The organism is Nocardioides immobilis, assembly GCF_003515065.1.
GTDB classification, from domain to species: Bacteria; Actinomycetota; Actinomycetes; order Propionibacteriales; family Nocardioidaceae; genus Nocardioides; species Nocardioides immobilis.
Window position 1 is genome coordinate 1 of sequence record NZ_QXGH01000018.1, and the last position, 113362, is coordinate 113362.

Consider the following 113362-nt stretch of genomic DNA (forward strand, 5'->3'; position numbering starts at 1 on the left):
TTCACCCCGTCCGAGGACGGCATCAGCGGCGAGATCCGCTCCCATTGATCGTCAGAAAGCACCCGTTCGCGAGACATGACCGCATCAAAACAGCCCCACGCTCCGGAACATAGGAGACACGCCCTAGGTCCCCCTCGTCGGCTCCAGCGGCGAGTGGACCATGCCGAATGGATCGGATGCGTAGCCGCTACCCCCGCGGAACGTCCCCCAGACCTCGCCCTCAGTGGCGCTGGCGTCGAAAGCGTCGAACATCGCAGGGATGATGTTGCGGTCGCCCTGAGCCGTTTCATGCAGCACCGTGAGCGCGCTGCGCAGCTTGTCCATGTCGCCACTAGTCTTGAAGGTGGCGAAGTCCGCCAGGTGCTGAGTCATCAGCATGGTGTCGAACTCGAAGGGCCAGGAACCTCTTCCTCCTCGCGCTGGTGAGCGTTGACTCCCACCATGATGAAGCCTCCCGACGCCATCTCGTCATCGATTCGATCGTCGATCTCGTGGCACATCTCTTCGAGCCATCCTGACTTGATCGACTCGATGATTCCCCAGTTCCACGTGGCTGACCCGCTCGGCGGCAGCTACTACTTCGGGGCGCTGACGGATCGTTGCATGGGGCCTCGCCAGCAGTCGTGAGTGAGGACGGTGTCCTCAGCTTCGAACAACTCGCGCGTGGCTCCGCGACCAGCTGGCTGCATCGCTGATCGGACGCGGGATCAACGACGGCACTCATGTTCCGATCTTCATGCGCAAGTCTTGGGAGTACGTCGTGCTCCTTCACGGACTGTGGTCGACGATAGGTGCAGTCGTTGTGCCCCTGAACACGACGTGGAAGCACATCAGGTCACGCTCCACACTGAAACCCACGCGTCCCCTCCAGCTCTTCCCTAGCTCGCATCACAGGTCCACGGCGATGTACTGCGTCTCCAAGTACTCGTGGATCCCGGCGAATCCGCCCTCGCGGCCCAAGCCGGACTCCTTCATGCCACCGAACGGAGCCGCCGGATCCGAGGCCGTGCCGCGGTTGACGGCAACCATCCCGGACTCCATCCGCTGGGCGACGCGCATCCCCGTGCCTGAGTCCGGGGCGAACACGTAGGAGATGAGGCCGTACTGGCTGTCGTCGGCCATCGCGACCGCTTGGTCAGTGGTCTCGAAGGTCACGATCGGCGCGACCGGACCGAAGATCTCCTGGCGCGTAAGAGTTTGTCCGTGCTCGACGCCGCGGACCAGGCACGGCGCCATGAAGGCGCCTTCTTCGGGCACTCTCGAGGTCGTCGCGACGCGGCCACCCTCGTCCTCGGCGGCACTCAGGAGATCCAGGATCTTGTCGCGCTCGGCAGTACTGACCAGAGCGCCGAGGTCGTTGGTGGGGTCGATGCCGGGACCGACCCGCAGTCCAGCCAAAGCCCGTTCGAACTCAGTCGCGAACGGCTCTGCGAGCGACTCGTGGATGTAGAACCGGTTGGCCGCAGTGCACGCGGATCCGCCGTTGCGCATCTTGGCCACCATCGCACCCTCGACAGCGGTGTCGAGGTCCGCTCCCTCCAACACCAGCAGCGGGGCGTTGCCTCCCAGCTCCATGGAGGCCGGCAGCGCCCGCTGGCCGGTCTTCTCGAGAAGCAGCTTGCCTACGTACGTCGAACCGGTGAAGGAGAGCGTGGACACCCGCTCGTCCGCCAGGACGGCTGCTGACTGCCCTCCGGGGTCGGACGTGGTCACCACGTTGACCACCCCCCGCGGAACGCCGGCTCGTTGCAGCACCTCGGCCACCCAGAGCGCGGTCAGCGGGGTCTCCTTGGCCGGCTTGAGCACTGCCGTGCAGCCGGCGGCCAACGCGGGAGCAAGCTTTCGGGTCGCCATCGCCGCCGGGAAGTTCCACGGCGTGGTCATGTACGCCACGCCCATCGGGCGGTGGTCGACGATGATCGTCTTGTCGGCGTTGGGAGCCAGCCGGAAGTCGCCAACGATGCGGGACGCTTCTTCGCTGAACCAGCGGAAGAACTCGGCGGCGTACGCCGCTTCGGCCATCGCGTCGGCCCAGGCCTTGCCGTTCTCGAGGGCGATCAGCCGAGCGCACTGCTGCTGTTCTGCGGCCATGATCTCGTAGGCGCAGCGCAGGATCTCGGCACGTAGTCTCGGCGCCGTACCAGCCCAGCCGGGGAAGGCCGTGTGCGCGGCGGCCACGGCGTCGATGGCCTCGCCGACAGTGGCGTCGGCGACTGAGGCAAGAACACCGCCGGTGGCCGGGTCGCGCACGTCCAGGGTGCGACCAGTGGTCACCCACTCACCGGCGACCAGGAGGCCGGTTGGTACGCCGTCCAAGACCGGGTGAGCAAACTGGGTCATGAGACCGGCGCCCGGCAGGGGGAGGTGGTCATTGTAGGAAGTTCCTTCGATGTGAGTTGTTCGTCTGGCTGGGAGGGCCGGCCAGGACTAGGTGTCGGTCCGCCGACCACCAGATCGGTGCTGGGGCACATCCGGGACCAAGGAGGTCCTCACATCGGCTCACCCCTTCACGTCGGCTGCTTCGGACCGCTTGTGGCCGGCAACGGTTTGAACGGCGCGCAGCACGTCGCTGACCATGGTGTCGAGCGCAGCTTTACCTTCGTTCGCGCTCGCTCCTGTCGGATCACCCAGCACACCGTTCACCGAGACGGCTCTGACGCCACGAGCCTTGATCTCGGCCAGGAGGTTGGGCGATGCGTGGGTGTTGCCGGCCTCCGCGCGCTTCAGGCGCACATTCCACGGGGCGAGGTACAGCATGAGCGATGTCTCGACACGGCCGGCGTGAAGACCGGGCTCCTCGAGGGAGCACGCCACCCAACCGACGTCATGGCCTTCATCGAGAAGCTGGCGAACTGCGGATCTCAAGGACTCCAGGTTTCCGACGTGAGCATTCACGAAGACCACCTCAGCAGCCCAAGTTCGCATCGACCGGGCTAGTTCCACCATCGTCTGTTGGAGGACCGCTTGGCCGATCGAGCTGGTTCCGGCGAAGTCTTGGTGCTCGCCGCTGGACCCATAGCTGATGGCGGGCGCGACCAGGATCGAACGGCCGTCAGCGTGGAGCACCTCCGCGGCACGAGTTGCAACTGCGGTCGCGATCACGGTGTTTGTGTCGAGCGGCAGGTGTGGGCCGTGCTGCTCCACAGACCCGACGGGTACCAGCACCGTTGGGAGCGGCGGCACGCTCGGCGACGTCGTGGAGGCGAGGTCGAGGCCGAGCGCGATCGGGTCGCTCACGTCGTCGTCCAGAAGCGTCGTTGACTCATCATCGCTCCCCATCAACGTGCGCGCTGTCGATGGTGTGGACCAGCTCCGGAAGGCGGTCGATCGTTCTTTCCGCGTCGCGAATGATGCTGCGGACCCTCACCGAGTCCACCTCGTGGATCAGACCCTGGGTCTGGCCGGCCCACCACATGCCGCCCTCGACGTCCCCCTCGACCAGAACCTTTGCCCGGCCGCGCACACCCGATGCGAGCTCGGCCACGTCGGCGAAAGCCACACCGGGACGGGACCCGATCTCGGCCACCTGCTCGGAGATCTCGTTCCTCGCCACCCGCGCGCTGTTCTTGAACTCTCGGAAGACCATCACAGTGTCCCGTTCCGAGTTCGCCACGATCTGGGCCTTGACGTTCTCGTGGATCGGAGCCTCGTCCGTCGCCATGAACCGCGTCCCATGTTCACCGCGTCGGCGCGCCGACGACCCTCGCCGACGGGACCAAGCGCTGGGCCTCCTGCGCCGCGGACTCCTCCAGCACCAGGCCGAACGGCCCGGCCCGGTCAAAGCCCAACGGGTTCACCCAGCTAATGACGATCTTCCCGGCTAGCTGGTCGGCCTTCTCGCTCGCGCGGCCTGCATCACGGGAGCCGAGCGCCACATCGTGCTGGGCGAGGGCGAACCGGTAGGCCAGACCGCGGCCCTGGGGTCCGGTGCCGCCGATGACGGCGATCGTGAGGCGTTCGCCCATCACTGGTCTCCTTCAGCTCTCGAACTGTCAGGGCCCGTCGAGAACCCGCACGTGATCCGTCCGCGGATGGCGGTCATCGCGCCGTCCAACCGCCGTCGACGGTCAACACCTGGCCGGTGACGAACGAGCTGCTGTCGCTGGCCAGGTAGACGACCATGCCGTCGAAGTCCTCCGGCGTTCCGATGCGGGGCAGCATCGTGTTGGCCTCGACCCAGTCGCGGATCTTGTCGACCTCGAGGGTCGCGTCGGTCATCTCGGTGCGGATGAAGCCGGGAGCGAGCGCGTTGATCCGGATGCCGTAGCGGCTCCACTGCGCCGCCCACTCCCTCGTGATTGCCGTGAGCCCGCCCTTGCTCGCGCTGTAGACCGCCTGCGGCAGACGTCCGATACCTACCGAGGCGACCACCGAGGTGACGTTGATGATCGACCCTGCTCCTGCCGCCTTCATGAAGGGGAACACGGTCTGGGCAGCGACGATCGGCGCGACGAGGTTGACGTTCAACGTCTGCGTGATGTCCTCGAGCGTCTCGTCCTCGGCCCGCCGCCCGCCGGCGATGTAGGCGGCGTTGTTGACGAGCACCTCGACCCCGCCCATGGTGTCGATCGCCTCGGAGATGGCGGATCGGGTATCCCCGGCATCGGAGAGGTCGACCGCGATCGCGCTGGCGTTGTCACCGAGCTCGGCGACAACGGTGTCGAGCAGCTCCTTGCGCCGCGCCAGCAGGACGACTTGCGCGCCCTGCCGGACGAGCGCCCCCGCCAGGCTGCGGCCGATGCCGGCGGTCGCCCCGGTCACGATGATCCTCTTGCCGTCGAGGGAGAACATCGAGTCGCGCGCGCTCATGAGTCGTCCCGCACGGCCTCGAACCCGAACCGCCCTAGCCCGAACGCCCGGATCGCGTTGCCGGCCAGGAACTTGGTGCGCACCGTGGGCTCCAGCTCCAGCGTGTCGACCTGCGCGAGGGTCGAGTCGAAGTCGAGCAGGGGCCAGTCGGTGCCGAAGATGCACTTGTCCTGCCCGTAGGACCGGAGGAACTTGCTGAAGCCGGGCTCGAAGTGTCGCGGAAGCCGTGCCGAGGTGTCGATGTAGACGTTCTCGTGCTTCCACGCCACGTGAATCATCTCCTCGGCCCACGGCGAGCCCACGTGCCCGCAGACGATCGACAGGTCCGGGAAGTCCAAAGCGACGTCGTCGATGTGCAGCGGTCGTCCCGTGGATGACGGGAAGAGGGGACCCGTCCCTCCGACCTGCGTCTGGAGCGTCAAGCCCAGCTCCTCGCACTTGGCGTAGAGCGGGTAGAAGACTCGATCCGTGGGATCACGGCGGAGATAGAACGGCTCCAGCTTCACTCCGCAGACCCGGTGCTCGGCGACGATCCGCTCAAGCTCGCGCAACGAGGCGGTGATCCCCTGCGTCGGGTCGACCCAGACGACTCCCACCGTGTCGTCGGGCCGCGCATCGAGGGTCTTGAAGACCTCGGACGCCGGCGTCGCCGGCCCCCCGGAGACGAGGAACACGTCGACGGACGACCGGTCGAGCTCGTCGTACATCTCCTCGAGGCTGACGCCTTCCATCAGCCTGGTCTGGCCGTAGCGGCGCAGGACGTTGAGCGTCTGCCACGGAAGGGCATCGACCACGACGTCGTTCCACGGCTGGATCCAGGCGTCGACGACCCTGACCAACTTGGGAGTCGCGTCGCTCATGCTTGTCCTTCGGTAGGTCGATCGATCTCGCCGATCCTGACAACTCCGGACTCGACCAAGCGCCGTCCGATCGCGGTCTCCGCGTCGCGTGTCGAGGGGCCCGATCCTTCCAGCACGACAGCGCGCCGCATCAGCCTGGCGAGAGGGAATTCGTCGGTGAAGCCCATCCCCCCACACACCTGCAGGCAGTCGCGCACCGCCTCCGACAACGCCCTCGCCGACGCTGCGACGGCGACCAGCGTCGCGACCTCGTCGTCCGTGTCCCACGCCGCGTCCAATGACGACAGCGCCGCCTCCACGGCAACCTCGACGCCGGCCAGACGGTGCTGGACGGCCTGCAGACTTCCTATCGGAACGCCGAACTGGTGTCGCTCCCGGACGTGGCCGACCGCGACGTCGAGGAGTCCCCGCGCTGCTCCGCACCGCTCGTGACTCAGGGCGAGCAGGACCATCCGGTCCATCGCCTCCGTCTCCGGGGCGGACAGTCGGCGTCGAATCCGCCCGCGGCCCGAGAGCAGGCGCAGCCTGGAGTCGGTATCTGCGCCGGCGACCTGCTCGACAGTCCAGCCGGTGCCGGGCTCGACCTCGGCGGCGCCGACGACGTCAGCACCGCGACGATCCACGATCACCACGACGTCCGGGTCAGTAGTCACCACGGCTCGCTCGACCATGACGACCCCGTCCTCGTCGACGCCCTCGAGCGAGCGGCTCTGCACGGCGAGAACACGGAGCACTTCGCGCTCTGGCGCGAGGGCCAGAGAGATCAGCACGTCGAGACCGGCCGTCGCCACGGCGCCGCGACCCGCCTCCTCGAACAACGTCCGGACGGCCAGCCGCGGGCTCTCCTCTAAGACCTCGTCCCACCCCGAGTCGAACAACGTCTCAGCGTCCAAGAAGGACCGGGAGCCCATCAGCGCTCGCAGCGAGTCGCGCAGGTCCTGCTCCATGTCCTCCATCACCGCGTGCCTCGCGGCAGCCCGATGACACGCTGAGCCACCAGGTCGAGCTGCACCTCGACGGCTCCCCCGTAGATGGACGCGGCCCGGCTGTAGAACCACGCACCGCGGGCACGCTCGGCGGCCGCGGCGTCCGACGTCGCGAAGTCACGACCGAGCGCCAGCCGGACGACGTCGTTGACCGCCTGCTCCGCCCGGCCCAGGAGGATCTTGTCGATGCTGACCTCGGGTCCCACGATCTCACCGCGACTCAGCCGCTCGATGGTTCGCGCACTGCGAGCCCGTACCGATGACAATACGCAGAAGGCGTGCCCTATGGCATCGACGGGGACCTCATCCATCTCGTCGTGCGCCATCGCGATCTCGAGAGCCTGGTGGAGCATGGCTTGACGCTGCCAGGCCCACATGCCGCGTTCGTACTGCAACAGGTGCATCGCCACGGCCCACCCCTGGCCGACCTCGCCGATGACGCAGCTGTCGTCGACGACCACCTCGTCCAGGAACACCTCCGCGAACTCGTCCTCGCCAGTCAGGGTCTGGAGCGGCCGCGCGCCCACTCCGTCCGCCCGCATGTCGACCCAGAACAGAGTCAGACCGCGGTGACGCTCGTCCGTGGTGCCGGTGCGAGCCAGCACCCCGCAGTAGTCGGCGAGGTGGCCGAGCGAGGTCCACACCTTCTGGCCCGTGAGCACCCAGCCCTCCGCCGACCGGTGTGCCCGGGTCCTCAGGCTCGCGAGATCACTGCCGGCATCTGGCTCGGAAAATCCCTGGCACCACAGTTCCTGCCCCCGAAGCACCCGCGGCACGTGGGTGGCCGCGAGCTCCGGGGCATAAGCGGAGAGCGCGGAGCCGAGGACCTCGAGGGGCGCGAGCGACTCCGGAAGGTCGAGGCCGCTGCGCACAAGCAGGTCGTAGACCAGCGCGCGATCGATGGCCGTGCCACCCGCGCCGCCCCAGGCCTCCGGCCACCCCCGGCCCATCACGCCGGCGCCGTGGAGGAAACCGAGCATCGCCGCGCCTCGCGCGACCCGGTCGTCGAGCGACTCGCCGTCAACCGGGACGAACGCACGCAGCTCTTCGACATGATCGCCGAACCACCCGCGCAGGTCGGCCGGACGTTCGACAGCGCGCACCGTCACGCCCTGGCCTCGATCGGCCCGCCGAGGGTGGCAAAGGGTCCACGGAACCCGCGATCGAGGATCATCGTTCCGAGCAGCGTCGCGAGATCCTCTTCGCCTACCGGCAGTCGCCGCACGGAGTGGCTCAACCTCGACAAGATGGACACATCGGTCTCATCACAGAAGCCCATCGCGCCATAGAGCTGGTGACTTCCCCGCAACACCGTCTCGCATGCTTGGATCAGCCCCTGCCGTAACGCGATCGCATCGACAACCTGCTCGGAGGGATCGTGGTGGGCCAGTGACCACGCGGTGTACTTCGCCAGCTCCTCGGAGCGTTGGACGGCCACTGACATGTCGGCCAGCTGGAAGCGCAGTGCCTGGAACTGGGCCAGCTGTCGACCGAACTGCTCGCGCTCCGTCAGGTAGACACGCGTGTCGTCGACCGCGCGCTGCAGGACCCCGAGCAACCACCACGACTGCAACGTCCCCACCCGGGCGGCGAGAGCGGGATCATCGACGCTGTCACTGGTGCTCACCTCGACAGCGCCGAGGAACGGCGCGAGCCTGCCCCCCACCACTCCACCGCCGGCACCGGTCACGGTGAAGGTCCGTCCGGCCAGGTCGAGCGCCTGCCAGGGACCCTCGAGGTCGCCGTGTGCGATCAGCGCCGGTCCCGGACCGTCCACCAGAGTCGCCCAGGAGCCGGCCGAACCGCTGGCGAGACGTTCGGCGATCGGATAGGGCAACGCCGTCGTGCCCCCCACCCGACAGGCCTCGGCGGCCGCCTCGAGCTCGATCTGCGAGTCGGTCACGTCGAGGTCCCACAGCCCCAGGGGCTGCAGCAATGACTCGATCTCCTGCTCACGTGACGCGGGGTCGACGAGGTATCGACGCACGAGCTCGACTCCGCCTGCCCCCGCCAGGACCGAGCGCACACCTGCGCCGAGGTCGATGGCCTCTGCTGACAACCGGCTGATCACAGCGACACCAGTTTCTTGCCCAGGAGCTGCTTCTGCATCTCGATCGTGCCGGAGGCCACCGTGGAGGCCTGGGCATAACGCCAGTGATCCTCCACGGCTCGCTGGAACTCGGGCTGGTCCGATCGGGCGTCCAGGGCTTTCGGTCCCACCAGGTCCATGAGGACCTCCGCGACCTCCTGGTCGAGCGTGGTCACCGCCATGCGGTAAGCCGCGGCGTCGGCGGGATTCAGCCCACCCTGGTTCTGGTGGTCGACGACCTTGTAGGCCAGCAGGCGAGCCTCTCGCGTGCGTACCAGTGCGCGGGCCCACCGGGCGACCAGGCCAGCGGGCATCGTCTGCCACCGGTCGGCCAGTGCCGTGGGGGCCTCGGAGAGTAGCCGCTCACATCGGGCGTACCGCGCGATTCCGACGCGCTCGAAGGCCAGGACGTCGGTGATGATCGACCAGCCGTCGCCGACCGTTCCGAGCACCTGCGCATCCGGCACGAATGCGTCGGTGAAGTAGATCTCGTTCAAGTGATGGTTTCCGAGCATGCTGTGCACGGGCCGCGCCTCGACGCCGGGCTGCTGCATGTCGAGCAGGAAGACGGTGATGCCGTCCTTGCGGCCGCCCGGAGCCCCGGTCCTGGCCAGGAGGAAGCACCACTGCGCCATGCGCGCGTACGACGTCCAAATCTTCTGGCCGTTGATGTGCCACCCCCCTTCGGTGCGGCGGGCGGACGTCCGGAGGGCGGGGAGGTCGGAACCAGCGCCCGGCTCGGAAAACCCCTGGCACCAGATGACCTCGCCGGCGGCGATCGGTGGCAGGAACGCCTCCTGCTGTTCCTTCGTGCCGTGCCGCATGATGACCGGGCCCACCCAGTTGATCCCCATGTACTGGGCACCGCGAGGCTCATGAGCAGCCCACATCTCCTCACGGAGCGCGGTCTGCTCCCAGGAGGAGGCGCCGCCTCCGCCGAAGTCCACGGGCCACGCCAACGCGAGGAGACGGTGACGACCGAGCGCCTGACAGAACTCCTCGGCGATCTTCAGGTCGTTCGGGTCGTCGGTGAACGCGCCGAGATAACCGTCCGGGATCATCTCGTCGATCAGGTGACGAATCCTCGACCGCAGATCAAGGACCTCCGGGGACTCGGTGTAGTCGAGCATTCTGTCTCCGCTCTCTCGACGGTTCTTCATGTTAATCTTTAAAAAGTTTAGGTGTCAAGGTCCCGAGCCCAGAGGCCCGACGCATCTGGGATCGCTGCGCGCGGGCTCGGTCAGGCGCTGCTCGCGGGCCGTGCGGCGCCGATCACCGGCCAAGGCGCCTCGAGGAGAGTGCCTGAGGCCGAGAGGGTGACGAACACCGTGCTCTTGTCCTGCCCGCCGAAGCACAGGTTCGTGGGGAGGGGCTCCCACACCTCCTCAGGCAGACCAACCAGGCTCGCGGCCGATCCGTCGTGTGCCACGACGGTGATGCAGCCGCTCCGCAGGGTTGCTACGCACACGTTCCCCGCTGCATCGACGTCGAGGCCGTCAAACCATTCGACCCCGTTGGCGCCGAAGAGGAAGCTGTCGTCCACCGACTGCTCCGCGTCGAGGACGCCAGGCGCCACGATCCGGCTCGAGAAGAGCCGCGCGGTGAAGGTTTCCACGTACAGCAGGTTCTGCCCGTCGGGCGTGATGCCGATCCCGTTGGGGAAGCCAATCCCGACCGGGCCGAAGTGCGCGTCCCTGAGCTTCACCATGCTCGACCCGTCGATCGAGGCGTAGTAGAGGGCGCCCCGCTCGTGATTGGTCGGAGTGACAGCTCCGTAGTCGGTGAAGTAGAACCCGCCGTGCTGGTCGAAGACGATGTCGTTCGGGGCTGACAGACGCCTGCCTTCGAACCCGTCGTAGAGGACGTCGACCGTCCCCGTCTTCAGGTCGAGACGGTCGATCCGCCCGCCGATGTTTCCATCAGGGGACCAGCCACTGGCGCAGACGTACATTGCGCCGTCGGGCCCCAGGGCGAGCCCGCTCGGCCCCCCGATGCAGCTTGCAATCCGCTCGACCGTCCCGTCCGGATCGATCCGGGTGATCGCGCCACCCTTGATCTCCCCGAGGATCACGCTGCCGTCGGACATGGCGACCGGCCCCTCGGGAAACTCAAGGCCGCGGGCGATGATCCTCGCGTCCTTCAGCTCACCCGCGACAGCCGGTGTTGCTGCTCGCCTGAACGGCTTCATGTGCTGCATCTCCTTGGTGGTGGGCGTCCCGGACGGCAGGTCTGGTCTCGGCGTGCCGGCCACGGGCGGGCACCGTCAGCTCTGGACCGCCACTCGACGGCTGATGTTGTCGGCCACGGTGCGGACGTCGGCGATGAGGTCGGACAACGATGCGGCGTCGAGCGGGGTGAAACCTCCGACGTTCAGCACGACCCCCACCCGGCCGTCCGGACCCAGGACCGGGACGTGGACGTTGCGGACACGGTCGGCGTCGGCCGCTTCGAACTGGGCCCCGAACGACTGGGTCAGGTTCTCCGGCAGGTGCCGGTGAGCAGGGTCGCCGGCCGTCGCGCCGGCCATCACCTGCTGCCAGTCGCGGACCGCGCCACCCTCGAGCGACACTGCATAACCGCGGTTCTTCATCGCCTTGAGGCGCGCGAGCAAGGACTCACCGTCCTGATCGGGCGGGGCCGACCGCAACCAGGCGGCCACCCTCTCGTCGGGCTGCCACGCCATGAACGACGCGCCGATCGGCGGCACCGCCCGGTTGCGCCCCCCGATGAATGCGTTCGATGCGGCACCCTCCGCCGCTCCGGCGACCGCAAGGACCACGACCTCGTCGCCGACCATCGCGGTCACGGCGCACTGGGTGCTCCACCGCTCGGACAGTGCGTCGATGTCCTGCCGGGCCAGATCGACGATGCGCAAGGGCATCACCAGGTCACCCTGGGGATCACCCGCGACGAGGGCACCGGGCCGGAAGCCGCCGTAGCCTCCCCGGAAGAACACCAGCGGCGAAGACTGCGACTGCGCCTGCATGCCGGTGACGGCGCCGAGGACGATCACATGGTCTCCAGCCGGGTCGACCCGGTCGATCTCGCAGTCGATCCACGCAAGGGAGTCGGTGAGCACCGGCGCGCCCCCCGGCGAGGGGAACCACGACACACCGGCGAACTTGTCCGACCCCGACCGGCTGAAGTCCCGGCACAAGCGCTCCTGCTCGGCACCGAGGATGTTGACGCAGAACCTGCCGGCTGCCTCGATCTTCGGCCAGGTCGTCGATGTCACCGCGGGGAGGAAGCCGACCAATGGCGGGTCCAACGACACTGACGTGAACGAACCCACGACCATACCGACGGGTTTCCCGTCGCGGCCGACGCTCGTCACGACCGCCACCCCGGTGGGGAACTGCCCGAGGACCCGTCGGAAGGCCTCTGGTGTGATCGTCCCGCCCTTGGGCGTCACGAGTGACCGATCTCTGCTGCAATGCGGCGGTAGCTCGCTGCCGGATGCCGTTCGTTGACCCGGGGCGATCCGGACCACTTCTCTCGCAACGTACCCGGCAGGTACTCGGTCTGCATCAGGCCACGACGCTGCAGTTCGGGTACGGCGTACCGCGTGAAGTCCTCGAGCTCACCCAGACCGTTGAGGAACGCGACGTTCATCCCGGTCACGCCCACTGCGGCGTACGCCTCGACGTAGTCGGCGATCTGCTCGCCGGTCCCCACCACCTGGGGCGCCGTCAGAGTGGAGACGACCTCGCGGAAGGTCCAGGCCTTGTCCGGCGCAGCCTCTGCCAGCGCGCGCAGCTTGCCCTGCATCGCGTCGGTGTCGAGCTGTCCGATCGGGGTGTCCAGGTCCACCGCACTCAGGTCCAGACCCATCGTCGCACTGGTGTACGCCAAGTTCGCCTCGTCGTTGATGGACGCCCGCAGCTCCTCGGCCTTGGCCTTGGCCTCTTCCTCGGTGCGACCCACGATGCACGACAGTTGCTGGAACACGAGCAGGTCGTCGGAGTGCCGGCCCTCGTCACGGACGCGAGCGCGCATGTCGTCGATGACCGAGGCTGCCCCACGGGGGTTCTTCGCACCGATGAAGATCGCCTCCGCGTTGCGTGCCGCGAAGGCTCGCCCATCGCTTGAGCTACCCGCCTGGAAGAGCACTGGCAGGCGCTGCGGAGATGGCTCCGTGACGGCTGGTCCCGCTGAGCTGTAGAACTCCCCCACGTGATCGATGCTGTGGATAGCGGACGGATCTGCGTAGATCCCGGTGGTCAGGTCGCGGACGACGGCCCTGTCCTCCCAGCTGCCCTCGAGCAGCTTGTAGACAACGTCGACGTAGTCCGCCGCGCGCGCGTAACGCTCGGCGTGACCCGCCACCGTCTCGTGCCCGACGTTGCGCCAAGCCGACATCTGGAACGACGTGACGATGTTCCAGGCCACACGCCCCTTCGTCAGGTGGTCGAGTGTGGCGACGCGGCGGGCGAAGCTGAAGGGAGGCTCCTGGATCACGTTCGCGCTGAAGGCGAAGCCGAGGTGCTCGGTGACCGTGGCGAGTGCCGAGACGAGTGCCGAGGGGTCGTTGATCGGGAACTGGACCGCTTGGCGCACCGTTGCGTCACGTGATCCCTCATAGGTGTCGTACACGCCGGAGTGATCGGCCCAGAAGATCGTGTCGAACCGGGCCGCTTCGAGCTTGCGCGCCAGATCCATCCAGGAGTCCAGCGAGCGATAGTCGTGGTCGCGTGCCAGAGGCTGGCTCCAGGGCGAGCCCGGGAAGCCGGACGGGGAGTTCGTGGTGAACAGGGCGAAACGCAGCGGCCGTCGGCCCTGAGCCGTGTCGTGATCGTCGTTCTGCACCTGGAGCTCCTCGTGTTGACCGTGTCTTCCGAGCGTAGAGGCGCCGCGACCCCTCTTCGCCCGTCGATTCCGCTAGTCCTCGCGGCGGACGACCTCCGATCCGTTGACGCCCCGCACGACCGGGTGGACCATCACAGAGGCCCCGGCGGCGCTCGCCGCCGGCTGACGCCGAAACCCGAGGAGCCCCCCGGATGTACTCAGTGATCGGACTCCTGAGCCGGCCCGAAGAACTCTCGGTCACCGAGTGGAGGGCGTGGTGGACCGAGCTTCACGTCCCCAAGGTCCTGGCACTGCCCGGGTTGATCGACTACGTCATCTGGCCTATCGACGAGGAGCTGGACCAGTTCGAGCAGACGTTCAGTGAACCGTCGTACGCCGGTGTCGCCATCATCACCTTCGAGTCGAAGAAGGAATTCCTGGAGGCCATCGAGAGCCGAGATGGGCACGCCGACCTCGACAGCTTCAACTCCAGCGCACCTCGCAGCCTCGTGCTGTGCGGACAGCCGTTCGTCTAGAGAAGCGGACTCCGGTAGGTTGCCATCGCTTTCGCTCACGCCGGTGCTCTGCGAGACTCCTTCTATGCCGGATGATTCGGTCGGTGCCGTCCGGATCTTGATCGTGGACGACCACGAGGTCGTGCGCGAGGGTCTGTCCTCCGTCCTGGCGAGCGATCCCCGCTACGAAGTGGTCGGCACCGCCGAGAACGGTCGTTCCGCGCTCGAGATCGCGGCCCGCACCCGTCCGCAGGTAGCGATCGTCGACTTCCGGTTGCCCGACATGTCCGGCGACGAGGTTTGTCGTCAGCTCCTGCGCGCCCGGCCCGACCTCCGGGTGATCATGCTCAGCTCCTACCTGAACGAGAGGCTCGTGCGCCAGGCACTCACGGCCGGAGCGGCCGGCTACCTGACGAAGGGGTCGGGACTCGCCGCCCTCCGCAAGACCCTCGACGAGGTGATCATCGAGCACCGGAGCGCTGCGCCCCACGACGCCCCGCAGATCGTCCAACAGCTTCACGACCTGCTGTCCAAACAGGTCGCCACGGCCCCTCCGACACCCCAGCAGCAGGCGGTGCTCGACCTCGCGGCCGACGGACTTACCTATCACGAGATCGGCGCTCGGCTGTTCATCAGCGAGTCCACCGTCAGGTTCCACATCCAGAACCTCAAGAACCGCTTCGGGGCTCGTTCCAAGACCGACCTGATCGCCAAGGCCATTCAGGCGGGGTACGTCCAACCGCCCGACGAACGCTTCCTCGGCTCGGTCGCGCCTCCGACAACGTGAGTGGCGGTCGACGGTGAGCGTGTCCCATCCGGATGGTTGGTCACCCAGCATCGTGGACCTGGCGCGGACCGCGGTTCGCGCGCTCTCCTCCAACGTCCTGTCCCTCACCCGCACCGGTACGGGCGGCACGAGCGTCCTGGTGGCCGACGGGTTCGAACCCATCGACACCGAGGCCCTGGCGCGCTTGGGGGCGCAGTGGTGCGCCGCCTTCGACCGGTCAGCCACCACGACGGCACGTCAGGTCGTTCCCGGTGATGGTCTCCCTGACGAGGGTCTCGAGGGCACAGCCCTTCGCGTCGGGCTAATCGCCCCCGTGCACCAGGACGGACTGCTCGTGGGCGTTGTCGCGGCTCTGCGTGACCGTGGCGACTTCTCGGCGGACGAGCGCTCCCTGGCGGACGCGTTCGCGCGGCATTTCGCGGTCGCGCTCGCCCCGCGGGCACCCGCGGCCTCTCGCTACCTCGACGGTCTGCTCGAAGCGCTCGACGAGGTCAATCGTCGCGCCGCCTCAGTGACGAGGATCGACGAGCTGAGCGCGATGCTCGATCCGGTGCTCGCCTCGGTCTTCGGGAACGTGCGATCGGGACTTGCCCTTTGGGACGAGCGCCAGGACGTCCTCAGGATGGTTTCCAGCACCTTTCCCGTCGACATGTGGCAGACGAGCCTCACGGATCTGCGCAGCAGCACGGTCCGGGTCTTTCTCACCGGGACGTCGTGGGTGACTGATCGCGCGTTGACCGATCCGGGTGTCCTGAAGGATCAGCCGGTCCGGTTCGAGATCGAGCGGCTGGTCCAGATCCAGCTGAATGCGGCCGGACGCCGGATCGGCGTCCTGTCGATCGCCATGGAAGACCATCCGTCCCCAGAGCTCCTCGAGATGATCGAGCGGTTGGCCCCACACCTGGCCACCGTCGTCGAGTTCGCACGCACAGCGGCTCGTCTGCGGCAACGCGGCGACCTGACCGCTTCGGTGTCCGCGATCGCGGTCGCCGTCGCGAACACGAGCAAGGAGTCCGGTCTGCGCGACCTCGTGAGCGGCGTCGAGGATCTCAAGCGCACCGTGGGGGCGAGCGCCCTGGTCATCGAGCGCGACGGCACGCACGACATTGTCGCCGCCGATCCGGACGTGGCCGACTACGTGGCCCGAGTGCTCGCGGATCTCGGCGAGCCGCTGTCGGATTCCTTCGAGCACTCCGTCGACATCAGCGACACCTCCGACGGATGCCTGTTCGTCGTGCCCATCCGGCTCAGTGGCGAGCACATCGGAACGTTGCTGGCGCTGCGCCGGTCGAACCGCTTCGATGCGGAGGAACGCGCCGCCCTGGAGCGCGTCGCGAGCCTGTTCGCCCTGCAGGCGTCGAGCGAACGCCATTGGCACCAACGGATCCAGCTGGCCAAAGTCGACGAACGGGAACGCCTCGCCGACGACCTGCACGACGACGTGGTGCAACTGCTCTACGGCATCCAGTTGAACCTGGATCTCGCAGTGGAGAGCACCGGTGAGGCCGAGACGCACGATCGCCTCCTGCGGTCGCGCGAGCTGGCGGCGTCGGCCGACAAGATCCTGCGACAGATGATCGTTGATCGCTCCGACCCGGTCACGCCTGAGTTGCGTGCAGGAGTGGGGGAGATCGTCGAGCGGATGCGTCGCGACCACGGGCTGGAGATCGACGACACCTTTGCCGGTGAGCCGCGCGACGTCCCGGACGAGGTGTCGCATCTGATGCTTCGCGTCCTTCGCGAGTGTCTGACGAACGTCGCCAAGCACGCGAGTTCCCGCCACGTGCTGCTCAGCGTCGCGGTCAGACCCGAGAAGATCGAGCTCGTGATCTCCGACGACGGCGCCGGGGTTGGCGACCAACGAGGAGTCGAGGGCTACGGATTGGCCTCGATGCGGCGCTCCCTCGCGCGCCACGGCGGGCAGCTGACCGTCGCGTCGACGGGCCGCGGCACCACCGTGACCGCCACGGTCGCGCTCAGGTGACGTCACGCAACAACCCGTCAGGAACGGCCTCAAAGATGCAAAACTTGCAAGTCTTTCCGTTACGCTGCCGGATACTGGAAGGCTGACGGGATAACGGAGACGCTGTGCAAGAAACCAAGGGGCCCTCCCGGTTGCAGGAGCGGATCGGGGAGACGATCGCCGCCGACATCCGCCGGCGAGTGCTGCGGGGGACCTACCCCGCGGGGCCCTTGCCCAAGCAGAACGAACTGGCCGAGGAGTACGGCGTCAGCGGTCCGTCGTTACGGGAGGCACTGCGGATCCTGGAGGCCGAGGGCCTCATCACGGTGCGACGCGGCAAGATCGGTGGGGCGTTCATCCATCCGCCGAACTGGTCCTCCGCCGCCTACGCCCTGGGCCTGTCACTCCAGGGACAAGGGATCAAGCTCGCCGACCTGGCTGAGACCATCCGCGATCTGGAGCCGCGGTGCGCGGCGGCCTGCGCAAGCCGCGAGGACCGGATGTCCACCGTCGTCCCAGCGCTCGAGGCGAGCATCGCCGAGAGCGAGGCCGTCGTGGGGGACGGCACGAAGTTCACCACGGCGGCACGATCCTTCCACCACATCATGGTCGATTGGTCGCCGAACCAGACGAGCCGGCTCGTCGTGCGCAGCCTGGTCGCCGTCTGGTCCATCCAGGAGAAGGCCTGGGCCGACATCGCCGCGGCGGAGGGGCGTTACCCCCTTCCCCAGCAGCAGCACCAGGCCCTGGACTCTCACCGCCACATCGTCACCGCATTGATCGCCGGCGACGCCGAGAAGGTGGCCAGCATCGCGGCCGACCACCTCGCCGCGACCCAGTCGCGAGTCCTGGAGCCCTACGGCGACCGCGTCGTGGACGCCTCGTCGGACACGGCTATGCGGGCTTTCCGCAGCCTGTAGGGCGCCCGCTGCCCACGGGCGCGGAGGACCTCGGGGGCCGGGATCAGCAGTGCGAACCCGACGGCCGCCAGCGCGCCGACCGCCAGCGCGAGGAATCCGTTGCGGTAGCCTGCCTCCAGCGCGTACCCGTGCCCGTCAGAGCGCGCGGTGACGATACCGGCCATGACCGCCGAGCCGATCGAACCTCCGACTAGGCGGATGTTGGAGTTCATCCCGCTGGCCACCCCGCTTTGGTGGGGAGGCACCGCGCCCAGCACGACGCCGGCGAGGCTGGACACCACGCAGCCGTTGCCGATGCCCTGCACCACCATCCACAGTCCGACCTGCCACAGCTCCCCGTGGAACAGCCCGACCGCTGCGTAGGCGAAGGCGTTGGAGGCCGCGCCGACGCAGATGACCGACCTGGCCGAGAACCGGCGGACGAGACGAGGCGCGATCCATCCCATCACGAACCCGAGAGCTGAGGCCGGCAGCAGGACGAGACCCGAGGCCGTGATCGTGGCGGCGAAGCCGTAGCCGGTCTGGGTGGGCGCCTGCAGCATCTGCGGCAAGAACGCCAAGGAGGCGAAGGTGCCGAAGCCCACGGCGAAGGCCACGGCGTTGGCGGTCCAGACCCCGCGCGACCTCATGAGTCGAATGTCGATGAGCGGGAGCTTGATGCGCTGCTCGACCCACACCCATCCCCCGAACAGCACGACGGCTGAGCCGAGCATCGCGAGGATCCGCAGGGAGCCCCACCCCCAGTCGTTCCCCTCGCTCACGGCGAGCAGCAGGAGCACCAGCCACCCGGAGAGCAGCAACGCGGGTATCGGGTTGATGCGGCCGACCAGTCTCACCGGCGACTCCGGGACGAACACGAACGCGCCAATCGCGGCCAGCGCCGTGACGATCGACGGCACCCAGAACAGCCACGTGTAGCCGAGCCCCTCGACGATCGGACCCGCGAGGACGATGCCGATGCCGAAGGCGGCCGACACCAGGGAGGCAACGATCCCGATCGCCACGGGCGCCCGTGCCGCCGCCACCTCGTCGCGGATGATGCCGAAGGACAGCGGCATGACCCCGCCGCCCAGGCCCTGCACGACCCGCGCCACCAGCATCCACTCGATCGTGGGGGCGAGCGCTGCCATGGCGGATCCGACGGCGAGCAGCCCGAGCGTCACGATCAACATCCGCTGCTTGCCGACGGCGTCCCCGATGCGACCGATCAGCGGGGCCGCCACCGCCGCGGACAGCAGGTACGACGTCAGGACCCAGGCGGTCGTCGACTGATCCGTCTCGAACCTCTGCTGCACCTGCGGCAGCACCGGGAGGATGAGGGACTGCAACAAGCCGAAGGCACCGACTCCCATCGCCAGCACGAAGACCGTCGTCCGCGTGCTGGACGGCCTCCGGGCCATCACAGCCTCACTCGGTCATCCCGGCCTTGGCCATACGGGAACCCGCGTGGGGGGTCGCTCCGCCGTCGAGTCGGATGTCGCCACTCGTCATGAACTGGCTGTCGTCGGAGAGCAGGAACGCGGTGAACGACGCGACGTCGCGGTGCTCCGCCAGCCGGCCGCGCGTCGTCGACCTGATCGCGATGGCCTCGAAGTCCGACGGGGCCTCCGACAGGTCCTCGGCGAAGAAGCCGCAGTGCAGCGCGTTGATCCGGATCCCGAGGTCGGCCAGCTCCAGGTCCGCTGCGTGCGTCAACCCGCGTAGGGCCCACGCCGTTGCCGTGTCGCTGACGGAGGGGAATGCCGTGAACGCCGTCGCGGAGCCGATGTTGACGATGCTGGAACCCGGGGGCATCAGCGGGACCAGGGTCTGCAGTCCCAGGACGACGGCCGTGAGGTTGACTGCGATGACGTTGTTCCAGTCGTCCAGCTGCACGTCGTCGATCCCCACATGGTGGTCGAACCTGCCGCAGTGCACGTAGCCGTCGACCCGGCGACCCTCGAGCGTGCGGCCGAGACGCGTCCAGCTCGCGGGCTCGGCGCCGTCGAGCACCTCGAAGCCGATCTCCTCGGGCAGCTCCGCCGCTGGCGTCGCCCGGTCGGCCAGGATCACCTGCGCTCCTGCGGCGGCCAGCCCTCCGGCGATGCCGACCCCCACCTGCGTGCCCATCGAGCTCACCACCACGAGCTTTCCGGTCAGGTCCGCGCTCATCGGCCCTCCTTGATGGCATCGGCGAAGGGCTTGGCGCCGGACTGGCCGAACCGGCCGCCGTCGACGGTGATCTCCGCGCCGCTGATGTATGAGGCCTGGTCCGACAGCAGGAAGACCACGATCGACGCCACGTCGCGCGGCTGCCCGATCCGCCCCAGCGTCGTCAGTGCGATCGCGGCCGCACGCTTGGTCTCGTTCATGCCCGCCACGATCTTGGTGTCGATCAGTCCCGGATTGACCAGGTTCACCCGGATACCGCGGGTGCCGTAGGTGAGCCCGGCGACTCTCGTCAGGCCGCGGATGCCCCACTTGCTCACGGTGTAAGGACCCGGATTGGCTCCCATGCTCGCCACCGACCCGATGTTGACGATCGACGACCCTGCCCCCATCAGCGGGGTCAGCGCGCGCATCGACATCAGGGGCGCCGTCATGTTGATGGCCATGACGCGGTGGTAGTCGTTCATCGGCGTCGTCAACAGCGGCCTGGGAGTTGAGATGGCCGCGTTGTTGACCAGTCCGTCCACCCGGCCGTACTGCTGCTCCAGCGACTTCGCCAGCGCCTGCCACTGATCGAGGTCCGACACGTCACCGCGGACGAACTGCACGCCGTCGGGAACCGTGCCGGGCTCCGGCTCGGCGATGTCCAGTGCGACGACGTGCGCACCACTGCGCGCCAGGAGGTCGACCTCGGCCGCGCCCTGGCCGTTGGCCGCGCCGGTGACCACGACGACCTTGCCGCTCAGCCCCGGCTGGGGACAGGAAGCGTCCATCATCGGCTCCTTTCCTCGTGCGTCGTCCAGTCTCACCGTGATCCGGCGCGGACGGCACTGGCGCTACAGCCAGTCGCCACCGACGGCGACGACTGATAGAAAATCTGAATGGACATCACCGCACGCGGCACGATCGACCGGCCCATCGACGAGGTCTGGGCCATCCTCTCCGACTTCGCCGGCCTCCAGGAGTGGCACCCCGGGCTGTCGACGTGCGAGACGGAGGGCTCCGGGGTGGGGTCGCTGCGGAGGGTCACGCTCAAGGACGGGAGAGGAGCGACGGAGCGGCTCGACGAGCTCGACGAGAGCACCCACACCCTCGTCTACAGCGTCACCGAGAGCGTCCGGCCAGCGACCATCGGCCTCTCGGCCCGGATCACCCTGTCGCAGGCGTCCGAGACCGCTACCGAAGTGGAGTGGGTCGTCTCTCCTCCCGAGTCGGACGGCTTGACCGACGAGATCATCGACGGCATGCGCGCCTACTACCCGTCGCGCATCCAGAACCTGGCCGACGCAGCGCACCGCCGGGCCGACGCCGGCTGACCGACGCTCGCACGCCCCTCCGAGCGGGGCGTGCCAGGCGCGAAGCCAGGTCAGCGCGGTTGCGGGTTGTCGATCTGCCACTGGAGCGCGCCGATGCGCTCAGCAGCAACGGGAGGAATGCCGGGAGCGCCGGCGAGGGTGCCCCCGTCGATCGGCAGGACGACACCGGTCACGCGCCGCGCCTCGTCCGATGCGAGGAACAGCACCCCGTGGGAGATGTCTTCGGGATCCAGCCAGTCGACGGGCAGCAGGAACGTGGCGCGTGCAGGGAACCGCACGTCCTCGATCGTCCCACCCGGCCCGCCGCGGAACCCATCCAGGACGTGCTGGTCGAGGAGCATCGACGTGCCAGTGGCGCCCGGGAGCACGGCGTTGACCCGGATGGAGTGCGGGCCCAGCTCGTTGGCCAACGACTTCATCAGCCCGATCAGGCCGGCCTTGGCGGCGCTGTACGCCGTCAGCGTCGGGAACGGCTGGACGCCGGAGACGGAGGACGTGAAGATGATCGAGCCGGACCCCTGCTCGACCATGTGCGGCAGCACAGCCTTGGTGACCCGCCAGGCCGCGGACAGATCGGTCTCGATCGTGGCGTCGAAGAACTCGTCGGTCTGGTCCTGCCAGTTCCGCGCGGCGGCCACACCGTGGTTGACGGCCAGCACGTCGATGCGACCGAACTGCTCGATCGTGCGCTGGACCGCTGCTGCCATCTCCTCGGACCGGCGGGCGTCCGCCTTGATGGCCAGACAAGGGACGCCGATCTCCTTGACGAGGCGCTCGGTCTCGTCGAGGTCGGCCTGCGTCGCCGTGGTGTTGGGCGCCATCTCAGGGATGTCTTCGCAGATGTCGGTGACGACGACGCCGGCGGCGCCCTCCCTCGCCAGGACCAGCGCGTGCGAGCGCCCCTGGCCGCGTCCGGCTCCGGTGATGAAGACGACCTTGCCGTCCATGCGTCCCATGCTGAATTCCTATCCCGTTGAGGTTTACGATCCCGAGCGGTGTGACCGGTCCACGGCGGCACCCAGCCACACGGCGCTTCTCACCTGGCGGGAGGCTCCCTACGCGAAGGAGGCCGGCCGCCAGGAGGTTCACGCGTTGGCGGTCTCTGTCGGCGTGAAGTTCTGGATAACCACGGTCTCCTGCGTGCCCCAGGGAGTGAGGCGCTCGCCCGACGTCGGGTCGCTCTGGAAGTACTCGGGAAGCTCGTCGACACCGTAGGAGAGCGCGGACAGTCGGCCCCCGGCGACGAAGCAGGCGCAGCTGTAGGCGATCTCGTGGATGTCGCGCTCGGAGAAGTGGCGGCGCAGCTCTGCCACGAGTGCCTCGTCGATGGCGAGGTGGTTCGTGGCGAACAGGTCCGCGAAGCGCAGCGCCGCACGCTCTGCGTCGGTGAGGTCGGGGGCCTCGTGCGGCTTCTCGAGTGAGCACACCAGGTCCTCGGTCACCCCGTCCTCGATCGCGTCCTCGTAGCGGACCGCCATGCAGGTCCGGCACTGGTTGTGGAAGGCGATGCGCAGCCGGATGATCTCCATCAACCGCCGCGGCAGGTTCCCATCGTTCATGACGCTGACCAGGAACCCCTCCTGGGCAGCCAGGATCTTGGTGTTCGGGTCCTTGAACTCGAGTACGGGCATGGTGCTTCCTCCGGGTGGTAGTTGTGCAGAATATATGTAAACTTTTATATGAACAGAACTCTAGTGTTCCTTATTCCTCGCGACGGGTCACCACCGAGGAGCGGCGTACTGGCCGTCTCCGAGCAACATGGCGGCGAACTCCTCGTGGGCCACCGGGCGGAACACCCGCTCGCGGATCCGCCACACCCCGTCGACCTTCCTGAACCGCCAGCGGTTCGCCGATGCGCCGATCAGCTGGACCTTTGCCTCACGGAAGACGACGCTCAAGGCATAGCTGCGGGCGGTGGCGTCCTCGCCCTCGACCGTGATGTCGACATTGTTGCCCTGAACGTGCATGACGTTGCCGTACCAGGACCTGTCCCACAGCCCCTCGGGATCGGCGAGGAACTGGTGCAGCTGCTCGCTTCCCTCCCACCGCCGCGTCACGGCGAACTCGCCGTAGGAGGAACCCATGGCCAGGTCGACGGCGCCGTCCGGAGTGAACAGATCCACGAAGTCATCGACGCTGCCGACGTCCATCACGTAGCCGAAGCGCGTCAGCAGCTCGCGGATGGCCCGCTCGTCCTCGAGGTCGGCGAGGCGACGCTCGAGCTCGTCGAGGCGGGCGGCCAACGCCGGGGCGGGCTGCCGGTCTGACATGAGTCGGCCTTTCGTGCGGTCGTCGCGGCGTCGCCGCGGCTAGCGGGTGACGGACGCTGGGCGGCGAAGGAGCTTCAGGAGAAGGGAGTAGACGACGAGCCCATCCCGCCACTGGGTCACGATCTGTCCCTTGGGGCCCTTGAAGTAGTTGTTGCCGTGGACCCACGCGGTCTTGGCGAGTCGGCGCTGCAGCCACTTGTTGTAGACAGTCGTCCACGACTGCTTGACGTCGATCGCAGTGACGCCGCCGTTCTTCATGCGCCTGAGGTTCGCCACCACGTAGCCCGCCTGCTGCATCTGCAACCAGGTGATCGGCGCCGCGCCGTTGCTGTTCGGTCCGTAGAGCATGTAGAAGTTCGGGAAGTTCGGGACGGCTGTCCCGAGGAACGCGTAAGCCCCCTCGCGCCACTGCTCGTGCAGGTCGCATCCGTCACGTCCGTACACCTGCAGCGTTGACAGGTACGAGCTCGCCTTGAAGCCGATCGCTGCCACTACGATGTCGACCTCGCGCTCGACACCTTCGCTGTCGACGATCCCTGTCTCGGTCAGCTCCGACACGCTGTGCGGCACCAGCTCGACGTTCTCGCGCTTCAGTGCCGGGAAGTAGGCGTCGGTCAGGATGCGCCGCTTGCCCGAGAACGCGTACTTCGGCGTCAGCGCCTCCTTGAGGTCCGGCCGGTCCGCGAAGGTCGTCTCCAGGTACTGCAGCGCGAGGGCCTTGGCCTTCTCGTTGCGCTCGCTGCCGAGGATGTAGACAGGACGGTAGAGGTAGGCGATCTCGTTCTTCGCCATCATCTTCAGACGGCGCCACTTGCGCCTCCAGGGGTTGTTCAGCTCCTTGAGGTCCTCCTCGGTGTAGTCACGGTCACCCTTGGGGAGCACCCACCCCGGCTCGCGCTGGAAGACGTACAGCTGCTTCACGTCCGGCGCGATCGTCGGAATGATCTGCACCGCCGAAGCGCCGGTGCCGACCACGGCGACCCGTTTGCCCGTCACGTCAAGGTCGTCGGGCCACTGCTGGGTGTGGAAGACCCGGCCTCGGAACTTCTCGAGACCGGGCCACGAGGGGTCCTTCGGATCACTGAACAGACCGACGGCGGAGACGACGACATCGCACTCGATCTGCTCCCCTGCGGCTGTCGTCACGGTGTGGGTGTGCGTGGCGTCGTCCCATCGCACCTCTCGCACCTTGACACCGAACCGGAAGTGATCGCGCACGTCGAACATGTCGAGCGTCTCGTCGATGTAGCGCATGAGCTCAGGTTGCCGAGCGTGCGTGCGCGTCCACACGTGGTCGCGGTACGGCAGCGAATACACCGTCGAGTTCACGTCGACCTCGGCCCCCGGATAGTGGTTCAGCCACCATGTCCCACCCGGGCCATCGGCCGCTTCCAACACCGTGAAGTCGTCGAACCCTGCCTTCTTGAGCTTGACCGCCATCGTCACCCCGGCAAAACCCGCTCCGATGACGATCACCCGCGGCGACGACGTCCTACCGACCATGCGTACCCACTCCAGACTCTGTAGAACGACCGCCGGCTTCGCGGCGGCCCTTGTCACACTTAAAGGTGTGCACGATTGAATACAATGATCGCACACTCGCCGACCTGAGGCAACGGTCCAGGCTCCCGTCGGACGTCATCGAGACAACAGCGCGACCAGCGGCGTCAGGCTCTCGGTCTTCTCGATGCTCAGCACGTGCTCGACGAGCTGCTCGGCACGGCCCGCAGGCAGAAAGGGATCGAGGTAGTTCCGCGCCTTCTCGGTGTGGAACTCGTCGGTCGCCCTGGTCTCCTCCGACCACGGGTCGCCGTAGACGTGGCCGCACGTCTCCTCGAACCGAGCGCCACGCGCCTCGACGACCAGCCCGGTGGCACCGCTCTCCGCGACGCGGAGGTGCTCCGAGGCGGTGGCCTTCTCGCGCAGCGCCTCCCCGGCCGGCTCGTCGATCTCGAGCCGGACGCGCTGCATGAAGTCACGCACCGACGGATCGGCGATCTTCTGCGGGTCGTACCACTCCGGCCCGGGCGGGTAGCCGTAGGCCAGCATCGCGATGAGGTAAGGGGTGTTGAACGGCAGGTCCAGCAGCGTGTCCGGGTCGTCCGCGTCCGGCTCGTAGCTCGCATCGGCGATCGGACCGAAGTTGCCGACCAGCGGTGTCACCCTGACCCCGACGTACGTGATCTCGTCGGCCGTCAGCTGCTCGCGGTCGCGGATCTTCTCGAAGAGCTCCAGGGGGCCGCCGACGTAGCGGCAGGACGGGTAGCGCTTGATCGAGTCCTCGAGGATCCACCACCTGCTGCCGATCCGGCCCGCGACCCGCTGCTGGTCGACCTGCCGCACGTTGTCGGACAGCGGGGTGTCCAAGAGCTGCTCGAGCACGTCGAGGTGGCCGGTGAAGCCGTGCTTCGCCACCTGCGCGGCGGCCATCGAGGTCTGCGTCTGGGGGTAGTAGGACATGTAGTTGACGCTGCGCTGGCGCGTCGTGGGCGGCGCCGCGCGGGGCGGCGCCGTGACGGCGGCGATGCTCAGTGCGTGCGCGGTCTGGACGGCGTCAAGGCCGATGGCGCGAGCAGCCGCGGCGGCTGCTCCGATCGCGACGTAGTTGAGCCTGCTGGCCGAGCTCCGCTGGGCGTCGGTCACCCTCTTCTCCGCTGCGCCGACGCTCGTGGGAGGCAGGTTCGACGGCGCCATGATGTTGAGCACACATGCCGTCTCGAGGCCCATCAGGTAGGCCATCAACAGCTCTTTACCGTTGCCATCCTTCGCCTCGGTCAGCGCGAGCGCGTTGGCGAGGATCATCGTGGAGGCGTGGCTGAAGAAGAAGCTGTCGCTGGCTGCGAGCACACTGCCCGCCTCCGAGTTCACCATGGCGGCACCCATGGGCGAGAGCTGCTCCCCGGAGACCAGCGCGGTCGAGGTCCCGGCTCCACCGCACGCCGTGGCCGCGTTCACCATCGCCTGCTGCCGGGCCGTGAAGGCCTGCCCGCCGACCATGCAGGTCAAGGTGTCGAGCAACAGTCGCTTGCCGTACTCGACCACGTCGGACGGCAAGCCATCCAGCTGCGTCTCGGCCACCATGACACCCAGCCGCTCGGACAACAGCGGTCCATTGCTCTGGCTCATGTCGTGACCACTCCTGACTCGTGCCGGCCTACTCGCCGAGCATGTCCCATGGACGCGGCGGACGGCACTGACGAAACTGACAGGACCCCGGCATCGCTGTGACTCAGCCGGCCCTCATCCGCTTGCGAACCGCCGGCGCCGTCGAGTCCAACAGCTGTCGAAGGCTGGCGGTCAGTACGCCGAGGTCCATCCCCAGCACGAACGCACCCGCCTCGCTCTGGTCCACGTCGGGAAGCAGAGGACCCATGGCGCGCTTGCCGTGCCGCTCGGCCGCCGCGGCGACGCTGCGCCAAGCGTCGGCGATCTCGGGCGAGGCGACCGGCACACCCATCTCAGCCGCCAGGTCGACCGCGCCCAGGTACACCAGGTCCACACCTTCGACAGCAGCGATCGCGTCGACGTTCTCGAGGCCGGCCGCCGACTCGATGATCGGGCTGATGAAGATGTCCTCCTCGGACGAGGCGACGTATTCGTCCCAGCCCTCCCTGGAGTAGCCGGCACCTCTGACGATCGGGCAGGTGCCCCGTACTCCGCGCGGTGGCCGGCGGGTAGCCGCCACCACGGCTTCGACGCTCTCGGCACTGTCGGCGTGCGGGATGATCAGTCCTTGGACGTCGATGTCCAGGAACCGCTGCACGGCGGCAGGCGAGAGGTCCCACAGCCGGGCGAAGACCCGGATGCCGGCGGCCTCCGCGGCACGCACGTGCGGCAGCGTCGTGAGCGGATCCATAGGTGTGTGCTCGCAGTCGATGACCACGAAGTCGTAACCCGCAGCGGCGACCGACTCCGTGATCGACGGGTCGGTGCTGCCGACGAAGATGCCGAGCGCAGCCTCGCCACGGGCGTTCATCTCGGCGATCGTCTCGAGTCGTCGCACTGGTCGGACCGTCCTTCCCCTCGGTGTCATTCGGCGTCTTGACGCATCAGGGACTCGCGGAGCGCGAACTTCTGGATCTTGCCACTCAGCGTCACCGGGAAGGCGTCGAGGAAGAACCACTGTCGCGGCACCTTGTGAGCGGAGATCCGGTCGACGAGGAAAGCCCTGAGCTGCGCCTGGTCGACCACCCGACCTTCGTGCAGACGGACCACAGCCGCGACCTCCTCGCCCCACTCGGGATCCGGGAGGCCGATGACCGCGACCTCCGCGACGTCGGGGTGCTCGATCAGCTGGTCCTCGATCTCGCGCGGGTAGATGTTCTCTCCACCACGGATCAGCATGTCCTTCAGGCGCCCGTTGATCGTCAGGTACCCGTCCTCCCGGATGGTGCCGAGGTCACCGGTCCGGAACCAGCCGTCGGCGGAGAGGACCTCCTCGGTCGCCGTCGGGTTGTTCCAGTAGCCAGCGAAGACACTGAACCCCTTGTAGCAGATCTCACCGACCTCATCGATCGCCAGAGGCTCGGGAGCCTCCGGCGCGCAGATCCGGACGTTGATCGGACCCAACGGGTATCCCACTGACTGGGTGAGGTGCTCCAGGGTGTCATCGCGGAACGTCTGGCAGATCATGCCGCTCATCTCAGTCTGCCCGTAGATCATGACGAAGTCGCAGCCCATCTCCCGCTCGACCCGGTCGACCAGCTCCGGCGCGACGGGCGCACCACCGCAGGCGTGCAGCCGCAGAGACTCCATGGACCGACTCGGGAAGCTGGGGTGGTCCAGCAGCCGCAGCGCCATCGTCGGCACCGTGGTGATCCAGTTCGCCCGCTCCGTCTCGATCAGCTCGAGCGCGAACCCGGCGTCGAACTGCGGGACCATCAGCATCGTCCCGAGGTTCCACAGTGTGCCGAGGGTCGAGTGGACCGAGCCTCCCGTGTGGCACATCGGCATGCAGTTGAGCCAGACAGAGCCCTCGTCGAGCGCGAAGCGCTCGGTCGCGAACTTCGAGGTGTTGACCACGCCCCGGTGGCGCATCATGGCGCCCTTGGGCGGGCCCGTCGTCCCGGAGGTGTACTGGATCATGAACAGGTCGTCCGCGTCGACCGACGGCAGCGCCGGGTCATCCCCACGGTGCGCGGCCACCAGTCCGGGCAGGTCGTTGAGGAAGACCGTTTCGCGCACGAACGGCAGCTCTGATACGACCTTCGCAACCATGCTTCTCGTGTCTGCACCGCGGTACTCCGACATCGAGACGATGCCGGAGGAATCGGAGTCGGCGAGGACGTGTCGCAGCTCGGGCAGCTTGCTGGCAGGGTTGGCGGCGACGACGACCACTCCGGCCATGGCCGCGCCGAACTCGAGCAGCCACCACTCGGGGACGTTGGGGGCGAGCACCGTGACCCGCTCACCGGGCTGGAACCGTCGCAGGAGGAAGCGGGCGATCGCCTCCGACTGGTCCAAGACCTCTTGGTAGGTCCATTCGCGCTGATCCGACCGATCGGGCGTCCGGGCCTTGAGGGCGACCCGGTCTGGGGCGCGGTCCGCACCCCGCCGGAGCAGATCACCGACCGTAAGGTCGCTGACGGTGCCCTGTGACGGATCGGCCACGTGCTCCGCGATCTCGAACTTGACGCTCATCCCTGCACCCTCCGGTCCGGCTCCGATCCGCTCTCTGCTGATCCCCGGCACAGCTCATGGAGGCTGTCCGCGATCTGCCGGGTGGCCGAGCCGGGGCCGAAGATCGCCGCGATGCCCATCTCCTGCAGCACCTTGTGGTCGTCGGCGTGGATCAGGCCCCCCACAACGACCGGGACGTCCGACGCTCCCTGGCGCTCCATCTCCTGGAGCAGCGTGCGACACTGCTTGACATAGGAGGCCGAGGAGAAGCTGACCCCCACACAGTCGACGTCCTCGGCGATGACGGCCTGCACCAGCTGGGTCGTCGTCAGGTGCTCGCCGAGGTAGACGACCTCGAAGCCCTCGTCGCGCAGCCGGAGGCTGAGCGTGCGGATGCCCTTCGTGTGGACGTCCAGCCCGAGCATGCCCAGCGCGATCCGCACAGGTCGCGCGCTCATGCCGGCGAGAGGTCGAAGGGCGAATCGACGATCCCGAACGCGTCGTACGCGTGCCCGAACGCCTGACGCAGCGTGCCCCAGACCTCGGAGACCGTCGCGTCGGCGATCAGTGCCTCGATCATCGGCGGATAGGGGTTGCCACCCTGTCGGGTGACGTCGTAGAGAGTCGAGATCGCCGAGCCGACGCGACGCATGTCGCGGCTGTCGCGGAACTCCACGAACCGACGCACGTGGGCCTCGATCGATGCCGTCCGCTCCTCGAAGCGGCTCGGCGTCTCCTCGTCCTCGGCGGTGAAGGCGTTCTTGCCGACGACGAGCCGGTCCCCCGACTGCAGCTCCTCGTCGAACTCCACGTTGAACGCGTCCATCTCGGCCTCGAGCCAGCCGGAGTCGATCGCGGCCACCAGACCCTTCTCCTCGATGCGCTCCAGGAACGCCAGAGCGTCCCGCTCGACGGCGTCGGTGAGGGCCTCGACGTAGTAGCTGCCGGCCAGGGGGTCGGCAACGCGCGCAGCTCCGACCTCGTGCGCCAGGATCTGCTGGGTGCGCAGCGCCAGCTGCTTCGCCTCGTCGGACGGTATCGAGATCGGCTCGTCGTAGGTGCAGGTCTCGACCGACTGCACCCCACCGCAAATCGCGGCGAACGACTGGATGGCCGTGCGGGACAGGTTGTTCAACGGCTGCTGGTAGACCAGCGACTTGCCCGACGTGTGGACCGCTATCCGCAGCCTCATGGCACGCTCGGAGGTGGCGCCGTAGCGCTCCTTCATCGTGCGCGCCCACACCCGGCGCAGTGCCCGGAACTTGGCGACCTCCTCGAAGAAGTCCACGTCCGAGGTGGACACCCACGCCATCTTCGAGGCCACATCGTCGACCGAGCGGCCCCGCCCCACGACCTCGTCCAGGCAGGCCTGCACGATCGCCATGCCCAGCGCGATCTCCTGCGAGGGGTTCACCCCCCGCTCACGCAAGTCGTAGGCCTGCGGCACGCCGAGGCTCCACTTGGGCGTGAACTCGGTCGCGTAGTCGATGCAGTCCGCCGACATTCGTAGCGCCATGTTGGGTGGGACCAGCTTCGCGCCCCACCCGGACAGGACCTGGTGCAGGTAGTCCGGCATGTGCGACCCGAGAAGACCGTCCAGGCTCTGCCCCCGCTTCTTGTGGACGGCCACCGTCAGCGGGTAGACCAGGGCGATCGAGTGCCACGCCAGGTCGACCTTGGCCAGGTCGACGCCCTCCAGCAGGCGTTCGCAGTCGCGGAGCGTCGGCACGGACACTCCCTCGACGCCGACGTCGTCGCGGAAGAGGGGATGGTCAGGATCCACGGCCCACTTCGTGGGCAGGTCGTCGACGACGTTCATCCCGCTCGCGCCGTTGGCGATCGCCCGTTGCAGCCCCTCCCGCGTGTCCTCGGGCGCGGCGTACCCGACGATCTCCCGCATGCTCCACATCCGAGAGCGATACATCTCGGGGAACGCTCCGCGGGTGAAAGGGTACTCACCCGGCTTCTCGTCGGGGTTGTGGCCGGCGGGCAGGTCGGCCGCCGTGTAGTGCGACTTGGTCGGGATGCCGCCCCACGTCTTGGTCCGGGAGAGCTGGACGGTCGTCAGGGCCTGCTCATCCGCATGGGACGCGCCGTCGGAGTGTCGCGATTCGGACACGAGGAGCCCTCCTTGTGAGTGATCGTGCGGGGCCAGCTGCCCCGGGTCACCGATCGTGGTCGGATGGAAAGTCGGGCAGGACGTCGCGGGCGACGTTGCGCAGGGTCTGGGCGACGGCGTCAGTGTCGTCGGACGCGGGCGCAAGGATGCAATAGGTCGCACCCGCGGCGCGGTAGGCGTCGAGCTCGCGTCCGAGAGCTTGGGAGTCGTTCCCGTCGACGAACGCCTTCCGCTCCCCCTCGGTGGTGACGGCTTCGCCCACGCCGAGGTTGAGCCGGACCCCGAAGTCGAAGGTGGAGACATCGCGGCCGTGCTCCTCCAGGATGTCGACCGCCCCCTTGCGGGACTCTCCGAAGTCCTTCGGGCCGATGGCTGACGGGTGCCAGCCTGTGCCGAGACGAGCGGCACGCCGGATGGCCGCGTCGCTGTTGCCGCCGACCCAGATCGGGATGGACGGCTGCTGCACGGGTTTGGGCGAGGTCCGCACACCCGAGAAGCTCCAGTGCTTGCCCTCGAAGCTTGCGACCTCCTCGGTCCACAGGGCCTGCATCACCTGGATCGACTCGGTCGTGATGGCTCCCCGGCGGTTCCAGGGGATGTTCATCGCCTCGAACTCCTCCGGCACGTTGCCGACGCCGACGCCAAGGGTGACTCGCCCGCCGCTGAACTGGTCGAGGGTGGCGACGTACTTCGCGATCTCGAACGGTTGGTGGAAGGGCAGGATCAGCACCGACGTACCCAGCCGGATGCGCGACGTCTTCGCCGCGATGTGCGACAGGGTGGCCAACGGGTGGAAGTACGGACGGTCCCCCAGGCGCGCATGGACGTAGCTGACGTGGGTGAGGTGCTCCGAGGTCCACACCGAGTCGAACCCGAGTTCCTCGGCCAGGACGGCGAGATCCGCCAGAGCCAACGGGTCGCGCACCCCGTTGTTCGAGGGGATCGAGAGAGCAATGCGCATCGGTTACCTTCCGTCGATGGCGGGCAGGTGGCACCCCGCGCCACCGCCCACGGTCGCACCGCCCACCGGCGGGGACAACTGGTCGATTCGACAGTCCGCCACGCGTCAGCCCTCGATGCCCTGCAGCGTGCGGTTCAGCGCGAGCAGGTCGTCGTGCGTCAGATCTCGGTCGAGCTGGGCCATCAATGCCTGTGCGTGCGCGATCTTGGGCCGCGCCTCGCCCTTGACCGCCTCGGCCAGCTTGACGCGGGTGGTCGCGGCGTCGAGGTCGAGGCAGTAGACAGGCGTGTAGGGCTGCTGCCGCCAGGACTCCTCCAGCGAGCCGGCATCCACGGGATCGAATCCCGCGACGTTCACGAGACCCATCGCGACCCTCTTGGCCTCGGCGTCATCACCGGCCACCGCGATGGCCAGTCGGCCGGGTGCGCCCTCAGGTGCACCGAGGTCAGCGAGCGTCTCGGCGAGCACGTTGTTGAAGGCCTTGATCACAGGCCGGCCGATCTGCTGTGCGACCCACACGCTCTCGGTCATCCCGGCGTCGATCTCCGGGATGTTCGGGTCACGGAGGCCCGGATAGTAGTTGCCGGTGTCGATGACGGGGACCCTCTCGGGGACACCGTCGAAGAGGTCGGGCGGCAGCTTCGAGATCGCGGGGAACGGGATCGACAAGATGATCACGTCGGCGACTTCGACCGCGCCGCGGGCATCGGCGGCGATCGCGCCCACCTCGTCCGCGAACGCGCGCACGCCGTCGGCACCCTTCGAGTTGGCGACCCGGACCTCGTGACCGGCTGCGGCGTACTTGCGGGCGAGCGAGCTGCCGATGTGCCCGACGCCCACGATCCCGATCCTCAGAGGACCCGGCGGCGACGCGATCACGAGGAGAACCGCGACGAGATCGGCCGGGAGCGGGAGAGGTGATGGCTGCAGCTGTAGCTCAGCTTGTCGCGCCAGGACACAGCCGCGTCGACCCAACCCTGCCCCGGTCCGACGTAACTACCGTGGTCGTCCCAGGAGTCTTCCCAGTAGGTCGTCCTCATCAGCTCGCGGTCGTGCCGGTCTGCTGCCCGCACGTACAACATGATGTTGTCGTGCAGGGCCTGCTTGTCCCACAGCTCCATCAGCTGCGCATCCGTCAACCGCACGGTCCACTCCCTTGGTCGCTAGCTCGAACCCTCGGAGGTTATCATTATAAACTTTTTGATGTAAGGTTCGTTCACGCCAACGGCGACAAGAAATCTGAGCAACGCCAGCGTTGCAACGGAGTTTGCATGCGAGATAGTGTGCAATCTGCCCCGTGCGTTGATGCGCCCTACTGGAGGACGGCCCGTGACAGCAGTACTGAGCATCTCCCACGTCGGTCTGCTCACCCCGGATATCGAGGGCTGCGTCCAACGCTGGGAACTGCTCTTCAACGCCGGCCGCACCGAGCTCCGCCCCACGTGGTATGCCTCCGACGAGGAGGTCCTGGCGACCTTCCTGCCGTTCGGCTCCTGCTCGATCGAGCCGATCCAGCCGATGCGGCCGGACACGATCCAAGGCGCTGCGCTCGCTGCCGGCCGGCCGGCGTTCCACCTGTCCGTCAAGGTCGCGGACATCCACGAGACAGTGCGCAACCTGCGCAGCCGCGGAGTGTGGGTCCAGCTCCGCCCACCCGGCCGGACGGTGACGCTGCACCGCGGCTGGCTCGACGAGTCGTCGACGCACGGTGTCACTCTCGAGCTGATCGATGCCGGCGAGGTGGCGTCCTTCCGCCCGCCCCCGGCTGCGGGTTCGGCACCCCCGCCCGAGCCGACGACGCCCAGCGACCGACCCACGCTCCGTTCGGTGGCACTGCGGGTCGATGACCTCGACGCGGCCCGCGACTTCTACGCCGGCGACCTCGGCCTCGCCGAGCAGCGTCCGGTCCAGGACGCCGAGGTGCTCGGGGTGCCCGTCCGCCACGCGGCTGTCCGCGCCCCGGAGGGCCTGACCGTCGAGCTCTTCGAGTACGCGAGCGAGAGGTCGGTGCCGGCGCTTCCCGCTCAGCAGGGAATCAGCCACGTGACCCTCACGACGGCCGACCTCGAGCTCCTCCGCGCTCGGCTGCACGCGGCGGAGGCGCTCATGACCGACGACAGCGCAAACGCCACCGGAGACGCCGCCGGGCTGTGGGTCCACTCGCGCACCACCGGCGGTCTCGTGGTCCACGTCCTCGCCGAGACCGACACCGCATCGTGAAGAAGGAGACCCCCATGAGCACCCCCACCGGCCTCGACCTCGTCCTGTCCAAGGAAGCGATCCGCGACGTGATCTACCAGTGGTCGCGCGGGGTCTCCCGCAAGGACTGGGACCTGGTCCGCGCCTGCTACACCGAGGACGGCGTCGACCTGCACGGGTCGGTCAACGGCGACGTGAGCGACTTCATCGCGTGGATGAAGGAGTACCACGCCCCGATCGAGCAGGTCATCTTCTTCTCGACGAACATCCTCATCGAGTTCGTGGACCACGACACCGCCTTCGTGGAGACCTACGGAACCAGCATCCAAAGGCACGACGCGACCGCCAGGGCGGCTCGGGAACAGTTCCTGGGCGCGGAGTGGGCCGACAAGGACGTCCCGATCGTGATCGACTTCGCGGGACGCAAGCTCGACACCTTCGTGCGGCGCGACGGCGTGTGGCGGATCGCGGTCCGCAAGCAGGTCTACGAAGCCGTGCACGCACGCGCCGCCGAGCCCGCTATGCAGGACTCGCCGGACTTCCGCGTCTCCCGCCGCGATGCCGACGATGCCCTGTTCGACGCGCGCGTCGCAGCCGGGCTCGACCGCCGCCTCTCCCTCTGATCGCCCACCAGCAGAGAGCTCTCACGTGACCGTCCGCATCCCCACCCTGACCGGCGACATCGACCCCTCAGAGCTGGGGCGCACTCTCATGCACGAGCACGTGATCATGCTGGGCTCCGGCGGCGTGATCCGCGAGTGGCCCGCGCTCTTCGACCGGGACGCCGCGATCGCGACCTCCATCGAGCGGATGGCACAGCTGGCGGCCTCGGGCGTCGACAGCCTGGTAGAGATGACGACCTTCGACCTGGGACGCGACATCGAGGCCACGGCCGAGGTGGCCCGGGCGTCGTCGGTCAACATCATCGCGTGCACCGGGGTGTGGCTGGCCGCCCCGCCGATGATGAAGAGGTACTCGGCGTCCCAGATCGCCGACGCGTTCGTGGGCGACATCGTGGACGGGATCAGCGGGACCGACCTGCGCGCCGGCATCATCAAGGTCGCGACCGACGAGACCGTCGACGACCTGAACCGGCTGTTGCTGTCGGCAGCGGCCGAAGCCCACCGCAGGACCGGCACGCCGATCGGCACCCACAGCAACGCGCCGGCCGGGAGCGGGGCCCGACAGCAGGACGTGCTGGAGGAGTTCGGCGTCGACCTGTCGCGGGTCCTCATCGGTCACTGCAGCGACACCTCTGACCTCGACTACCTCCGCGGTCTCATGCAGCGGGGCAGCTACATCGGCATCGACCGGTTCGGTCTGGACCGGATCCCGTCCACGGGCGAGGACCTCCTCTCGACGGCGGAGCGGGTGGCTGTCATCGCCGACCTCTGCCGGGACGGGTTCGCGAACCGGATCGTGCTGAGCCACGACGCCAACTGTGTGCACATGGGCATCGTGCACCGCGACGCCGTGGACGAGGCGCTGCCCAACTGGCACCACCTGCACATCCAGGAGGAGGTCCTCCCGGCCCTGCTGGACGCCGGCGTGACTCAGGCCGACATCGACACGATGCTCGTCGACAACCCTCGGACCTTCTTCGCCCAGGCCACACCGTACTGACCCGGCCGGCGACCTCTATCGCACGAAGAACACGGAGACACAGATGGGCGCACGGATGGACGCGCGCGACGAGCTCGACATCAGGAACCTCATCGCCCGAGTGGCCTGGATGACGGACAACTGGACGTCGATCGAGGAGTACCTGCTCAACTACCGCGAGGACGCCACGTGGGAGATCGAGGGACACGGCCAGTACCAGGGCCACGAGGGCATCGGCCGTCGGGTGCAGGAGATGCTCGACCAGGGCGTCTGCGGGCCCGGTCTTCCAGCACGCCACTCGGTCACCTCCCTCGAGGTCATCCCCGACGACGTCGACCCGTCCTCAGCAGTCGCCCGGTCCTTCGGAGTCATGATCTCGACGCTCGACGGCGAGCCGGTCGTCGTGAGCTACGGGCAGAAGCACGACTACGTGCGCAAGGGCGCGGACGGGGTGTGGCGGGTCAGCCGGCGCGTGATCGGCGTCCAGGCCTGGGAGGAGAAGACGCAGGCGGCCGCACACGCCCAGGGCTACTGAGGTGCCGGCGACCTACGAGCTCCCGCAGGAGATCCGGGAGGCCGCGCGACACGTCTCCAACTGGGGTCGCTGGGGCGGGCGGGACCAGCTCGGCACGCTCAACCACATCACCCCTGCCGCGCTGATAGCCGCCGCGGGCCTCGTGCGGGTCGGGAAGTCCATCTCGCTCAGCATCCCCCTGGACTCCTACGGTCCGCAGGGGGCGAGCGGCTACCGGCGCAACCCGGTCCACCTCATGTCGCTCGACGGCGGCGACGAGGACCTCGGCCCCCGCCTCGGGAATCCGGCAGGGAGTACCGAGCAGCACCTCGTCGAGGTGCTGAGAGGTCCCCTGCGGTTCAACGACGACTTCATCATGATGCCGCTGCAGGCAGCCACGCAGTGGGATGCACTCGCGCACGTGTACTACGAGGGCCGGCTCTACAACGGCTACCCCGCGGACTCGGTGACCAGCTTCGGTGCCACCGAGGCGGGCATCGACGCCGTGGCGGCACGGGGGCAGGTGGTCGGCCGTGGCGTGCTGCTGGACATCGCTCGTCACCGCGGCGTCGACCAGCTCGAGCCGCTCGCCCTCGTCGAGCCGGACGAGCTCGAGGCAGTCGCCGCGGCTCAGGGCGTGAGCGTCGGCACGGGCGACATCCTCGTCGTGCGCACCGGCTGGTGGCAGAACTTCCTGGACACCAGGGACCCGCAGTGGGGCGCCAAGTCACCCGGCGTGAGCTGGCGCTGCGCGGCGTGGCTGCACGAGCGAGGGGTCGCGGCCATCGCCTCCGACAACCTCGCCGTGGAGAGCAACTTCAAGGAGTTCCCGGGGATCCACCTGCCCTTTCACCTGCTCGCCATCCGCGACATGGGGATGATGCTCGGCGAGATCTGGGACCTCGAGGAGCTCGGCCGCGACTGCCATGCTGACGGCGTGTACGAGTTCATGCTGACCGCGCAGCCGCTCCTCATCACCGGCGCCGTGGGCTCTCCGGTGAACCCGGTCGCCCTCAAGTAGCCGCCGCCTCCTCGGGGAGGCGAGCGCGCGCGAGCAGGCTCAGCTGAGCAGGACGCCGCCGTCGACGGCGATGTGCGCGCCGGTCATGTAGCTCGACAGGTCGCTGGCGAGGAACAGCGCGACCCGCCCGACCTCGTCCGGCTCCCCGAACCGCCCCATCGGCACTCGCGCGGCCATCCCCTTGGCGTTCTCGCGCATCTCGTCCGAGACCTCCACCTCGCCGTAGCCCGAGGCATCGGTCTTGATGGGTCCGGGAGCGATCGCGTTCACGCGGATGTGGTGGGGAGCCAGCTCCCAGGCCGCGGTGCGGGTGAAGCCCCAGGCGCCGTGCTTGGATGCGTCGTAGTGGGCCAGTCCGAGCTGCGCCCGATGCATCCCCGCGATCGACGTCACGTTGATGATCGAGCCCCCTCGCTCCTGCTCGATCATGACGCGCGCGGCTGCCCGGGTGCACAGGAAGGTGCCGATCAGGTTCACGTCGATCGACGTACGGAACGTGGGGAGGTCGATGTCGACGATGCGACCTATGGGGAAGGCGCCGGCGTTGTTGACCATCACGTCCACGCCACCGAAGCGCTCGACCGCGGCGGAGACCATCGCGGCGACCAGTCCCTCGTCGGTCACGTCGACCTGTGCCGCGAGAGCGCTGTCGGTGCGCCGGTCGTCCAGCATGTCGACTAGCCGCTGGGCCGAGGCGAGGTCGCGCCCGGCCACCACGATGCTCGCGCCTGCCTCGTGCAACCGCTCGGCGATGCCCCGTCCGATGCCGCGCGACCCTCCGGTGACGATCGCCGTCCTCGATCGCAGGTCGGTGAGCTCGGGCAACGTCCGCGAGGTCGCGAAGTGCTCGATCTGCATCGCCTCCGCAGACTCGACGGTGGGTCCGGCTTCCGGCACGTCGACCACACTCCTCCTGTACAGCGTCTTCAGCGGAACATGCGGAAGAAGGTGCGGACCTCGTCGGTGAATTGGGCGGGCTGCTCGAAGGCGCCCTGGTGGCCGCCCTTGGGGACCTCGGTCCAGTAGCGGATGTCGGTGAACTCCTTTTCCACCCAGCGACGGGAGAGCCGGGTGATGTCGGCAGGATGCACCGACATCCCCATCGGCACGGTGACCGGCGAGTCGGCGTACTTCAGGGAGCTGGCATAGCTCTCCCAGTAGGCGCGCGCCGACGAGGCACCCGAGTTGGTCACCCAGTACATCATCACGTTGTCGAGCAGCTGATCCAGCGTGAACACCTCGCTGATGTGCTCCTCGAAGTCCGTCCACTGCCAGAAGCCCTGCAGCAGCCAGCCAGCCTGGCCGACCGGGGAGTCAGCCAACCCATAGCCGATCGTCTGCGGCCGCGTCATCTGGACCTTGGCATACCCCACCTCCTCGTCCAGGTACTTCTGGACCCGCGCCAAGGCTGCCCGCTCGGCGTCGTTCTCCGCCGTCTCCTCCGGCCGAGGGAACCGGGTCGGGGAGCTCAGGTGGAGCGCGATCACTTGCTCCGGCTGGGCCTGGGCGATGTTCTGTGAGATGAGCGCACCGTAGTCCCCGCCCTGCACGGCGAAGCGGTCGTAGCCCAGCCGAGCCATGATCTCGATCCAGGCATCGGCGATCTTCTCGGTGGTCCAACCCGAAGCCGTCGGCTTGTCGCTGAACCCGAACCCCGGCATCGAGGGGACCACCACGTGGAAGGCGTCCTTGGGATCGCCGCCGTGGCTGGCGGGGTCGGTGAGCGGACCGATGACATCGAGGAACTCGACGATGCTGCCCGGCCATCCGTGCGTCATGACGAGCGGCATCGCGTCGGGCTCCGGTGACCGAACGTGCAGCGCGTGGATTCCGATCCCGTCGACGACCGTGCGGAAAGAACCGAAGGAGTTCAGCCGCGACTCCACCCGGCGCCAGTCGTACTCGTTCGCCCAGTACTCGCACACCTCACGCAGGTACGACAACGGAACACCCTGGGACCAGTCGTCCACGGTCTCCTTCTCCGGCCACCGGGCATCGCGCAACCGCCGGCGCAGGTCCTCGAGCTCCTCGTCGGGCACCCTGATCTCGTACGCCTCTACAGCTGTCATGCGGCACTCCTCCTGATGTGGTGGTTCGGTCTCACAGCGACTCTGCGGCAGGCCACCGGCGAGTCGGCGGGCCCCTTCACGACGAGGCACCGGGCTCTGCATCTGCCTGGAGCACCGGGACGACCTCGGCCGCGAGGAGCTCGAGGCTCTCCCACGACAGGTCCGGATCCAGCCCGCCCGTCAGCATCGCGAACACCATGTGGTGCTTGTCGCGATGAGGTCTCAGGTAGTCGATGCACTCCTCCGGAGTGAGCACTAGGTAAGTCCCCAGCTTGCGCAGGTCATCGACCGTTTCGACCTCCGCGTAGGGCGTCTGCTGCCCCAGCTCCTTCGCCAGTTGGGCGTAGGAGTTCGACTCGTGCATCACATAGGGCGCGATCCGCTCCCAGTCCCGCTCCGGGTCGCGGCTCACGTGGATGTAGTTGGGAGGCGGGGCCGTGATGATCGGACCGACCGGCCGGCCGTGGTCGGCGCATGCCCGCTCATACTCGCCGATCATCCCTTCGGACCCCGTCATCGGGTAGAAGCCGTCTCCGTACTTCCCCGCCCGGCGCGCGGCAGCCGGCACGCTGCCGCCGACGAACAGGGGCGGCCCCGCCTCTGAGTGGGCGCGGGGCGAGATCGTGCCCTGCCGGCCGTCGAAGTCGAAGGGACGCCCGTCGAACGCTGCGCGCAGCACCTGCAGCGCTCGGTCGGTCCGCGCGCCGCGGTCCTTCATCGAGACGCCGAACATCTCGAACTCCGACGGCACGTAGCCCAGTGCAGCGGTCAGCTCGACCCGTCCCATGCTGAGCTGGTCGAGCACGCACACGTCCTCGGCGAGCCGCACAGGGTCCTGCAGAGGGACGATCACGACCGGGGCGAGCCGCATGTTCTTCGTGCGTGCTGCGATCGCGGCCCCGAGCAGAAGCGGGGAGGGGTTGTAGTTGTCGGCAGACCCGTGGTGCTCGGACAGCTGGACTGCGGCGAACCCCCTCGTGTCGGCCCACTCCGCCTGCTCGATCGCAGTCTGCGCCAGAGCCGACACCGGGGCCGCGAACTCCGGGCTCCGGAGGTCATATCGAAGCCAGAACTCCATGGTGGAACGACCTCCCTAGGGGCGGTGACCCGCGAACGTCAGTCACCGTGATGATGGTTGTGCACACACTATGGGATGCGCGATGTTGTTACAATCGTCACGCAAGGGTTGTTGGCGCGACAAATGTAGATGATCATTAAAAAGATAACAGGGCCGGGCGCGCAGGTCAGAGTTGACCAGACCCAGACGACCCTCCCCGAAGACCGCCGACAGCCGACCGACAGCCGGACCCAAGGAGATACCCGTGAAGACTGCCATCGAGGTGCACGACGAGCTGCAGAAGACGTTCGCGAGCGGAGACGTCGACGCGATGCTGCAGCTCTTCGACGAGAACTGCGTCATCCGCGAGGCGCCTGACCTCCCCTTCGGCGGCGACTGGAAGGGCCGCGAGGGGGTCGTCGCGCTCACCACCCGCATGTCCGAGCTCTTCGACATGGTGCCGACCCCCATCGGCACCTACGAGGTCGACGAGTCGAGGTTCATCGCCCACGTCTCCATGGAGATGACCTCGAAGGCCACCGGGGAGAAGCACACGATCCCGATCCTCGAGATGTACACCGTCAAGAACGGCCGCATCGTCGAAGCCTTCCCCCACTACTGGAATGCAGGTGCACTGACCACGCCGGTGTCCGCGGACGACATGGGTCTCGCCGCCGAGGAGAGCTGAAGCAGCGGCCTCCCTCGTCTGCGGATCAGGAGCCTGAGCGCGCGGCCGCGACGAGCTCGTCCACCCGGACGAGCTTCTTGCGCGGCCGCCCCAGCGCCTTGCCTGCGCCCAGCTCTCGGCGGTCGATCTGCTTCCAGCCGCCCTGGTCGACGAGATCGGGCTGCCGGCTGGACACGAGCTCCTCGAGATGGTCGACCCCGAACGGGGGCTCATGCAGTCGTCCGGCGGCCAGGTCGTGCAGGACGGAGTCGACGGTCTCTGCAGCGTCCGACTTGTTGGTGCCGATCACTCCGTTGGCACCCCGCTTGATCCAGCCGGCGCAGTAGACGCCCTCCACCGCCTCGCCCGACTCCGGCTCCCAGACGCTGCCGGCGGTGTGCGGAAGGGTGCTGGTCGTGTCGTCGAACGGCAGCCCTTCGACGCGGTTGCCTCGGAAGCCGACGGCGCGCACGACGAGAGACGTCTCGATGGTCTCCAGTGTCCCATCGGCCCTGCGGAAGGTGACCGACTCGACCGCGTCCGTGCCGTTGATGGACTCCGGCATCAGGCCGAAGCGCAATGTGATCGTCCGCTCGCCGGCCCCGGGCCGTCGGTCGGCCGCAGCGGTGACCACCGCGCTCCGGTGGCCCGGCACCTCGGCCACGTGGGCGATCTCGTCGGACTTGGCAAGGAGCGCTACGCCGTCGAGCTGCGCCAGTGCCGACACCTCGCTGGTGGTGTACGCCGCGTGCTCCGGCCCTCGACGACCAGTGACGACGATCTCGGTGACTCCGCTCCCGGCGAGCGCCTCGATCGCGTGGTCCGCCATGTCGGACGTCGCCAACGTGGTGTCTGACCGTGCGAGGATCCGGGCGACGTCGAGCGCGACATTGCCATTGCCGATGATGACCGCGGTCTTCCCGCTGAGGTCGAACTCGCGATCGGCGAAGTCGGGATGGCCGTTGTACCAGAACACGAACTCGCGGGCCGAGACCGATCCTGCAAGATTCTCACCGGTCACCCCCAGCCGGCGGTCGTCGCTCGCGCCACCCGCCCAGATCACCGCGTGGTGATGTTCGAGAAGCTCGGCCACGGACACGTCCCTCCCGACCTCCACGTTGAAGAAGCAGTGCACGTTCGGTCGAGCCAGGGCTGGCGTGAAGCGCTTGGCGATCAGCTTCGTATTGGGGTGGTCCGGCGCGACCCCCGCCCGCACGAGACCGAACGGGGTGGGAAGGCGGTCGAAGAGCGACACTGTCACGCCCTTGATCGCGCTGAGCTCCGACGCCGCGTAGCAGCCCGCAGGTCCCGACCCCACGATCGCCACGGACAGCTGCGGTCGCTCCTCCGGAAGCCGTCGCCGCACCGGATCCGGCGGCTCGGACTCCTCGATCGGGCTGTTGACGAAGTATGCGGCGTTGATGTCCAGGTACGCGTCCAGATGTTCGGGAAGCTCCCAGTCCGCTGTGATAGCGCTGACCGGGCAGGTCTGCACGCACGCCCCGCAGTCGATGCAGGTCGCCGGATCGATGTACAACTGCTCCGCGGTGGTGAAGTCGGGATCACCCGGCCGTGGCCGGATGCACTGCACCGGACACACGGACACGCACGAGGCGTCGTTGCAACATCCGCCGGTGATGACGAAGGTCATGCGTGCCGCTACTCGCTGATGAGGATCGCGGCCTCGGGACAGTTGATGGCTCCCAGCCGCGCCTCGTCGGCTCGGTCCGCCCCCACCTCGAAGGTCTGTCCGATGGCGGCGTTGTAGCCGATCTCGTCGTCCTGGTAGACGCCCTTGGCGAGGGTGTAGCAGCGACCGTGGCCGCTGCACTTGTCCGTGACGCTCACCTGCATGTCTGGATCTCCTTCAGGTCTCGTGTTGCTCGCGGCCGCCCGGTGCGGCCGCACATGTCAGCGACGGCTTCTCAGCCGAGTTCGTCCCCGATGAGCAGGCGCACCCCGTGCACCTCTCTGCCGATGCCCGTCGTGATGCGGGGCTGGGACTCGGGGTCGAGGGTGAAGTGGGGGATCGCGGCGAGGAACTCCTCGAGAGCGACCCTGACCTCCAACCGGGCGAAGTGCGAGCCCAGACACCGGTGGATCCCGGAGCCGAAGGCCAGGTGACCCTGGGCCTGGCGGTGGACGTCGATCTCCAGCGGGTCGTCGAACATGCGCGGGTCGCGTGCCGCCGTCCCGAAGCCGACCATCACCCGGTCACCCTGCTTGATCTTCTGGCCATGGAGCTCCAAGTCGCGGGTTGCCGAGCGCCCGAGGCCAACGACCCCCGGATAACGCCGGATGAACTCCTCCACAGCAGCCGGGATGAGGCTCGGGTCGTCGACCAGCTCCGCCCGGAGGTCCGGATGCGTGGCGAGGTGGAGCAAGCTCTGGTTGATCGCGTTGATCGTCGTGTCCAGCCCGCCCACGATCAGCAGCGACAGCGTGTTGCACTTGTCCTCCCAGGCCACAGGCTCACCGTCGACCTCGAGGTTCAAGAGCGCCTCGATCATGGGCGACCGCTCCGGCACCTCGAGCTGTGACCTGAGAATCTCGTCGACGTACCTCCCGTATTCGGCCAGTGCCTCCTGGTCGAACGGCGGCAGGTTCCACCGGTTGATGAGCTCCAGCATCTTCGGGGCGACCTCTCGCGGCAGTCCGAGGACGCCCGAGAAGAAGACGTTGCTGATGTACGTGGCGGAGAGGTCCGCGTCGAGGTCGCACTCTCTCTTCTCCTTGATGGCGGCGACGAGAGCCCGTGCCTCCTGCCGCATGAAGGGCTCCAACGGCCCGATGGCCCTCGGAGCGAACAGCTTCGCGAAGGGGTCCCGGAAGTGTGGGTGCAGCGGGGGATCCACGGCTGTGGGCCGGAAGTGCGCCCCGCTCTCGTTCCAGGGAATGGTGCCGCGGGAGCTCGTGAACGTCTCCCAGTCGTTGGCGACAGCACGGACATCCTCGTGGCGGGTCACGATCCACATCCCGCTCGCCCTCACGATCGGGCGCTCCTCGAGGATCTCCGCGATGATCTCGTCGAAGTTGTCGTTGAACTCCGGGCTGAAGTAGTCCAGCTCTTCTGGGAGGGCTCCGTCGATCGTCATGCTCCACCTTCTTCGTTGTCGTGTGGTGTCGGGAGAAAGACGGCGAGGGGCTCCATCTGCTCTCCGGCTGGATAGACGTCGTTGAAGAGAGCCGTGCCCTCCTCCGCGAGTCGGACGTCCTTGCTCAGCCAGATGCGAAGCCTGCCGCTCGCGGGACGGGTCTCGAGGGTGAGGCGTGCTAGCTGGAGCCGACGTCCAGGGTCGGCGCGGGACGGGTCGAGGATCGTGAGCACAGCCTCTCCGCCTCGGGCGGTGATCCACGGGTCCGCCACCCGCACGGACAGCAGGCCGCCATGCCCGGAGAGCCGGACCTCGCCGCGGAAAGCCAGGAGGAGGTCGGCGTCGTCCGCCTCGGGCACCGGCAAGCCGGCAGGCTCCCACACGAGCAAGTTGCCCGCCGCCGGCGTCGCGCCGTCGACCGCCGAGGCTCGGCTGTCGGGCATCGCAGCGATGTAGTCCATGAAGCTCGCCTTGATCCCCCAGTGGAGCCCTAGGAGCCGCTGCTGGCTCATTTGGCTTTCCTCGCTGGTCGTCAGCGGGACCGGCGGACGACGCTGCTGAGGGCGACCGCGCCGATGAGGACCGCACCGTTGATGACGTCTGCCCACGTGTAGGCGACTCCCCCGGCGACGAGGCCTGACGCCACGTAGATCAGGCCGACCGAACCGGCGACCGCTCCCCAGATGTGGAAGCGCCCGCGAGAGATGAGGACCGTCGCGAGGAACGCCCCGGCGTAGGCCGGAAGGAGGAACCCGTCGGCGGCACCCTGGATCGCTGACCCCTGCGCGGCCGACAGCATGATGCCCGCTACTGCTGCCATGAGCCCCGCGAGCACGAACGCCATCGTGGTGTGCTTGGCCACGCTTATGCCCGCGTAGCCGGCCGCCCGCGGGTTCGAGCCGACGGCGTAGATGTTGCGTCCGAAGGTGGTGTAGGTCATGAGGATCCACAGTCCGGTCGCCAGCGCAAGGAAGATCACGACGTTCAGGCTGACCCGTTCGAGGATGCCGGACACCGCAACGCCGCCCAGGACGACCGCCGCAACTGCAGCCAGGATCGCCACCCGGACGGGCCGCGACATGCTGGACGGGAGAGCACGGCCGTTGATCGTGTGCAGAAGAGCCGCCACCAGGACCAACAGGATCCCCACAGCCACCGGAGTGGACGCCACGTACTGGAAGCTGCCGAGGTAGTCCCGGAACCACGGCGGCAGCGGGTGGTCGGTCGGCGAGGGCGTGATGGCCTGTCCGCCGTCGGAGTAGACCCTACCGAGGCCCAGGAGCACACCCCCCGTCCCGAGAGTGGCGATGAAAGCGTTGATGTGCATCTTGGTGACCAGGAGGCCGTTGACCAGGCCGACCACGCTCCCCAGCAACAAGGTCAGGAGAATCGCTGCCCAGATCGGCACGTCGTTGCGATAGAACAGCCCGATCACGACGAAACCGCACAACGAGGCGTTGTAGGCGATGCTGAGATCGAACTGCCCCACCGACAGACAGACCACGACACCAAGGGTGATGACCATCGCCGGGACAGCCTGGCTGAACTCCAGCATCCGCAGGGAGGAGTTGTAGAAGTCGCCTCCCAACCAGAGGGCGAACACGACGAAGATGAGCACGAACAGCGCGGGACTGCCGAACAAGCTGATGAGTTCGGTCGGCGTGACCCCGGCCAGCCGCGCCCTCGAGCGCCGCGGAGCGGAGACCTCATCTGGCGACACCGGATCGCCGAAGGGCGCCAGGGTCTCCTCGATCACTTTGTCGGCCATGAGCTTTCCTCTGTTTCTGATGACTGATTTCAGCCGAGCGCCGTGCGCAGGCTGCAGAACTCTTCAATGCCGTCCGCGTCGATGACGGACTCGACCTGACCGTCGTCGTCGATGACCACGATCCGGTCCGCCAGGGACGCCAGGTCCTCCATGTCTGACGACGCAACCATCACGGCGCACCCGTCCTGGGCGAGCTTTGTGACGAACGAGTAGATCTCACGGCGTGTGGCGACGTCGACGCCGCGCGTGGGTTCGCAGAGCACCACGCAGCCAGGCTGATCGGCAACGACCCGTCCCAAGAGGGCCTTCTGCTGATTCCCTCCGGAGAGCGTCGTGATCACGGCGTCGGTGTTCCGCGGGATGACGTTCAGCTCGACGGCCGCGGCCGAGATCTCGTCACGCATCTTCGCCAGGTTGATCAGACCGAGTCGTCGCCAGCGGTTCGAGTTGCCCATCGACATGTTGAACTCGACAGTCTGGTCCGGGAACGTCCCGTCCACATCACGGTGAGCCGGCAAGCAGGTGACCTTGGTGCCTGGCCGGACCTTCACCCTCCCGTGCCGAGGTCGGATCACGCCCGCCACGAGGTAGGCGGCGTCGTGGAACCCCGACACCGAAGAGCCGTAAAGCCCGGTGATGGAGCCCTCGTGCAGCGTGAGGCTCAGGGGCCCGATGCGATTGACCGACACGTCGGTCAGCTCGACGACGACCTCTCCTCGCGGCTCGCCGCCACCGGACTGATGGGTGGTCAACGCCTTGTTGCGCCCGCTGGACATCACCTCGACCAGCGCGTCCCGCTCGACGTGCCCACCTTCGTCCAACGCGACCTTGCCGTCGACAAACACCACGTAGCGGTCGACATGACCGACGACCTCTTCGAGGCGGTGCGTCACCATGACCACGGTCGCGCCCTTTCGGGCGGCGCCCTTCAGGTGCTCGATCAGCCAGAACGCCTCGGCGCGAGGAAGGCTCGCGGTCACCTCGTCGACGACGATGACCTCCGCGCCGCGCGACCACAACCGCGCCGTCGCGATCAAGGCGCGCTGCCCGAGGGACAGGTCTCGCAGCAGGGTCCGAGGATCGACGGCAGACAGTCCGACGAACTCGAGCATCTCTTCTGCGCTGCGATACTCGCTGCTCAAGGAGAGGAACGGCTTCGACATGCCCGGCCCGAGGAAGAGGTTCTCGGCCACGCTCATGTCGTCGAACAGGCCCAGGTCCTGATGGATCACCCCCGCAGAGGCTGCCGCGTCGCCCTCAGACCCAAGCCTCAGCGACCCCGCGGTACAGGCGATCACGCCGTCGAGCAGCTTGATCAGGGTCGACTTGCCGGCCCCGTTCGGACCCAGCAGAGCGACGAACTCGCCCGCCCGCAACGTGAGGTCCACCTTGTCGAGAGCCGTGTGATCGCCGTACTTCTTGGTCAGGCCACGACACTGAACGGTGACCCTCTGATCGGACACGGATGACTCACCCCCCGTGCGGTCGCCGGGCGCCATCGCCGCCTCGCGGCGGCGGCGGTCCCTGCGGTGCTGCTGCATAGCCATCAGCTGCTCAGGCCCCACTGCTCGTAGAACGCGCTCTGCATGTCCTCCGGCACCCAGCGACCGTCCTCGTTGACGTAGTCAGCAGCGTTCTGCTGCATGATCGGCACCGCGGGGTTGTTGCCGTAATCCGGCACCTCTTGGCCGTTGAAGACCCGGGCGAGGGCGTCGACGTCGGCGTAGGCAACGAACAGCTGCGAGATGAGCACGGTGCCAGCCAACAGGGGGGCGTGCTCACCGTCCGCGATCTGCTGTCCGATGGGCGCATCGCCATAGGTGTCGAAGATCTTGAAGTCATCGCGGCCCGCCTGCTCGGCCAGGTTGACCATCGCGGTCGTGCCAGGGGTGAAGGGCGTGATCACCGCATCGATCGTGCCCGGCGGGTACTCGCGCAGCATGTTGGTGAAGGAGGGAACCGTGGGCTTGCCGATGTCGGAGTTCGCGTAGGGGACCTGGACGACCGTGCAGTCCGGGCACTGCTCGCCGATCAGCCTCTCCTGCTCCGCGTTGTTGGCCACGACCGTCGCGGCCTCGTTCGTCACGAGGACGATGGTTGCGTCGTCCTTGTTCACCGCGGCCAGCACCATCGGAATCTGGTGCTGCACCAACGACTCGGCGCTCGAACCGACCAGCGTGACGCCGTCCACCGGATCTGACGGCTTGCACTCGTTGCACACGATGGGGATCCCTGCGTCCTGGGCGGACTTGATAGCCTCCGGGACGGTGTGCGGCGGGATCGAGCCCAGGATGATCCCGTCCGTCCCCCGCAGCACGGCCTGCTCGATCAGGGTCGCCTGCACGCTCGGCGTGAACTCGCCGTCGTACGGACCGTCCACCGTCCAGCCAGCCTTCTCGATCACCTCGACTTGATCCGCCTGCACCTCGGCGTTGCCGCCGGCTGCCACGCCGAGGTTGATGAAGGTCACCGTGTGCTTGCCGAGGTCGACGGGCTCGGTCGGGTACGGCAGGGTGAAGTCCTGGCTCAGCACCTCGTCCAGGGCGTCCTGGTCGGCAGCCCCCCCGCTACCGCTGCCGCCTTCGCTTGAGGATCCGCAGGCAGCGAGCGTGAGAGCCGCGACCGCCGCGCCGGCCGCCGCCAGCGCCGTGGACTTTCTGGGCCGTGACCGGACCGACGTCGTCCCGTGGAACCGCCTCATCTGCGCTACCTATCTGTGTTGGTGGTGACCTTGGCCGAGTGGCGAAGGTCGACTTGCACCCGGGGGCGGGTGGCGTTCAACGGCCGAGCCGTGTTACTCGAGGAAGCGGCTCAGGCCGTGTGACCTGGGACACCCCTGTCGGCCATTATGTATACGCTTTGTCACAACATGCAAGGCAAATCTCAGATTTACCGGCGGGTGAGGCTCCACCCCAACCACTCGCGGCCCCGAGTCCCGCTCGTGTGTGACGTGAGCCTCACCGCCAGTCACCGATTATGTGTGATCTTTATAAAGAAAAGCAATGGGCAGCACGAGTTGTTGCCTATGACCCCGCCTCTGCCGCGGAAGCGAAGCGCGTCGTCGTCGAATACCCGGAGTCAAAGATCAAGGGACGTCCACGCTGGATCGTGGCTGCCGATCTCGGCGGACGGTCGAGGACGCGCGCGCCAAGGGGCGCCGCGCCGACCCGATCACGAAGGTGATCGACGTGTCAGATCAGGACGTCGTGGGCGTGGAGCTGCGCGATCTGCGCCGGCTCCATGCCCAGCAGGCCACTCAGGATGTCGTCGGTGTCCGCGCCTAGCATGGGCGCGGGCACGGCGCGACCGACGGGACGTCCGCCGTAGCGGAACGGTGCCACGAACAGGTCAGTCTTGCCGAGGTAGCGGTGCAGCACCTGGGTCTTGAACTCCCGCGACTTCACCCAGTCAGAGTCGGTCATCTCCTCGAAGGACGCCACCGGCGCGGCAGCGATACCCCGCTCGAGCAGCGCTGCGACGAGCACGTCACGGTCCTGACCAGCCGTCCAGCGAGCCATCTCGGTCTCGAGCTCCGCCCTCCCGGCGCACCGGCCCTCGGCCGTCTGCCACCTCTCGTCCCCGGCCCACGAGGCCACCCCGGCGGCCAGATCGGACAGGGCCGCCCATTGATCATCCGAACGCACCGCGAGGGCGATCCAACGATCATCCCCGGCGGCGGGGAAGTGCCCGTACGGCGCGAACAGGGGGTGCGTGTTCACCGGCACCTCGACGTCGCCGTCGATCTGGCTGGCGGCGATCGGCGCGGGCATCACGCACATCAGGGCCTCGATCTGCGACAGGTCGATCCAGCACCCGTGCCCCGTCCGCCGGCGACGGACCAGCGCGCCCAGCAGCGAGCACAGGGCGTGGCCCGCCGCGTTCGGGTCACCCAGCGCGGGCGACAGGCTGCCGACGATGTTGCCCTTGTCGTAGCCGATCAGCGACTCGAGCCCCGACATGGCCGCCATGATGCCGGCGTACCCCTTCATCGAATTCAACGGACCCTCCTGGCCCGCCATCGACATCGACAGCATCACCACAGCGGGGTTGCGGGCCGCGAACTCGTCGTAGGAGAGACCGAGCCGAGCCAGGACCCCGGGCCGCATGTTCTCCACGATGACGTCGCACTGCTCGACCAGGTCCAGCAGGATGGCGCGCGCCTCTGCGCGCTTCATGTCGAGGGTGATGCTGCGCTTGCCGTGGTTCATCTGATTGAAGTACGGCGTGGCCTCGTGCTCCGGCCCCTCGACTTCGACCCCGTTGCGACGGGCTCGACCCCGATGCCGGCCGGTGTCCATGTGACCGGAGTGCTCGACCTTCAGCACCTCGGCACCGAGGTCGCCGAGGACCGAGGTCGTCAGAGGTCCGGACCAGACCCAGGAGAGATCGAGGACACGGAGCCCGTCCAGCAACCGGGTCGGCTCGGCGTGCTCCCCCGAGACGGCCCACTGCCGCGGCGTCGCGGCCTCGGGCGTCTGGGACAGCTGCCAGGGAACGGTTGCCGAACGGAGGCCGGAGGCGTCGTGGTCGTAGAAGTCCCGGAACGCGAACTGCGGCTCGTCGATCGCCTCCCGAACGGAGAGGATGGGCGCAACGGCGAGCCCACTGGCCCGACCCAGCTTGACCAGCTCCTCAGCCGTGTGGCTGGCGATCCAGGGGATGAGGTGCTCGTCCGCCTCGTCGCTGTGCAGCCGGGCGACGACCCGAGGGTCGTCGAACTTCGGGTCGCGGCTCCACTCGGGGTTGCCCATGGCTGCGAGCAGGGCGTGCCACTCCTTCTGGTTCCGGCACATCAGCACGACGTGGCCGTCGGAGCTCGGGAAGATGCTGGCTGGATAGACGCCGGCCGAGCCGGGCGGGCGAGCACCGTCGCGGGTCCACGGCCGCTCATAGGGCAGGAAGTTCGCCGTGATCATCCCGACGTAGTACGCCAGGACGTCACGGCCCGCGACGTCGACGTGCCGCAGCTCCTTCTGCTCCGGATCCGCCAGCAGCGCGATGAGGCCCGCTGCCGTGCCGTAGAGAGCCAACTGGAAGTCGGCGAGATCGAACGGAAGGGCGAGCGGTGCCTTGTCGGCGTCGCCGATGGACCAGCTCATGGCCGCCCAGGCACCGGTCGTCAGGCTGTCGCTGGGGATGGGCTCCCCGTCGATCATGGCGCCAGCAAGGGACACCACCACCGGCGGCGACGACAGAGCGTCAGCGGCTGCTGCGACCTCGAGGCCCCACGCCACCCATTCCGGGTCGGCCCCGTCGGTCTCGAGAAGCACCAGGTCGACACCGGCGACGACATCTGCCGGATCTGGTCGGCCGGGAACCCGGGTCTTCCCTTCGTGCACCCAGGCGACCGCGTGCTCGGCAGCACTGGCGGGCGCCGCCAGCTCGATGGCGGGTCCGACTCGGTCGACCTGCGCCCCCATCGTCACCAGGAGACGGCCCGCGTAGGCGCCCGACAGGCGCGAGGAGATCTCGAGAACTTTGACTCCGCGCAGGAGCTCCTGCGACGGCACCGGCTGATTCAGCTGGGCATTGATTGACATGGCCACCTCTTTCCACCTGAAGTATGCCATAGTTTATGCCAACGGACCGACACCCAATTGCATCTCAATCAGCCCTGCATGAGCAGGAGAGCCGCCGCAGCCGGATCGAGGGATCCCTGGGCGATGTCACGAACCGCCCCCGTGAGGCGTCCGTCCTCACGCCAGGCCTGCAGCTTGGCTCGGACCATGCCGTGGGCGAACAGCTCCATCTCCCGCTCGAAGCGCTCGGCGCGCCGTTGGTCGAGCTCACCACTCGTTCGGAGATAGACCTGGTGAGCCTCCAGCGAGTCCAGCAGCGGGCCCACCCCCTCTCCGGTCGCGCCGCACGTGAGCAGGACGGGCGGGCGCCACTGTCCTGCACGGACGTCCCGATCCGCGCTGGCCAGCCGTAGATGCCGCCGAGCGGCCACCGCCCCTGGCTGGTCAGCCTTGTTGACGGCGAAGATGTCGACCAGCTCCACGATGCCAGCCTTGCTCGCCTGCACGTCGTCCCCCATCCCGGGCGCCGCGACCAGCACGGTGCTGTCGGCGATCGCGCAAACGTCGACCTCCGACTGACCGACCCCGACCGTCTCGATGATGACCGTCTCGAAGCCCGCCGCGTCGAGGGCGCGTACGGCGCTGGGCGTCGCGGCCGAGAGCCCACCGAGGGCACCACGACTCGACATCGACCGGATGAAGACGTCCCGATCGAGCTCGAACCCGCTCATGCGCACTCGATCACCCAGCAGCGCTCCGCCGGTACGGGGCGAGCTCGGGTCCACCGCCAGGACCCCCACGCTTCTGCCCCGCGCGCGCACCTCCTTCACCAACGCCGCGGTCAGCGTCGACTTGCCGACTCCCGGGGCTCCGGTGAGGGCGATCACGTGTGCGCGCAGTCCGCGACTGATCGTTGTCAGAATGGAGGCGCCGGCCCCGATCGGTGACTCCTCCAACGCCGTCAAGAGCCGGCCCAGTGTTCTGGCCGAGCGCGCGTCGCGCTCCCCCGCCAGCAGGCAGGCCGCCTCCGCCACGAGGCTGCTCAGGTCTCGCGGCTGCTGCGAGCTTCCCACTCTGACCTCCCACGAAGAATCGGCCACGGTTCCGCAGCCTCGGACCCGAGGAGCGCGAGGCGCAGGCCATGACGGCCTCCCTAAAGTATGCCATACTGTATGCGCGCCCTTGAGTTGCCCGCGCCACCCCGCGTAATCTCCCACCCGTCCCGGCCAAGGAGTCTCCCCGTGGATCTTTCGTATCCCGCCGACAGCGAGCGATACCGCGAGAAGGTCCGCGCCAAGCTTCAGGAGATCCTGCCTCAGGACTGGAAGGGGCTCGGCGCCCTCAGCGAATCCGAAGCCCACGAGTTCGCAACGTGGTGGCGGGGCGTTCTGCGCGACCACCGACTCCTGGCTCCGGACTGGCCGACTGAGTACGGCGGGCAGGGACTCACCCTGCTGGAGCGGTCCATCCTCGCCGAAGAGCTCATGAAGGTGGGAGCTCCCCAGTACCCGCTGCCCAACGACTCCATCAGCCTGGTCCTGCTCGCCCCCACCCTTTTGTATTTCGGGTCGTCCGAGCAGAAGGCGCGGTTCCTTCCCGGGACGCTGTCGGGCGAGTACGTGTGGGCCCAGGGCTACTCCGAGCCCGACGCCGGTTCCGACCTGTTCTCCCTGCGCACCAAGGCCGAGCGGGTCGGCGACAAGTGGCAGCTTACCGGCCAGAAGACCTGGCAGACAGCAGGCACGACGGCCAACTGGATCTTCGTGCTGGCTCGCACGGATCCGACGTCACGCGGGGCCAAGGGTCTCAGCTTCTTCCTGCTCCCCCTCGACCAACCGGGCATCACCGTGCGCGGCATCCGGAACATGGTGGGTCAGCTGGACTTCGCCGAGGTGTTCTTCGACAAGGCGGAGGCGCTCGACGCCCATCTCGTCGGAGGTGAGGGCAACGGCGCGAAAGTGGCGCTCGGTCTTCTCGGGTTCGAGCGCGGCGCTGGCGGCATGGCCGCGGTGGCGGCGGCTCGCATCGAGCTGGACCGACTGGTCCGGCTCGCTCGCGATCGCGGCCTGCACCGCGACGCCTCGATCCGGCGCCGCGTCGCCAGCAGCTACGCCGAGGTTCACGTCATGCGCTGCCTGGCGCTGCGCTCACTGGCGATGGGGCTCAACGACGAGCCCCCGGGCGCCGAGTCGTCGATCACGAAGATCCTCGCGTCCCAGCATCGCCAGCGCGTGAGCGAGCTTTCGGTCGATGTGCTCGGGCCAGATGCGGTGTCCTTTGACGGCCCCGTGGGGCATGAGCTCCAGAAGCCACAGCCGCTGGGGACCGACGCGCTCAGCTCGGGGGTGTGGATACAGGATGCCCTTCAGTCCCGCCCAGCCACCATCTACGGGGGCGCGCTGCAGATCCAGCGCAACACGATCGGTGAACGGGTCCTCGGTCTTCCCCGCGACCCGCGGCCCAGCCCGTCGAACAACACTCGCCCCTGAGGGAGATGACATGCGATTCGACCTATCGAGCGAGCAGCAGGCCCTGCGCGACGCCACGCGCGGACTGCTCGAACGCTGTGCGTCCAGTCACCGGGCTGCCATGGTCGACGGCGACAACTCGTTCGACGCCGAGTGCTGGCGACGCGCATCAGACGAGCTGGGGCTTCCCGGCGTAGCCGTGCCCGAGGAGCACGATGGGGCGGGCGGCAGCGTCGTGGACGCCGCGGTTGTGCTGGAGGAGGCGGGGCGCACGCTCAGCGTGCTGCCTTTGTGGACCTCCATCGGCGCCGGCCGGATCCTCGGCAGCCTTGCCGCACCGGACCTCGGCGCCGAGTTGCTCGCGCAGGTCGCGGCCGGCACGGCGATCCCGGGATGGATCGGCCTGCACTCCGCCCGGACTGTTGAAGCTGCCGCCTCCGCGAGTGACGGACACGTGGTGAACGGCCGAACCACGCACGTCGTCGGGGGCGACTGGATGACTCAGGTGCTGGTCATCGCGAAGACCGCCGACGGGTTGGGCCTCTTCCTGGTGCCGACGGACACCGCCGGCGTGACCGTCACGGCCGAGCGTGCCGTCGACCTGACCCGGCAGCTCGTCTCCATGTCGTTCGCAGACGCGCCGGCCACCCTCCTGTCGCCGGGTCCGATCGAGACCGCGTCGCTGGTCAGGGTCCGGGCGGAGATCGCGACCCTGCTCGCTGCTGAGCAGGTCGGCACGGCGCAGGGGGCCCTCGACATGGCGGTCGCCTACGCCAAGACGCGGCAGCAGTTCGGTCGTGCCATCGGATCCTTCCAGTCCCTCAAGCATCTTCTGGCCGACGCCTACGTCGATGTGGAGACGGCCCGTGACACCACGAGGTACGCCGCATGGACGCTGAGCGTCGACCGCGAGGACCCCGCCCTCATGGCGCTCGTCACCCGGGCGGGTGTCACACCGCGAGCACAACGCGTGTGCGCGACCGCTCTGCAGGTGTTCGGAGGCATCGGCTACACGTGGGAGCACGATGCGCATCTCTACTACCGGCGCGCCCTCAGCGCCGCCCATCTGCTGACCGAGGTGAACCATGACCTCGACGGGATCGCCGACACGATCGGCCTCGCTGACGAGCTGCCCTGACTGACGTTGCTGCCGCAAGGTCCATGACAGCGTTTTCCGAAACGATCACCACGTCTGGGCGCTGGCGCGGAGAAGGATCTCGTTGATCGCAACCCGACGATCCCGAGTCACCATGTAGGCGACCGCATCGGCTAGGTCCTCCGGCCGCAGTTTCTCGATCTCCGCACGGCTCGAACGAGCTCCTCCAGGCATGTGCTGGGTGATCTCGGTGTCAACAGCTCCGGGCTCGACGACCCCACCCGCACGCGCTTGCCGAGCATGTCCTGCTGCAGCGACTCCGAGAACGCGTTGATGCCGAACTCGGCCAGGCTGTAGAAGGCTGACCCAGGACGAGCGACCCGTCCGGCCGTGGAGCTGATGGCCACCAGGTCGGCGACCCCGCGGTCCGACTGCGCCGCCGCGATGGTCAGGTGTGGCAGTGCTGCCGACGTGACGTGAATCAGCCGGTCCACTGTGCCCGGTGCCAGTCCACCGACGGTTGTTCAGGACAGGGTGAAGGGTGCCTCGACGGCCCCGAACGGGTCGTACTGCATCCCGCAGGCCAACCGCTGGGCGCCAGAGATCTCGGCTGACGTCGCGCCGGCCAGGTAGGCATCGGCCATGGCATCCTGGGTGTTCCGGTCGCCACGGACCGAGTCGAAGACCATTTGCATGGCTGCCTTCACCGTCTCCGGATCGCGGGCGTCCCGTTCCTGGACGAAGCGTCGGATGTGGTCGTCGACGCGCGCCTGGTTGACCTTGAAGCGCGGCGGGCGATCGTCTTCCTCGTTGGGCCGGAAGGCGTTCACCCCGACGATGAGGCGCTCGCCGGTCCGCAGCTCCTCCTCGCGTCGATAGTTCTCGTCATCCATCAGGCCTTCGAGCCAGCCGTCCTCGACGCCCTTGAGGAACCCGTGATCCTCGATGGTCTCGAGCAACTTGTACGCACGCTCCTCGACCTGGTCGGTCAACGACTCGACGTAGTAGCTGCCCCCCAGCGGGTCAGCGGTACGGGCAGCGCCCACCTCGTGCGCAAGGATCAGCTGGGTGAAGGTGGCCAGCTCGCGTGCCTCGGGGGTCGGGATCGAGATCGGCTCGTCGTAGGTGCAGGTTTCCACTGACTGGACTCCACCGAGGATCGCCGCGAGCGTCTGGATGGCAGCACGAGTGACGTTGTTCATCGCTCGCTGGTAGACGAGCGAGCGGCCGGAGGTGTGGCACGCGATGCGGAGTCGCATGCTGCGCGTGCTCTGCGCACCGAACTCCTCGCGCATCATCTTGGCCCACATCCGGCGCAGCGCACGGAACTTGGCGACCTCCTCGAAAAGGTCGATGTCGGCCGTCGAGACCCACGCCAGGTGAGGCGCCACGTCGTCGATGTCGACACCTCGACTGAGCACGTCGCCGAACGTGCTGCGGGCGATCGCCATGCCGATGGCGATCTCCATGGCCGGCGTGCAGCCTCGCTCACGCAGGTTGTAGGCCTGCGGGATGCCGGCCGCCCACCGCGGTGTGTTCAGGGTCGCGAACTCGAGGGTGTCCGCGGCCAGGCGCTGCCCGAACTCGGCGTTGAAGAACTTCTTCCCGCCGCCGTCCATGTTGATGCGCAGGTAGTCGGGCATGTGCGAGCCGTGCACCTCGGCCAGCGGCAGGCCGTGGCGCCGGGCGTGGGCGATGACCATCGGGTAGATCATGTAGGTGATGTGCCAGGCAACGTCGGTCTTGGTGACGTCGACGTCGCGGAGAAGACGGTCGAGGTCGTTGAGCGAGGAGACCGAGGCGCCCTCCAGCCCCACGTCCTCGCGCAGCACAGGATGGTCCGGGTCGAGACCCTGCGTCGACACCACGTCGAACACGATGTCGACTGCGGCCGAACCACTACGGACGGATGCCGCCACGGCGTCGGCCGTGTCCTCGGGGCTTCCGTAGCCGACGATGTTGCGCAGCGTCCACATGCGGCTGCGGTACATCTCGGGGAACGAGCCGCGGGTGAACGGGAACTCTCCGGGATCGCCCAGCTTCGCGTCGTACTCGTCGGTCCGCTCCCGGGGCCCGTAGAAGGCGTCGGTCTCGATGCCGGACATGGTCTTGGTGCGCGACAAGCGGACCGACACCTCCTCCACGTCGTCCTGGAGGGAGATCTTCACTGCTGCCTTGTCCGGCTGAACGGTCATGTCGCACCTCGCCTAGGCGTTGGATGTTTCGAAGGTCCCGCGACGACGCTCGATCAAGCGGTCGATCGCCTCGAGGATGTCTTCGGGGGAGGACGTCGGCCCGAAGGCCTCGGCCACACCCAACCGGTTGAGCTCGGGCACGTCCTCGCTGTGGATCAGGCCCCCGAGCACCACGGCGATGTCTGCTCCCCCGGCCTCGTCCAGCGCTCCGACGATCTCAGCGGCCCGTGCCAGGTAGTTGCCGTTGCTGAAGCTTACTCCCACGAAGTCGGCGTCCTCATGCACAGCGACGGCCGCGAGCTGTTGAGAAGTGTTGTGCTCGCCGATGTAGACGACCTCGAGACCGTGGTCTCGGAAGATCCTCGCGATGGTCCTGATGCCCTTGTTGTGCTTGTCCGAGCCCACCATGCCCAGAACACAACGTCCTTGACCAGTCGTCATGCTCTTCTTCGTCTCCTGACTATGACGGGGGCGCCGAGAACTGATGCTAGCACGGAGCATGCACATTTGCATGCACAGAGGCCTGCCGGTATCACCCGTCATCCCAGCGGCTCGGCGAGCACCCTCTCCACGAGCGTCACGCGCGAGAGCTTTCCGGTGTCCGCCACGGGCCAGCCGTCCGGGCGCACCTCCACGAACCGCTTGGGAATCTTGTAGCCGGCGAGCCTGCCGCGGCAGGCGTCCTTGAGCCATGCCTCGGCGAACGGCCGGGATCCCGGCACGAGCTCGACGAACGCCACGACGGTCTCGCCCCACTCCGCGCTGGGAACACCGACGACCGCGGCGGTGGCGACCTCCGGGATCTCCTGGGCCAGGAAGGTCTCCACCTCGGTCGCCGAGACGTTCTCACCGCCGCTCTTGATCATCGACGAGTACCGCCCCAGATAGACCAGGCGGCCTTCTTCGTCGATCTTGCCGATGTCGCCGGTGTGGAAGTAGTCATCGTGGTCGGTGGCCACGTCATCCGGCGCCCCATCGACGTTGTAGTACCCGCGGAAGAGGTTCCATCCTTTGAAGCAGATCTCTCCCTCCTCTCCGGCACTGACCGGCTGACCGGAGCTGTCGCAGATCCTCACGGTGATTCCCGGCAAGGGCCTGCCGTGCGCCAGCGTCTCGTCCTCCGGCGACGACAAAGAGACCATGTTGCCGCCCTCGCTCAGCGCGTACATGGTGACGACGTTGATCCCGCGGCTGCGGAGCGCGTCGAAGACCTCCACGGCGGGCGAGGCCGCCACACTGTGAAACGGCAGTTCCTGATCCAGACCGGCAATCGCGTCGAAGAGCTTCACCAGCACCGGGTCGAACCCGGTCACCACGGTGCACCGCTGATCAACCGCGACAGCCGCGATCGTGGGGATGTCGACCCGCGGGAAGACGTGTTGGGTCGCTCCCGTCTGGTTCGCGACGAGCATCTGCACGATGCCGCCGGCGTGGAAGTAGGGCCCGAGACTGAGGAACCTGTCGGAGTCTCCCACCCCGAGGCTCCTGGCGAAGTAGTGCGCCGTCCCGAGGATTCCGTCCTGCCGAAGGATGACCGCCTTCGGCGCCGAGGAGGAGCCCGACGTGAACAGGAACAACGATTCCTGCCGTGTGGACGGGACGACCTGCACCGGCTCGCGGCGTTCTGCTCTCCCACTCGAGTCGCTCGCCCGGAGGTCGGCGTGGGCAGAGCCGTCGATGACCCGCCGGAGGCGGTCCAGACGTCCGTCCCCGACCAAGCCGTCGGTGGGCAGACCGAGGTGGGTCACGATCGATCGCCAGTCGGTCGCGTCCGTCGACGTATCGATGATCAGCACCTCGGCGTCGGTGTCGCGCAGTGCTCGCTCGACCTCCTGCCCGGTCCACATCGCATTGAGCGGAATCGCGACCGCTCCGACCATCCAGAGGGCATGGAGCAAGACCGTGTAGTCGGCCCCCTTCGTCATGCGGATCGCGACATGAGTCCCGTCGCCCACGCCCATGGCCGCCAGTGCGGCACCCACCCGATCACGCGTCGACCGGAGCTCGGCGAACGTAAGCGACCGGTCCCCGTCGACCAGAGCGGTGGCGTCCGGGCGCTCGGCCGCGACCCAATCGAGCATCTGCGCGACGGTCACCTCGTCCCACGGGTTGAGGCGCCGTCCGGTGCGCGACGCCTCCGAGCTGCGCAGCATCAGACCTCCCAGGCGTAGCGAGTACCGACGCCGGCGGGCTCGACCCCGTGGGCCTCGGGGGAGTTCAGCTCGAGCCGACGCTTGATCCCATCGATGTCCAGCGCCTCTGCCGAGACGACGAGCTCGGTGACACCGGCTTGCTCGTACTCCTTGATCAGCGCCCCATCGAGTCTCGCTCGAGGCGTCATGAAGATCTCGAACATCCGGGGATCACGGTCCTCGGCCTCCAAACGCGTGGTGATGCGGTCGACGACCTCCCGCGTGTCATCCGGCGTCAGCCCGAACCCGTACCAACCCGAGCCATACTTCGCGGCGTCGTCGAGTCCGGCATCGGCATACCCCCCCATGATGAGCGGCGGCCCGCCCGGGGTCGATGGTTTGGGGTGGGCGTCGACGCCTGAGAAGGAGACGAACTCGCCGTCGAACACGGGCGAATCCTCGGTCCAGAGCGCACGCATGGCGCCGACACACTCACGGAAGCGCGCCCGCTTCTGCGTCGCGGGCAGACCCAGCACCTCGAACTCGAGGTCCAGGTAGCCGAGGCCCAGCCCCATCATGAAACGTCCTCCACTCAGCACGTCGAGGGTCGCGGCCTGCTTGGCCAGACGGACCGGCTGGTGCTGTGTTGCCACCACGACTCCCGTGGACAGGCGGATGTGTTGCGTTCCAGCGGCGAGATACGCCAGCTGGATCATCGGATCGGCCATGGGCCAGTCAGGATCGAGCGGCGGCTTCTCCCGGCGGGGTTTGGGCAGGACGACGTGCTCGCCCGCCCAGATCGATGCGTAGCCCAGGGACTCCGCGAACCGGGCCACGTCGACCGCCTGAGGGGAAGCCATCCCGCCGACGTTCCCACCGAAGTAGCCCAGTCTCATGCGTGCTCAACCCCATCCATGGCCCATGACCTCAACGGTGCGTACTTAATTCCCATGCTGTGCTCCTGCAAGTGGCGTGCCGGTGCGTGCGTCGTCGGTGATGAAGCGAAGAATCGAGCCGCCCGCAGCTCGATGGTCGAAGACGGCGCTCACCGGCTGACCGATGCACAGGTGCTCGTCGTCACCGGTCACAACATTGGTCAGGATCCGGGGACCGTCCTCGAGCTCCACGACGGCCAGTACGTACGGGCTGGAGTCCTTGAACACTCCCTCACCCTTCATCACCGTGGTCCAGCTGTAGATGGTGGCCCGTCCCCCTGTCTCGATCCACTCGACTACTGCCCGGGGATGGGTCGAGCAGAACGGCCGTGGCATCCAGGGCGTTGCGCCGCAGACGCTGCAACGTGCCAGGACCAACCTGCCCTCGCGGGCAGCACTCCAGTACGGCTCGAGCTCGGGCTCTGCCGTGACCTCCACGATCGGGAACCGCTCCATCGCCTGCTCGACACCCATGTTCATCCGTCCTCGTTGCTCAGGATCATGGTCGCGCTGCCCATCCGGGTGGCGAGCCAGCCGCCGGTCCCGTGCACCAGCGCCAGCTCGCAGTCCGCGACCTGGACCGCCGGATGCGCCTCACCTCGCAGTTGCCGCACCGCCTCGATCGTCCGCGTCATGCCCCCACGATTCGCCGGGTGGTTGTTGCAGAGCGATCCGCCGTCGGTGTTGAAGGGCAGAGCCCCGAAGGGCGCGTGGAGGGCACCGTCCATGACGAAGCGGCCCCCCTCCCCCTTCGCGCAGAACCCGAGGTCCTCGAGCGTCTGGATCACCGTGATGGTGAACGAGTCGTAGATCGAGACGACGTCGATGTCGGCAGGGGTCACGCCTGCCTCCGCGAACGCGGCCGGTCCGGACCAGACAGCTCCCGTGTAGGTCAGGTCGAGCGCCCCACCTGCGGTGTGCTTGATCGCTTCGCCGGCCCCCATGATCTTGGCGCCGCTGCGGTCCAACCGGCGGTAGACCTCCGGGCTTACGACGACCAGAGCGCCACCGCCGTCGGTCACCACGCAACAGTCGAGGCGGTGCAGCGGGTCGGCGATGAGCGGCGACTCGACCACCTCCTCGATCGTGACCTCGCGCTGGAGGAAGGCGAACTCGTTGTGGACCGCGTGCTTGGAGGCCGCGACCTTGACCGCGGCCAGCTGTTCGGAGGTGGTGCCGAACTCGTACATGTGGCGGCGGGCCGCCAAGGCGTAGGAGGCCGGGTTCGAGTGGCCGTACGGGGCTTCGAAGGGCGTCGTCGGCGCAGTCGCGGGCACGGCTCGCCGAGCGCCGGACCGGGGGCGTCCGCCCATCGTGACGAGGGCGACCGAGCACTTGCCCGCGGCGATCGCCTGGGCCGCGTGGGCGACCTCGGACACGTAGCTCGACCCGCCGATGTCGGTCGTGTCGATGTAGCGCACCGAGAGGCCGAGGTAGTCGGCCATGGCGGTCACGCCGCCGGGCGCCTCCCCCGACACGAGGTAGCCGTCGACGTCGGAGACCGAGAGCCCGGCGTCGGCGAGAGCGCCGAACGCACACTCGGCGTGGATCTGGGAGGCGGAAATGTCGGGCAGCACCCGACCGGGGTGCTCGAACGCCCCCACGATGTAGGCAGCACCCTTGATGCTCATGAGCGTGCCGCCCGCTCAGGCACGCGGGCCGCCGGCGACGTAGACGACCTGCCCGTTCACGAAGGACGCGTCGTCCGAGCACAGCAGCGAGACGACGCCGGCGATGTCGCTCGGCATGGCGACCCTGCGCATCGGGTTGGCGTCGATGATGCCCTGCTTGTACTTCTCGTAGTCCAGACCCCTGCGCTCTGCGGTGGAGCGGATCATCGGCGTCTCGACGAAGCCGGGGGCGATCGAGTTCACGTTGATGTTGAACCGGCCCAGCTCGAGGGCGTGGGTCTTCGTGATGGCCTGGATCCCGGCCTTCGCCGCGGAGTAGTTGGACTGACCGACCTTGCCCAGCGCCGCGACGCTGCTGACGTTGACCACCTTGCCCCAGTTGGCCTTCACCATGTGCGCCTGCGCAGCCTTGGTGAACAGGAACGTGCCCTTGAGGTGCGTGTCCAGGACGGTGTCCCAGTCTTCCTCGGTCATCTTGAACAGCATGTTGTCGCGCAGGACGCCTGCGTTGTTGACGAGGACGCCCACAGGTCCCAGCTCGGCCGCAGCCCTCTCGACCGCCTGGGCGACGTCGATGGCGTTGCCCACGTCGCACCGGACTGCGATCGCGGAGCCGCCTCGCTGCCGGATGACGTCGGCGACCTCCTCGGCTCCCTCCAGATTGAGGTCGACGACGGCGACGGCCGCGCCATCAGCGGCGAGCCGCTCGGCCACTGCCGCGCCGATGCCCTGGGCCGCGCCCGTCACGATCGCCACGCGACCTGAGAGATCCGTCATCTTCGTCCGTCCTTCGTCGTGCCTGTCGTCATGTCAGCTGCTGATGCGGAGACGTCCTCGATCGAGCAGGACCCCTCCCCCGGGCCCCGACACCCGGAACGAGTGGCCGTCCTCGTCGTCCCACACCTCGACCACCACGGCATCACCGGGGTAGACCGGCTTGCTGAAGCGAGCGTCGATCGACCGGAACCGCCCTGGGTCGCTGTCGGCCACATCCTTCAGCAGCGCCCGCGCGACCATGCCGTACGTGCACAGGCCATGCAGTACTGGCCGGTCGAACCCGGCGCGGCGTGCGTAGTCCGGATCGCTGTGCAACGGGTTGCGATCTCCCGTCAGCCGGTAGAGCAGCGCCTGGCCCGGCCAAGATGCGAAGTCGATCGTGCGGTCCGCCGGCCGGTCGGCCGCCGGCCACGGATCGGACGGTGCCGAGTCCCCGCCGAAGCCGCCAGCTCCTCGCACGAAGTACCCGAGCCGACTCGTCCAGAGGGTCGCGCCGGTGTCGGGCTCGACGACGTCGATCGAGATGCGCACCAGGGCGCCACTGCGCTTGTCGTGGATGCCGTCGAGCCGCGCCGTCGCGATGCCACGGCCGGAGGTGGGCAATGGCCGCTGCACGGTCAACGACTGCTCGGCGTGGACGAGCGCGGAGCGCTCGAACGTCCCGAGCTGCAGGCGGCGCGTGACCCCTTGCTGGCTCGGCCACAGGGCGAACGTCGGGAGGACCTGCTGCGGCGTAGGGGACGCGGCGTCGTCGATCGTGAGGTGCAGCTCGGAGAGCGGGTCGTCGTGACCGGCGCCGACGGCCAAGGCGTAGAGCGCTGCCTCGCCGGGGGTCCACGTGACCTCGTACGGCTCCGAGCGGGAACCGACGGCGTCGAGGTTCATGACCGAGGCGGTCACCTCAGCGCCCCTCGTAGACGCCCACGCGCTTCTGCTGGAACGCGTCGATCGCCTCGATCAGGTCGTCCGAGTGCAGCGTCTCGAGCTCGTACTGCCCGGAGAGCTCCAGGACCTCGGCGATCCGGATGCGCTGCGCCACGTTGAAGGACTTCTTCGTGCCCTGGACCGCCAACGGCGGGAGCGCGGCGATGGAGTCCGCGATCCTCTCGGCGGCAGGCAGCACCTCGTCCGGGGTGTCCACGAGGTCGGAGATGACCCCGAGCCGGTGCGCCTCCTCGGCTGGCAGGGGGTCGCCGGTCAGCAGGTGTCGCTTGGCCTTGACCAGGCCCATGTTGGCCGGCCAGACCACGACGCCGCCGTCACCGGCGACCAGTCCGACCTTGACGTGCGAGTCGGCCAGCAGCGCCCCCCGGCTCGCCACCACGATGTCGCACGACAGCACGACGGTCGAGCCGACGCCGAAGGCGTGGCCGTGCATCGCTGCGACGAGGGGGACCCGGACGTCGTTCAACGTCTCGACCAGCCGCCGGGCGTCCTCCGTGCCCCGCTGCACGGCCGCTCGGTCCCCATGCTTGCGGCGCATCATGTCGAAGTCGCCGCCGGCCGAGAAGACCTGGCCCTCGGCGGCGAGCACGATGGATCGGGTCTGCGAGTCCCTGCCGACCTCGACCAGGGCCGTGATGAGCTCCGCACGGGATTCGTCGTCCATGCGGTTCATCAGGTCCGCACGGGTGAACGTCAGGGTGACGCGCCCGTTGCCGGCGGCGTCGATCCTCAGTGTCCGGTAGTCCATCGATGGCTCCTCGTCGCTAGGAAGTTGCCGGTCATCGCCGCTGGTCGAACTTGCGACCCAGCACCTCGGACACGATCCTGATGCGCTGCATCGTCGGCGTGCCCCCCGCTACCGCCCAGCCGTGGGCGTCGCGGTGTAGGCGCTCGATGCCGTACTCCTCGGTCAGGCCGTTGCCGCCGTGAAGCTGCATCGCCAGGTCGGTCACCTTCTTGGCCATCTCATTGGCGGTGCACTTGGCGAGGGAGACCGCCAGGGAGTCAGGCAGACCTTCGTCAGCGGTCGCAGCGGCGCGGTCACGCAGGAGTCGTGCCGCCTCGACCTGGAGGACCATGTCAGCCAGCATGACCTGGATGCTCTGGAACTCGATCAGCTGCTTCCCGAACTGCTCGCGCTCCTGGACGTACTGGATCGTGCGGTCCAGCGCCTCCTGGCCGATCGCCAGCGACATCGTAGTGTTGCCGAGTCGCTCGATGGAGAAGACGCCGAAGAGCTTGCCGAAGTCGCCGGCAGGCACCACCAGGTCGTCGTCGGGCACGAACACGTCCTCGAAGATGATGTCGGCCGAGGGGATCGCGCGGAAGCCGATCAGCCGCTCGGCGGCCCCGAAGCTGATGCCGTCGACCTCTCGACCCACGACGACGGCGCCGATCCCCTTCGCGCCCGGCGCGTCGCTGAGCCGGCAGTACACCAGGTACTGGTCGGCCTCTCCGCCGTTGGAGATCCACCGCTTCGTCCCGTTGAGGACATAGCCGCCGTCGACGCGCTTGGCGCTGGTCCGCATGTCGGTGGCCGCTGATCCGGCGTCGGGCTCGGAGATGGCGACAGCCATCGTCGTGTCCCCCGAGATGATCGAGGGCAGCCACCGCTCGCGCTGGTCCGCGGTGGCGAGGTGGCGGATGACCTGGGCCGGGCCGGTGTTGGCCTCAAAGATCTGGAACGCGGCCGGCCGGCACACCTTGCCGAACTCCTCGATCACGGCGAGCGCGTGGGCGAGCGGTGCTCCGGAGCCGCCGTAGTCCCCGTCGTGGGCGATGCCGAGCAGGCCGAGGTCTCCGAGCTGCTTGCGCTGCTCGCGGGACACCGGGATCCGGTCGCGGTCCATCGTCTCAGCGAGCGGCCCGTAGACCTCCCGGGCGACCTGGGCCGCCATCTGTCGGATCTCGACGTGGCTCTCCGCAACGGACACGGTGCTGACCTCTCGCTGGCTCTTCAGCTACGCGCACTGCGCAACTCTCTCGCATGCAGTATGGCATACTATTCTTCGGAGTGCTCAACCAGCCTGAGGAGTTCCCGTGAGCTTGTACGACGACACGTACCGACGCAGCATCGAGGACCCGGCCGGGTTCTGGGGCGATCAAGCGCACCTGGTCGACTGGATCGCGCCGCCTGGGCAGGTCCTGGACGCTGAGCGCGCTCCGATCTACCGCTGGTTCCCCGGCGCGACGCTCAACACCTGTCACAACGCGCTCGACCGGCACGTCGCAGCGGGACGGGGCGACCAGACGGCGCTGATCTACGACAGTCCCGTCACCGGCTCCCAGCGTCACCTCACCTACGCGCAGCTGACCGACCAGGTCGCCGTCTTCGCCGGCGCGCTGCGCGCGCTGGGGGTCGACAAGGGGGACCGGGTCGTCATCTACATGCCGATGGTGCCCGAGGCGGTCATCGCCATGCTGGCCTGCGCCCGGCTCGGCGCCATCCACTCGGTAGTCTTCGGCGGTTTCGCCGCCGCGGAGCTGGCTGTCCGGATCGACGACGCCCAGCCCACGGTGATCGTCTCGGCGTCGTGCGGCATCGAGCCGTCTCGCGTGGTGGAGTACAAGCCCTTGCTGGATGCCGCTCTGGAGCAGGCAGTCCATCGTCCCACCGCCTGCGTGATCCTGCAGCGTCCGCAGCTTCGGGCCGAGCTGGTCGAGAGCCGTGACATCGACTGGGACGCGGCCGTGAGCCTGGGTCGCGACCTTCCCGCAGAGTGCGCCGAGGTCGCCGCCACCGATCCCCTCTACGTGCTCTACACGTCGGGCACGACCGGCAAGCCGAAAGGCATCGTCCGCGACAACGGCGGCCATGCCGTCGCGATGGCCTGGTCCATGTCGGCCGTCTACGACATCCAAGCCGGCGACGTCTGGTGGGCCGCGTCTGACGTCGGCTGGGTCGTCGGCCACTCCTACATCGTCTACGCGCCGCTGATCGCCGGGGCGACGACCGTGCTGTACGAGGGCAAGCCCGTCGGCACGCCCGATGCGGGCGCGTTCTGGCGGGTCATCGCCGAGCACCGGGTGAAGGCGCTGTTCACCGCCCCTACCGCCATCCGAGCGATCAAGAAGGTCGATCCGGCCGGCTCGCTCACGAAGGACCACGATCTCTCCTCCCTCCGCACCCTCTTCCTGGCCGGAGAGCGCCTGGATCCCGACACCTACGAGTGGTCGGCTCGGACGCTCGGCGTGCCCGTCGTCGACAACTGGTGGCAGACCGAGACCGGGTGGCCCATCGCGGCCAACCTGCGCGGGCTCGATCCGATGCCGATCAAGCCCGGATCGCCCAGCGCGGCCGTGCCCGGCTACGACGTCCGCATCCTGGGCCCCGACGGCCGCGAGGTGCCGGTCGGTGAGGAAGGGTCGATCTGCATCAGGCTGCCGTTGCCGCCCGGCTCCTTCCCGACGCTGTGGCGTGACGAGGAGCGGTACGTCGCGTCGTACCTGACGGCGCACGACGGCTACTACCTCTCCGGTGACGGCGGGCACCTCGACGAGGACGGCTACCTCTACGTCATGGGCCGGACCGACGATGTCATCAACGTCGCAGGACACCGTCTCTCGACCGGCTCGATCGAGGCCGTCGTCTCTGCGCACCAAGCCGTGGCGGAGTGCGCCGTCATCGGCGTGGTCGACGATCTCAAGGGTCAGGTCGCCATGGGATTCGTGGTGCTGAAGGCCGGGGCCGGGTCTGACACCGACGCGATCAAGCAGGAGATCGTCGCCAAGGTCCGTGCCGAGATCGGACCGGTGGCCGCCTTCAGGGACGTCGTCGTCGTCGACGCGCTCCCCAAGACTCGGTCCGGCAAGATCCTGCGCAAGACCATGCGTCAGATCGTCGATGGCGACGACGTGGCCATGCCGTCGACGATCGACGACCCCGGGGCCCTCGACACGGTGCGGGTCGCGTTGGCCCGCGACCCGGTGCGCTGACCGGGATCCGGCGTCCCGCGAGGGGCGCCGGCCGCTGGCAGCACGTCAGGCGTCAGGGCCGGGCTTCCTGATCGCCTCGACCTTCGCCGCGCGCGCTCGGGCCCGCTCGGGGTGGTTCGCGGCGACGTCGGCGATGCGGGCCTCGAGCTCGAGCTGCTGCTCGAGATCGTTGTGGGTGACCGCTTGCAGCAGCGCCTTCACCGACGGGATCCCCACGCCGGGGCGAGCTGCCCAGGATCGTGCGATCTCGCGAGCCCTCGGGAGGAGCTCGTCAGGCTCGACGACCTCGTTCACCAGACCGATGCGCCTCGCCTCGTGGGCGTCGACCCGCTGCCCCAGGGACAGGAAGTGGAACGCATCGGCGTAGGTCATGCTGCGTGACAGGAGGAACGTCGTGCCCGTGTCGGCCGCGAGACCGACGTCGACGAAGCCGCCGGCGAAGACCGCGGCGGTCGAGGCCACTCGGATGTCCGCGGCGGCGGCGATCGAGAGCCCTGCGCCCATGACGGGCCCGTTGACCGCGGCGACGACGGGCTTCTGCAAGCGGACGAGTTCGATCACCGCCGGGTGGTAGAGCTGCCGCAACCGTCGCGACGCGGGCTCCAGGGGTGGGCGCGGCGCCCGGAGGTCTCCCCCGGTGCTGAAGCCTCGTCCCGAGCCCGTCAGGACGACGGCTTTCACCTCGGGCCCGGCCGCCGCGGCCACGGCGTCCGACAGCTCCGTCATGAGCTCGGGCACCAGCGCGTTGAGGCGTTCCGGCCGGTTGAGGACTATCTCGAAGACCCCGTCGTCGAGGCTCGACTCGATGTTCGACATCCCACACCTCCTGCTTGAACGACTGGGCGGTCGGGGCGGCTCGGACGATCGGCGACCGGGGCGGCGAAGCCACCACTAGGCACCGTAGCGTCCGTCAGCCGGCGCCCAGGGGCGTCGGCCGGCCGCCGCTCAGTAGCTCTTGTCGAGCCCGAGCACCTTCTCGCCGATGAAGTTGAGCACCATCTGGTTGCTGACGGGAGCGATGCGAAGCGGTCGCAGCTCGATCCAGTGACGGCCGATGTGGTACTCGGTGGCGAACGAGTAGCCGCCGTGGGTCTGCATGGCGACGTCGGCAGCACCGTAGGCAGCCTCGGAGGCGAGGTACTTCGCGGTGTTGGCCAGGCGGCCGATCTCTCGCGGAGCAGCACCGGCGTCGTAGGCCGCAGCAGCCTCGCGGACGGCGAGAGCAGCACCCTGCAGCCGCATGTAGCTGTCGGCCAAGGGATGCTGGATCGCCTGGTTCTTGCCGATCGTGCGGCCGAAGACCTCGCGCTCACCGGCGTAGTCCACGGCACGCTGCAGGCACCAGCGGCCCATGCCGATGCATTCGGCCGACAGAAGGATGCGCTCGGCGTTGACGCTGCTCAGGATCTGCTGGAAGCCCTTGCCCTCGTCGCCGACCAGGTCGGAAGCGTCGACCGGCAGGTTGTCGAACCACACCTCGTTGGAGTCGACGGCATTGCGCCCGAGCTTCTCGATCCTCTTGATCGTCACCTGCGGCACCTTCAGGTCCGCCATCAACATCGACATGCCCGACACCATGGACTCGCCGGTGGAGCCCCGGGTCGACGTGCGGCACAGGAGGAGGCACTTCTCGGCCCGCTGGGCGTGGGAGTTCCAGACCTTCTGGCCGTTGACGATGTACTTGTCGCCGTCGCGGACCGCCGTCGTCGAGATCCGGGAGGTGTCGGTGCCGGCGTTGGGCTCGGTAACGCCGAAGGTCACGGTGAGCTCGCCCGACACCATGCGTGCGAGGTACTTCTCCTGCAGCTCGGGGCTTCCGTGCTTGATGATGGAGCTGAGCGCGATGTGGCTCGAGTGGACCGTGCTGCACGCGGCGGTCGCTCCACCGCTGGCCCCGACCTCCTCGAGCATGGCCGCTGACTGGCTGATCGTCGCGCCGCCACCGCCGTACTCCTCGGGGACGCTCATCGTGGTGAACCCGGCGTTGACGAACTCCTCGTAGTACTCCTGCGGGAACTCCTTCGCCTTCTCCTTGGCACTCCAGTACTCCAGGGGGTACTTCGCGTTGATCGCGCGCACGGCCGAGCGGATGTCGTCGTTCCCCAGCGTGGTGATGGGGAGGTGCTCCTGCTTGATGCTCATGTCAGGCTTCCTTCTGGTTGAGATCGGTTGTCAGCAGCGCGGCCTCGGCGTCGGTGAGCTCCACCTCGAGGAAGCACAAGGCGTCGGCGAGGGCCTTGCCCTGCGGGTCGAGACGCAGGGTGCTCGTGCCGCCCTTGCCGAGGATCCCGTGGAGGAGGAAGTTGAGGGCGTGCAGGTTCGGCAGCTCGAACCGGTCGGTCGACCGGGCGCGGTCGGAGAAGTACTCCTGCACCACCTCTGCGGTGAGCTCTCGCTTCAGCGCTTCGTAGAGCTCTGGTCGGCGGGCGGCGACGCCGACGTTCGACATCCCTCCCTTGTCACCGGACCGCGCATAGGCGATCGACCCGACGGGAACCAGCACGGTCACTCCTTGAAGAGCTCGACGGAGGTGGAAACCAGCTCGCGGGGGACGAGCATCGGCCAGTAGCTCAGCACTGACGACGGGCGGGCCCGGCCGGCGGTGAGCGTGGTCTTGCCCGGCGGCCCGTGGAACACGGTGCTCAGCTCGACCGCAGCCCGCGCCAGCGCCTGCCGCGATGCCGAGCGCGCCGCGAACCGCAGTACCACCTCGCTGGGCTCGCCCTGGTAGGTCCGGGGCGTACGGCGCTCGTGCACCGCGCCGAGGCCGATGAAGTCCCAGCGGACCTCGTCGAGGTCGAGGTCGAGCCGGTCGAGCCGGAACTGGAGGATCTCTTTGGCCTTGCGTGCTCGACCGACGGCATCGGGGGCGGAGTAGAGCATCAGCGAGCTCGCCGAGTAGCCGTCGTCGTAGCTGGCCGAGACCTTCAGGGTCTCGGGGCGCGGATGACCCGTGACGCCGGTGATCTCGACCAGGTCCTTCCCGATCTGGCGGACGGTCATCGTCGTCCAGTCGGCGGTCACGTCCGGCGTCAGGTAGGCGCGCGGATCGCCGATCTCGTAGAGGAGCTGCTCGATGGTGGTCTGCTCGTCGACGAGACCGCCGCTGTTCGGCGTCTTGCTCAGCTCGATGCGACCGTCGGCGTCGACCTCGACCACGGGGAAGCCGATGTCGCCCATGTCGGGGACGTGCTCCCACGCCGCCTGGTGGTTGCCGCCGGTCACGTGAGCTCCACACTCGATGAGGTGGCCGGCGACGATGCCGGCCGCGAGGCGGTCCCAGTCGTCGTCCTTCCAGCCGTGCTCGAAGCGGAGAACGCCCAGCGTGAGCGACGGGTCGGCGACCCGGCCGGTGACGATGACGTTGGCGCCCTGCTGCAGGGCCTCGACGACCGACTCGGCTCCGACGTAGACGTTCGCGCTCGCCAGCCGGTCAGCAACCGCCGCGTAGGGCTCCCCGGTCTCCGTGTTGGACAGGTCCACGCCCCGTTGGGCGAAGTCCGCGAGCTGCGGCAGCACGTCGTCACCGGTGACGGCAGCGACCGTGACAGCGTCTCCCAGTCCCAGCTCGACAGCGAGCTCTCGCACCGCCCGGGCGCACCCCGTGGGGTTCATGCCGCCGGCGTTGCAGACGATCTTCATCTCCTGCTCGACCGCGTCGGCCAAGCAGTCACGCAGGATCGGGAGGATGTCGCTGGCATAGCCAGCGTCGGGGTTGCGGCCCATCTGCTTGCTCAGGATCGACATCGTGACCTCGGCGAGGAAGTCCATCACCAGGTAGTCCAGGTCCGCCTCGCGCACGAGCCGGCCCGGGGCCGTGGTGTCGTCGCCCCAGTAGCCGAGGCCGCCGCCGATGCGCACGGCGCGGGTCATCGGTTCCTCCAGTTCGGCTTGCGCCCCTCGCGGAAGGCGAGAGGTCCCTCGATCGCGTCCTCGCTGTCGTAGACGTGGCGGAAGATCTCGGACGCCACCGCGCTCGTTGCACCGACGCCTGCCTCGCCACCGACGCGCATCAGCCACTTGAACGCGGCGATCGACAGAGGCGCGTTGTCGGCGATCGTCCTCGCCACCTCCCAGGCACGCGGGACGAGGTCGGCCGGCTCGACGATCTCGTTGACGAGCCCCACCTCGTAGGCGCGCTGGGCCGTGATCGGCTGGGCGGTCAGGAGCAGCTCGGCCAGGACCCGCCGCGGCAGCATGCGCGTGAGCGGTGCGGCCCACGGCGCTCCACGACTCCACTTGGCCTCGGAGATCGCGAACGAGGCCGTAGTGGATGCAAGACACAGGTCACCGAACTGGGCCATCCGGAACCCGCCGGCATAGGCGGTTCCGTTAACCGCCGTGATCACCGGCTTCGGCAGGAAGTCGTCGGGCCCGAACTCGGCGAAGTAGTCGCGGGGCGGCTGCTTCGTCTTGTTGCCGGCCATCTCCTTGAGGTCGGCGCCCGCACAGAAGGAGCGATCGCCCGACCCGGTGATGATGGCGACGCGCAGATCGTCATCGACAGCGAAGTCGTGCATCGCCTCGGCGAGCGCGGTGCGCAACTCCTGGTTCACCGCATTCCGCTGTTCCGGGCGATTGAGGGTCAGGAGGACCACTCCGTCGCGGACCTCGCGGAGCAAAACGGCTGACAATGAACTCTCCGTCCAGTTGGACTACGATTCTGCATGCAAAAACTCGGGGCGTCAAGATGAGGGCGACCGTCGACATGCAGAATGACATGCACAAGCCCGGTTAATCGGGCCTGACCGAGCAACGGAGAAGCGCCCTTGTCGGCAGGACAGGGGCGCTCCTGGGCGCTGAGGGGCGTTGGCGCTACTTCTTCTTGCCGGACAGCTCCGCCACGATCTGGATCGTCAGGAAACGCGAGTAGATGCGGGCATAGGAGAAGCTTCCGCCGGTGACCCAGAAGCCCGGGTGACCGGTCGGCCTCCACAAGCCTTGCAGCTCGCCCTCCTCGTCGAGCCCCCAGATGGGTGTGATGTGGTCGGCGACCGAATCCCCCACAATCCGCCGCGCGCTCTCGCGCATGTTCTTGAACCCGGTGGCCATCACGACCAGGTCGTAGTCGTACGATCTGCCGTCGGTCAGCTCGATCCCGGTCTTGGTGAACCGGGCGAGCTCGCCCGAGACGACCCCGATGCGGCCGTCAACGATGTAGTCACATGATCCGACGTCGATACAGAAGCCGCCGCCGGAGCGCAGCCCGAGGCCGATCATGCCGCCACTCTCCTGGCCGTCGTCGATGCGGTATCCGACTGCCTCCAGGTCCTTCAAGAGCTTCTGATCGCGCTCCCCCGCGATCTTGGCGATCGCCGGAGCGTTCTGGATCGATACCGGGTAGGGGGTCGCGAGGTTCATCAGGTCGGCGACCTGCACACCCGGACCGGACGGGAGGTACGCCGTGCCGTGAACGGCCGAGAGCCCGTCCTTCTGCGTGATCACGTAGGTAGGCGTCCGCTGCAGCATGTCCACCTTCGCACCGTGGTCGGCCAGGTCCTTGGCGACGTCGTTGCCGCTGTTGCCGGTCCCGACGACGAGTGCTCGCTTGCCTGCCCACGGCTTGCCGCTGCCATGAGTGGTCGTATGCCGGACCACACCCTCGAAGTCGTGCATCCCTTCGATGTCCGGGATGTGCGGGTCAGTGAAGACGCCGGTGGCGAGGATGAAGTGCGGTGCCCTCACCGTTCGGGTCTCACCGTTGCTGCGACGCACCTCCACGGTCCACTCGCGAGTGTCCTCCGAGTACGTGCAGCCGGTCATCTCCGAGCCGGTCCAGACGTTGAGGTCCATCGCCTGGGCGTACATGTCGAACCAGTCCCCGACCTTGTCCTTCGGCGTGTAGACCGGCCACGCCTCGGGATAGGGCATGAACGCCATCTGGTCGAGCCAGATCGGATCGTGGAGCACCAGGGAGTCGTACCGTTTCCGCCAGACGTCACCGACCCTGTCGTTCCTCTCGATGACCAGAGCCCTGACGCCCATCAGCTCCAGGTAGGCAGCCGCGGTGAGTCCACCCTGCCCGCCACCAAGGATGATCACCTGCGGATCCTCGTCCTCGAACTCCTGGACCCGACGGCGCAGCTCCGACCATGACTGCTTCGGGATCCGTTCACCCTCGCGCCGGTTCGCACCCACCGCGAGCTCGAAGCCGTCGAGCTCCTGCAGGGAGGTCATCACCGTCCAGGCCGCCCACTCGCCTTCCTCGCCGCGCTTGAGCCGGGCGTCGCCCAAGCCCCACCCAAAGGCGGTCCGGAAGCGGAAGAAGACCTCGACGTAGCCTGACCCGTCGTCGGGACCGTTGTACGCCGGCTTTGCGCCGTCCCACAGCTCGATCTCCCGGAGAGCCGCGCCCTCGAGATGCTCCGCCAGGTAGGCCTGGATGCCCTCGTGATCCTTGAGCGTCCTGAGGTTCCAGCTCAGGACGACCGCGTCGCGCCACCACGAGCTCTCGGCGAAGAGGCCCACCACGTCGGCGACGTTGCCCGACTCGACGGCCTGGGCGAAGCTGTACAGCCACGCACTCGCGATGCTCTCCGCGTCGATCGACGTGGAGGGCGAGAAGGTTTCTTCGGTCTGGGTCATGAGTTTCCTTGGGTGTGACGGTCGCTGACGCGGGTTGCTTGCTCGGGGTTTCTCACAGCTCGACCACGGCGCGGATTCGCTGGGCGCGTGCGGTTGCTGCCACCTCTGATGCCACCGCGATGACGTCGAACGCGTGGAAGGCGCCCGGGTGGACGTGGAGCTCGGTCGGCACCCCGTCGCCGACCAGCCGCGCGGCGTACGTGATGACCTCGACGGCGAGGACGTCGGCGCTCCCGACCTCCAGGTAGGTGCGCGGCAGCCCGCGCAGCGACGCCGCGCGAGCCGGGATCGCGTGCGGCGGTGGTGCCCCGCGATCCACCTCGGGGCCGAGGTAGATGTCCCAGGCGTTCGCGTTGGACGCCCAGCTCCAAGTGCCTTCGGGGGCCTCGGGGGTCGTCGAGGCCGCCGCCCGATCGTCCAGCATCGGGTAGACCAGGACCTGCTTGGCGATCGGCGCGGCCTGACCGTCACGCGAGCGCTGCGCCAGGGCCGCAGCCAAGGCACCGCCGGCGCTGACTCCATAGACCCCGATCCGCCGGCGATCCACCCCCAGCAGGTCCGCCTGATCGTGCAGCCACCTCAGGGCTGCCGCGCAGTCGTCCAGCGCGCCCGGGAAGACTGTTTCCGGCGCCAGCCGGTAGTCCACCGAGAGCACGACGGTTCCAGCGTCCGCCGCCAGGTTCGCAGCCGCCAGGTGTGAGCTGTCGAGGTCGCCGACGCTCAGGCCGCCTCCGTGCACGTAGAGCCACGCCGAGAGAGGTGCGCCCAACTCATTCCCAGGCGTGTACGCCCGGACCCGCACCGCGGGACCACCGTCCACACCTGCGACCTCGTGGTCGGTCGCCGTCACGTTGCCGGGGATCGACCTGTCACCCGCAGCCTGCCGCGAAAGGCGGGCGTGCAGTGCTCGGCGCTCGCCGACGTCGGTGATCCCGCTCACCCCGCCGTCGCCGACGGCCGTCCGGTAGGCGGCCAGGCTTGGACGCAGCTGCGGGTCGACCCATGCCGTTGCCCGGCGGGCCCCCCGGTCGTCCGTCCTAGGCTCGGGCGCCGTCACGGCGTGCTCCCAGCCCCGGTGCGGTTCTGGATCTGCCACTCACTCCACCTCCTTCACGACCACCGGACTGTGGGCCACCAGCTGCCGTCATCCCAGGCGATGACACTCAGCGGGTGGCCCTCAGCGAGCGGGCCTTGCCCTCGGATTCGACGGCGACACGCTCAGTATCGCAAATGCATAGTTGCATGCGATAGTGCCGACTATACCATTCACGGGAAGTGGCGGCGGGGAGACGACACATGCAAGTGCTGTACCGGCGGCCTGCCCAGCGGCTCCTCTGGGGCGACGACACGATCGTCCGCCTGCCCGGCGAGCTGGCCCGGGCCGGGGCGCAGCGACCCCTGATCCTCTGCGGCGGGTCGGTAGGGCGCCACCCTCGCCTGATCCCTCGGCTCGCGGACGTGCTGGAAGCCCTGGTGGGTGGCATCAGCACCGAGGTTCGATCCCACAGCCCGCTGAGCAGGGTGGAAGTCGTCGTCGACGCTCTCCGGCGCACCCGTGCGGACTCCATCGTTGCTGTCGGTGGCGGCTCGGCTTTCGTGACGGCACGGGCCGCCTCCATCCTCCATGGCGAGAGCCGTCCCCTCCAGAGCCTGGCGACGCGTTACGCGGCGGACGGCACGGCGATCAGCGTCCGGCTCGACGCACCCAAGCTTCCGATCATCGCGGTGCCCACCACCCCGACCACGGCCGCGAGCAAGGCAGGCACGGCCGTCACCGTCCCTGGGAGCGGGGCGCGCTTGACGATGTTCGACCCGCAGACCCGTGCGCGGTCGATCCTCCTCGACCCCGAGTACCTGTCCTCGAGCCCTCCCACCCTGACGCTCCAGGCATCGCTCAACGCTTTCGTGATGGCGGTCGAAGGGTTGTGCTCAGCCCGTTCCCACCTGTTCTCCGACGCTGTGCTCACTCATGCGATCCGCCAGCTGGCCGACCTGCTCCCCACCCTGGCCGGAGAGACCGCCACGCCGCACCGCCGCATGCAGGCTGCCTTGGTCAGCATCCTGGTGGGCGAGGGGACCGACGCGGCCGGCGGCGGCCTCACCGCAGCCCTGTCCCATACGCTCGGACATCAGCTCGGGGTGCACAACGGCCTCGCGGACGCAGCACTGTTGCCGTACGTCCTCGAGCACGTGCCCCCCGCCCCGTCGGCCCTTGAACTCGTTGCCGATGCCCTGTCGTGCGCGACGGACCAGGTGGTCGACCGGGTCCGCGAACTGCTCGCGGCCGCTGCTGCGCCGGTCCGGCTCCGGGACCTGGGTCTGCGCCGTGAGGGCCTCGAGGACCTGGCGCGGGAGGCAACCCAGGACTTCGCCTACGCTCGCGGACCGGACCGCCCCGCCCCGCGCACCGTCGTCGACATCCTGAACGCGGCATGGTGACGTCGCGAAGCGCTCACAGTCGGTAGACGCGGTCCGCCAAGTCGCCGCGCTTGCCCCGGCTCTCGGGCGGGAGGTCGCCCAACCACGCATCGCCAGGAGGTGCGGACCGTTCCGAGTCGACCACGACCACGCGATCAGCAATCCGCCACTCACCGCCCCGTCGCTCTAACCGATCCAGGTAGCGCAGGTGGCACATGAGGTCGCGAGCGGGCTCCCCCGCTTTGGGAAAGGGGCGATGAAAGGCATTCACGTAATGCTCTGCGCGCGCAACATCTCCGTCGACCTCGACCAGCTGATTGCCGGTGAAGTGCGTTGTGGTCTCGAAGGTGGGGAGACCTACCTTCGTCCAGGCGATGAAGTCGTCGACGCCGCCCACGAATATGCCATGCTGGTCGATTGCCGCGTCGGGATGGAAACAGGAACGCACCAGTTCGAAGTCCATCCGGTCGACGCCACGACAGTAGCGGTAGTGGAGGTCGCGTATCGCAGCCTGGTCGATGAAGCGCTGCAGGGAAGGTTCCATCGTTTCTGCTCTTCCTGATCGAGTGAGCGGGTAGATCCCCGCAGCCTCCTAGGAGCGAACCGCCAAGTCGCCAGCTGACTGAGGCAGCGTCATGAACCCCGGCGGCAGCCCGTTGCCCAGCATGTCCTGCAGCAGCATCCGAGAGCTCGCCCGATGAGCGTCCTGCAGCTCGATCAGCAAGGGGGCGTCCTGCGCGGCGACCGCCTCGATCATCCGATCGTGGTCATGCGCGACGTTCGACCGGCGGTCCCGGTTGGACAGGTGGAGAGCTCGGTAAGGGTCGGACACCCGCCAGATCCGCTCGATCTCTTTGACCATGATCGTCAGCGTCGACCACCGGAAGATCGTGAAGTGGAAGGCCATGTTGGCGGCGAGAAGATCTTCGAGCGCGCCCGCCTCCGCAGCGGTGCGGCACTGTTCGTTGCAGTCGCGCAGGTCGTCGAGCTGGTCGGCCGACGGCCACGCGAGGGAGCCCAGCACCTCCTTCTCCAAGAAGGCGCGGATCGAGTAGTACTGGATGAGCTCGGCCGCGCTGAGCTTGGTCACCGCGTAGCCCGCGTTGGGCGTCCGGGTCAGGATGCCGTCGCCCGCCAGCGCCCGCAGGGCCTCTCGCAAGGGTGTCCGGCTCACCTCGAGGCGCTCTGAGATCACGCGTTGATCCACCCGCTGGCCGGGCGACAGCTCGCCGGTCCTTATCAGTCGATACAAGGCATCGACCAAGGGGTCGTCGACCACAACGGGCTCCGTTCCAGAGATGTTGAGCAGTAACCCAAGAGTACACGTTCCGGCATGCATTTAGGCATAGCCACCCCCGCGTAATGCATGTAAGATTGTATCCACCGAAGCCCACCGCCCGGTGCTGCCCTCCTCCGACGACGGGGTCGATGGCTGGCGCGGCCCTAAGACTCGGAAAGAGACTGATCATGCCCATCAGCGGAGACTCCACCGACACGGAGCTGGACTACTTCAGCCCGGAGACGAACGAGAAATTCGACGAGGTCATGGCCGAGCTGCTCGAGCGGCGTCCCCTGGTCAATGCCAGTGGAGCATGGCTCCTGACTCGTCACGAGGACGTCAGGGAGGCCGCGAACGACTGGAAGACCTTCTCGAGCGCCGGCGGCACGATCCCCTGGAGTGAGGACGGAGCGCACTTCAGACCGACCGCTGTGGACCCTCCGCTCCACGAGCAGTTCCGCCAACCGTTCCTGAAGGTGTTCGCTCCGCGGGCAGTCGGGCCACTGGAACCGATGATGCGTGAGGAAGCGCGGGCGCTCATCGACTCCTTTCGAGGGGCCGGCCGCTGCGACATCGGCCCTGACTACGCCCGCGCCTACATCGCCCGGGTGTTCTTCAAAGGCATTCTCGGGCTCTCGCCCGAGGTCGTCCCGAAGATGCTGCGGCTGATCGATGGATGGCTCCTGCCGCCCTTCGACGACCAGGCCCTGGTCGATTACAACGACTACTGCAGCCAGATCTTGAGCGAACACTTGGACTCGGGAAGTCCTCGAACGATGGCTATGGATGCCCTGCTGACGCTGGAGGTCGATGGAGAGCCGGCGTCCTGGGAAGACAAGTGCAACACGCTCTCCTTGCTGATCGTGGGTGGCCTCGACACCTCCGCCACGGGCATCACGCAGTCCCTGCGGTACCTCGCCACCCACCCTGACCTGCTGGCCGAGCTCGTGGACGACCCGAGCCTCATCCCGGCCGCCGTCGAGGAGTTCATCCGCCGGTTCCCGCCCAACATCGGGAACGGTCGACGGGTGACCCGTCCGGTGGAGCTGCACGGCCAGCAGTTGAAGCCGGGGGACCGGGTGATGCTCGGATACGGACCAGCGTCCCAGGACCCGCGGGTGTTCGACGACCCGCTCACCGTGGACATCCACCGCCAGTCGCAGGGTCATCTCGGTTTCGGAGCCGGCATCCACCGATGCCTGGGATCCCACTTCGCCCGCTTGGAGATCAGGGTCGCCGTGGAGGAGTTCATCGCGGCGTTCCCCCAGTTCAGGCTGGCGCCTGACGCCGAGGTGCACTATCACACCGGCATGACCCGCGAGGTGAGCGGCGTGCGGGTGGAGCTCGGCTGAGAACGCGCCCCTCTCCCACCTCTCACGCATAAGGACGTCCATGAGCGGACTCGAGAGCAAGGTCGCCTTCGTCACCGGGGCGGCGCACGGGCAGGGACGCTCGCACGCCGTGGGTCTGGCCAAGCAGGGCGTCGACATCATCGCCGTCGATGTTTGCGGCCAGATCCCCCTGGTGCCCTACGCCCTCGGCACCAAGGAGGAGCTCGACGAGACCGTCGCGCTGGTGCAAGAGGCGGGGCGCCAGGCGATCGGCATCGTCGCGGACGTGCGCGACGGCGCTGCCATCAGCGCGGCAGCGGTGGCTGGCGAGGAGCACTTCGGCCGCATCGACATCGTGGTCGCCAATGCCGGGGTCAACCTCGACGGAGCCCCGGCGCAGGACATCCCGGACGAGGCATGGCAGCTGATGCTGGACATCAACCTGACGGGTGTGTGGCACACCGCCCGCAGCACCGTCCCTGCCCTGCTGCGGGCGGGCGGCGGGTCGATCATCATGACCAGCTCGGTGGCAGCCCTCCGTCCGTACAGCGGGATCGCGCACTACAACGCGGCCAAGGCCGGGGTCGTGGCACTCATGCAGACCATGGCTCTCGAGCTGGCACCGCACGGCGTGCGGGTGAACACCCTCAATCCGTCCGCGGTGGAGACGCCCATGATCATGAACGAGGCACTCATGAGGAACTTCGTTCCTGAGAGCCCGCAGCCGACGCACGAGGAGTTCGCCTCCCGGGCGCAGCTCATCAACGCGATGCCCATCCCCTGGGTTCAGCCGATCGACATCACCAACGCCGTCATCTGGCTGGCGTCCGACGAGGCCCGCTACGTCACGGGGGTCGCCCTGCCGATCGACGCCGGCGCGCGGATCAAGTAGTACCCACGCGGCCGGTGCAACATCATTCGCATCAGTTGTCGTCCGCCTCGCTGGTTCGCGAGGCGATCGAGGGCGCTGACCTCAACGCGCTGCAAGTGGCGTTGATCCAGGCCACCGGCGACGAGACGTTGGCTGCGATGTAGGTCGAGAAGGTGCCGAACGGCACCGGTCTCGCCCACACCTACCGCGTCTCGGACGCCGACGGCGAGCGGGTCAAGGAGGCGGCTCTCCGATACTTCGAGTCGCGTCCCCATGCGGAGCCGGAGCTGCCCTCGAAGGAGGAGGCGCGTCGGCTGATGGAGCTCTTCACGGGCGAGAGGCTGACCGATCGTCAGTTCGCGTTCGGCTACGACGAGCTGGCCCTCGGAGATTTCCCGCACGACTCGCACTGGACCAAGGAGGTCCCAGCCGACCAGGTCGCCAAGACCCGCTTCACGCCTGGTGATAGATGCTCAGGACCTGGATCTTCCCGTCCTCGAGCTCGAACACGTCGACACCTTTGAACACACCCTCGTCGAACGTCGCCTCGAGCACGACCGCAACGGTCGACCCGGCTGACAGCACTGCGAGCAGGGTCACGGGATCGAGGTGAGGCGTGTTCTGGAACCGGGCATCGATATGGGCTCGAATCACCTCCCTGCCTTCGATCCGCTCACCCGTGGGCATGACGAAGAGCGCGTCCTCGGCATAGAGGTCGTACACCGAAGGGTCGCGCCGGAAGATCCGGTCGAAGTACTGGCGGACGATGTCTTCGTTTTCAGGCGACGGGTTCATCCACCGATCCTTTGCGTTCGTTCACCGGTGATCGTGGCAGGAGCGGTCCGGGCGGCATCTGCGACTCGGCCGGAACCGTGCCCGTCAGCGCGCACTGAGGCCCAGGACGGCGGCCAGTCGCTCCAGCCCAGGCCGGGGATCGGAGGCCAATTCGTCACCCAGGACCTGGGCGATGACGTGGTCGGCGCCGGCGTCGAGGTGCGCGTCGAGCGCAGCCTTCGCACCGTCAGGTCCCAGGCCGACGAGTGCCTCAGCCAGCCGATCTGACCCCCCGGGGACGAAGTCGGTGTCGTCGAAGCCCTGCCGGCGCCACGAAGCGCGGTAGTTCTCCAGCCCGTCGTAAACGCTGAGATGCGCGTGCGATCGCCTGAGGTTGGTCGCGGCGTCATCCCCCAGGGTCACGCCGACCTCCGAGACCACCAGCGCGTCCGGGCCGACGATCTCCCGGGTGTGCGCTGTCTGCTCCGGGAGCACCAGGTAGGGGATCGCTCCATCCGCCACGCGCCCTGAGAGCTCGATCATCTTGGGCCCTAACGCGGCCAGCAACCGCGGCGGACGGCCCGCCTCCTCGTCGATGAAGCTCGGGACTGCGTCCATCCTCTCCAGGTACGAACGCATCGCGGACAGCGGCTTTCCGTAGTTGAGGCTGAGCCTGCCCTCGACCTGTTGCGGGTGGCTCACCCCCAGACCGAGCACGAACCGGTCGGGGTACATGGCATGCAGTGCCCGCGCCGCAGCCTCAGCCGCGACCGCATCGCGGATGTGGATGTTCGCGATCGCGGTGCCGACGACGATCCGGTCGGTGGCGGACAACATCGCAGCGGCCTGGCTGAAGGACTCCTTGCCGGCGCCCTCGGGGAGGAAGATCGAGCCGAATCCCAGCGCCTCGACGTCGCGAGCGAGCTGGCAGGCGGCGGGTGTGCTGATGAAGTCCAGGACGCACATCGTCCCGAACTGCGTCGCGAACTTGAAGTTCGAGCGTCGGGCAGCCTCTGCACTCACGGGGTCACACCCTTCTCTGGTTGGCGGCTCGGTGCTCGTTGCACGCACTCGGAGCATCCGGGGCGGACTCGACGGATCGCCTCGAGGACCGCCGGGACCTCCGCACCCAGGAACTGCTTGGAATGTACACAATCTGGCATGTTCTGACAAGGTCAATAGTTCCCCAACCGGTCGCTGAGCGCCGGAGCCATCGAGGCGGGTCAAGAGCTCGCGAGGAACGCCTCGACAACGCGGGCGCTCTCGGGCGCATGGTCGAGCAGCCACAGGTGGCCGCCCCCCGGTACCAGGTGCAGCTCGGCCCGGCGCAGGAGGCGCGCCATCAGCCGCGCGTTGAAGGCAGGTGCCAACGGGTCGTCGTCACCGCTGAGGATGAGCGTGCGCGCCCGGATCTGACCGAGCCACGGCAGGCTGGTCCAGCCAGTGATGGCGTACAGCTGTTGTGCGTAGCCGGCTGCAGTGGGCGGCTTGTCGTTCCACAGCCGCAGGGCGCCCCTGCCGTCCAGCTGCCCGTTGCGGTAGTCGCCGCCGTAGATGACCGCAGCTGCTTCGCGCGTCTTCTCTGGCGTGGAGAACCTGGTCGGACTGAGCATCGCGAGGACCACCTTCAACGACGGCGGGCGTCCACCGGTCCCAGGGACGGTCGAGGCGAGGACGAGTCGGCGGACCCGGTGGTGGGCGTCGCGGGCGACCTGCTGGGCGAGCGCTCCGCCCCAGGAGTAGCCGAGCAGGTCGACCCGCTGGAGCCCGAGCTGGTCGAGGATCTCCACCACGATCGAGGCCAGACCCTTCATCCGGACTCGTCGCGGCAGCGGGTCGGTCGAGCCGGCCCCGGGAGCGTCGAACATGACCAGCCGCCGGGCGCCCTGCAGCTCGGCCACCAACGGCTCCCACATGCCGATGTGGCCGCCGATGCCGTTGAGGAGGACGAGCTCGGGGCCTGAGCCCCGGAGATGGACCCGGATCTCGGTTGGCCCTACCTTCACGAGCCGGCGTTCCGGCCGGGGTCCGACGTCCATGCGCCCAGTCTGTCACTCGAATCAATCACTTGATTGCTTTGGGTTTGCCCCGCCGCCATACTTGCCCGTCATGAACTCGCCGCTCACGGAATCGCCACTCGAGGACGCCGGCGCCCAAACCGACGCGCAGGCCGACCCGCGCCACCGAGATGACGGGGCGGCGCGGCTGGTCTGGTCCCCCGACCCACGGGACGCCGCCGGGTCACAGGTCGGCCGCTTCCTGGAGTGGCTGCGCCGCGAGCGCGAGCAAGCCGTCGAGGGGTACGAGGAGCTGTGGCGCTGGTCGGTCGAGGAGCCCGAGGAGTTCTGGGCGGCCGTGTGGGCCTACTTCGAGGTGGAGGCGAGCGTCCCCTACGAGCGGGTGCTCACCGACCGTGACATGCCGGGCGCGCGGTGGTTCACCGGTGCTCGCCTGAACTACGCGGCCCACGTGCTGCGGACCGGTGCCGACGACGCGGTGGCGGTCGTGGCGCTCGACGAGGACGGCGCGCCCGAGGAGATGACCTGGGGAGCCCTCCGCGGCCAGGTGGGCGCCTTCGCAGCCGCCCTGCGCGAGCTGGGCGTGCGCCCAGGGGACCGCGTCGCGGGCTATCTTCCGAACATCCCGGCGGCTGTGGTCGCGATGCTGGCGACCACCGGCATCGGCGCTGTGTGGACCGCGGTCTCGCCTGACTTCGGAACCCGCAGCGTCCTGGACCGCCTCGGACAGGTCGAGCCGACGGTGCTGGTCGCGGTCGACGGCTACCGTTTCAACGGCCGGCACCACGACCGCACCGACACCGTGGCCGAGTTGGTCGAGTCGCTTCCCTCGGTGCGGCGCACGATCCTGGTGCGCTCACAGCAGGACCAGCCGCTGCCCTCCCTGGTTCACACCCTGCTGTACGAGGACCTGGTGGCCGTGCCCCGTGCGCTCGAGCCCGTCCACGTGGACGCCGACCACCCGCTGTGGATCCTTTTCTCCTCCGGCACGACCGGGAAGCCGAAGGGGATCGTGCAGTCGCACGCCGGCATCCTGCTGGAGCACCTGAAGTCCCTAGGGCTCTGCCTGGACCTCGGCCCCGGCGATCGCTACTTCTTCCACAGCTCGACGAGCTGGATGGCGTGGAACTTCCTGGTCGGCGGCCTGCTCCACGGCGCGACGATCGTCCTGTACAGCGGCAGCCCGAGCCATGACGGGGTCGACCGGTTGTGGCGACGGGCAGCCGAGGTGCGCGCCACCGTGCTGGGGATGGGGGCGGCCTACGCCAACGCGTGCGCCAAGGCAGGCGTTCGGCTCGGCGATCTCGACCTGCACTGCTTGCGGACAGTCATCCCGACCGGCGCGCCGCTGCCGCTGGGCGGTTGGCAGTGGCTGGTCGACGAGCTGCCGGCGCGCGCACGCATCGACGCGATCTGTGGCGGCACCGACGTGTGCACGGTCTTCTTCGGCGGCAGCCCGCTGCTGCCGGTCCGCTTCGGGCGGATCTCCGGTCGCTGGCTCGGGGTCGACGCCCATGCGTACGACGAGTCCGGCCAGGAAGTGGTGGGTGGCGTGGGCGAGTTCGTGGTCACCACCCCGATGCCCTCCATGCCGGTCGAGTTCTGGAACGACCCGGACGGCGCCCGGCTGCGCGCAGTCTATTTCTCGGCGTACCCCGGGATCTGGTCGCAGGGCGACTGGATCGTCATCGACACCGACGGCACGGTGCAGGTGCTCGGACGGTCCGACGCGACCCTCAACCGCGGTGGGGTCCGGCTGGGCTCAGCCGACATCTACACCCTGGTGGAGGGCCAGGCCGAGGTGGCGGACAGCCTGGTCGTCGGCGTGGAGCTGCCGGACGGCGAGTACTACATGCCGATGTTCATCGTGCCAAGCGAGGGCGCGGTCATCGACGACGGACTCCGTGAGCGGCTCAGCTCCACCATTCGCGCCGAGCTCTCGCCGCGCCACGTGCCGGATGCCATCATCGAGGTCCCCGGCCTGCCGCGAACCCTGACCGGCAAGAAGCTGGAGATCCCCGTCAAGCGGATCCTCCAGGGCCGCTCTGCCGCCGAGACGGTCTCCACGGGATCGATCGACCACCCCGAGCTGTTGGCCTGGTTCGAGCGGTTCGCGCTCGACCGGGCCCGGGCGGGGTGACGTCACTCGGCAGCCTCAGTCCTCACCCGCCGGTGGCAGGGCCGCCTCGGCGACGAAGTCGCGGATCTGGGGGTAGATCTCGCGCTCGAAGGTCGACCCGGCGAACACCCCGTAGTGCCCTACCCCTTCTTGGAGGAGGTGGCGTCGACGTCCTGGCGGGATCCCCGTGCACAGCGCGTGCGCGGCATGGGTCTGCCCGGGGGTGCACATCTCGTCCAGCGCACCCTCGATGGTGAACAGCGCGGAGTCGATCAGCGACGGGTCAACTGCCCGACCCCGCCAGGTGAACCTGCCCTGCGGCAGGTCGTTGTCTTGGAAGATCCGTTGCGCGGTCTCGAGGTAGAACTCTCCCGCGATGTCGAGGACCGCAAAGTACTCCCGATAGAAGTCCAGAGTCTTCTGTGCTTGTTCGGCATCGCCCCGGGTGAGGTCGCGGAAGAGCCCTCGAAAAGCGTCGACGTGACGACGCGGGTCCATCGCCATGAAGCCGCTCACCTGCGCGAAGCCGGGGTAGACCCGACGGCCGGCACCGGCAAACTGTCTCGGTACGTCGTGGAGCATGGTGCGGCCCAGCATCGGGATCGACTGCCGTTGGGCGAACCGACTGATCCGGCTCGGGTTGACCGTGGTGTCGACGGGGCCCGCGAGGAGCATCAGGCTGCTCGGCCGGGCGGGGTCGCCGTCCTGCGTCATCACCGATGCGGCCACCAGGCACGCGACGGCGGGCTGGCACACCGACAAGACGTGGGTGCCCGGTCCCATCTCGCGCAGGAAGTCCACGAGATGGGCGATGTAGTCGTCCAGGCCGAACGGACCAGCTGAGGCCGGGACGTCCCGGGCGTTGTGCCAGTCGGCCACGTAGACGTCGTGGTCGGCGAGCATGGTCGACACCGTCGCTCGGACCAGCGTCGCGAAGTGGCCGGCGAGGCCGGGCACGATCAGCACCTTCGGCTGGGCGCGCGAGCTGCCGTCGGCCTTGGCGAACCGGATCAGCGACGCGAACGGCGTGCGGGCCACGAGCTCCTCGTGCACGTCGACGTCGACGCCTCCGGACATCACCGAGCGGACCCCGAAGTCGGGGCGGTCGTGAGTCAGTCGGAGCGCGCCCACGACGTCGGCAGCCGCGAGCGCCGCCCGGACGCCGTAGGACGCACGCAGCGACGCCGGCAGGCAGCGCAAGCCCGCGACCGGCACCTCCAGACCCTCGATCCACAGGTCTAGCGCCGTACGGCGCAGCTCGTAGGCCTCGTAGAGCATGGCGGTCTCCTCGATTCCCTGCTCATCGTCCCCGCACCCAATCGGACGGACACGGGTGCTCGACATGCTGGTTGGCCCTAGGATTGGTTCACTTGATTCATTCTGACAGCACAACGAAACGGAGGCCCGTCATGGGCTGGGTCTCGACGTGGCACCACGAGCTGGGCCGATTCACGGTCGCGGCCGCCCGGACCACCCAGGCGGCCGCGATCGGAGCGCTGGACCGGGCGCTGGGGTCCCCCGGCTCTCTCGTCGGCCGGGCGAGCCGGCTGCGCCACCTCCAGCTCGACCTCCTCGAGCGCATCGTCGATCCCGCGGAGGTCATGGAGGAGACCTACGAGACGGTCGAGCGGCTGGTCGCGCTCCACCACGAGTTCGCCAGGCGGGTCGTCGAGGTGGTCGACACCCGCGATGACGCGTCGCCGTTATCGGTCGACCGCGAACGCTTGGCCTCGGTCTCCTACCTGTCGACTGCTCCGGTCCGCGGCTGACGACGAACAAGCATCGTTCGAGCTGGTTCAGGCCGACTCGGTCGCGAGCCCTGGCCGCAGCACGGCCTCGAGGCCGGCGCTGAGGAACTCGAACAGCAGCTCTGCGTCGGCGGCTGCCCGGTCACTGCCCGTTCCTGCTCGGGCGAGCTGGTTCAGGAGCATCGTCACGCACATGCGCAGCGCCCGGTCCACCTCTGCCGGCGTCGCATCGGGGAAGACCCGAGCCGCAGCGTCCCGCGTCGACCGAGCGGACGGGCCGTCGAGGATGCGCCCGGGGTCGTCCTCCACGAGCCTGCTGACGAGCCGCACCCACTGCGGCCCGGTCTCGGAGTGGGCCGCGACCAGGTCGAGGTAGGGCTGGGCGAGCATCTCGACGAGGTCGCGGGCGTCCGTGACGCCAGTCGAGGACACCAGGCGTTCGGCCTGCGCCTTGAGCTCCGCGGCGACCACTCCTCCATGCCGGGCCAGTACGGCCTCGACCAGCGCCTCCTTGGTGCCGAAGTGATAGTGCACCGACGCCGGGCCCAGCCCGGCCTCGCGGTTCACTGCCCGGATCGAGACGGCATCGACGCCGTGGGTCGCGAACAGTCGCAACGCGGCCGCGACCAGGAGCTCGCGTCCGTCGATGTCACTCCGCCTGCCCACTGGAACGCCTTCCTCGATCGGATCAAACGATCCTATCGAGCCGGGCCCGCGGCCGCAGGAGAGGGCTTGAACACCGCGCCGCAGACCATTGCTGGGTCTCACCGCAGAGAATAGGATCAAGTGCACCAATCACTTGCTTCACTGATCTCTGGGGTCGGTGCCCCCAGCGCCGACCTCGTGAGGGAAAGGACGACGTGATGACCGTCGAATCCAAACCCGATCCTGCGGCGGTCGCTGGCGGTGAGGTCGTCGGGATACCGAGCATGGGGCAAGCAACCCGAGCCTTGGCGCGGGTGCTGCTGATCCCTCGTCCCGCCTTGAAAGCCGAAGTGAAGCGGGTGCCGTCGGATTTGCTCCGCGTCCTGGCCGGTCGCTCCACGATCACGCCGGGCAAGGATCGACGGTTCGCAGACCCGGCGTGGAGCGAGAACCCGATCTTCCGCCGGCTGGCGCAGGCGTACCTGGCCGGCCAGGACTCCGTACGACGCCTCCTCGACGACCTCGACATCTCGGGCGAAGACCCGCGCAGCGTGGAGCGCGCCCGGTTGGCCGCTGAGCTGCTCCTCGCCGCGCTCGCGCCGACCAACCTCATCTTCACGAACCCCGCGGGCCTCAAGCGCGCCTTCGACACCGGCGGCGGGAGCGTCGTCAAGGGAGCAGCCAACTTCGCCCACGACGTACGCCACAACAAGGGGCTTCCCACCACGGTCGACAGGGAGCCCTTCGAAGTGGGCCGAGACGTTGCTGTGTCCCCCGGCGCCGTCATCGACCGCGACGACATCGCCGAGGTCCTGCAGTACACGACCACGACCGCGACCGTGCACGCACGTCCCCTGCTGATCGTCCCGCCGCCGATCGGGCGGTTCTACTTCCTCGACCTGCGCCCCGGGCGCAGCTTCGTGGAGTACGCCACCAGCCAGGGCTTCCAGGTGTTCTTGATGTCGTGGCGCAACCCCGGACCGTCGCAGGGCGACTGGGGTCTCGACGACTACGCCGCACGGGTCTCCTCCGCGATCGACACCGTGCTCGAGGTCACCGGTCAGCCCGATGCCAACCTCATCGGCTTCTGCGCGGGCGGCATCGTTGCCACCACGCTGCTCAACCACATGGCCGCCACCGGCGACGAACGGGTGCACTCGGTGTCCTACGGCGTCACCCTCCTCGACTTCGAGCTGCGCGCTCCGCTGGCCGCCTTCCAGAGCCGCGGCCTGCTCGGCCTCGCACGTCGCCGATCAGCCCGCACCGGGGTCATCACCAGCCAGCAGATGGGCGCCGCCTTCACGCTCATGCGCCCCAACGACCTGATCTTCAACTACGTCGTGAACAACTACGTGCTCGGCAACAAGCCACCCGCGTTCGACATCCTTGCCTGGAACGCCGACGGCACCAACCTCCCCGCCAGGCTGCACGGCCAGTTCCTCGACATCTTCCGGGACAACTCGCTGGTCACCGGCGCCGGGCTCTCCGTCCTGGGCACACCCATCGACCTCACGCGGGTCAAGGTCCCCTTCTTCGTCACCGGCGCGCTCACCGACCACCTCACACCGTGGAAGGGCTGCTACCGCACCACCCAGATGCTGGGCGGCGAGCCGACGTTCGTGCTGAGCTACTCCGGCCATATCGCGAGCCTGGTCAACCCCCCGGGCAACCCCAAGGCGCACTACTGGACCAACGACACGGCACCGGCCGACCCTGAGGAGTGGCGCGCGAACGCCGAGCGTCACTCAGGGAGCTGGTGGGAGGCGTGGGCAAACTGGTTCGAGCAGCACGCGGGCGACCGGGCGCCTGCCCCTGCCTCCCTCGGCTCGAAGCTCAACCCGCCGCTGGAGCCGGCTCCCGGACGCTACGTGCGCGCCCGCCCGGCGAGCTGAGGGGCGCCCCTGACGACCGGCGCCCACCCTCATCCCAACGCAGGAGGCCGGCCCCGACCTGCGGGACCGGCCTCCTGTGCTGCTCGTGGGAGCGTCAGTCGCTCAAGCCCCACTGCTCGTAGAACTTGGCCTTCATCTCGTCCGTCTCCCAGCGCCCGTCGTCGTTGAGGTACTCGCCGGCGTTCTGCTGCATGATCGGCGCGCCCGGGAGGTTGCTGTAGTCCGGCACCTCCTGGTCGTTGAAGACCCGGGCAAGGGCGTCGACGATGGCGTACCCCTTGAATATCGGCGATTCGATGACACTGCCGGCGAGCAGGGGAGCGTGCTCGCCCGACTCGATCTGCTGGCCGATCTCCGCGTCGCCGAAGGTCACGTGGATCCGGAAGTCGTCGCGGCCTGCCTGTTCGGCCGTGTTGATCAGCGACGTTGCGGCCGGGTTGAAGGGAGCGATGACCGCATCGAGCTCGCCCTCGGGGTACTCACGCAGCATGTTGACGTAAGCCGGAACCGTGGGCTTGCCGAGATCCGAGACCGAGAAGACGATGGTCTCGACCTTGCAGTCCGGGCACTGCTCCTCGATCAGCCTGATCTGCTCCGAGGTGTTGGCCTCGACGGTGTTGTTCTCGAACCTGACCACCACGATGGTCGCATCATCCTTGTTGAGGTCGGCCAGGATCACCGGGATCTGGGGCGTCACCAGCGACTCAGCGGTCTCACCGATCAGGGTTACGCCCTCTGTCGGCTGCGTCGGCTGACAGAAGCTGCACACGATGGGGATCCCCGCCTCCTGAGCCGACTTGACGGCAGCGGGCACGGTCTCCGGGGGGATCGAGTACAAGATGATCCCGTCTACCCCCCGCAGCACAGCCTGCTCGATCAGCGTCCCCTGCAGGCTCGGGGTGAACTCGCCGTCGTACGGCCCGTCCACCGTCCACCCGGCGTCCTCGATGATCTTGACCTGATCCGCCTGCACCTCGGCAGTGCCGCCGGCGGCGACGCCACTCGTGATGAAGCTGACGGTGTGTTCGCCGATCTCCGTCGGAGTCGTCGGATAGGGCAGCTCGACCTTCTCGCTCAACAGCTCATCCAGAGCGTCCTGGTCGGCGGTCCCTCCGCTGCTGTCGGACCCTCCTTCGGACGAACCGCAGGCGGCGAGGACGAGCGCCGCAACCACCGCACCTACCGCGCCCAACGACTTCGACCTGCTGCCCGACCTCAACCGGCTCGGCCTGGATGCCTGGTACCGCTTCATCTCGTTCCACCGTTCGCGTGTGTGACGTGAAATACGTTCATTGTGTCGACCATTGTGCATCTTGTTTGGCACAACAACAAGCGTAAGTCAGATGGATCCCTTAGGCTCCGTCAGCATGACGGTGCAGCCCTTCTCGATTCAGGTCCCCGATGCGACGCTGGACGACTTGGACGCCAGACTCTCCCGCGTCCGGTGGCCGCGTGACATGGAGAACGACGACTGGCGCTACGGCACCCCCAGGAGCTTCTTGGAGGAGCTCGTCGAGTACTGGCGTCATGAGTATTCGTGGAGAGCTCAAGAGGCGAAGATGAACGCCTACGACCACTTCCAGGTGAAGATCGACTCCGCCCCGATCCACTTCCTCCACAAGCGGGGCAAGGGCCCGAACCCCACCCCCCTGATCCTCAGTCACGGATGGCCCTGGACCTTCTGGGACTTCGAAGGCGTCATCGAACCGTTGACCGATCCTGTCGCATTCGGCGGGAGCGAGTCCGACTCCTTCGACATCGTCATCCCCTCCTTGCCAGGCTTCGGATTCTCGACCCCCCTGGAGACCACCGGCATCAACTTCGAGCGCACAGCCGACCTCTGGGCCACGCTCATGACGGATGTCTTGGGCTACGAGCAGTTCGGAGCGCACGGCGGCGACTGGGGACAGCTCGTGACGGCGCAGCTGGGGCACAAGTACGCGCAGCGGATGATCGGCATCCACATGTCAGGCGCGATGCCGCTCGACATGATGAGCGGCCTGCCCGGTGACGACGCCTACGCCGAGGATGAGGCCGAGCTCCTCGCTCACTCGAAGAAGCGGATGCTCCACGGGTTGAGTCACGCGGCAGTACAAGCCGTCGAGCCGCAGACCCTGGCCTACGGCATGCACGACTCCCCCGTCGCCCTGTTGGCGTGGTTGGTCAACCGGCGCTACTGGTGGAGCAACTGCGAAGGCGACATCGAGTCTCGTTTCTCCAAGGACGACCTCATCACGAACGCGATGCTGTACTGGGTGGGCGAGAGCTTCGTCACGACCGCGCGGTACTACTGGGAAGCGGCCCACCATCCGTGGCAGCCGGCGCACGACGGGACACCCCTGGTCGCCGCACCGACGGCGGTCGTGCTGGCACCCGACGACGTGCTGTACATGCCGCGGAAGTGGATGGAGGAGACCTTCAACCTGCAGCGGCTCACGTTCCTGAAGTCCGGGGGGCACTTCACGGCGCAAGAGGAGCCGCAGGCGGTGGTCGCCGACATCCGCACGTTCTTCGGGAGTCTCGGGTTCCAGCCGTAGCCGACGCGCTGCAATCACGCGACCTGCCACACACGAGAACGACATCGACCGATGACCGAGCCGAGCACGAACAAAGAGGTAGTCCACGAGTACCTTGCGCGCATCTCCGGCAGGACCCGGCGGTGTACGACCTCTACGCCGACGACGCCGTGCTCATCCTGCCCTCAGGGGAGCGGTTCCAGGGCAGGGACAACATCCGAGAGCTCATCGAGACGCGCTTCGAGCACACTCCGCACCTCAAGCCGCCGAAGGTCGAGCGGATGCTGTCCCAAGGATCGACGGTGTTCGTGGCCATGGAGTCGACGTTCGAGGGCGGTGTGATCAGAACTGTCGACGTGATCGAGATGAGGGACGGCAAGATGGCGTGGCGCTCCCTCTACCTACAGGACGTGCCGGGCGCTCCCTCCGCCGACGTGTCCGCGGCCATGAAGAAGACCCCACGGGAGGGCAAGTAGCGGTCAGACGCGCTACTTGACGAGGACGCCGGGGTCGACGGGCAGAGCGACCCCGGTGATGTACCTGGCCTCGTCCGAGGCCAGCCAGACCACCGCGTTGCTCACGTCGACGACCTCCAGCCACGGGATCGGCAGCGCGTTCATGGACTGGGCGCGCTCCGCGAACTCCTCCATGGTGGGGGCGGGGCTCTCCGGGACGAAGTTCTTCATGATCGCCTCGTTCATGATCATGTCGGTGCCGACAGCAGCGGGGTTCACGCTGTTCACACGGATCCCGGACGGCCCGAGCTCGGCCGCCATCGTCTTCATCAGACCCACCACTCCGAGCTTGGCGGCGTTGTACTGCCCGATCCCTATCGGGGGACGCAGGGCCGCCGCCGAGCTCGTCATGATGATCGACTTGTTGGCCATCTGCGAACGCAGCAGCGCAGGCACAGCAGCCCTCACCGTGTTGAACACCCCCGTGAGGTTGATGTCGACCACCAGACTCCAGGCCTCGTCGTCCAGCTCGTGCGTGGGCTGCCCGGAGAGGTTGATCCCGGCGTTCGCCACCACGATCTCGAGATGGCCGAACTCCTCCTCGGCCAGGGCGACCGCTTCAGCCATCGCCGACGGATCACGCACGTCGGCGGCCATCGCCACCGCGCGCCGCCCGGTCGCCTCCACCAGCTTCGCGGTCTCGTCCAGCTCGGCTCGGGTGCCGGTCGGGTAGGGCACGCGAGGCAGCTGGGCACAGACGTCGACGATCACGACGTCGGCACCTTCCTGTGCAAGCCGGACCGCGTGAGACCTACCCTGACCGTGGGCCGCCCCGGTGATCAGGGCGACCTTTCCTTCAAATCCAGACATGGTCCATTCCATCCTTCTTGTGTGGTCGGCGATCTCAGCCGTCCGCAGGAGGCTCGCACGTCGCGTATGACGCAGGCCGGCGAGAGCGGTCGGGGCAGGCGTTCGTGAGTCAGGCGAGAATGTGCTGGGCGCCGGTTTCGTCGAAGTACATGGCGCTGCCGTTGGGCTCGTCGAGCTCCAGAGCCACCCCGATCTTCGCAGCGCTCCACTTCATGCTGTCGAGGAGCAGCGAGAGGATCTGGCTCGCGTCGAAGTGCTCGTAGGCGCGCGCCCGGAACCCCTGGTCCGCGGCGGCCGACGGGTTGTTCAGGAACGCGTCGACGATCCGCAAGGCGGCCTTCTGCTCCTCAGGAAGATCCGCGGACTCGTACGCGTCGATGGCCGCCGACACCTCCTGGGAGATCGGAAGGCCGTTGTCGTCCACCCAGCGCTGCGACTTGCACAGGTCGCACCCGTTGACCCGGGCGCAGCGAAGCCGGACGACCTCTCGCGTCTCGCGGTCGAAGTAGTGCAGACCCATGGCGAAGACAGAGAACTCACTAAAGAGAACTTCGCCCAGCTCGGGACTGTACGCAGCGAACAGATCCGTCACCGGCTCGATTTTGGCAACCGGCGGCACCAGTCGGTGTTGCTTCACTTCTCTACCTCCACTACGAGAGCCGACGCCATGATGCGGAGCCGGATGCACTGGTCGAAGACCGACAGGGCTGCAACGGTGTTGAAGGTGGCCGCATCGCCGACCGCGGTCTTCAGCGCCTCGATGTCGGCGGCTTCGACCAGGGTCACGTCCATCACCATCTGCTCGGCGAGCTGCAGGCTCGCGCGGTCGGCGGCGTCATAGAGCTCGTGAGTGGGCCAGTCCGACACCGCGGCGAGCTTGGCCTCCTCCATCCCGATCCGCCGGCCGTAGGTGAGGCCGGCGTCGATCGCCGACTGGTCCTGCAGCAACATCGCCATCCGAATCCAGCACACCACCAGTCGCCGAGAGTCGGTACTGCCCCAGGCGGTGTTGAGCAACTTCTCGACGTGGTCCGCAGCGCCATCCTGAACCGCCAGCAGGTCGGCGAAGCCGAGACTGCGGGTCATGTCCTCGATCGGTTCGGTTAACAGCACGAATGCCTCTCCTCTGATGTACCGGAATGGGGTCTTCGCTCGAGCCTACGACGGCCGAGCATCCCAAATGGTTTTAATTACTGTATGCACGAAGGAATCACCGGTCAACCGTCGCCTGGACTGAATCGGCCAGCGCATGGTGGCGTCAGCGGCGGTGCCGCCAGACGTCAGGCGATGTAGTCGGCCAGCTCGTTGAGGATCGCGGCCTTGGGGCGGGCGCCGACGATGGTCTTGGCGAGCTCGCCGTTCTGGTAGATGTGCATCGTCGGGATGCCGGTGACGCGGTAGGAGGCCGGGGTGACCGGGTTCTCGTCGACGTTCATCTTCAGGATCGTGATCTTGTCGCCGTGAGCGGCGTGGATCTCGTCGAGGATCGGGGCGACCTGGCGGCAGGGCCCGCACCACTCGGCCCAGAAGTCCACCAGGACCGGCTTGTCGGACTTGAGGACCTGCGCGTCGAAATCGGCGTCGGTCACGGCGGGGATGTTGCCCACGGTTCTTCCCTTCGGTGGATCAGCGGGGGGTCTTGAGGTTCTGGCGAGACGGTTCCGGCTCAGGCCTGTGCGGCGCTGGCGGCGACCTCGGCCTCGGTGGCCTCGACCGAGCCGGCCGACGACGCGGCGTGGTCGAGCATCGCGATGTAGCGCTCGGCGTCGAGCGCGGCCGCACAGCCGGTGCCGGCGGCGGTGACCGCCTGCCGGTAGTGGTGGTCCACCAGGTCGCCGGCCGCGAAGACCCCGGACAGGTTGGTCGCCGTGCTCGGGTGCTTGACGAGGACGTAGCCGTTGTCGTCGAGGTCGACCTGGCCCTTCAACAGCTCCGAGCGCGGCTCGTGCCCGATCGCGATGAAGAGGCCGGTCGCGGCCAGGTCGCGGGTCTCGCCGGTGACGGTGTCACGCAGGGTGATCGACTCCAGCGACTCCGAGCCGTTGATCGAGGCGACGTCGGCGTTCCAGATGATCTCGAGCTTCGGGTCCGCGAAGGCGCGCTCCTGCATGATCTTCGACGCGCGAAGGGTGTCGCGGCGGTGGATCAGCGAGACCTTCGAGCCGAACCGGGTCAGGAACGTGGCCTCCTCGACCGCGGAGTCCCCGCCGCCGATGACCGCGATGTGCTGCTCGCGGAAGAAGAACCCGTCGCAGGTCGCGCAGTACGACACACCACGCCCGGCAAGCGTGTCCTCCTGGGGCAGCCCGAGCTTGCGGTAGCCCGATCCGGTCGCCAGGATCACCGACCGCGCGGTGTAGGTGTCGGTGGCCGTCCGGACGATCTTGACGTCGCCGGTGAGGTCGACCTCCACGACGTCGTCAGCGATGAGCTCGGCGCCGAACCGCTCGGCCTGCGCCTTCATCTCGTCCATCAGCGCGGGACCCTGGATGCCGTCGCGGAAGCCCGGGAAGTTCTCGACCTCGGTGGTGTTCATGAGAGCGCCACCGGCGGTCACCGACCCCTCGAACACCAAGGGCGCCAGCTGGGCGCGGGCCGCGTAGACGGCGGCGGTGTAACCGGCCGGCCCGGAACCGATCACGATGACGTTGCGCGGCTCAGCGGATCCGTTCGTCGGCGGAGCGTGGGTCATGGTGACGGCCTCACAGGGTAGGTAGCGACGAGAGACAGCGATCCATCCGGTGAGCTCATGCCCATCCGCCAGCAAACGGAACGAAGTGGCCAGTCACGAAGGTGGACTTACCGTCCAGGAAAGACATCGCGAGGTGAGCGAGCTCGTCCATCTGAGCCAGCCTGCCCATCGGCACCTCGGCCTCCATCCGGGCGCGATCACCGTTGAACGACGCAAGATTCTCCGGCCCGTCCAACCACATCGGCCCGATGGAGTTCACTTGCACGCCTTTGTCCACCACCTCGGCGGCCACGTTGCGCATGAGCATGGTCCCCGCGGCCCGAGCCGTCGAATACAACGACGACCCCGGCACCGGCCTCGCGCCGAAGGCACTCGTGGAGATCAGAATCTGGCCGCTACCCTGCTTGAGCATCACCGGGAGGATCTCCTGCAAGAAGTTGTAGGGCGCCTCGACGCATTCGGCGAGATGGACGCGCAGGTCCTCGATGGAGGATTCCACGAACGGGGCGAACGTGTTGACGCCCGATCCGCATTTCGCCGGCCGCATGCCGCCTCCGAACATCGCGGTCGCATCCACGCGACCAAACCGCTCGAGCGCGGCGCCGACGAGTCGTGGCGACGCGTCGGGATCGGAGAGGTCGGCGACATTCTGAACGGCCTCCACCGCAGCCCCCAGCGACTCCAGCTCGTCGACCAGTCCCGGAGCGGGGTCACCTACGACCAGGTCGTGCTCTCGCGCCAGGGCACGCGTCAAGGACGGGCCGACGTATCCGCCGGTGTAGTTCACAATCGCCACTCGTCTCGTCATGTGCATATCGAACTGCATGACAGAATGCATGTCAACCGCGCGGGATCGCGCGTGCATCATCTCGTCGTCGACGAGCTCGCCCATGGCGTCGGCTTCGCCGCGCTCGGCCTCATCCCTGCCTGTCACCACAAGCATGGGGGCGGACGTCTCGAAGGGGCGCTGAAGTGGCGCCGACGAACCCCTCGTCCACTACTTCGTCGGCGGAAGGAACCATGACGCAGTCGCGCCCGAAGGCGGGAACGGCCGGACCTCGCGGTAGGCGATCCGCCAACCGTCCGAGGTGCGCTCGTACCGGTCCCAATAGAGCCCGCAGCTGCTGACGCGGTGACCGCGGTCTGCATCCGCCATCAATCTGACGAAATAGACTGAGCCGGTCGCGTCGTCCTTGCCGAAGTCCACGATGATGTTCGTTGCCACATGCATTCCTCGCGACAGCGGTGGCTTCGGCATCGTGCGGAGGCTTTCGGTGCCTTTAAATATCGCGACAGTCGGGTTCTCGGGGTCTGTCCAGGAGTTCTCGTAGGTTAGGACGCCGTCGGGTGTGAACACCGTGCTGAGCAGCTCGTAATCATGCTGGTCGGACGCGTGCGCGTATCGGTAGCTGAGCTCGTGGATTTCGAGCTGGTCCGCACACTGTTCCAGCCGGCGAGGGCTGCGGCCCGGTCCGGGATCATCCATCGTTTGATTCCTTTGCATCGGTCGGCGAGATCCTGACTCCGGTGGAGTCCGGCGACGTGTGCGGGCTAGGCGCCCGCCGCGCGCTCGGTGCCCGACACCTGCGCGATCTCGGCGATGATTTCCTCGGTGCTCTTGCCGGGGTGATGCTTGCGGCGCACCGCCAGGCACAGCTCGTGCAGGCCGAGCTGCTCGGCCTGGGCCATCTCCCGCTTCAGGAGCTCGGCGTCGGTATACATGTACGTCCAGACGTGCTGCAGCTCGGACGGGTCACGCTCGATGGCCTCGCACGCAGCGTCCAGGCGCTTGATCGTGGCCGCGAGTTCCTCCAGGCCGATGACACCGCTCACCCAGCCGTTCGCGTGCTTCGCCGCGCGTCGGAGGGCCGGTGCGCTCTCGCCGCCGACGTAGATGGGTGGCAGCGAGCCGCCGTAGGGCGGCGGGCGCATGACGGCACCCTTCAGGCTGACGAACTCCCCGTCGATCGTGACCGCCTCGCCACTCCACAGGAGCTTGATGACGTCTAGGTACTCGTTGGCCCGAGCACCGCGACGCTCGAACGGCACTCCGAGCGCCGCGTACTCGTCGCCCGACCAGCCGACCCCGACGCCAAGGTTGTACCGCCCCTTCGAGAGGTGATCGATCGTCGCACCCTCCTTGGCCGTCCGCAGGGGACTGCGCTGCGGCAGCACCATGACGGCCCCACCAAGGCGTACGCGCGACGTGTGGGCGGCGATCGCCGTCAGCACCACGTGCGCGTCGAACCAAGGTAGCGACGTGCCGAAGGTCGGGGTCCCGTCGGCGGTGTACGGGTAGGGCCACTGCGGCGAGTACTGCTCGAACGTCACGAGGTGGTCGGGATACCAGATGGTCGAGAAGCCGAGGTCCTCGATGAGCTTCGCCTGGTCGGGCAGGTCGGCGATGTCATTCGAGTCGTCGAATCGGATGGATAGGCTGATGTCCATTGCTCTGTGTCTCCTCAGGGTGGTGGGGTAGCCGTGGAACGGGTGCGGAGCGAGCGTCAGCCGGTCTCGGCGGCGGTGGCCTCCAGCCGCCGGATGAGTTTGCCCTCAGGCCGTGCAGCCACCCGACGATGCCTGGCCGGCACGAGGTGGGAACAAGATGATCAGCACGCCGTTGATGATCGTCGGGACGTGGACGCTCATCGTGTGTGACATCGGCAGGCATCGAGTTCGATCCAGTCTGAGTCCGGCGGCTACTCGGCCTTGTCGCCGATGAGCGTCCCGCCCGCGACCATCCCGAGCTGGGCATGCTGGGGCTCGCCGCAAGGTGCTCCTCAAGGGCGGTGCGGTCGACCCGCGGGATGGCCAACCCCACGGCCGCCGCGCCGATCATGACGATCGTGAGCATGATGAAGCCATGGGTGTAGCCCAACTCATGGGGCACCCCGTCGGGGAAGGTGCTCTTCGTGACGACGGTCGCCATGATCGCGGCGCCCAGGGCGGCCCCGATCGTCCGGATGTTCGCGTTCATGCCGCTGGCGACTCCGGTCTGCTCGGGAGGCACGGCGGCAACGATCAGGCTTGACAGGCAGGCGAAGACCAGGCCGATTCCGACTCCCATGATCGCCGTCGACACGAACAGCTGCCACTCGTGCTCGTTGGCGAACGCCATCATGGCCATGGCCCCGCCGGTGATGAGGCAGCCCAGCACCACGACGTACTTCGGACCGATGCGCCGTGCCATCGGCGCCGCGCACATCCCCATCACGAACATCGTCACGGTCGACGGCAGGAGGATCAGGCTCGACTGGCTGATCGAGGCGGCGAACCCGTAGCCGAATGATGACGGGGTCTGGCTGAACTGCGGCAGGAAGCCGTACGTGGCGAAGAACACGAAGCCGATGAGCAATGCGATGAGGTTAGTCGTCCACACCGCCGGGCGACGCATCATCTTCATGTCGATGAGCGGAGAGTCTGAGCGTTCCTCCACGGCGATCCAAGCGATAGCGAGCACGACGGATGCGGCGATCAGGCCAAGCACCTGCTTCGAGGACCAGCCCCAAGCGCCTCCTTCGCTGAGCGCGAGCAACAGTGCCACCAGCCACGCAGAGAGGAGTACGGCAGGCAGCACGCTGATCTTGCCGGGCGTGCGCACCGGCGACTCGGGCACGAAGAGCCGGGCCGCCACTGCTGCGAGTGCGGTGAGGATCATGGGGAGCCAGAACAGCCATCGGTAGTCGAGGAACGTCACGATCGGACCCGCGACCACAAGGCCGACTCCTACTCCGACGGAGGCAAGTGACGCGATCGCGCCCACGGCACCGGAGATCTTTGCCTCCGGGAACTCATCGCGGATGATCCCGAATGAGATCGGCAGCACGCCGCCACCGATGCCCTGGACAACACGGGCCACGATCATCGTGCCGATGTTTCCAGCCAGGGCAGCGACCAGGGACCCGACGGCTAGCGCGGCGAGGGCAACCACAAGCATCCGCCCCTTGCCGACCTTGTCGGCGATGCGGCCCATGATCGGAGTGCACACCGAGGCCGACAGCAGATAAGCGGTCAGCACCCATGTGACGGTGGACTGGTCGGTGTGTAGTTCTTCTTGGAGCTGGGCCAGCACCGGGGTCACCAGCGACTGGAGCAGCGCGAACGCGACCACGGAGACGGTCAGGACCGCAAAGGTAACTCGGTAGTGCGAACGGGCGACGGTTGTCGTCACGGCACTGCCTTCGGGAGGCGAGGAGGGGCTGGCCAACATGCCCACTTCAGCGGAACCCAGCGGCGCGAGGGCGGCGAACCGACGTGGGCGGTGTCGAAGCCGTCCAGCCCCGCTGTGCCCAGCTCGTGCATGGGAGCTGGTGGCACATGGTGCTTAACGGCGCGAAGCGGGCCGAACCGGCAAGCGCTGGCCTACGGCGCAGAGCCGTCCCCATCGCCTTCGCCGGGCCCAACTCGGCCAAACCGACTCTGCACGTGCGATCCCGGCCGACTCGTGAGCCTGGGCTCAGGACTATCGGGAGCGCTCGGTGGGGAGGCTCTTGACCCAGTCGAGATAGATCGGGTCGTTGGGGTACCAGGCTCCCCAGTGGGTCACGGGGGGAACGGTGAAGTCCCAATCCGAGTTGATCGGCTTGATGTCGAGCCAGTCCCAGACGCAGGTGCGATGAAGGATCTTCCATACGCCGTTTCGCTTCTCGCACAGATCGCGGTAGCGACCGCCCAAGAACATGGTGACGTCGGGCTCTTTCTGTGGGACCACAACGAGGAACATGCTCTCGCGCTTGGCTTGGTTGCCGTCGATCTCGCAGAGGACGTTGGAGACGTGGTGATTGCAGCTGTGGACCTTGTCGTTGTAGCTGACGGCCTCGTCGGCCCAGCCATGGCCGGAACCGACGTAGCTACCGTGGTCATCCCACGAGTCTTCCCAGTAGGTCGACCTGATGAGCTCGCGGTCGTGCCGGTCCGCGCCCCTCACATACAGCATCAGATTCTCGTGGAGCGCCTGCTTGTCGTGCAGCTCTGTCACCTTGTCGTACAGCTCAGTCAGCTGCGAATCCGTCAGGGGCATGATTGCTCCATTCGTCCTAGGGCAGCCTGGCAGCGCATCGCCGTTGCCAAGTGGACCGCCGTGCTGTCGATCCTGATGAAAGAGTCGAGAATCGTGCACGCAGAAATGTATACCACCGTTCCTGTGGAGTACAGCCCTAAGTAGCCCGCCTTCGGTGAGCCCAACGCGGCGGGGCGCGCGCCTGTTGCATCCTGCTCGACTCGCTGAGCCGCCGCCGGCGCACCGTGGCGCGGTTGCTAGACGGAGACGTCGGTCGATACGTGTAGTCCAGGTCCGACGGTCGTCTACGAACCAGCGCCGCCCATCACGTAGGTGATCTCGACATTGCCGGCAATGTCGGGTCGGCTCTGGGTGACGGTCCCACCTCCCAAGGTGATCGCCACCAGAAGGAAATCCACGTCTTTGTCACGAACTGCCGCTGTCCAGTGGTGCATCATGCACGCCTTTCATCGATCCAGATGAGCTGAAGCAGGACCTGCCTCAACCGGTGTGGCCCTCGATCGTTCTCGGTGTGGAGCTCGAGGGTCATGAGACGATCGTGCGCATGCCGACCTGGCCCAGCCACCTTGGAATTACGTGGTTGTCTACGTGCCCCGGGATTCCACTACGTGATGTGCAACCCGATCGCGACCTGCGCGGGGCCCGACCTCCGGGTGCTCGGTGGCTGCGGCCGGCCAACTTGTCGTTCCTGCCGCCGCGTACCGTGGTAGGGGTGGCGAGGCGGTCCTGAATGGCGAGCACTGCGACGAGGCGTGTTGAGAACCTGCCGTCTGATCTGAGCCGATTCATCGGCCGACGAGCCGAGACTGCCGCCGTGAAGCGGCTCATGACGGAGTCCCGGCTGGTCACGTTGACCGGTGTCGGAGGTGTCGGCAAGACGCGGCTGGCGATCCATGTCGCACGCCAGGTGCATCTTGCGTTCGCCGACGGGGTACGCCTCGTTACCTTGGCGGACCTTGCGACGCCGGAGCTGCTGCCCACGATGGTGCTGTCGGCGGTGAGCATCAGCGGTTCAGCCTCGGCAGGAGTCGACGAAGTCGCCGAACAGCTTGCCGACCGGGAGCTCCTGCTCCTCCTCGACAACTGCGAGCACCTGGCCGACGCGTGCGCCCATCTCGTCACCACGCTGCTGCAACGCTGCCCGGGGTTGCGGGTGCTAGCGACCAGCCGAGAGCGGCTGCGCGTGGACGGCGAGGTCGTGTACGTCGTACCGCCGCTGCCGCTGCCCACTGAGGACGTGCAATTGCAGCCCGGCGACATCCTTCGGTACGACGCGCTCGCACTCTTCGTGGATCGGGCCTCTGCGCTCCACGCGGACAGGTCGCCGGGCATCGGTGACATCGACGCCGAGAACGTGGCAAGGCTGTGCCGGAGGCTCGACGGGCTACCGTTGGCGATCGAGCTGCTGGCTGCGCGGACGGCGGCGATTCCCTTGCAGGTCCTCGCGGACCGTCCGGACGACCAGCTCCCCGTGCTCTCGATGACCGGGAGCAGGTCCGCGCCGGTCCGACACCACACGTTGCGAGCGGCCATCGAATACAGCTATGAGCTCTGCTCGGAGCCGGCTCGGTTGCTGTGGTCGCGGCTGTCGGTGTTCGCAGGTGGGGCAACGCTGGAATCCGTGCTCGACGTGTGTGCAGACGGGGTCATGCCGTGCTCTGAGGTCGAAGCCGCCCTGACCGAGCTCGTCGACAAGTCGATCGTCGCGTTCGACGCCGACCGCTACCGGATGTTGGCGACGATTCGGGCGTTCGGCAGCGAGCGGCTGCGCGCGCTGGGTGATGAGCTAGTTGTCCGCTCCGCGCATCGGGACCACTTCGCAGCGATGACCGCAGATCCTGTTGGCGCCGCATGGCCGCCGGCCACATGGAGCAGGCTTCGGCGCCTGGCCGCCGATCATGCGAACCTCCGAGCTGCACTCGAGTTCTGCCTGAGCGACAGATCCGAATACTCCGCGGGGCTTCACATGGCCAGTCGGATGTGGACGTTCTGGACTGGATGCGGTCTCGGCCGGGAGGGAAGGCACTGGCTGGGGGAGCTGCTCGCCGTGTCCCAGGAGGCGAGTAGCGACCGCGTGACCGGGTTGTGGGTGGACGGGTGCCTGGCCGCGGTGGACGGTGACCACGGTCATGCGCTTCGGAGAGCAGAAGAGTGTGCCAGCCTGGCCGCCGCGCTGGGCGATGCGCCGGGCATCGCCCATGCGAAGTTCGTCTGGGGGATGGCCAGGCTGTTCGGCGGGCACGCGGAGGACGCCATTTCCGACCTCCAGGCGGCGGTGGAATTGGAGCGGGAGCTACCTGCTCCCAACCCGGTTCTCCCGACTTCCCTCATGGTTCTCGGGATGGCCGGTTGCCTGGCCGGCAGTCTTGACTTGGCTAGGGAAACACTCACCGAGGCATGCGAGTTGGCCCAGGCGTGCGGGGAAGAGCTGGTGGAATCCTGGGCCCGACTCTACGTGGGTCTGCTCGCTCTCTTGGAGGGTCGTCAGGACGATGCGGTTGTCACACTGAGAGGTGTCCTCGCGGATCACCGGATGGTCGATGACGTGGGCGCCATGAGCATCGCTGTGGAGCTCCTCGCTTGGGCCGCAATGGACCTGGGTGACGACGTGCGGGCGGCGGAGCTCATGGGCGTCAGCAACGGCCTCGCCGTGGCGGTAGCACAGCTTGCTGGCTTGGAAGGACTCCGGAGCTGGCACCACGACAGGGTCACCGAACTCAAGAAGCGGCTTGGGTCTCGAGAGTTCGAGCGCGCCGTGAACCAAGGAATCCGGCGCCCAGCCGGCGATGCGATCTCCTTTGCTCTCGAAGAGTCAACGACGTCATCGCAGCCGCTCAGGCACGACGACACATGGGCGCTCACTGCGCGGGAGCAGCAGATCGCGCTGCTTGTCGCGCAGGGCCAGACAAACAAGCAGATTGCCTCACACCTGGTGATCTCTCCGCGCACGGCGGAGGGTCACGTGCAGAGCATCCTCGCCAAGTTGGGATTCACCTCGCGGGCGCAGATCGCGGCGGCTTTCGCACGGCGAACTGCGTCACCCAACGGCACTGACGTGCGAGCCTGACGGACCGCACTCCGCGCGTGTGCCGTGTCCGTGTCATTCTGCATGCCAGCGCGGGTATCATTCGCGCGGTCAGACCTCTGCGATAGAAAGTCCTGCTCATGAGTGACGACCCTCTGGTCAACGCGCTGTACCGTCTGATCCGCACCGGCGAGCTCTCCCCCGGGGAGCGGGTCGACCAGCGGCTCGTCTCCGAGCGGCTCGAGGTCAGCCGCACTCCGCTGCGCGAGGCTCTGCGAGCCCTCCACTCAGATGGCATCCTTACGCGCACACCGAATGCCGGGTACGTGGTCGCAAAGCTGAGTGCGGCGGATCTGCTGCAGTACTACTCGATGCGGGCGTTCCTCGAACATCAAGTTCTGAGTGCTCTGGAATGGCCGTCCGAGGAGGCTCTGGAGCAACTTCGGCGCGCCAACGAGGATTGCCGCGCCGCGGCGGCAGCGGGTGCGCTCGAAGACCTGATGACGGCGAACATGGCTTTCCACTTCACCATTTTCAGTTGGTCGGCCCTGAAGATCATGGTGAAGGAGATCGAGCGGGTCTGGCGCGTATCTGACCCTTACCGCGCCCTGCATCTGTCGAACCCCGAGCGGCGTTCCCATGTCGCAGTCGACCACGATCGCATGATCGAAGCGATCGAAGCGCGCGACACGGCCCGGCTGATCGAGCTGCAGGACGCGCACCGCGCCACGTCCCGAACTCTCCTGCAGGACATGTTGGGTGCCAACATGCCGCCATCAATGATGGCTCTGCCCCAATCCGCCGCGGACCTGGTGGCTCCCGCTTCGGTGTAGTGCCGTGCGATGGCAAGGGGGAGATCGCTGAAGCGGTCCCGCACGGCTGGGGCAAGCATCTTCGTGTCAGGCACTACGTACGTCATCCACTCGATGCCGGGCTGCGCCAACACCTGCGGGCGCACCGTGACTGTCGGTGCGCCCCAGACAGGTGTGCCCGGCGCAGCCCTTCTCGAGGATCAGTTGTTGAGCCCCCACAGCTCGAAGAACTTGCTCTCCATGTCCTCCGGCACCCACAATCCGTCGTCGTTGACGTAGTCAGCGGCGTTCTGCTGCGCGATCGGCGCGGCCGGCAGGTTGCTGTAGTCCGGCACCTCCTCGCCGTTGAAGACTCGAGCAAGGGTGTCGATGACCGCGTAGCCGATGAAGAGCTGCGAGATGATGGAATCACCGAACAGCAGCGGAGCGCGCTCACCATCCCTGATCTGGGTCGAGATCGGCGCATCACCGAACGTGTTGACGACCTTGAAGTCATCTCGACCCGCCTGCTCAGCCAGGTTGAGCAACACCGTAGTGGCAGGCGCGAAAGGAGTGATCACCGCGTCGAGCTGACCGGGAGGGTACTCACGCAGCAAGTTCGTGAAGGCTGGGGACGTCGGCTGGCCCAAGTCGGAAGTCGGGAATGTGATGTCGGCGATCTCGCAACCCGGGCACTGCTCTTCAAGCAGCCTCAGCTGAGACTCGGCGACAGCCTTGCTGCTATCGAACTCCGCACCCACCACGACGATGGTTGCGTCGTCCTTGCCCACTGCAGCCAGAACCAGCGCAATCTGGGGCTCGGTCAACGATTCCGCACTCGGCTGGATCATGTAGACGTCGTTACCGGACTCTTCCGGCTGGCAATGGGTGCACACGATCGGGATGCCCGCGTCACGGGCCGACTTGAACGCAGCCGGCGCCTGGGACGGGAAGATCGAGTCCACGATGATCCCATCGGCGCCCTTCAGCACCGCCTGCTCGACCAATGTCGCCTGCACGCTCGGGGTGAACTGGCCGTCCAATGGGCCTTCGATCGTCCACCCCGACTTCCTATAGATCTCCGCGCGCGCCTCGGCCACCTCCGCATTGCCGCCAGCGGCCAGACCATTAGCGATGTACGTGATGTTCCGATCACCACCCAGATCAGTCGGAGACGTCGGATACGGCAGCTCGACTTCCTGACTCAACAACTCATCCAGCGCATCCTCATCGACATTCCCCGAGCCACTGCCACCGGAGTTGTCACCAGCGCTTGACGACCCACAGCCAGCCAACGCCAGAGCAGCCACTACCGCAACGACTGCACTCCACCTCGCCGACTTCCTGCGCCCAGACTTTGCTCCGAACAACCGCTTCATTCTGACTCCCACCTGATATCTGCGTGACCGCAGGGCTGCGACAGCACTGCCGCCTGGAACCGGCGTCCACGATGTGACGTACGCCTCATAGTGTCCGGGACGATCATTATGTATGACGTTTGGCACGCAACGCAATAGTCCTTCTCGACTACGCCCTGCGTGCGGACAACTCAGGCACGGTGGTACTGACGCGAACCACCTTGACGTCGGCGCGTGCCGGCGGCGGGATCACCCACCACCCCAAGTCGCGCTCGCGAGCCCAAGGCGCGCGTCAACGACGGCCCAACCGAACGACCGGTTCGCCATCGCCACTCGCTGGGTCATACTGCGTATCGAACTGCATGACACAATGCATGTCATCCGCGGCGCGGTGTCAGTCTGCGCGTGGACGCACCCACCCGGCGTGAGTCAACCGGGCGGTCGCGCGAGGCCATCCGCTCCAGCTACCCGAGGAGGCACGGTGCTCATCCGCAGCCTGACCCTGAGAGTCAAGGACTCGGCGACCGAGGCCGAGATCGCCGCGTTCGGCGAGGCGATCGCCGACCTGCCCGGCCAAGTCGGCGTACCCCGCACACGCCAGGGACCCGACTTGGGCGACCGCTCGACCAACGCCGACGACGCGGTCGTGACCGAGTTCCGCTCCACCGAGGACTTCGACGCCTGCCTCGCGCACCCGGCCTACCGGGCGCTGCCCATGGGGCGCATCGAATCGGTGCACGGGGTGGAGTTCCTCGTGGACGAGGAGTGAGGTTGGCCGCCCCCACCCCCCAGCAGGTCCGCCGCGCCCTGGCGCGCGCCGAACGAGGCGCCGCGCTCGATCTCGACGAGGCCACCGCCCTCCTGGCGGCGACCGGTGATGACCTGACCCGGCTCACCGCCGCCGCCGCCAAGGTGCGCGACGCAGGTCTGGTCGCTGCCGGCCGACCCGGCGTGCTGACCTACTCCCCCAAGGTCTTCATCCCGGTCACCCGACTGTGCCGCGACAAGTGCCACTACTGCACGTTTGTGGAGACCCCGAAGCAGGCCGCGCGCGACGGGCGGTCGCCGTACCTCTCGCCCGACGAGATCCTCGCCATCGCCCGCGACGGCGCGGCCCTCGGCTGCCTCGAGGCGCTGTTCACGCTCGGCGACCGTCCCGAGGACCGCTGGCCCGAGGCCCGGGCGTGGCTCGACGAGCAGGGCTACGACTCCACCCTCGCCTACATCCGGGCGATGGCGGTGCGGGTGCTGGAGGAGACCGGCCTGCTGCCCCACCTCAACCCCGGCGTCATGTCGTGGGAGGAGCTCAACCGGCTCAAGCCGGTCTCGCCGTCGATGGGGATGATGCTCGAGACCACCTCACGGCGGCTCTACGAGACCAAGGGCGAGGCGCACCACGGCTCGCCCGACAAGGATCCCGACGTCCGGCTGCGGGTGCTCGACGACGCCGGCCGGCTCTCGGTGCCGTTCACCACCGGCCTGTTGGTCGGCATCGGCGAGACCCTGGCCGAGCGGGCGGAGACGATCTTCGCGCTGCGTCGTACCTCTCGCGCCTTCGGTGCCGTCCAGGAGATCATCGTCCAGAACTTCCGGGCAAAGCCGGACACCGCGATGCGGCACGTCGACGACCTCGGCCTCGACGACTACCGCGCGGCGATCGCGGTCACCCGACTGGTCCTCGGCCCGAAGGCACGGGTCCAGGCGCCGCCCAACCTGGTCGACCTCACCGGGTGCCGGCTCCTCCTCGCCGCCGGCGTCGACGACTGGGGTGGCGTCTCGCCGCTGACGCCCGACCACGTCAACCCCGAGCGCCCCTGGCCCTCCCTCGACCGGCTCCGCGAGCTCACCGCCGAGTGCGGCTTCGAGCTGAGGGCCCGGCTCACGGTGCACCCGGAGTACGTCGTCGGCGCCCTCCAGCGCGGCGAGCCCTGGCTCGACCCCCGGGTCGCCGGCCACGTCGCCGCCCTCGCCGGAGACGACGGCCTCGCCCTCCCCGGCATCCGTCCCACCGGCCTCCCCTGGCAGGAGCCCGACGGCGGATTCGCTGAGTCATCCAGGGGGCACGGCCGCACCGACCTCCACACCGCCATCGACACCGAGGGCCGCACCGACGACCGCCGCAGCGACTTCGCCAGCGTCTACGGCGACTGGGACGCCGTCCGCGAGGCGGCCGGAAGCACCTCCGCGCCGCTGGTTGAGGTGCGAGGCGCGCCAGCGCCGAGCCTCGAAACCACCGGCGCTCAAGCGCTTCGAGCCGCCGAGAAAAACCCCGGCAACCTGTCCGACGAGCACGCGCTGACGTTGATGACGGCCGAGGGCGACCTGCTGCGCGAGGTGGTGCGGCTGGCCGACGACCTGCGCCGCGACACGGTCGGGGACGAGGTGACGTACGTCGTCAACCGCAACATCAACTTCACCAACGTCTGTTACGTCGGGTGCCGGTTCTGCGCGTTCGCCCAACGCAAGACCGACGCCGACGCCTACTCCCTGTCCTACGCCGAGGTGGCCGACCGCGCCCAGGAGGCCTGGGACCTCGGCGCCACCGAGGTGTGCATGCAGGGCGGCATCGACCCCGAGCTGCCGGCCACCGCGTACTTCGACCTGGTCGCCGCCGTCAAGCAGCGGGTGCCCGAGATGCACGTGCACGCCTTCTCCCCGATGGAGGTCGTCAACGGCACCGCCCGCACCGGCCTGTCGATCGAGGACTTCCTGATCAAGGCCCGCGAGGCCGGCCTCGGCTCACTGCCCGGCACCGCGGCCGAGATCCTCGACGACGAGGTCCGCTGGGTGCTCACCAAGGGCAAGCTCCCGGCCCGCACCTGGATCGAGATCGTCTCCACCGCGCACCGGCTCGGCATCCCGACGACCTCCACGATGATGTACGGCCACGTCGACAACCCCCGGCACTGGGTCAACCACCTCCGCGTCCTCAGCAAGGTCCAGGACCAGGCCCGCGAGAACAACAGCACCGGCTTCACCGAGTTCGTCCCACTGCCGTTCGTCCACACGTCCTCGCCGATCTACCTCGCCGGCGTCGCCCGGCCGGGCCCGACCCTGCGCGACAACCTCGCCGTCCACGCGATGGCCAGGATCCTGCTCCACGGCCGCATCTCGAACATCCAGACCAGCTGGGTCAAGCTCGGCGTCGACGGCACCCGCGCCATGCTCCAGGCCGGGTGCAACGACCTCGGCGGCACCCTGATGGAGGAGACCATCTCCCGGATGGCCGGCTCCGAGCACGGCTCCGCCAAGACCGTCCAGGAGCTCACCGAGATCGGCGCCGGCATCGGCCGCCCGGTCCGCGAGCGCACCACGACGTACGGCGAGGTTGTCTGATGCCTCGTACGGCGCATGCCCCTCGACACGTACGCCTGCTCATGCCGAGAAGGCCCCTCGCGTTGGCGAAGTCGCGCCTGTCGCGCGACGAGCCGACCCGGCGCACGGCGGCCGAGCTGTTGCTTGAGCGCACGCCCCAGATCGCTACGACGTGTCTCGATCCTGCACCAGGCTGCGTGCTGACATCCGACATCCGACATCACCGTCACCCAATGCGCGGGTGCGCTTGGTGCGGGCGTCCACGCGGACAAGACCCCAGACCTGAATGCGGCGCTTCGTTCCGCCATAAGCGAGCTGAAGAGCCGCGACCTCCAGGGTGGCGGTGGTCGTCCTCGTCGCGTCCCTTCCCCGGCTGCGCGCTGACTGGCTCCGTATCGCCTTGGCGGACGCGACCCGTTGCGCTGTACCTCGGCGTGTCGCGGACCACCACGGAACCGGTACGACATTTGTGTCGGTCCCGCCCACCCAGGACCTCGACCTCGACCGCATCACCGAGCGGTTGGTCACCTCTCACCGCGGCGGCAAGGACGTCGTCCGGCTCGCCTCTGGTCGAGACAGGCCGCTGTGATCCTCGTCGGCCGCGCGACTGACCGGCGGGGAGTCCTACCCTACGACGCGACGTGGCGGCGGAAGCAGAAAGCGGTGACCGCCGACATGGCCTCTCATGACGTCATCAACCGTCGGCGCGACACCCGCAGCGAGTTCACGTGGCGGCCCGTCGACGTCATTGCCCTAAGGCGGATCCTATCCGACGCCGATAGCGCGCCGAGTGTCCGGCTGAGCCAGCCGAAATCAACGCCGTGACTCATCCGGTCTACGTCGTCCGCCACGGCCAGTCGGAGTGGAACGTCCGCCGCCTGACGCAAGGACAGACCACTCATCCGGCGTTGACCGATATTGGGCGCTCGCAGGCGACCACCGCAGCGGGTCTGATCGCGGCGGATCTCGCCGGCCTCGGCGTCGCCGCCGAGCGCCTGATCAGCAGTGACCTGACCCGCGCCATGGAGACCGCGAAGGTCATCGGTCGCTGGCTGGAGTTGACCGTCGAGTCGGACCCGCGGCTGCGCGAGCAGCACCTGGGTGAGTTGGAGGGCCGCTCATACGAGGAGACATGGGCGGCAGCAGAGACCTTCGACTGGTCCGATCCAACGCAACCGATTGCGGGTGGCGAATCGCTGATGGACGTCTACGAGCGGATGGCTGCGGTCCTCGAGGAGGTCGATCCCACCAGCGTCACCGTCCTCGTCTCACACGGAGACGCGATCCGCGCCATGATCGCCTACCTCAACGGCGCCAAACCCCACAAGTCCAACTGGATCGACGTTCCCAATGGTGCTGTAGCGCGGGTGGACGGCGCGATCACCTGGCTCGGCACAGCACCGATTCGGCAACCTCACGCCGTCCCAGGGCAAGATCTGCTCATGCCTCGCGGCAACATGATCACGCTCGCGCCCCCGAGCTTCACCGGTGTCACCCTGGCCGGAACAGACCAGGCGATGCCGACCTGATCACCGTGGCCGGCTTCATCAAGGCGCTCCTCGCGGCGGACTGATCGTCACGGACCGGCTGGCGCCACGGCAGCTGCCCGCCGAGCTTGACCCGAGCGTCGACGTCATCGATGTCACCCGGGTGCCTCACAGCCGGCTCACTCCTGGACCAGATCAACCGCCTCCTCATCAAGCGCGCCCGCAAGGGCAAGAACGTGGTGACGCTGAAGGGAGGGAACGACAACGGCTTCGGTCGCGGCTTCGAGAACTGTTGGCAATCCAGGAGACTGGCTTGCCGGTCCGCGTCGTCGCCGGCCTCTTGTAGCCGATTTGCGCACCGGCGCTCGCCTGCATCTCGATGACCCATCGAGGTGTCGCGCACTAGTTCACTGTCGCCTCCGGATACCTCGGGCCCGACCACCGAACAGCCTGTTCAACTGGATCGCGCCGGCCCAAATGCGCGGGACTCGTGTTGTTGGTGGCGGTCCAGAGTGCCGCCGTACGCGGCCGCGCTGAGAGGCGGCGGCCAGGCACCCGACAGTGTCCCTCATCCCGCCCGGCGACTTCCGGAACCGCGAGTACCCCAGCTCGGCGCGGATGATCTGAACGGCGCGCGACCGGAGGTCGATCGGCGATAGACCGTCGTCACGAGGGTTGAGCACGTTGCCCTGGATGTCCAGTGACCTAGCCAGCCCACCCGATCCGAACCCGACTCGCCAGCCGTGACCGCCGCTCCATTTTCTCGCGACAGACCATGTGCTTCACACCTCGTGCGTCGACGGAGGAACCGTGGCCAGGGACTGGGGTGATGCGACCCGCGATCTACTCGTGGGAGTCGCGGCCACAATCTCTCAGACGATCCGACCGGTCTTCCGGGCCCACCGCTCGATGTCCGCGGATTCCCAGACCGGCCCGGCAGCGAGACGGGCGACCGGAGTCGGGAAGTCCTCGCGTTGGGCGAGCTGGCCCACCCTGGTCCGGCTCACGCCGAGAAGCTCGGCGACCTCCGCGGTGCCCATCAGGTGATGCGTCACGCCGAGAACCCTATGGGGTTGACATCATGAAGGACCGGCGCGAGACTCCGGAGAAAACGTCCCTTCACGATGTGAAGGGGCGGCCCCGGTCGGTGCGCGAACACCAAACCGGGGCCTTGGAACCGAGTGCACTGGAGGCACCCAGAACCATGCGCCCATCTTCTATGACCCGACGTGTCGCGGACCAGCCCACCCCGAACACCTCAATGTTGCCGGCGACGATCAGGGAGTACCGCCGACCGCGCACGCACCTGTTCCCACTCGAGGACTACCGCGCTGCCATCGCCATCGGCGGGACCGTCCGGTCCTGTTGCGGGATCCTCGAGACCGTCCCGCGAGGCGACCCCGCCGACGTCGAGGAGGCCGTCGACTCGCGCGCGGATGACTGCGCGACCTGTGCCGACCTGTGGCACGGTCGCCGATGGGTACGACTGTGACTGCCGGCGCCGGCCATCGACCTGGCCCACGGCCGCGGAACCGGGCGCTGTGCTGCGAGTGTGGACAGGTCAGGGCCGTGGCGCAGTCCTACCGCGGCAGAAAGCCCAAGGAGGTTCGAGCACCGGCCGCCGAGCTCGCTCCGTGGTGTACCTGGCTGCGGTGCGCGCACTGCGAAACGGTGACCCTGCATGCGGTGATCGCCGACACGTTGGCCCAGCAATGGCGCGTCGAAGGGTGCGACCGGGAGCGTAATAACCGGCTCACGGATCGGTGTCGTCGGCGGATCGAACGCCGGCTCAAGGCCCTGGTGGCCGAGGGCGTCACCGTCGTGGAGGTCACGACTTCCGGTGACATGCAGATCGATGATGCTCTGGTCGAGGTCGTCGAGTACGACGACGCCCGAGGCGTCCAAATCCGTATCTGCACCACGGCGAAGGGCGAGCAGCTGCTGCGTGGCCTGGAGGACGCCGAGGACGTCATCGACGAGCCAGCGAGGCTCGGCACCTGGCACGACACCACCGTGGGCCGTTGGCGCGGCCTCGCCCTGCGCGCCTGACGGCCCAGATGCCCGCGCATCGCCGGCGGTAGGTATAGGGAGACACATACCGATTCATACCGAGCCCTCCCCACCGCCCACTTCTCAGCCGCCTTCGTCCCCCGATTCATTGGACATCATCGGCTCTTACCGGCCGTTCAACTTTCTCTCCCGCCGCTCCGTCGACACGCTCCTACGCCCTCTCCAATCGTCGGCACGCATGCTACGAAGGTTCGTAGATGGGCCGCCCGACTCGGGTGGCCCACGAGTCATTTTCGGGCGACTTGTTGGACGTGATTGGTCATGCATGGTGGTGTCAAGGTCTACAACCGATCACCCGCCGCGGCGCGTG

Annotated in this window: 111 protein-coding genes and 1 pseudogene (1 of these 112 cut by a window edge); 32 read left to right on the forward strand and 80 right to left on the reverse strand. The window is 67.8% G+C overall.

The features are described from left to right. Positions 1–123: 123 nt before the first annotated feature. Complete coding sequence (locus tag D0Z08_RS14595) at positions 124–378, reverse strand: hypothetical protein (RefSeq protein ID WP_118925989.1); 255 nt, start codon at positions 376–378, stop codon at positions 124–126. Between the two features lie 63 nt (positions 379–441). Between D0Z08_RS14595 and D0Z08_RS32135 the strand changes: the two genes are divergently transcribed. Together D0Z08_RS32135 and D0Z08_RS33735 are read left to right on the forward strand one after the other, a co-directional pair. Continuing rightward, the gene (locus D0Z08_RS32135) at positions 442–627 is read left to right on the forward strand and encodes a hypothetical protein (protein WP_182481306.1); all 186 of its coding nucleotides are present in this window, start codon (positions 442–444) and stop codon (positions 625–627) included. A 52-nt stretch (positions 628–679) separates the two neighbouring features. Continuing rightward, a pseudogene (locus tag D0Z08_RS33735) lies at positions 680–844 on the forward strand (AMP-binding protein); the annotation flags it as partial. Positions 845–888: 44 nt separating this feature from the next. On the opposite strand, the gene D0Z08_RS14610 reads toward D0Z08_RS33735, so the two are convergent. From D0Z08_RS14610 to D0Z08_RS14670, 13 genes are all read right to left on the reverse strand, one after another. Next, the gene (locus D0Z08_RS14610; protein WP_118925992.1) at positions 889–2340 is read right to left on the reverse strand and encodes an aldehyde dehydrogenase family protein; all 1452 of its coding nucleotides are present in this window, start codon (positions 2338–2340) and stop codon (positions 889–891) included. A gap of 159 nt (positions 2341–2499) precedes the next feature. Further along, positions 2500–3237 (reverse strand): mycofactocin biosynthesis peptidyl-dipeptidase MftE, encoded by a 738-nt coding sequence (gene mftE, locus D0Z08_RS14615; protein WP_245993975.1) that lies wholly within the window; start codon positions 3235–3237, stop codon positions 2500–2502. A gap of 28 nt (positions 3238–3265) precedes the next feature. Next, positions 3266–3661, reverse strand: a complete 396-nt coding sequence (locus tag D0Z08_RS14620; protein ID WP_118925994.1) for a nitronate monooxygenase — start codon at positions 3659–3661, stop codon at positions 3266–3268. A 16-nt stretch (positions 3662–3677) separates the two neighbouring features. Continuing rightward, the gene (locus D0Z08_RS14625) at positions 3678–3965 is read right to left on the reverse strand and encodes an NAD(P)-binding domain-containing protein (RefSeq protein WP_118925995.1); all 288 of its coding nucleotides are present in this window, start codon (positions 3963–3965) and stop codon (positions 3678–3680) included. A gap of 73 nt (positions 3966–4038) precedes the next feature. Continuing rightward, entirely contained in the window at positions 4039–4809 is a 771-nt protein-coding gene (locus D0Z08_RS14630) for an SDR family NAD(P)-dependent oxidoreductase (protein ID WP_118925996.1), read from the reverse strand. Beyond that, complete coding sequence (locus tag D0Z08_RS14635) at positions 4806–5669, reverse strand: amidohydrolase family protein (RefSeq protein ID WP_118925997.1); 864 nt, start codon at positions 5667–5669, stop codon at positions 4806–4808. Before D0Z08_RS14635 ends, D0Z08_RS14630 begins: the two co-directional genes overlap by 4 nt. Continuing rightward, complete coding sequence (locus tag D0Z08_RS14640; RefSeq protein ID WP_147381431.1) at positions 5666–6625, reverse strand: acyl-CoA dehydrogenase family protein; 960 nt, start codon at positions 6623–6625, stop codon at positions 5666–5668. Before D0Z08_RS14640 ends, D0Z08_RS14635 begins: the two co-directional genes overlap by 4 nt. Beyond that, positions 6625–7764: an acyl-CoA dehydrogenase family protein gene (locus D0Z08_RS14645; protein ID WP_118925999.1), complete on the reverse strand. Its 1140-nt coding sequence runs from the start codon at positions 7762–7764 to the stop codon at positions 6625–6627. Before D0Z08_RS14645 ends, D0Z08_RS14640 begins: the two co-directional genes overlap by 1 nt. Further along, complete coding sequence (locus tag D0Z08_RS14650) at positions 7761–8642, reverse strand: acyl-CoA dehydrogenase family protein (RefSeq protein ID WP_182481307.1); 882 nt, start codon at positions 8640–8642, stop codon at positions 7761–7763. Before D0Z08_RS14650 ends, D0Z08_RS14645 begins: the two co-directional genes overlap by 4 nt. Before the next feature lie 80 nt (positions 8643–8722). Further along, the gene (locus D0Z08_RS14655) at positions 8723–9874 is read right to left on the reverse strand and encodes an acyl-CoA dehydrogenase family protein (protein ID WP_118926001.1); all 1152 of its coding nucleotides are present in this window, start codon (positions 9872–9874) and stop codon (positions 8723–8725) included. A 110-nt stretch (positions 9875–9984) separates the two neighbouring features. Beyond that, complete coding sequence (locus D0Z08_RS14660) at positions 9985–10932, reverse strand: SMP-30/gluconolactonase/LRE family protein (protein ID WP_118926002.1); 948 nt, start codon at positions 10930–10932, stop codon at positions 9985–9987. A 75-nt stretch (positions 10933–11007) separates the two neighbouring features. After that, positions 11008–12234, reverse strand: a complete 1227-nt coding sequence (locus D0Z08_RS14665) for a flavin reductase (RefSeq protein WP_118926003.1) — start codon at positions 12232–12234, stop codon at positions 11008–11010. Beyond that, the gene (locus tag D0Z08_RS14670; protein ID WP_118926004.1) at positions 12153–13550 is read right to left on the reverse strand and encodes an NtaA/DmoA family FMN-dependent monooxygenase; all 1398 of its coding nucleotides are present in this window, start codon (positions 13548–13550) and stop codon (positions 12153–12155) included. Before D0Z08_RS14670 ends, D0Z08_RS14665 begins: the two co-directional genes overlap by 82 nt. 191 nt (positions 13551–13741) lie before the next feature. On the opposite strand from D0Z08_RS14670, the gene D0Z08_RS14675 reads away from it, so the two are divergent. The 4 genes from D0Z08_RS14675 (at position 13742) to D0Z08_RS14690 (ending at position 17714) form a co-directional block, all read left to right on the forward strand. Then, positions 13742–14065, forward strand: a complete 324-nt coding sequence (locus tag D0Z08_RS14675) for an EthD family reductase (protein WP_118926005.1) — start codon at positions 13742–13744, stop codon at positions 14063–14065. A 64-nt stretch (positions 14066–14129) separates the two neighbouring features. Beyond that, entirely contained in the window at positions 14130–14831 is a 702-nt protein-coding gene (locus tag D0Z08_RS14680; RefSeq protein ID WP_182481309.1) for a response regulator transcription factor, read from the forward strand. Positions 14832–15165: 334 nt separating this feature from the next. Then, the gene (locus tag D0Z08_RS14685; RefSeq protein ID WP_147381432.1) at positions 15166–16815 is read left to right on the forward strand and encodes a sensor histidine kinase; all 1650 of its coding nucleotides are present in this window, start codon (positions 15166–15168) and stop codon (positions 16813–16815) included. Between the two features lie 104 nt (positions 16816–16919). After that, entirely contained in the window at positions 16920–17714 is a 795-nt protein-coding gene (locus tag D0Z08_RS14690) for a FadR/GntR family transcriptional regulator (protein WP_118926008.1), read from the forward strand. Here D0Z08_RS14690 and D0Z08_RS14695 read toward each other — a convergent pair. The 3 genes from D0Z08_RS14695 to D0Z08_RS14705 are packed head-to-tail and all read right to left on the reverse strand — an operon-like array spanning position 17651 to position 20638. Continuing rightward, positions 17651–19114 (reverse strand): MFS transporter, encoded by a 1464-nt coding sequence (locus D0Z08_RS14695; RefSeq protein ID WP_118926009.1) that lies wholly within the window; start codon positions 19112–19114, stop codon positions 17651–17653. The genes D0Z08_RS14690 and D0Z08_RS14695 overlap by 64 nt on opposite strands. Positions 19115–19121: 7 nt before the next feature. Then, complete coding sequence (locus D0Z08_RS14700; protein WP_118926010.1) at positions 19122–19865, reverse strand: SDR family NAD(P)-dependent oxidoreductase; 744 nt, start codon at positions 19863–19865, stop codon at positions 19122–19124. After that, on the reverse strand, positions 19862–20638 hold the full coding sequence (locus tag D0Z08_RS14705) for an SDR family NAD(P)-dependent oxidoreductase (RefSeq protein WP_118926011.1): 777 nt from the start codon (positions 20636–20638) through the stop codon (positions 19862–19864). Before D0Z08_RS14705 ends, D0Z08_RS14700 begins: the two co-directional genes overlap by 4 nt. Before the next feature lie 105 nt (positions 20639–20743). Between D0Z08_RS14705 and D0Z08_RS14710 the strand changes: the two genes are divergently transcribed. After that, entirely contained in the window at positions 20744–21178 is a 435-nt protein-coding gene (locus D0Z08_RS14710; RefSeq protein ID WP_118926012.1) for an SRPBCC family protein, read from the forward strand. Between the two features lie 50 nt (positions 21179–21228). Here D0Z08_RS14710 and D0Z08_RS14715 read toward each other — a convergent pair whose 3' ends face one another. The 12 genes from D0Z08_RS14715 to D0Z08_RS14770 form a co-directional block, all read right to left on the reverse strand. After that, a complete protein-coding gene (locus D0Z08_RS14715) occupies positions 21229–22134 on the reverse strand; it encodes a mycofactocin-coupled SDR family oxidoreductase (protein WP_118926013.1) in 906 nt (301 codons plus the stop codon). Positions 22135–22263: 129 nt separating this feature from the next. Beyond that, complete coding sequence (locus D0Z08_RS14720; protein WP_118926014.1) at positions 22264–22809, reverse strand: carboxymuconolactone decarboxylase family protein; 546 nt, start codon at positions 22807–22809, stop codon at positions 22264–22266. 87 nt (positions 22810–22896) lie between these two features. After that, the gene (locus D0Z08_RS14725; RefSeq protein WP_118926015.1) at positions 22897–23448 is read right to left on the reverse strand and encodes a nuclear transport factor 2 family protein; all 552 of its coding nucleotides are present in this window, start codon (positions 23446–23448) and stop codon (positions 22897–22899) included. Positions 23449–23487: 39 nt separating this feature from the next. Continuing rightward, positions 23488–24951, reverse strand: coding sequence for a flavin-containing monooxygenase (locus D0Z08_RS14730; protein WP_118926016.1), 1464 nt, complete (start codon positions 24949–24951; stop codon positions 23488–23490). Positions 24952–25086: 135 nt separating this feature from the next. Continuing rightward, complete coding sequence (locus tag D0Z08_RS14735) at positions 25087–26574, reverse strand: MmgE/PrpD family protein (RefSeq protein ID WP_118926017.1); 1488 nt, start codon at positions 26572–26574, stop codon at positions 25087–25089. Between the two features lie 103 nt (positions 26575–26677). Then, on the reverse strand, positions 26678–27451 hold the full coding sequence (locus tag D0Z08_RS14740) for an HpcH/HpaI aldolase family protein (RefSeq protein WP_182481310.1): 774 nt from the start codon (positions 27449–27451) through the stop codon (positions 26678–26680). A gap of 26 nt (positions 27452–27477) precedes the next feature. Continuing rightward, positions 27478–29088, reverse strand: a complete 1611-nt coding sequence (locus tag D0Z08_RS14745; protein ID WP_118926019.1) for a class I adenylate-forming enzyme family protein — start codon at positions 29086–29088, stop codon at positions 27478–27480. Then, positions 29085–29525: a cobalamin B12-binding domain-containing protein gene (locus tag D0Z08_RS14750; RefSeq protein ID WP_118926020.1), complete on the reverse strand. Its 441-nt coding sequence runs from the start codon at positions 29523–29525 to the stop codon at positions 29085–29087. The genes D0Z08_RS14745 and D0Z08_RS14750 overlap by 4 nt, the downstream gene beginning before the upstream one ends. After that, entirely contained in the window at positions 29522–31186 is a 1665-nt protein-coding gene (locus D0Z08_RS14755; protein WP_220454182.1) for a methylmalonyl-CoA mutase family protein, read from the reverse strand. Before D0Z08_RS14755 ends, D0Z08_RS14750 begins: the two co-directional genes overlap by 4 nt. A gap of 46 nt (positions 31187–31232) precedes the next feature. Further along, positions 31233–32147: an LLM class F420-dependent oxidoreductase gene (locus tag D0Z08_RS14760; RefSeq protein WP_118926021.1), complete on the reverse strand. Its 915-nt coding sequence runs from the start codon at positions 32145–32147 to the stop codon at positions 31233–31235. A 105-nt stretch (positions 32148–32252) separates the two neighbouring features. After that, positions 32253–32987, reverse strand: a complete 735-nt coding sequence (locus D0Z08_RS14765) for an NADPH-dependent F420 reductase (RefSeq protein WP_220454183.1) — start codon at positions 32985–32987, stop codon at positions 32253–32255. 35 nt (positions 32988–33022) lie between these two features. Beyond that, positions 33023–33292, reverse strand: coding sequence for a nuclear transport factor 2 family protein (locus tag D0Z08_RS14770; RefSeq protein ID WP_118926022.1), 270 nt, complete (start codon positions 33290–33292; stop codon positions 33023–33025). A gap of 184 nt (positions 33293–33476) precedes the next feature. Here D0Z08_RS14770 and D0Z08_RS14775 point away from each other — a divergent pair, with 184 nt between their 5' ends. The 5 genes from D0Z08_RS14775 to D0Z08_RS14795 are packed head-to-tail and all read left to right on the forward strand — an operon-like array spanning position 33477 to position 37483. Continuing rightward, the gene (locus D0Z08_RS14775; RefSeq protein WP_182481311.1) at positions 33477–34367 is read left to right on the forward strand and encodes a VOC family protein; all 891 of its coding nucleotides are present in this window, start codon (positions 33477–33479) and stop codon (positions 34365–34367) included. A gap of 14 nt (positions 34368–34381) precedes the next feature. After that, entirely contained in the window at positions 34382–34969 is a 588-nt protein-coding gene (locus tag D0Z08_RS14780; protein WP_118926024.1) for a nuclear transport factor 2 family protein, read from the forward strand. A 25-nt stretch (positions 34970–34994) separates the two neighbouring features. Then, positions 34995–35969 (forward strand): phosphotriesterase family protein, encoded by a 975-nt coding sequence (locus D0Z08_RS14785; protein ID WP_220454184.1) that lies wholly within the window; start codon positions 34995–34997, stop codon positions 35967–35969. Positions 35970–36012: 43 nt separating this feature from the next. After that, on the forward strand, positions 36013–36483 hold the full coding sequence (locus D0Z08_RS14790) for a nuclear transport factor 2 family protein (RefSeq protein ID WP_118926025.1): 471 nt from the start codon (positions 36013–36015) through the stop codon (positions 36481–36483). Position 36484: 1 nt separating this feature from the next. Then, positions 36485–37483, forward strand: a complete 999-nt coding sequence (locus D0Z08_RS14795) for a cyclase family protein (RefSeq protein ID WP_220454185.1) — start codon at positions 36485–36487, stop codon at positions 37481–37483. 39 nt (positions 37484–37522) lie between these two features. On the opposite strand, the gene D0Z08_RS14800 is transcribed toward D0Z08_RS14795, so the two are convergent. The 3 genes from D0Z08_RS14800 to D0Z08_RS14810 all read right to left on the reverse strand — a co-directional run bounded on the left by D0Z08_RS14800 (position 37523) and on the right by D0Z08_RS14810 (position 40630). After that, on the reverse strand, positions 37523–38380 hold the full coding sequence (locus D0Z08_RS14800) for an SDR family NAD(P)-dependent oxidoreductase (protein ID WP_220454186.1): 858 nt from the start codon (positions 38378–38380) through the stop codon (positions 37523–37525). Between the two features lie 29 nt (positions 38381–38409). Then, on the reverse strand, positions 38410–39552 hold the full coding sequence (locus D0Z08_RS14805) for an epoxide hydrolase family protein (protein WP_118926026.1): 1143 nt from the start codon (positions 39550–39552) through the stop codon (positions 38410–38412). A gap of 76 nt (positions 39553–39628) precedes the next feature. Beyond that, a complete protein-coding gene (locus tag D0Z08_RS14810) occupies positions 39629–40630 on the reverse strand; it encodes an LLM class flavin-dependent oxidoreductase (RefSeq protein ID WP_118926027.1) in 1002 nt (333 codons plus the stop codon). Between the two features lie 244 nt (positions 40631–40874). Between D0Z08_RS14810 and D0Z08_RS14815 the strand changes: the two genes are divergently transcribed. Further along, the gene (locus D0Z08_RS14815; RefSeq protein ID WP_118926028.1) at positions 40875–41297 is read left to right on the forward strand and encodes a nuclear transport factor 2 family protein; all 423 of its coding nucleotides are present in this window, start codon (positions 40875–40877) and stop codon (positions 41295–41297) included. A gap of 25 nt (positions 41298–41322) precedes the next feature. Here D0Z08_RS14815 and D0Z08_RS14820 read toward each other — a convergent pair whose 3' ends face one another. The 9 genes from D0Z08_RS14820 to meaB all read right to left on the reverse strand — a co-directional run bounded on the left by D0Z08_RS14820 (position 41323) and on the right by meaB (position 52731). Then, positions 41323–42927 carry an FAD-dependent oxidoreductase gene (locus D0Z08_RS14820; RefSeq protein ID WP_118926029.1) on the reverse strand — a complete coding sequence of 535 codons (1605 nt, stop codon included), beginning with the start codon at positions 42925–42927 and terminating at the stop codon, positions 41323–41325. Positions 42928–42935: 8 nt separating this feature from the next. Continuing rightward, positions 42936–43130 carry a ferredoxin gene (locus tag D0Z08_RS14825; RefSeq protein ID WP_118926030.1) on the reverse strand — a complete coding sequence of 65 codons (195 nt, stop codon included), beginning with the start codon at positions 43128–43130 and terminating at the stop codon, positions 42936–42938. A 71-nt stretch (positions 43131–43201) separates the two neighbouring features. Then, on the reverse strand, positions 43202–44371 hold the full coding sequence (locus tag D0Z08_RS14830) for a cytochrome P450 (RefSeq protein WP_118926031.1): 1170 nt from the start codon (positions 44369–44371) through the stop codon (positions 43202–43204). After that, complete coding sequence (locus D0Z08_RS14835; protein WP_118926032.1) at positions 44368–44883, reverse strand: HtaA domain-containing protein; 516 nt, start codon at positions 44881–44883, stop codon at positions 44368–44370. The genes D0Z08_RS14830 and D0Z08_RS14835 overlap by 4 nt, the downstream gene beginning before the upstream one ends. A gap of 20 nt (positions 44884–44903) precedes the next feature. Next, entirely contained in the window at positions 44904–46139 is a 1236-nt protein-coding gene (locus D0Z08_RS14840) for an ABC transporter permease (RefSeq protein WP_118926033.1), read from the reverse strand. Positions 46140–46168: 29 nt separating this feature from the next. Next, positions 46169–47602, reverse strand: coding sequence for an ATP-binding cassette domain-containing protein (locus D0Z08_RS14845; RefSeq protein WP_182481312.1), 1434 nt, complete (start codon positions 47600–47602; stop codon positions 46169–46171). Positions 47603–47685: 83 nt separating this feature from the next. Further along, complete coding sequence (locus tag D0Z08_RS14850) at positions 47686–48840, reverse strand: sugar ABC transporter substrate-binding protein (RefSeq protein ID WP_118926035.1); 1155 nt, start codon at positions 48838–48840, stop codon at positions 47686–47688. A 490-nt stretch (positions 48841–49330) separates the two neighbouring features. Beyond that, positions 49331–51679 carry a CaiB/BaiF CoA-transferase family protein gene (locus tag D0Z08_RS14855; RefSeq protein ID WP_220454187.1) on the reverse strand — a complete coding sequence of 783 codons (2349 nt, stop codon included), beginning with the start codon at positions 51677–51679 and terminating at the stop codon, positions 49331–49333. A gap of 68 nt (positions 51680–51747) precedes the next feature. Then, on the reverse strand, positions 51748–52731 hold the full coding sequence (meaB, locus tag D0Z08_RS14860; RefSeq protein WP_245993977.1) for a methylmalonyl Co-A mutase-associated GTPase MeaB: 984 nt from the start codon (positions 52729–52731) through the stop codon (positions 51748–51750). Between the two features lie 168 nt (positions 52732–52899). On the opposite strand from meaB, the gene D0Z08_RS14865 reads away from it, so the two are divergent. Next, on the forward strand, positions 52900–54147 hold the full coding sequence (locus D0Z08_RS14865) for an acyl-CoA dehydrogenase family protein (RefSeq protein WP_220454188.1): 1248 nt from the start codon (positions 52900–52902) through the stop codon (positions 54145–54147). A 10-nt stretch (positions 54148–54157) separates the two neighbouring features. Next, positions 54158–55264 carry an acyl-CoA dehydrogenase family protein gene (locus D0Z08_RS14870; RefSeq protein WP_118926037.1) on the forward strand — a complete coding sequence of 369 codons (1107 nt, stop codon included), beginning with the start codon at positions 54158–54160 and terminating at the stop codon, positions 55262–55264. A gap of 131 nt (positions 55265–55395) precedes the next feature. Here the strand turns inward: D0Z08_RS14870 and D0Z08_RS14875 are convergent, their stop codons facing one another. The 11 genes from D0Z08_RS14875 to D0Z08_RS14925 are packed head-to-tail and all read right to left on the reverse strand — an operon-like array spanning position 55396 to position 65771. After that, a complete protein-coding gene (locus tag D0Z08_RS14875) occupies positions 55396–55716 on the reverse strand; it encodes an SDR family NAD(P)-dependent oxidoreductase (RefSeq protein ID WP_220454189.1) in 321 nt (106 codons plus the stop codon). Positions 55717–55746: 30 nt separating this feature from the next. Further along, on the reverse strand, positions 55747–57417 hold the full coding sequence (locus D0Z08_RS14880) for a methylmalonyl-CoA mutase family protein (protein WP_118926038.1): 1671 nt from the start codon (positions 57415–57417) through the stop codon (positions 55747–55749). A gap of 12 nt (positions 57418–57429) precedes the next feature. Beyond that, positions 57430–57960: a cobalamin B12-binding domain-containing protein gene (locus D0Z08_RS14885; protein WP_342772355.1), complete on the reverse strand. Its 531-nt coding sequence runs from the start codon at positions 57958–57960 to the stop codon at positions 57430–57432. Continuing rightward, the gene (locus D0Z08_RS14890; RefSeq protein WP_118926040.1) at positions 57957–59570 is read right to left on the reverse strand and encodes a class I adenylate-forming enzyme family protein; all 1614 of its coding nucleotides are present in this window, start codon (positions 59568–59570) and stop codon (positions 57957–57959) included. The genes D0Z08_RS14885 and D0Z08_RS14890 overlap by 4 nt, the downstream gene beginning before the upstream one ends. Then, entirely contained in the window at positions 59570–60445 is an 876-nt protein-coding gene (locus tag D0Z08_RS14895; protein WP_118926041.1) for an LLM class F420-dependent oxidoreductase, read from the reverse strand. The genes D0Z08_RS14890 and D0Z08_RS14895 overlap by 1 nt, the downstream gene beginning before the upstream one ends. Positions 60446–60490: 45 nt before the next feature. Beyond that, the gene (locus D0Z08_RS14900) at positions 60491–60958 is read right to left on the reverse strand and encodes a Zn-ribbon domain-containing OB-fold protein (RefSeq protein ID WP_220454191.1); all 468 of its coding nucleotides are present in this window, start codon (positions 60956–60958) and stop codon (positions 60491–60493) included. Between the two features lie 2 nt (positions 60959–60960). Continuing rightward, on the reverse strand, positions 60961–62115 hold the full coding sequence (locus D0Z08_RS14905; RefSeq protein WP_118926042.1) for a thiolase domain-containing protein: 1155 nt from the start codon (positions 62113–62115) through the stop codon (positions 60961–60963). Positions 62116–62130: 15 nt separating this feature from the next. Then, complete coding sequence (locus D0Z08_RS14910; protein ID WP_118926043.1) at positions 62131–62892, reverse strand: SDR family NAD(P)-dependent oxidoreductase; 762 nt, start codon at positions 62890–62892, stop codon at positions 62131–62133. Positions 62893–62925: 33 nt separating this feature from the next. After that, on the reverse strand, positions 62926–63792 hold the full coding sequence (locus D0Z08_RS14915; RefSeq protein ID WP_245993978.1) for a MaoC/PaaZ C-terminal domain-containing protein: 867 nt from the start codon (positions 63790–63792) through the stop codon (positions 62926–62928). 1 nt (position 63793) lies between these two features. Then, positions 63794–64585: an enoyl-CoA hydratase/isomerase family protein gene (locus D0Z08_RS14920; RefSeq protein ID WP_118926044.1), complete on the reverse strand. Its 792-nt coding sequence runs from the start codon at positions 64583–64585 to the stop codon at positions 63794–63796. 31 nt (positions 64586–64616) lie between these two features. After that, entirely contained in the window at positions 64617–65771 is a 1155-nt protein-coding gene (locus D0Z08_RS14925; RefSeq protein WP_220454192.1) for an acyl-CoA dehydrogenase family protein, read from the reverse strand. A 106-nt stretch (positions 65772–65877) separates the two neighbouring features. Here D0Z08_RS14925 and D0Z08_RS14930 point away from each other — a divergent pair, with 106 nt between their 5' ends. Further along, a complete protein-coding gene (locus tag D0Z08_RS14930) occupies positions 65878–67773 on the forward strand; it encodes a propionyl-CoA synthetase (RefSeq protein WP_118926045.1) in 1896 nt (631 codons plus the stop codon). 45 nt (positions 67774–67818) lie between these two features. Here the strand turns inward: D0Z08_RS14930 and D0Z08_RS14935 are convergent, their stop codons facing one another. The 7 genes from D0Z08_RS14935 to D0Z08_RS14965 all read right to left on the reverse strand — a co-directional run bounded on the left by D0Z08_RS14935 (position 67819) and on the right by D0Z08_RS14965 (position 75454). Beyond that, positions 67819–68589 (reverse strand): enoyl-CoA hydratase/isomerase family protein, encoded by a 771-nt coding sequence (locus D0Z08_RS14935; RefSeq protein WP_118926046.1) that lies wholly within the window; start codon positions 68587–68589, stop codon positions 67819–67821. A 129-nt stretch (positions 68590–68718) separates the two neighbouring features. Continuing rightward, a complete protein-coding gene (locus D0Z08_RS14940; RefSeq protein ID WP_118926047.1) occupies positions 68719–69915 on the reverse strand; it encodes an acyl-CoA dehydrogenase family protein in 1197 nt (398 codons plus the stop codon). A gap of 1 nt (position 69916) precedes the next feature. After that, positions 69917–70276, reverse strand: coding sequence for an AtuA-related protein (locus tag D0Z08_RS14945; RefSeq protein ID WP_118926048.1), 360 nt, complete (start codon positions 70274–70276; stop codon positions 69917–69919). Between the two features lie 2 nt (positions 70277–70278). Further along, a complete protein-coding gene (locus tag D0Z08_RS14950; RefSeq protein WP_118926049.1) occupies positions 70279–71646 on the reverse strand; it encodes an acyclic terpene utilization AtuA family protein in 1368 nt (455 codons plus the stop codon). After that, entirely contained in the window at positions 71643–72371 is a 729-nt protein-coding gene (locus tag D0Z08_RS14955) for an enoyl-CoA hydratase/isomerase family protein (RefSeq protein WP_281271738.1), read from the reverse strand. Before D0Z08_RS14955 ends, D0Z08_RS14950 begins: the two co-directional genes overlap by 4 nt. Positions 72372–72588: 217 nt before the next feature. Continuing rightward, the gene (locus D0Z08_RS14960) at positions 72589–74358 is read right to left on the reverse strand and encodes a flavin-containing monooxygenase (RefSeq protein ID WP_118926051.1); all 1770 of its coding nucleotides are present in this window, start codon (positions 74356–74358) and stop codon (positions 72589–72591) included. A gap of 52 nt (positions 74359–74410) precedes the next feature. After that, positions 74411–75454, reverse strand: coding sequence for an alpha/beta hydrolase (locus D0Z08_RS14965; protein ID WP_118926052.1), 1044 nt, complete (start codon positions 75452–75454; stop codon positions 74411–74413). Between the two features lie 200 nt (positions 75455–75654). On the opposite strand from D0Z08_RS14965, the gene D0Z08_RS14970 reads away from it, so the two are divergent. Beyond that, a complete protein-coding gene (locus D0Z08_RS14970) occupies positions 75655–76797 on the forward strand; it encodes an iron-containing alcohol dehydrogenase family protein (protein ID WP_118926053.1) in 1143 nt (380 codons plus the stop codon). Positions 76798–76810: 13 nt separating this feature from the next. On the opposite strand, the gene D0Z08_RS14975 is transcribed toward D0Z08_RS14970, so the two are convergent. Together D0Z08_RS14975 and D0Z08_RS14980 are read right to left on the reverse strand one after the other, a co-directional pair. Beyond that, positions 76811–77320, reverse strand: a complete 510-nt coding sequence (locus tag D0Z08_RS14975; protein WP_118926054.1) for a nuclear transport factor 2 family protein — start codon at positions 77318–77320, stop codon at positions 76811–76813. 48 nt (positions 77321–77368) lie between these two features. Further along, the gene (locus D0Z08_RS14980) at positions 77369–78115 is read right to left on the reverse strand and encodes a GntR family transcriptional regulator (protein ID WP_182481313.1); all 747 of its coding nucleotides are present in this window, start codon (positions 78113–78115) and stop codon (positions 77369–77371) included. Between the two features lie 128 nt (positions 78116–78243). Here D0Z08_RS14980 and D0Z08_RS14985 point away from each other — a divergent pair, with 128 nt between their 5' ends. Both D0Z08_RS14985 and D0Z08_RS14990 read left to right on the forward strand, forming a co-directional pair. Continuing rightward, positions 78244–79407 carry a cytochrome P450 gene (locus D0Z08_RS14985; protein ID WP_182481314.1) on the forward strand — a complete coding sequence of 388 codons (1164 nt, stop codon included), beginning with the start codon at positions 78244–78246 and terminating at the stop codon, positions 79405–79407. 40 nt (positions 79408–79447) lie between these two features. Beyond that, positions 79448–80278, forward strand: a complete 831-nt coding sequence (locus tag D0Z08_RS14990) for a mycofactocin-coupled SDR family oxidoreductase (protein WP_118926057.1) — start codon at positions 79448–79450, stop codon at positions 80276–80278. Positions 80279–80710: 432 nt separating this feature from the next. Here the strand turns inward: D0Z08_RS14990 and D0Z08_RS14995 are convergent, their stop codons facing one another. From D0Z08_RS14995 to D0Z08_RS15005, 3 genes are all read right to left on the reverse strand, one after another. After that, positions 80711–81052: a nuclear transport factor 2 family protein gene (locus tag D0Z08_RS14995; RefSeq protein WP_118926058.1), complete on the reverse strand. Its 342-nt coding sequence runs from the start codon at positions 81050–81052 to the stop codon at positions 80711–80713. 84 nt (positions 81053–81136) lie between these two features. Next, the gene (locus D0Z08_RS15000) at positions 81137–82054 is read right to left on the reverse strand and encodes a TIGR03620 family F420-dependent LLM class oxidoreductase (RefSeq protein WP_220454193.1); all 918 of its coding nucleotides are present in this window, start codon (positions 82052–82054) and stop codon (positions 81137–81139) included. Positions 82055–82254: 200 nt separating this feature from the next. Beyond that, positions 82255–83070, reverse strand: coding sequence for an alpha/beta fold hydrolase (locus D0Z08_RS15005; protein WP_118926059.1), 816 nt, complete (start codon positions 83068–83070; stop codon positions 82255–82257). Between the two features lie 70 nt (positions 83071–83140). On the opposite strand from D0Z08_RS15005, the gene D0Z08_RS15010 reads away from it, so the two are divergent. Next, positions 83141–85189, forward strand: a complete 2049-nt coding sequence (locus tag D0Z08_RS15010) for an acetoacetate--CoA ligase (RefSeq protein ID WP_118926060.1) — start codon at positions 83141–83143, stop codon at positions 85187–85189. A 15-nt stretch (positions 85190–85204) separates the two neighbouring features. On the opposite strand, the gene phaZ is transcribed toward D0Z08_RS15010, so the two are convergent. Next, entirely contained in the window at positions 85205–86446 is a 1242-nt protein-coding gene (gene phaZ, locus D0Z08_RS15015) for a polyhydroxyalkanoate depolymerase (RefSeq protein ID WP_118926145.1), read from the reverse strand. Between the two features lie 131 nt (positions 86447–86577). On the opposite strand from phaZ, the gene D0Z08_RS15020 reads away from it, so the two are divergent. Continuing rightward, entirely contained in the window at positions 86578–86937 is a 360-nt protein-coding gene (locus tag D0Z08_RS15020) for a hypothetical protein (RefSeq protein ID WP_118926061.1), read from the forward strand. Between the two features lie 27 nt (positions 86938–86964). On the opposite strand, the gene D0Z08_RS15025 is transcribed toward D0Z08_RS15020, so the two are convergent. Continuing rightward, positions 86965–87582, reverse strand: coding sequence for a TetR/AcrR family transcriptional regulator (locus D0Z08_RS15025; RefSeq protein WP_118926062.1), 618 nt, complete (start codon positions 87580–87582; stop codon positions 86965–86967). Between the two features lie 197 nt (positions 87583–87779). Here D0Z08_RS15025 and D0Z08_RS15030 point away from each other — a divergent pair, with 197 nt between their 5' ends. After that, a complete protein-coding gene (locus tag D0Z08_RS15030) occupies positions 87780–89453 on the forward strand; it encodes a PHA/PHB synthase family protein (RefSeq protein ID WP_118926063.1) in 1674 nt (557 codons plus the stop codon). A 94-nt stretch (positions 89454–89547) separates the two neighbouring features. Here D0Z08_RS15030 and D0Z08_RS15035 read toward each other — a convergent pair whose 3' ends face one another. Continuing rightward, on the reverse strand, positions 89548–90531 hold the full coding sequence (locus D0Z08_RS15035; RefSeq protein WP_182481315.1) for a sugar ABC transporter substrate-binding protein: 984 nt from the start codon (positions 90529–90531) through the stop codon (positions 89548–89550). 289 nt (positions 90532–90820) lie between these two features. On the opposite strand from D0Z08_RS15035, the gene D0Z08_RS15040 reads away from it, so the two are divergent. After that, the gene (locus tag D0Z08_RS15040) at positions 90821–91990 is read left to right on the forward strand and encodes an epoxide hydrolase family protein (RefSeq protein WP_118926065.1); all 1170 of its coding nucleotides are present in this window, start codon (positions 90821–90823) and stop codon (positions 91988–91990) included. Positions 91991–92112: 122 nt separating this feature from the next. Further along, positions 92113–92445, forward strand: a complete 333-nt coding sequence (locus D0Z08_RS32140) for a nuclear transport factor 2 family protein (protein WP_182481316.1) — start codon at positions 92113–92115, stop codon at positions 92443–92445. A gap of 12 nt (positions 92446–92457) precedes the next feature. Here the strand turns inward: D0Z08_RS32140 and D0Z08_RS15050 are convergent, their stop codons facing one another. The 11 genes from D0Z08_RS15050 to D0Z08_RS32145 form a co-directional block, all read right to left on the reverse strand. Next, entirely contained in the window at positions 92458–93294 is an 837-nt protein-coding gene (locus tag D0Z08_RS15050) for a mycofactocin-coupled SDR family oxidoreductase (RefSeq protein ID WP_118926067.1), read from the reverse strand. A 109-nt stretch (positions 93295–93403) separates the two neighbouring features. Beyond that, complete coding sequence (locus D0Z08_RS15055) at positions 93404–93886, reverse strand: carboxymuconolactone decarboxylase family protein (protein WP_147381435.1); 483 nt, start codon at positions 93884–93886, stop codon at positions 93404–93406. 41 nt (positions 93887–93927) lie between these two features. Beyond that, the gene (locus D0Z08_RS15060; protein WP_118926069.1) at positions 93928–94407 is read right to left on the reverse strand and encodes a carboxymuconolactone decarboxylase family protein; all 480 of its coding nucleotides are present in this window, start codon (positions 94405–94407) and stop codon (positions 93928–93930) included. A gap of 167 nt (positions 94408–94574) precedes the next feature. After that, a complete protein-coding gene (gene trxA / locus D0Z08_RS15065) occupies positions 94575–94901 on the reverse strand; it encodes a thioredoxin (protein ID WP_118926070.1) in 327 nt (108 codons plus the stop codon). Positions 94902–94960: 59 nt separating this feature from the next. Then, entirely contained in the window at positions 94961–95986 is a 1026-nt protein-coding gene (trxB, locus tag D0Z08_RS15070; RefSeq protein WP_118926071.1) for a thioredoxin-disulfide reductase, read from the reverse strand. Positions 95987–96041: 55 nt separating this feature from the next. Next, positions 96042–96929, reverse strand: coding sequence for an SDR family NAD(P)-dependent oxidoreductase (locus D0Z08_RS15075; protein WP_118926072.1), 888 nt, complete (start codon positions 96927–96929; stop codon positions 96042–96044). A gap of 54 nt (positions 96930–96983) precedes the next feature. Continuing rightward, positions 96984–97472 (reverse strand): nuclear transport factor 2 family protein, encoded by a 489-nt coding sequence (locus D0Z08_RS15080; protein ID WP_182481317.1) that lies wholly within the window; start codon positions 97470–97472, stop codon positions 96984–96986. 65 nt (positions 97473–97537) lie between these two features. Continuing rightward, positions 97538–98434: a TIGR03619 family F420-dependent LLM class oxidoreductase gene (locus D0Z08_RS15085; RefSeq protein WP_118926074.1), complete on the reverse strand. Its 897-nt coding sequence runs from the start codon at positions 98432–98434 to the stop codon at positions 97538–97540. After that, positions 98394–100058 carry an MFS transporter gene (locus D0Z08_RS15090; RefSeq protein WP_245993982.1) on the reverse strand — a complete coding sequence of 555 codons (1665 nt, stop codon included), beginning with the start codon at positions 100056–100058 and terminating at the stop codon, positions 98394–98396. Before D0Z08_RS15090 ends, D0Z08_RS15085 begins: the two co-directional genes overlap by 41 nt. A 390-nt stretch (positions 100059–100448) precedes the next feature. Further along, the gene (locus D0Z08_RS15095) at positions 100449–101006 is read right to left on the reverse strand and encodes a nuclear transport factor 2 family protein (RefSeq protein WP_118926075.1); all 558 of its coding nucleotides are present in this window, start codon (positions 101004–101006) and stop codon (positions 100449–100451) included. A gap of 284 nt (positions 101007–101290) precedes the next feature. After that, positions 101291–101443: a hypothetical protein gene (locus D0Z08_RS32145; RefSeq protein ID WP_182481318.1), complete on the reverse strand. Its 153-nt coding sequence runs from the start codon at positions 101441–101443 to the stop codon at positions 101291–101293. A gap of 377 nt (positions 101444–101820) precedes the next feature. Here D0Z08_RS32145 and D0Z08_RS15100 point away from each other — a divergent pair, with 377 nt between their 5' ends. Both D0Z08_RS15100 and D0Z08_RS15105 read left to right on the forward strand, forming a co-directional pair. Then, positions 101821–104073 (forward strand): ATP-binding protein, encoded by a 2253-nt coding sequence (locus tag D0Z08_RS15100; RefSeq protein ID WP_182481319.1) that lies wholly within the window; start codon positions 101821–101823, stop codon positions 104071–104073. A gap of 98 nt (positions 104074–104171) precedes the next feature. After that, the gene (locus D0Z08_RS15105) at positions 104172–104864 is read left to right on the forward strand and encodes a GntR family transcriptional regulator (protein WP_118926077.1); all 693 of its coding nucleotides are present in this window, start codon (positions 104172–104174) and stop codon (positions 104862–104864) included. Positions 104865–105043: 179 nt separating this feature from the next. Here D0Z08_RS15105 and D0Z08_RS15110 read toward each other — a convergent pair whose 3' ends face one another. Beyond that, positions 105044–106132: a sugar ABC transporter substrate-binding protein gene (locus D0Z08_RS15110; RefSeq protein WP_182481320.1), complete on the reverse strand. Its 1089-nt coding sequence runs from the start codon at positions 106130–106132 to the stop codon at positions 105044–105046. Between the two features lie 529 nt (positions 106133–106661). On the opposite strand from D0Z08_RS15110, the gene D0Z08_RS32660 reads away from it, so the two are divergent. The 3 genes from D0Z08_RS32660 to D0Z08_RS15135 all read left to right on the forward strand — a co-directional run bounded on the left by D0Z08_RS32660 (position 106662) and on the right by D0Z08_RS15135 (position 111024). Beyond that, entirely contained in the window at positions 106662–106949 is a 288-nt protein-coding gene (locus tag D0Z08_RS32660) for a Dabb family protein (RefSeq protein ID WP_220454195.1), read from the forward strand. A 2-nt stretch (positions 106950–106951) separates the two neighbouring features. Continuing rightward, entirely contained in the window at positions 106952–109516 is a 2565-nt protein-coding gene (locus D0Z08_RS15120) for a bifunctional FO biosynthesis protein CofGH (protein WP_220454196.1), read from the forward strand. An 800-nt stretch (positions 109517–110316) separates the two neighbouring features. Beyond that, positions 110317–111024, forward strand: a complete 708-nt coding sequence (locus D0Z08_RS15135) for a histidine phosphatase family protein (protein WP_182481321.1) — start codon at positions 110317–110319, stop codon at positions 111022–111024. 830 nt (positions 111025–111854) lie between these two features. Here D0Z08_RS15135 and D0Z08_RS15145 read toward each other — a convergent pair. Then, positions 111855–112037 carry a helix-turn-helix transcriptional regulator gene (locus tag D0Z08_RS15145; RefSeq protein ID WP_245993983.1) on the reverse strand — a complete coding sequence of 61 codons (183 nt, stop codon included), beginning with the start codon at positions 112035–112037 and terminating at the stop codon, positions 111855–111857. A 164-nt stretch (positions 112038–112201) separates the two neighbouring features. On the opposite strand from D0Z08_RS15145, the gene D0Z08_RS15150 reads away from it, so the two are divergent. The 3 genes from D0Z08_RS15150 to mobF all read left to right on the forward strand — a co-directional run. Further along, the gene (locus D0Z08_RS15150; protein ID WP_118926082.1) at positions 112202–112474 is read left to right on the forward strand and encodes a hypothetical protein; all 273 of its coding nucleotides are present in this window, start codon (positions 112202–112204) and stop codon (positions 112472–112474) included. A 77-nt stretch (positions 112475–112551) separates the two neighbouring features. After that, positions 112552–113031 (forward strand): hypothetical protein, encoded by a 480-nt coding sequence (locus tag D0Z08_RS31680; protein WP_147381436.1) that lies wholly within the window; start codon positions 112552–112554, stop codon positions 113029–113031. A gap of 282 nt (positions 113032–113313) precedes the next feature. Then, positions 113314–113362 carry the 5' portion of a MobF family relaxase gene (mobF, locus tag D0Z08_RS15160; RefSeq protein ID WP_118926084.1) on the forward strand. Its footprint extends 3593 nt past the window's final position, so only the first 49 of its 3642 coding nucleotides appear in the window; the start codon lies at positions 113314–113316; its stop codon lies beyond the right edge, outside the window.

Excerpts from the sequence above, each read along its gene's own strand:
- D0Z08_RS14595 (WP_118925989.1), bottom strand. The coding sequence starts at position 378 with ATGCTGATGACTCAGCACCTGGCGGACTTCGCCACCTTCAAGACTAGT.
- D0Z08_RS32135 (WP_182481306.1), top strand. The coding sequence starts at position 442 with ATGATGAAGCCTCCCGACGCCATCTCGTCATCGATTCGATCGTCGATC.
- D0Z08_RS14610 (WP_118925992.1), bottom strand. The coding sequence starts at position 2,340 with ATGACCCAGTTTGCTCACCCGGTCTTGGACGGCGTACCAACCGGCCTC.
- D0Z08_RS14620 (WP_118925994.1), bottom strand. The coding sequence starts at position 3,661 with ATGGCGACGGACGAGGCTCCGATCCACGAGAACGTCAAGGCCCAGATC.
- D0Z08_RS14625 (WP_118925995.1), bottom strand. The coding sequence starts at position 3,965 with ATGGGCGAACGCCTCACGATCGCCGTCATCGGCGGCACCGGACCCCAG.
- D0Z08_RS14630 (WP_118925996.1), bottom strand. The coding sequence starts at position 4,809 with ATGAGCGCGCGCGACTCGATGTTCTCCCTCGACGGCAAGAGGATCATC.
- D0Z08_RS14635 (WP_118925997.1), bottom strand. The coding sequence starts at position 5,669 with ATGAGCGACGCGACTCCCAAGTTGGTCAGGGTCGTCGACGCCTGGATC.
- D0Z08_RS14640 (WP_147381431.1), bottom strand. The coding sequence starts at position 6,625 with ATGGAGGACATGGAGCAGGACCTGCGCGACTCGCTGCGAGCGCTGATG.
- D0Z08_RS14655 (WP_118926001.1), bottom strand. The coding sequence starts at position 9,874 with ATGCTCGACTACACCGAGTCCCCGGAGGTCCTTGATCTGCGGTCGAGG.
- D0Z08_RS14660 (WP_118926002.1), bottom strand. The coding sequence starts at position 10,932 with ATGAAGCCGTTCAGGCGAGCAGCAACACCGGCTGTCGCGGGTGAGCTG.
- D0Z08_RS14675 (WP_118926005.1), top strand. The coding sequence starts at position 13,742 with ATGTACTCAGTGATCGGACTCCTGAGCCGGCCCGAAGAACTCTCGGTC.
- D0Z08_RS14680 (WP_182481309.1), top strand. The coding sequence starts at position 14,130 with ATGCCGGATGATTCGGTCGGTGCCGTCCGGATCTTGATCGTGGACGAC.
- D0Z08_RS14695 (WP_118926009.1), bottom strand. The coding sequence starts at position 19,114 with ATGGCCCGGAGGCCGTCCAGCACGCGGACGACGGTCTTCGTGCTGGCG.
- D0Z08_RS14700 (WP_118926010.1), bottom strand. The coding sequence starts at position 19,865 with ATGAGCGCGGACCTGACCGGAAAGCTCGTGGTGGTGAGCTCGATGGGC.
- D0Z08_RS14705 (WP_118926011.1), bottom strand. The coding sequence starts at position 20,638 with ATGATGGACGCTTCCTGTCCCCAGCCGGGGCTGAGCGGCAAGGTCGTC.
- D0Z08_RS14710 (WP_118926012.1), top strand. The coding sequence starts at position 20,744 with ATGGACATCACCGCACGCGGCACGATCGACCGGCCCATCGACGAGGTC.
- D0Z08_RS14715 (WP_118926013.1), bottom strand. The coding sequence starts at position 22,134 with ATGGGACGCATGGACGGCAAGGTCGTCTTCATCACCGGAGCCGGACGC.
- D0Z08_RS14720 (WP_118926014.1), bottom strand. The coding sequence starts at position 22,809 with ATGCCCGTACTCGAGTTCAAGGACCCGAACACCAAGATCCTGGCTGCC.
- D0Z08_RS14725 (WP_118926015.1), bottom strand. The coding sequence starts at position 23,448 with ATGTCAGACCGGCAGCCCGCCCCGGCGTTGGCCGCCCGCCTCGACGAG.
- D0Z08_RS14730 (WP_118926016.1), bottom strand. The coding sequence starts at position 24,951 with ATGGTCGGTAGGACGTCGTCGCCGCGGGTGATCGTCATCGGAGCGGGT.
- D0Z08_RS14735 (WP_118926017.1), bottom strand. The coding sequence starts at position 26,574 with ATGAGCCAGAGCAATGGACCGCTGTTGTCCGAGCGGCTGGGTGTCATG.
- D0Z08_RS14745 (WP_118926019.1), bottom strand. The coding sequence starts at position 29,088 with ATGAGCGTCAAGTTCGAGATCGCGGAGCACGTGGCCGATCCGTCACAG.
- D0Z08_RS14750 (WP_118926020.1), bottom strand. The coding sequence starts at position 29,525 with ATGAGCGCGCGACCTGTGCGGATCGCGCTGGGCATGCTCGGGCTGGAC.
- D0Z08_RS14760 (WP_118926021.1), bottom strand. The coding sequence starts at position 32,147 with ATGCGCATTGCTCTCTCGATCCCCTCGAACAACGGGGTGCGCGACCCG.
- D0Z08_RS14780 (WP_118926024.1), top strand. The coding sequence starts at position 34,382 with ATGAGCACCCCCACCGGCCTCGACCTCGTCCTGTCCAAGGAAGCGATC.
- D0Z08_RS14790 (WP_118926025.1), top strand. The coding sequence starts at position 36,013 with ATGGGCGCACGGATGGACGCGCGCGACGAGCTCGACATCAGGAACCTC.
- D0Z08_RS14805 (WP_118926026.1), bottom strand. The coding sequence starts at position 39,552 with ATGACAGCTGTAGAGGCGTACGAGATCAGGGTGCCCGACGAGGAGCTC.
- D0Z08_RS14810 (WP_118926027.1), bottom strand. The coding sequence starts at position 40,630 with ATGGAGTTCTGGCTTCGATATGACCTCCGGAGCCCGGAGTTCGCGGCC.
- D0Z08_RS14820 (WP_118926029.1), bottom strand. The coding sequence starts at position 42,927 with ATGACCTTCGTCATCACCGGCGGATGTTGCAACGACGCCTCGTGCGTG.
- D0Z08_RS14825 (WP_118926030.1), bottom strand. The coding sequence starts at position 43,130 with ATGCAGGTGAGCGTCACGGACAAGTGCAGCGGCCACGGTCGCTGCTAC.
- D0Z08_RS14830 (WP_118926031.1), bottom strand. The coding sequence starts at position 44,371 with ATGACGATCGACGGAGCCCTCCCAGAAGAGCTGGACTACTTCAGCCCG.
- D0Z08_RS14835 (WP_118926032.1), bottom strand. The coding sequence starts at position 44,883 with ATGAGCCAGCAGCGGCTCCTAGGGCTCCACTGGGGGATCAAGGCGAGC.
- D0Z08_RS14840 (WP_118926033.1), bottom strand. The coding sequence starts at position 46,139 with ATGGCCGACAAAGTGATCGAGGAGACCCTGGCGCCCTTCGGCGATCCG.
- D0Z08_RS14850 (WP_118926035.1), bottom strand. The coding sequence starts at position 48,840 with ATGAGGCGGTTCCACGGGACGACGTCGGTCCGGTCACGGCCCAGAAAG.
- D0Z08_RS14855 (WP_220454187.1), bottom strand. The coding sequence starts at position 51,679 with ATGTCAATCAATGCCCAGCTGAATCAGCCGGTGCCGTCGCAGGAGCTC.
- D0Z08_RS14870 (WP_118926037.1), top strand. The coding sequence starts at position 54,158 with ATGCGATTCGACCTATCGAGCGAGCAGCAGGCCCTGCGCGACGCCACG.
- D0Z08_RS14880 (WP_118926038.1), bottom strand. The coding sequence starts at position 57,417 with ATGACCGTTCAGCCGGACAAGGCAGCAGTGAAGATCTCCCTCCAGGAC.
- D0Z08_RS14885 (WP_342772355.1), bottom strand. The coding sequence starts at position 57,960 with ATGACGGGTGATACCGGCAGGCCTCTGTGCATGCAAATGTGCATGCTC.
- D0Z08_RS14890 (WP_118926040.1), bottom strand. The coding sequence starts at position 59,570 with ATGCTGCGCAGCTCGGAGGCGTCGCGCACCGGACGGCGCCTCAACCCG.
- D0Z08_RS14895 (WP_118926041.1), bottom strand. The coding sequence starts at position 60,445 with ATGAGACTGGGCTACTTCGGTGGGAACGTCGGCGGGATGGCTTCCCCT.
- D0Z08_RS14900 (WP_220454191.1), bottom strand. The coding sequence starts at position 60,958 with ATGGGTGTCGAGCAGGCGATGGAGCGGTTCCCGATCGTGGAGGTCACG.
- D0Z08_RS14905 (WP_118926042.1), bottom strand. The coding sequence starts at position 62,115 with ATGAGCATCAAGGGTGCTGCCTACATCGTGGGGGCGTTCGAGCACCCC.
- D0Z08_RS14910 (WP_118926043.1), bottom strand. The coding sequence starts at position 62,892 with ATGACGGATCTCTCAGGTCGCGTGGCGATCGTGACGGGCGCGGCCCAG.
- D0Z08_RS14920 (WP_118926044.1), bottom strand. The coding sequence starts at position 64,585 with ATGGACTACCGGACACTGAGGATCGACGCCGCCGGCAACGGGCGCGTC.
- D0Z08_RS14935 (WP_118926046.1), bottom strand. The coding sequence starts at position 68,589 with ATGTCGAACATCGAGTCGAGCCTCGACGACGGGGTCTTCGAGATAGTC.
- D0Z08_RS14940 (WP_118926047.1), bottom strand. The coding sequence starts at position 69,915 with ATGAGCATCAAGCAGGAGCACCTCCCCATCACCACGCTGGGGAACGAC.
- D0Z08_RS14950 (WP_118926049.1), bottom strand. The coding sequence starts at position 71,646 with ATGACCCGCGCCGTGCGCATCGGCGGCGGCCTCGGCTACTGGGGCGAC.
- D0Z08_RS14960 (WP_118926051.1), bottom strand. The coding sequence starts at position 74,358 with ATGACCCAGACCGAAGAAACCTTCTCGCCCTCCACGTCGATCGACGCG.
- D0Z08_RS14970 (WP_118926053.1), top strand. The coding sequence starts at position 75,655 with ATGCAAGTGCTGTACCGGCGGCCTGCCCAGCGGCTCCTCTGGGGCGAC.
- D0Z08_RS14975 (WP_118926054.1), bottom strand. The coding sequence starts at position 77,320 with ATGGAACCTTCCCTGCAGCGCTTCATCGACCAGGCTGCGATACGCGAC.
- D0Z08_RS14980 (WP_182481313.1), bottom strand. The coding sequence starts at position 78,115 with ATGCATGCCGGAACGTGTACTCTTGGGTTACTGCTCAACATCTCTGGA.
- D0Z08_RS14985 (WP_182481314.1), top strand. The coding sequence starts at position 78,244 with ATGCCCATCAGCGGAGACTCCACCGACACGGAGCTGGACTACTTCAGC.
- D0Z08_RS14990 (WP_118926057.1), top strand. The coding sequence starts at position 79,448 with ATGAGCGGACTCGAGAGCAAGGTCGCCTTCGTCACCGGGGCGGCGCAC.
- D0Z08_RS14995 (WP_118926058.1), bottom strand. The coding sequence starts at position 81,052 with ATGAACCCGTCGCCTGAAAACGAAGACATCGTCCGCCAGTACTTCGAC.
- D0Z08_RS15005 (WP_118926059.1), bottom strand. The coding sequence starts at position 83,070 with ATGGACGTCGGACCCCGGCCGGAACGCCGGCTCGTGAAGGTAGGGCCA.
- D0Z08_RS15010 (WP_118926060.1), top strand. The coding sequence starts at position 83,141 with ATGAACTCGCCGCTCACGGAATCGCCACTCGAGGACGCCGGCGCCCAA.
- phaZ (WP_118926145.1), bottom strand. The coding sequence starts at position 86,446 with ATGCTCTACGAGGCCTACGAGCTGCGCCGTACGGCGCTAGACCTGTGG.
- D0Z08_RS15020 (WP_118926061.1), top strand. The coding sequence starts at position 86,578 with ATGGGCTGGGTCTCGACGTGGCACCACGAGCTGGGCCGATTCACGGTC.
- D0Z08_RS15030 (WP_118926063.1), top strand. The coding sequence starts at position 87,780 with ATGACCGTCGAATCCAAACCCGATCCTGCGGCGGTCGCTGGCGGTGAG.
- D0Z08_RS15040 (WP_118926065.1), top strand. The coding sequence starts at position 90,821 with ATGACGGTGCAGCCCTTCTCGATTCAGGTCCCCGATGCGACGCTGGAC.
- D0Z08_RS15050 (WP_118926067.1), bottom strand. The coding sequence starts at position 93,294 with ATGTCTGGATTTGAAGGAAAGGTCGCCCTGATCACCGGGGCGGCCCAC.
- trxB (WP_118926071.1), bottom strand. The coding sequence starts at position 95,986 with ATGACCCACGCTCCGCCGACGAACGGATCCGCTGAGCCGCGCAACGTC.
- D0Z08_RS15075 (WP_118926072.1), bottom strand. The coding sequence starts at position 96,929 with ATGCTTGTGGTGACAGGCAGGGATGAGGCCGAGCGCGGCGAAGCCGAC.
- D0Z08_RS15080 (WP_182481317.1), bottom strand. The coding sequence starts at position 97,472 with ATGGATGATCCCGGACCGGGCCGCAGCCCTCGCCGGCTGGAACAGTGT.
- D0Z08_RS15085 (WP_118926074.1), bottom strand. The coding sequence starts at position 98,434 with ATGGACATCAGCCTATCCATCCGATTCGACGACTCGAATGACATCGCC.
- D0Z08_RS15095 (WP_118926075.1), bottom strand. The coding sequence starts at position 101,006 with ATGCCCCTGACGGATTCGCAGCTGACTGAGCTGTACGACAAGGTGACA.
- D0Z08_RS32145 (WP_182481318.1), bottom strand. The coding sequence starts at position 101,443 with ATGATGCACCACTGGACAGCGGCAGTTCGTGACAAAGACGTGGATTTC.
- D0Z08_RS15105 (WP_118926077.1), top strand. The coding sequence starts at position 104,172 with ATGAGTGACGACCCTCTGGTCAACGCGCTGTACCGTCTGATCCGCACC.
- D0Z08_RS15150 (WP_118926082.1), top strand. The coding sequence starts at position 112,202 with ATGACCCGACGTGTCGCGGACCAGCCCACCCCGAACACCTCAATGTTG.